The 108,134-nt window shown below is 36.9% G+C and carries 94 protein-coding genes, 1 other RNA gene and 2 pseudogenes (1 of these 97 only partly in view); 52 read left to right on the top strand and 45 right to left on the bottom strand.

The window, feature by feature from the left end:
* Positions 1–851: 851 nt before the first annotated feature.
* The 3 genes from FW754_RS05545 (at position 852) to rimI (ending at position 3,054) form a co-directional block, all read left to right on the top strand.
* The gene (locus tag FW754_RS05545) at positions 852–1,034 is read left to right on the top strand and encodes a hypothetical protein (RefSeq protein ID WP_446324077.1); all 183 of its coding nucleotides are present in this window, start codon (positions 852–854) and stop codon (positions 1,032–1,034) included.
* A 569-nt stretch (positions 1,035–1,603) separates the two neighbouring features.
* Entirely contained in the window at positions 1,604–2,485 is an 882-nt protein-coding gene (locus FW754_RS05540) for a metal-dependent hydrolase (protein ID WP_446324076.1), read from the top strand.
* A gap of 110 nt (positions 2,486–2,595) precedes the next feature.
* On the top strand, positions 2,596–3,054 hold the full coding sequence (rimI, locus tag FW754_RS05535; RefSeq protein WP_409511671.1) for a ribosomal protein S18-alanine N-acetyltransferase: 459 nt from the start codon (positions 2,596–2,598) through the stop codon (positions 3,052–3,054).
* Positions 3,055–3,096: 42 nt separating this feature from the next.
* Here rimI and FW754_RS05530 read toward each other — a convergent pair whose 3' ends face one another.
* The 4 genes from FW754_RS05530 to trxB all read right to left on the bottom strand — a co-directional run bounded on the left by FW754_RS05530 (position 3,097) and on the right by trxB (position 7,409).
* Positions 3,097–3,912 carry an arginyltransferase gene (locus FW754_RS05530; protein ID WP_409511670.1) on the bottom strand — a complete coding sequence of 272 codons (816 nt, stop codon included), beginning with the start codon at positions 3,910–3,912 and terminating at the stop codon, positions 3,097–3,099.
* 24 nt (positions 3,913–3,936) lie between these two features.
* Positions 3,937–4,668, bottom strand: coding sequence for a leucyl/phenylalanyl-tRNA--protein transferase (gene aat, locus FW754_RS05525; RefSeq protein ID WP_446324075.1), 732 nt, complete (start codon positions 4,666–4,668; stop codon positions 3,937–3,939).
* A gap of 111 nt (positions 4,669–4,779) precedes the next feature.
* The gene (locus FW754_RS05520) at positions 4,780–6,330 is read right to left on the bottom strand and encodes a class I SAM-dependent methyltransferase (protein WP_446324074.1); all 1,551 of its coding nucleotides are present in this window, start codon (positions 6,328–6,330) and stop codon (positions 4,780–4,782) included.
* A 125-nt stretch (positions 6,331–6,455) separates the two neighbouring features.
* Positions 6,456–7,409 (bottom strand): thioredoxin-disulfide reductase, encoded by a 954-nt coding sequence (gene trxB, locus FW754_RS05515; protein ID WP_419347153.1) that lies wholly within the window; start codon positions 7,407–7,409, stop codon positions 6,456–6,458.
* Positions 7,410–7,684: 275 nt separating this feature from the next.
* Here trxB and FW754_RS05510 point away from each other — a divergent pair, with 275 nt between their 5' ends.
* Complete coding sequence (locus FW754_RS05510; RefSeq protein ID WP_446324073.1) at positions 7,685–10,837, top strand: DNA translocase FtsK; 3,153 nt, start codon at positions 7,685–7,687, stop codon at positions 10,835–10,837.
* A 76-nt stretch (positions 10,838–10,913) separates the two neighbouring features.
* Here the strand turns inward: FW754_RS05510 and FW754_RS05505 are convergent, their stop codons facing one another.
* Positions 10,914–11,201 carry a PA4642 family protein gene (locus FW754_RS05505; protein WP_409511665.1) on the bottom strand — a complete coding sequence of 96 codons (288 nt, stop codon included), beginning with the start codon at positions 11,199–11,201 and terminating at the stop codon, positions 10,914–10,916.
* Between FW754_RS05505 and FW754_RS05500 the strand changes: the two genes are divergently transcribed.
* Positions 11,200–11,346, top strand: coding sequence for a hypothetical protein (locus tag FW754_RS05500; protein ID WP_446324072.1), 147 nt, complete (start codon positions 11,200–11,202; stop codon positions 11,344–11,346). The two genes, FW754_RS05505 and FW754_RS05500, sit on opposite strands and share 2 nt — an antisense overlap.
* Before the next feature lie 142 nt (positions 11,347–11,488).
* On the opposite strand, the gene minE is transcribed toward FW754_RS05500, so the two are convergent.
* The 5 genes and pseudogenes from minE to FW754_RS05475 all read right to left on the bottom strand — a co-directional run bounded on the left by minE (position 11,489) and on the right by FW754_RS05475 (position 15,512).
* Positions 11,489–11,761: a cell division topological specificity factor MinE gene (gene minE, locus FW754_RS05495; RefSeq protein ID WP_409511663.1), complete on the bottom strand. Its 273-nt coding sequence runs from the start codon at positions 11,759–11,761 to the stop codon at positions 11,489–11,491.
* Positions 11,762–11,763: 2 nt separating this feature from the next.
* Entirely contained in the window at positions 11,764–12,576 is an 813-nt protein-coding gene (gene minD, locus FW754_RS05490; protein ID WP_409511662.1) for a septum site-determining protein MinD, read from the bottom strand.
* Between the two features lie 66 nt (positions 12,577–12,642).
* Complete coding sequence (gene minC, locus FW754_RS05485; protein WP_409511661.1) at positions 12,643–13,365, bottom strand: septum site-determining protein MinC; 723 nt, start codon at positions 13,363–13,365, stop codon at positions 12,643–12,645.
* A 125-nt stretch (positions 13,366–13,490) separates the two neighbouring features.
* Positions 13,491–14,459 (bottom strand): annotated as a pseudogene (locus FW754_RS05480) (preprotein translocase subunit SecA); the annotation flags it as partial.
* Positions 14,460–14,588: 129 nt separating this feature from the next.
* Complete coding sequence (locus tag FW754_RS05475) at positions 14,589–15,512, bottom strand: acyltransferase (RefSeq protein WP_409511660.1); 924 nt, start codon at positions 15,510–15,512, stop codon at positions 14,589–14,591.
* 242 nt (positions 15,513–15,754) lie between these two features.
* On the opposite strand from FW754_RS05475, the gene FW754_RS05470 reads away from it, so the two are divergent.
* The 9 genes from FW754_RS05470 (at position 15,755) to FW754_RS05430 (ending at position 25,582) form a co-directional block, all read left to right on the top strand.
* Entirely contained in the window at positions 15,755–16,387 is a 633-nt protein-coding gene (locus tag FW754_RS05470; protein ID WP_409511659.1) for an OmpA family protein, read from the top strand.
* Positions 16,388–16,670: 283 nt separating this feature from the next.
* Positions 16,671–18,710, top strand: a complete 2,040-nt coding sequence (locus FW754_RS05465; protein ID WP_409511658.1) for a UvrD-helicase domain-containing protein — start codon at positions 16,671–16,673, stop codon at positions 18,708–18,710.
* A 77-nt stretch (positions 18,711–18,787) separates the two neighbouring features.
* Positions 18,788–19,240, top strand: a complete 453-nt coding sequence (dut, locus tag FW754_RS05460) for a dUTP diphosphatase (protein WP_446324071.1) — start codon at positions 18,788–18,790, stop codon at positions 19,238–19,240.
* 337 nt (positions 19,241–19,577) lie between these two features.
* The gene (locus tag FW754_RS05455) at positions 19,578–21,035 is read left to right on the top strand and encodes a phosphomannomutase/phosphoglucomutase (RefSeq protein ID WP_409511656.1); all 1,458 of its coding nucleotides are present in this window, start codon (positions 19,578–19,580) and stop codon (positions 21,033–21,035) included.
* 94 nt (positions 21,036–21,129) lie between these two features.
* The gene (argB, locus tag FW754_RS05450; protein ID WP_409511655.1) at positions 21,130–22,029 is read left to right on the top strand and encodes an acetylglutamate kinase; all 900 of its coding nucleotides are present in this window, start codon (positions 21,130–21,132) and stop codon (positions 22,027–22,029) included.
* Positions 22,030–22,201: 172 nt separating this feature from the next.
* Positions 22,202–23,050 carry a class II glutamine amidotransferase gene (locus FW754_RS05445; RefSeq protein ID WP_409511654.1) on the top strand — a complete coding sequence of 283 codons (849 nt, stop codon included), beginning with the start codon at positions 22,202–22,204 and terminating at the stop codon, positions 23,048–23,050.
* A gap of 369 nt (positions 23,051–23,419) precedes the next feature.
* Entirely contained in the window at positions 23,420–23,875 is a 456-nt protein-coding gene (locus FW754_RS05440; RefSeq protein ID WP_409511653.1) for a bacteriohemerythrin, read from the top strand.
* Positions 23,876–24,155: 280 nt separating this feature from the next.
* Complete coding sequence (locus FW754_RS05435; RefSeq protein ID WP_419347310.1) at positions 24,156–25,238, top strand: hypothetical protein; 1,083 nt, start codon at positions 24,156–24,158, stop codon at positions 25,236–25,238.
* 26 nt (positions 25,239–25,264) lie between these two features.
* Positions 25,265–25,582 carry an RnfH family protein gene (locus FW754_RS05430; protein ID WP_409511652.1) on the top strand — a complete coding sequence of 106 codons (318 nt, stop codon included), beginning with the start codon at positions 25,265–25,267 and terminating at the stop codon, positions 25,580–25,582.
* Between the two features lie 42 nt (positions 25,583–25,624).
* Here FW754_RS05430 and FW754_RS05425 read toward each other — a convergent pair whose 3' ends face one another.
* Positions 25,625–26,023: an outer membrane protein assembly factor BamE gene (locus FW754_RS05425; protein WP_419347167.1), complete on the bottom strand. Its 399-nt coding sequence runs from the start codon at positions 26,021–26,023 to the stop codon at positions 25,625–25,627.
* A gap of 112 nt (positions 26,024–26,135) precedes the next feature.
* Here FW754_RS05425 and fur point away from each other — a divergent pair, with 112 nt between their 5' ends.
* Positions 26,136–26,573 carry a ferric iron uptake transcriptional regulator gene (gene fur / locus FW754_RS05420; RefSeq protein WP_409511650.1) on the top strand — a complete coding sequence of 146 codons (438 nt, stop codon included), beginning with the start codon at positions 26,136–26,138 and terminating at the stop codon, positions 26,571–26,573.
* An 84-nt stretch (positions 26,574–26,657) separates the two neighbouring features.
* Here fur and FW754_RS05415 read toward each other — a convergent pair whose 3' ends face one another.
* Both FW754_RS05415 and FW754_RS05410 read right to left on the bottom strand, forming a co-directional pair.
* Positions 26,658–27,776, bottom strand: a complete 1,119-nt coding sequence (locus FW754_RS05415) for a PilT/PilU family type 4a pilus ATPase (protein ID WP_409511649.1) — start codon at positions 27,774–27,776, stop codon at positions 26,658–26,660.
* Positions 27,777–27,804: 28 nt separating this feature from the next.
* Positions 27,805–28,842, bottom strand: coding sequence for a type IV pilus twitching motility protein PilT (locus FW754_RS05410; RefSeq protein WP_409511648.1), 1,038 nt, complete (start codon positions 28,840–28,842; stop codon positions 27,805–27,807).
* A 120-nt stretch (positions 28,843–28,962) separates the two neighbouring features.
* On the opposite strand from FW754_RS05410, the gene FW754_RS05405 reads away from it, so the two are divergent.
* The 3 genes from FW754_RS05405 to FW754_RS05395 all read left to right on the top strand — a co-directional run bounded on the left by FW754_RS05405 (position 28,963) and on the right by FW754_RS05395 (position 31,624).
* Entirely contained in the window at positions 28,963–29,652 is a 690-nt protein-coding gene (locus tag FW754_RS05405) for a YggS family pyridoxal phosphate-dependent enzyme (RefSeq protein ID WP_446324070.1), read from the top strand.
* Between the two features lie 149 nt (positions 29,653–29,801).
* On the top strand, positions 29,802–30,623 hold the full coding sequence (locus tag FW754_RS05400; protein ID WP_446324069.1) for a thioesterase family protein: 822 nt from the start codon (positions 29,802–29,804) through the stop codon (positions 30,621–30,623).
* Between the two features lie 242 nt (positions 30,624–30,865).
* The gene (locus FW754_RS05395) at positions 30,866–31,624 is read left to right on the top strand and encodes a hypothetical protein (protein ID WP_446324068.1); all 759 of its coding nucleotides are present in this window, start codon (positions 30,866–30,868) and stop codon (positions 31,622–31,624) included.
* Between the two features lie 667 nt (positions 31,625–32,291).
* Here FW754_RS05395 and FW754_RS05390 read toward each other — a convergent pair.
* The 4 genes from FW754_RS05390 to FW754_RS05375 form a co-directional block, all read right to left on the bottom strand.
* Positions 32,292–35,888, bottom strand: coding sequence for an SbcC/MukB-like Walker B domain-containing protein (locus FW754_RS05390; protein WP_446324067.1), 3,597 nt, complete (start codon positions 35,886–35,888; stop codon positions 32,292–32,294).
* Between the two features lie 9 nt (positions 35,889–35,897).
* A complete protein-coding gene (locus tag FW754_RS05385) occupies positions 35,898–37,151 on the bottom strand; it encodes an exonuclease SbcCD subunit D (RefSeq protein ID WP_409511643.1) in 1,254 nt (417 codons plus the stop codon).
* A gap of 123 nt (positions 37,152–37,274) precedes the next feature.
* The gene (locus FW754_RS05380) at positions 37,275–37,670 is read right to left on the bottom strand and encodes an SMI1/KNR4 family protein (protein WP_419347181.1); all 396 of its coding nucleotides are present in this window, start codon (positions 37,668–37,670) and stop codon (positions 37,275–37,277) included.
* 357 nt (positions 37,671–38,027) lie between these two features.
* On the bottom strand, positions 38,028–38,669 hold the full coding sequence (locus FW754_RS05375; RefSeq protein ID WP_446324066.1) for a hypothetical protein: 642 nt from the start codon (positions 38,667–38,669) through the stop codon (positions 38,028–38,030).
* A 406-nt stretch (positions 38,670–39,075) separates the two neighbouring features.
* On the opposite strand from FW754_RS05375, the gene FW754_RS05370 reads away from it, so the two are divergent.
* Complete coding sequence (locus FW754_RS05370; RefSeq protein WP_446324065.1) at positions 39,076–39,525, top strand: ABZJ_00895 family protein; 450 nt, start codon at positions 39,076–39,078, stop codon at positions 39,523–39,525.
* Between the two features lie 149 nt (positions 39,526–39,674).
* The gene (locus FW754_RS05365; RefSeq protein ID WP_419347189.1) at positions 39,675–40,580 is read left to right on the top strand and encodes a TIGR01777 family oxidoreductase; all 906 of its coding nucleotides are present in this window, start codon (positions 39,675–39,677) and stop codon (positions 40,578–40,580) included.
* 69 nt (positions 40,581–40,649) lie between these two features.
* On the opposite strand, the gene thiO is transcribed toward FW754_RS05365, so the two are convergent.
* Positions 40,650–41,750, bottom strand: a complete 1,101-nt coding sequence (thiO, locus tag FW754_RS05360) for a glycine oxidase ThiO (protein ID WP_409511638.1) — start codon at positions 41,748–41,750, stop codon at positions 40,650–40,652.
* A 454-nt stretch (positions 41,751–42,204) separates the two neighbouring features.
* Complete coding sequence (gene hemB / locus FW754_RS05355) at positions 42,205–43,218, bottom strand: porphobilinogen synthase (protein WP_419347192.1); 1,014 nt, start codon at positions 43,216–43,218, stop codon at positions 42,205–42,207.
* Between the two features lie 119 nt (positions 43,219–43,337).
* Here hemB and FW754_RS05350 point away from each other — a divergent pair, with 119 nt between their 5' ends.
* The 3 genes from FW754_RS05350 to FW754_RS05340 all read left to right on the top strand — a co-directional run bounded on the left by FW754_RS05350 (position 43,338) and on the right by FW754_RS05340 (position 46,889).
* Positions 43,338–43,877 carry a thioesterase family protein gene (locus FW754_RS05350; RefSeq protein WP_419347195.1) on the top strand — a complete coding sequence of 180 codons (540 nt, stop codon included), beginning with the start codon at positions 43,338–43,340 and terminating at the stop codon, positions 43,875–43,877.
* Positions 43,878–44,212: 335 nt separating this feature from the next.
* Complete coding sequence (locus tag FW754_RS05345) at positions 44,213–45,361, top strand: HlyD family efflux transporter periplasmic adaptor subunit (RefSeq protein WP_446324064.1); 1,149 nt, start codon at positions 44,213–44,215, stop codon at positions 45,359–45,361.
* A gap of 4 nt (positions 45,362–45,365) precedes the next feature.
* A complete protein-coding gene (locus tag FW754_RS05340) occupies positions 45,366–46,889 on the top strand; it encodes a DHA2 family efflux MFS transporter permease subunit (RefSeq protein ID WP_446324063.1) in 1,524 nt (507 codons plus the stop codon).
* 98 nt (positions 46,890–46,987) lie between these two features.
* Here FW754_RS05340 and glpK read toward each other — a convergent pair whose 3' ends face one another.
* Positions 46,988–48,472: a glycerol kinase GlpK gene (glpK, locus tag FW754_RS05335; protein WP_446324062.1), complete on the bottom strand. Its 1,485-nt coding sequence runs from the start codon at positions 48,470–48,472 to the stop codon at positions 46,988–46,990.
* Positions 48,473–48,601: 129 nt separating this feature from the next.
* Here glpK and ssrA point away from each other — a divergent pair.
* The 3 genes and pseudogenes from ssrA (at position 48,602) to FW754_RS05320 (ending at position 52,040) form a co-directional block, all read left to right on the top strand.
* Positions 48,602–48,960: a transfer-messenger RNA gene (gene ssrA, locus FW754_RS05330) on the top strand.
* Between the two features lie 169 nt (positions 48,961–49,129).
* A pseudogene (locus tag FW754_RS05325) lies at positions 49,130–49,389 on the top strand (helix-turn-helix transcriptional regulator).
* A gap of 452 nt (positions 49,390–49,841) precedes the next feature.
* Entirely contained in the window at positions 49,842–52,040 is a 2,199-nt protein-coding gene (locus FW754_RS05320) for a TonB-dependent siderophore receptor (protein ID WP_446324061.1), read from the top strand.
* A 710-nt stretch (positions 52,041–52,750) separates the two neighbouring features.
* Here the strand turns inward: FW754_RS05320 and FW754_RS05315 are convergent.
* From FW754_RS05315 to FW754_RS05305, 3 genes are all read right to left on the bottom strand, one after another.
* Positions 52,751–55,258, bottom strand: coding sequence for a TonB-dependent siderophore receptor (locus FW754_RS05315; protein WP_446324060.1), 2,508 nt, complete (start codon positions 55,256–55,258; stop codon positions 52,751–52,753).
* 240 nt (positions 55,259–55,498) lie between these two features.
* Positions 55,499–56,452, bottom strand: coding sequence for a FecR domain-containing protein (locus FW754_RS05310; protein ID WP_446324059.1), 954 nt, complete (start codon positions 56,450–56,452; stop codon positions 55,499–55,501).
* A gap of 30 nt (positions 56,453–56,482) precedes the next feature.
* A complete protein-coding gene (locus tag FW754_RS05305; RefSeq protein ID WP_446324058.1) occupies positions 56,483–56,989 on the bottom strand; it encodes a sigma-70 family RNA polymerase sigma factor in 507 nt (168 codons plus the stop codon).
* Positions 56,990–57,198: 209 nt separating this feature from the next.
* Between FW754_RS05305 and FW754_RS05300 the strand changes: the two genes are divergently transcribed.
* Genes FW754_RS05300 through FW754_RS05270 form a run of 7 tightly spaced genes read left to right on the top strand, consistent with a single transcriptional unit; the run spans position 57,199 to position 68,379 of the window.
* Positions 57,199–57,510 (top strand): hypothetical protein, encoded by a 312-nt coding sequence (locus FW754_RS05300; protein WP_446324057.1) that lies wholly within the window; start codon positions 57,199–57,201, stop codon positions 57,508–57,510.
* A complete protein-coding gene (locus FW754_RS05295) occupies positions 57,507–59,204 on the top strand; it encodes a PepSY-associated TM helix domain-containing protein (protein ID WP_446324056.1) in 1,698 nt (565 codons plus the stop codon). Before FW754_RS05300 ends, FW754_RS05295 begins: the two co-directional genes overlap by 4 nt.
* A complete protein-coding gene (locus tag FW754_RS05290) occupies positions 59,201–59,548 on the top strand; it encodes a DUF3325 domain-containing protein (RefSeq protein ID WP_446324055.1) in 348 nt (115 codons plus the stop codon). Before FW754_RS05295 ends, FW754_RS05290 begins: the two co-directional genes overlap by 4 nt.
* Before the next feature lie 13 nt (positions 59,549–59,561).
* Positions 59,562–60,770 (top strand): efflux RND transporter periplasmic adaptor subunit, encoded by a 1,209-nt coding sequence (locus FW754_RS05285; protein WP_446324054.1) that lies wholly within the window; start codon positions 59,562–59,564, stop codon positions 60,768–60,770.
* Positions 60,771–60,773: 3 nt separating this feature from the next.
* On the top strand, positions 60,774–63,881 hold the full coding sequence (locus tag FW754_RS05280; protein ID WP_446324053.1) for a multidrug efflux RND transporter permease subunit: 3,108 nt from the start codon (positions 60,774–60,776) through the stop codon (positions 63,879–63,881).
* Entirely contained in the window at positions 63,878–66,979 is a 3,102-nt protein-coding gene (locus FW754_RS05275; protein WP_446324052.1) for an efflux RND transporter permease subunit, read from the top strand. The genes FW754_RS05280 and FW754_RS05275 overlap by 4 nt, the downstream gene beginning before the upstream one ends.
* An 8-nt stretch (positions 66,980–66,987) precedes the next feature.
* Entirely contained in the window at positions 66,988–68,379 is a 1,392-nt protein-coding gene (locus FW754_RS05270; RefSeq protein WP_446324051.1) for an efflux transporter outer membrane subunit, read from the top strand.
* Positions 68,380–68,669: 290 nt separating this feature from the next.
* Here the strand turns inward: FW754_RS05270 and uraH are convergent, their stop codons facing one another.
* Together uraH and FW754_RS05260 are read right to left on the bottom strand one after the other, a co-directional pair.
* On the bottom strand, positions 68,670–69,068 hold the full coding sequence (uraH, locus tag FW754_RS05265) for a hydroxyisourate hydrolase (RefSeq protein WP_409512583.1): 399 nt from the start codon (positions 69,066–69,068) through the stop codon (positions 68,670–68,672).
* A 2-nt stretch (positions 69,069–69,070) separates the two neighbouring features.
* Positions 69,071–69,568 (bottom strand): GlcG/HbpS family heme-binding protein, encoded by a 498-nt coding sequence (locus tag FW754_RS05260; RefSeq protein WP_446324050.1) that lies wholly within the window; start codon positions 69,566–69,568, stop codon positions 69,071–69,073.
* 102 nt (positions 69,569–69,670) lie between these two features.
* Here FW754_RS05260 and FW754_RS05255 point away from each other — a divergent pair, with 102 nt between their 5' ends.
* Complete coding sequence (locus tag FW754_RS05255; RefSeq protein ID WP_409512585.1) at positions 69,671–70,345, top strand: heavy metal response regulator transcription factor; 675 nt, start codon at positions 69,671–69,673, stop codon at positions 70,343–70,345.
* Positions 70,345–71,718 (top strand): heavy metal sensor histidine kinase, encoded by a 1,374-nt coding sequence (locus FW754_RS05250; RefSeq protein WP_446324049.1) that lies wholly within the window; start codon positions 70,345–70,347, stop codon positions 71,716–71,718. The genes FW754_RS05255 and FW754_RS05250 overlap by 1 nt, the downstream gene beginning before the upstream one ends.
* Positions 71,719–72,002: 284 nt before the next feature.
* Here the strand turns inward: FW754_RS05250 and oxyR are convergent, their stop codons facing one another.
* From oxyR to rubA, 4 genes are all read right to left on the bottom strand, one after another.
* Positions 72,003–72,908 (bottom strand): LysR family transcriptional regulator OxyR, encoded by a 906-nt coding sequence (gene oxyR, locus FW754_RS05245; RefSeq protein WP_409512587.1) that lies wholly within the window; start codon positions 72,906–72,908, stop codon positions 72,003–72,005.
* Positions 72,909–72,921: 13 nt separating this feature from the next.
* Positions 72,922–73,860, bottom strand: coding sequence for an alpha/beta fold hydrolase (locus FW754_RS05240; RefSeq protein WP_409512588.1), 939 nt, complete (start codon positions 73,858–73,860; stop codon positions 72,922–72,924).
* 68 nt (positions 73,861–73,928) lie between these two features.
* A complete protein-coding gene (locus FW754_RS05235; RefSeq protein ID WP_409512589.1) occupies positions 73,929–75,119 on the bottom strand; it encodes an NAD(P)/FAD-dependent oxidoreductase in 1,191 nt (396 codons plus the stop codon).
* A gap of 70 nt (positions 75,120–75,189) precedes the next feature.
* Positions 75,190–75,354 (bottom strand): rubredoxin RubA, encoded by a 165-nt coding sequence (gene rubA, locus FW754_RS05230; RefSeq protein WP_409512590.1) that lies wholly within the window; start codon positions 75,352–75,354, stop codon positions 75,190–75,192.
* 661 nt (positions 75,355–76,015) lie between these two features.
* On the opposite strand from rubA, the gene FW754_RS05225 reads away from it, so the two are divergent.
* On the top strand, positions 76,016–76,558 hold the full coding sequence (locus FW754_RS05225; RefSeq protein WP_409512591.1) for an adenine phosphoribosyltransferase: 543 nt from the start codon (positions 76,016–76,018) through the stop codon (positions 76,556–76,558).
* A gap of 136 nt (positions 76,559–76,694) precedes the next feature.
* Here FW754_RS05225 and FW754_RS05220 read toward each other — a convergent pair whose 3' ends face one another.
* Positions 76,695–77,201: a YqiA/YcfP family alpha/beta fold hydrolase gene (locus FW754_RS05220; protein WP_409512592.1), complete on the bottom strand. Its 507-nt coding sequence runs from the start codon at positions 77,199–77,201 to the stop codon at positions 76,695–76,697.
* A 173-nt stretch (positions 77,202–77,374) separates the two neighbouring features.
* Positions 77,375–78,103, bottom strand: a complete 729-nt coding sequence (locus tag FW754_RS05215) for a hypothetical protein (RefSeq protein ID WP_446324048.1) — start codon at positions 78,101–78,103, stop codon at positions 77,375–77,377.
* Positions 78,104–78,202: 99 nt separating this feature from the next.
* On the opposite strand from FW754_RS05215, the gene lysS reads away from it, so the two are divergent.
* Together lysS and FW754_RS05205 are read left to right on the top strand one after the other, a co-directional pair.
* On the top strand, positions 78,203–79,735 hold the full coding sequence (gene lysS / locus FW754_RS05210; RefSeq protein WP_446324047.1) for a lysine--tRNA ligase: 1,533 nt from the start codon (positions 78,203–78,205) through the stop codon (positions 79,733–79,735).
* Positions 79,736–79,933: 198 nt separating this feature from the next.
* Positions 79,934–81,391, top strand: a complete 1,458-nt coding sequence (locus tag FW754_RS05205; RefSeq protein WP_446324046.1) for a capsule assembly Wzi family protein — start codon at positions 79,934–79,936, stop codon at positions 81,389–81,391.
* Positions 81,392–81,678: 287 nt separating this feature from the next.
* Here FW754_RS05205 and FW754_RS05200 read toward each other — a convergent pair whose 3' ends face one another.
* A complete protein-coding gene (locus FW754_RS05200; RefSeq protein ID WP_446324045.1) occupies positions 81,679–82,122 on the bottom strand; it encodes a GNAT family N-acetyltransferase in 444 nt (147 codons plus the stop codon).
* Between the two features lie 151 nt (positions 82,123–82,273).
* Here FW754_RS05200 and cysD point away from each other — a divergent pair, with 151 nt between their 5' ends.
* Complete coding sequence (gene cysD, locus FW754_RS05195) at positions 82,274–83,182, top strand: sulfate adenylyltransferase subunit CysD (protein ID WP_409512619.1); 909 nt, start codon at positions 82,274–82,276, stop codon at positions 83,180–83,182.
* Between the two features lie 157 nt (positions 83,183–83,339).
* Positions 83,340–84,953, top strand: coding sequence for a sulfate adenylyltransferase subunit CysN (cysN, locus tag FW754_RS05190; RefSeq protein ID WP_446324044.1), 1,614 nt, complete (start codon positions 83,340–83,342; stop codon positions 84,951–84,953).
* 403 nt (positions 84,954–85,356) lie between these two features.
* Here the strand turns inward: cysN and FW754_RS05185 are convergent, their stop codons facing one another.
* Complete coding sequence (locus FW754_RS05185; RefSeq protein WP_419347269.1) at positions 85,357–85,527, bottom strand: hypothetical protein; 171 nt, start codon at positions 85,525–85,527, stop codon at positions 85,357–85,359.
* Between the two features lie 292 nt (positions 85,528–85,819).
* Between FW754_RS05185 and FW754_RS05180 the strand changes: the two genes are divergently transcribed.
* The 3 genes from FW754_RS05180 to FW754_RS05170 are packed head-to-tail and all read left to right on the top strand — an operon-like array spanning position 85,820 to position 86,931.
* The gene (locus tag FW754_RS05180; protein ID WP_446324043.1) at positions 85,820–86,329 is read left to right on the top strand and encodes a PadR family transcriptional regulator; all 510 of its coding nucleotides are present in this window, start codon (positions 85,820–85,822) and stop codon (positions 86,327–86,329) included.
* A 9-nt stretch (positions 86,330–86,338) separates the two neighbouring features.
* Positions 86,339–86,656: a DUF3861 domain-containing protein gene (locus tag FW754_RS05175; RefSeq protein ID WP_419347271.1), complete on the top strand. Its 318-nt coding sequence runs from the start codon at positions 86,339–86,341 to the stop codon at positions 86,654–86,656.
* 14 nt (positions 86,657–86,670) lie between these two features.
* The gene (locus FW754_RS05170) at positions 86,671–86,931 is read left to right on the top strand and encodes a DUF2798 domain-containing protein (protein WP_419347273.1); all 261 of its coding nucleotides are present in this window, start codon (positions 86,671–86,673) and stop codon (positions 86,929–86,931) included.
* Between the two features lie 5 nt (positions 86,932–86,936).
* On the opposite strand, the gene FW754_RS05165 is transcribed toward FW754_RS05170, so the two are convergent.
* Positions 86,937–87,281 (bottom strand): thioredoxin family protein, encoded by a 345-nt coding sequence (locus FW754_RS05165; RefSeq protein ID WP_409512601.1) that lies wholly within the window; start codon positions 87,279–87,281, stop codon positions 86,937–86,939.
* Positions 87,282–87,419: 138 nt separating this feature from the next.
* Here FW754_RS05165 and FW754_RS05160 point away from each other — a divergent pair, with 138 nt between their 5' ends.
* Positions 87,420–88,412 carry an NAD(P)H-quinone oxidoreductase gene (locus FW754_RS05160; protein ID WP_446324080.1) on the top strand — a complete coding sequence of 331 codons (993 nt, stop codon included), beginning with the start codon at positions 87,420–87,422 and terminating at the stop codon, positions 88,410–88,412.
* A gap of 63 nt (positions 88,413–88,475) precedes the next feature.
* Here FW754_RS05160 and FW754_RS05155 read toward each other — a convergent pair whose 3' ends face one another.
* The gene (locus FW754_RS05155; protein ID WP_446324042.1) at positions 88,476–88,760 is read right to left on the bottom strand and encodes a hypothetical protein; all 285 of its coding nucleotides are present in this window, start codon (positions 88,758–88,760) and stop codon (positions 88,476–88,478) included.
* Positions 88,761–88,902: 142 nt separating this feature from the next.
* Between FW754_RS05155 and FW754_RS05150 the strand changes: the two genes are divergently transcribed.
* Entirely contained in the window at positions 88,903–89,406 is a 504-nt protein-coding gene (locus FW754_RS05150) for a hypothetical protein (protein ID WP_419347280.1), read from the top strand.
* Between the two features lie 117 nt (positions 89,407–89,523).
* Here FW754_RS05150 and FW754_RS05145 read toward each other — a convergent pair whose 3' ends face one another.
* Complete coding sequence (locus tag FW754_RS05145; protein ID WP_409512604.1) at positions 89,524–90,864, bottom strand: CitMHS family transporter; 1,341 nt, start codon at positions 90,862–90,864, stop codon at positions 89,524–89,526.
* 430 nt (positions 90,865–91,294) lie between these two features.
* Here FW754_RS05145 and FW754_RS05140 point away from each other — a divergent pair, with 430 nt between their 5' ends.
* Positions 91,295–91,456 carry a twin-arginine translocase TatA/TatE family subunit gene (locus tag FW754_RS05140; protein ID WP_419347283.1) on the top strand — a complete coding sequence of 54 codons (162 nt, stop codon included), beginning with the start codon at positions 91,295–91,297 and terminating at the stop codon, positions 91,454–91,456.
* A gap of 12 nt (positions 91,457–91,468) precedes the next feature.
* Positions 91,469–91,687 (top strand): hypothetical protein, encoded by a 219-nt coding sequence (locus tag FW754_RS05135; protein WP_409512605.1) that lies wholly within the window; start codon positions 91,469–91,471, stop codon positions 91,685–91,687.
* 338 nt (positions 91,688–92,025) lie between these two features.
* Here FW754_RS05135 and FW754_RS05130 read toward each other — a convergent pair whose 3' ends face one another.
* Both FW754_RS05130 and FW754_RS05125 read right to left on the bottom strand, forming a co-directional pair.
* Positions 92,026–93,345, bottom strand: coding sequence for a hemolysin family protein (locus tag FW754_RS05130; RefSeq protein WP_446324041.1), 1,320 nt, complete (start codon positions 93,343–93,345; stop codon positions 92,026–92,028).
* Positions 93,346–93,474: 129 nt separating this feature from the next.
* Positions 93,475–94,464: a LysR family transcriptional regulator gene (locus FW754_RS05125; protein ID WP_409512607.1), complete on the bottom strand. Its 990-nt coding sequence runs from the start codon at positions 94,462–94,464 to the stop codon at positions 93,475–93,477.
* Positions 94,465–95,112: 648 nt separating this feature from the next.
* Here FW754_RS05125 and FW754_RS05120 point away from each other — a divergent pair.
* On the top strand, positions 95,113–96,714 hold the full coding sequence (locus tag FW754_RS05120; RefSeq protein ID WP_409512608.1) for an isocitrate lyase: 1,602 nt from the start codon (positions 95,113–95,115) through the stop codon (positions 96,712–96,714).
* Between the two features lie 98 nt (positions 96,715–96,812).
* On the opposite strand, the gene FW754_RS05115 is transcribed toward FW754_RS05120, so the two are convergent.
* Positions 96,813–97,301: a copper resistance protein NlpE gene (locus FW754_RS05115; protein WP_446324040.1), complete on the bottom strand. Its 489-nt coding sequence runs from the start codon at positions 97,299–97,301 to the stop codon at positions 96,813–96,815.
* A 462-nt stretch (positions 97,302–97,763) separates the two neighbouring features.
* Here FW754_RS05115 and FW754_RS05110 point away from each other — a divergent pair, with 462 nt between their 5' ends.
* Positions 97,764–98,354, top strand: coding sequence for a 1-acyl-sn-glycerol-3-phosphate acyltransferase (locus FW754_RS05110; protein ID WP_419347290.1), 591 nt, complete (start codon positions 97,764–97,766; stop codon positions 98,352–98,354).
* A gap of 78 nt (positions 98,355–98,432) precedes the next feature.
* On the opposite strand, the gene FW754_RS05105 is transcribed toward FW754_RS05110, so the two are convergent.
* From FW754_RS05105 to trpS, 4 genes are all read right to left on the bottom strand, one after another.
* The gene (locus FW754_RS05105) at positions 98,433–98,756 is read right to left on the bottom strand and encodes a hypothetical protein (protein WP_409512611.1); all 324 of its coding nucleotides are present in this window, start codon (positions 98,754–98,756) and stop codon (positions 98,433–98,435) included.
* Positions 98,757–99,252: 496 nt separating this feature from the next.
* Positions 99,253–100,959, bottom strand: a complete 1,707-nt coding sequence (locus tag FW754_RS05100) for a flotillin domain-containing protein (RefSeq protein ID WP_409512612.1) — start codon at positions 100,957–100,959, stop codon at positions 99,253–99,255.
* Positions 100,960–101,034: 75 nt separating this feature from the next.
* Complete coding sequence (locus FW754_RS05095) at positions 101,035–101,682, bottom strand: YqiJ family protein (RefSeq protein ID WP_419347297.1); 648 nt, start codon at positions 101,680–101,682, stop codon at positions 101,035–101,037.
* A 496-nt stretch (positions 101,683–102,178) separates the two neighbouring features.
* Positions 102,179–103,192, bottom strand: coding sequence for a tryptophan--tRNA ligase (gene trpS / locus FW754_RS05090; RefSeq protein ID WP_409512614.1), 1,014 nt, complete (start codon positions 103,190–103,192; stop codon positions 102,179–102,181).
* A gap of 241 nt (positions 103,193–103,433) precedes the next feature.
* Between trpS and FW754_RS05085 the strand changes: the two genes are divergently transcribed.
* Together FW754_RS05085 and ypfJ are read left to right on the top strand one after the other, a co-directional pair.
* Positions 103,434–104,360 carry a DUF808 domain-containing protein gene (locus FW754_RS05085; RefSeq protein ID WP_419347300.1) on the top strand — a complete coding sequence of 309 codons (927 nt, stop codon included), beginning with the start codon at positions 103,434–103,436 and terminating at the stop codon, positions 104,358–104,360.
* Between the two features lie 54 nt (positions 104,361–104,414).
* Positions 104,415–105,308 (top strand): KPN_02809 family neutral zinc metallopeptidase, encoded by an 894-nt coding sequence (gene ypfJ / locus FW754_RS05080; RefSeq protein WP_409512616.1) that lies wholly within the window; start codon positions 104,415–104,417, stop codon positions 105,306–105,308.
* Positions 105,309–105,370: 62 nt separating this feature from the next.
* Here ypfJ and FW754_RS05075 read toward each other — a convergent pair whose 3' ends face one another.
* Positions 105,371–105,916, bottom strand: a complete 546-nt coding sequence (locus tag FW754_RS05075; RefSeq protein ID WP_446324039.1) for a hypothetical protein — start codon at positions 105,914–105,916, stop codon at positions 105,371–105,373.
* 285 nt (positions 105,917–106,201) lie between these two features.
* On the opposite strand from FW754_RS05075, the gene FW754_RS05070 reads away from it, so the two are divergent.
* Positions 106,202–107,701 (top strand): cation:proton antiporter, encoded by a 1,500-nt coding sequence (locus FW754_RS05070; RefSeq protein ID WP_446324038.1) that lies wholly within the window; start codon positions 106,202–106,204, stop codon positions 107,699–107,701.
* A gap of 76 nt (positions 107,702–107,777) precedes the next feature.
* Here the strand turns inward: FW754_RS05070 and FW754_RS05065 are convergent, their stop codons facing one another.
* Positions 107,778–108,134, bottom strand: the end of a protein-coding gene (locus tag FW754_RS05065) for a histone deacetylase (RefSeq protein WP_409512373.1). The gene runs 519 nt beyond the window's last position; only the last 357 of its 876 coding nucleotides appear in the window; its start codon lies off the right edge, out of view; the stop codon is at positions 107,778–107,780.

Raw genomic sequence — 108,134 nt, 5'->3', positions numbered from 1 at the left:
CACTGCTGTGTAAAAAATGCTCCCTTTGGGAGCATTTTTTTTGCTACATTTTTAAATAGAGAGTAAATTGATTTAGTTTTTTGATATGAAAAAATAACTTAAATAGAATAACTTTAACTTAGCTCAAATTCTGCTTATCAATTAATCTCTTATTTAAACGGACATGTTTTGGTGAAGTATTAAACCAACTATTAATAGCCCTTGTGAATATAGACTGTTCGGAAAGCCTAAAATTCCTGCCAATTGACTCATTAGGATTTGAGTTTCCCATAATTATTGTAAAGCTAACTCTTTACGAGTTCATCTGTAATTTGATCGAAAGAAGGCTTTACATACACTTACATTAAATTTTTCATTTAGATTACAGAAATATCGAGAAAGAAAATCTTGAGTAACTTCACGTAAGGCGGGATTAGAGCTATGAGGTTGGCATGTTGAAAAGCACAATGGTGAAGAAGCAGTGTTGTGGTACGTTCTTGATTGACTAAAATAGGTGCTTCAAAAAAGCGTTGGTAGATAGTGATTGATATAATTGGATTGATATCATAAAAATTATTTTAGCCAATTTTTCAACGAAAATTAATCATTAGCTAGTTGATTTTTTTGAAGAATAAAATGGTGAAACGTACAAGTTTACCTGTAATTATTTTATTTCGGCACTGGACATTATAACCACGATCAAGGTCATTCGCCGACATTTAAAGACAGTGAAGACTTAAAAGAGCAGATCATTCATCCACAGTTTTGCCTGAAAATTTAGGCTATAAAATAAGCGTATTGTCGTGATCGTTAGCGGTGAAACAGTTGTAACTTTGGATGCCATCAACGCAAAGTGAACAACGCACATTACCATGCTACAGCGCTCAATGAGCTATGTTTTTAGTATTCCAAACCAAGATACAATTTTGGATGCATGCATGCGTATTTTGCCTGAATCCTTGGTTTATAAAATGTTCCGTAAACGTAATATTTTTCTAAAATGGAGCTTATATAAAGTCGCATGTTATTTTCCAAAGCAAATGTGTTCGTATTAACTTTTAAGTGTGGAAAAACAATTGGGGGATTCGGAAAATATGAGCCATTTTACGCAGAAGTATATACCTTGGAATAGGCAGTCATCTGACTACTGTGAAACCTGTTGCATTGGCAAGTGAAAATACTAGTCAAAGTGTTATTTCAGGCTTACAGACGAAATATGTGCAATGTAGTGATCATACTTTGCCACGCCAAGGGGAATCGAAAGAATAGTTTTTGAGTCATCATTTTGAAACAAGTATAGAAATATTTAAGCAATCTATGGATTGTCTTGATTTGGTCGGCAATACCAAGCAGTTAAGCTAAAAATGCACATGTAATATAAATAAAGAAGGGAAAATAGAGCATTTAGCTCCATTTTTTATGAATTATTGGAAATAAAATTTTTAAGACTATCTCGTGGTATTGAATATAAATTGTAGGACAATCTACTAGTAAAACTGTCCTAAAGTGACATTCTGATGTCCCGCGTAGCAATTATCGTCTATCTAAAAAAAAGTAATATAAGAAATAGAAAAACAAACATAAAAAATTGTGATACAGACTGTATCCAATAGGAGTAAATGCAATGAATGCAAAAGTAACGATTTCTAACCGTGCAGGGGCATCATTTCCTGTCCGCCGTATGAATTTTGATTTCAATGATGTGCCTGAATATTGGGCAAAAAATTCTGCAGGTATCACTCACTTTATGACGGCATTGTCAGCACTCTTTCCCGACGGTGAAAAACTGTTCATCGATTCTGTTCGTGCGGTGCGCTATCATCCTGCAATTAAAGATAATGAAGTATTACAGAAAGAAATAAGTGCATTTATTGGACAAGAAGCAATGCATACACAAGAGCATGTCAATTTTAATGCCTCTGCGAAAAAATTTGGACATGCTGTTGATAAATATGAACGTGAAACTGGACGACTGATTCAAGGTGCACGAAAAGTTTTTGCAAAAGTAGTGAAACCATTTGGTATGACACAAGAAATGGTTGATTTAACGGCAACAACTGCACTTGAGCATTTTACGGCAACGATTGCCTCTCAATTATTGATTAATGAACATATTCAAAAACTGATGACCGATCCAACCATGTCTTTTATGTGGTATTGGCACGCAGTCGAAGAAAATGAGCATAAAGCTGTTGCATTTGATGTATATGAAGGTGTTTTTGGTAAGGGGGTAAAAGCATACGCTTTGCGTAGCTCGGCACTGATTTTTGCTATGACCTTGATTTTTATTGCACAATCTTCTTTTGTGATACGTCTGCTTAAAGATGACGGGAAATTAAATTTAAAAGAATTAGGTATGATTTATAAATATGCTTACAGTCCTTCAAAAGGAATTATTGCGGGTATGACCAAAGAAATGTTGGCGTACTTTAGACCGAGTTTCCATCCTAATGATTTAGATACAGTGAGTTTGCTTGAACATTGGAAAGCAAAGTTAGGTATTTAATTATTTTAGACGCTAGGCATTTAATTGATTAGATTAATCACAGAATAAGGTTCAATAAAGATTGGTATTTTCCTATAATTACAGAACTTATATTTTAAAGATGAACGAAGATGATTCGTTTGATGCAAAACACTGATTTGGTTGCAGTGACACAGATTGAAAAACTGGTTCAAAGCCATCCTTGGACGCAAAAACAGTTTGAGGAATCGATTGCTTCTTATCAAAGTACGGTGATTGAAGTGCAGGGGGCGGTGGTAGGTTTTTGTATTTTGCAACCCGTACTTGATGAAGCCAATTTGTTACTGATGGCAATCCATCCTTCACAGCAAGGAAAAGGTTTGGGTTATCAATTGCTTGATCAGTCTATCGCGATGCTTAAAAATGATCCGATACAAATTTTTCTTGAAGTTCGTGAATCGAATCTGGCTGCGATTGCATTGTATGAAAAAGCTGATTTTCATCAGATTGATTTACGTAAAAATTATTATCCGCTTGAAAAGGGTGGGCGTGAGCATGCTGTGATTATGGTACGAGCATGTAGTGATGATTTTTCAAAACTTTTTGGTTAATCCATTATTAAAAACGAGCAGAATTAAAAGATGAACCTATGATTATTTAATCATAGGTTCATTCCATTCCGAGGGTAGAGTTGTCATGAGCATATCGCCCAATTGTCTAATTTCTTCGGCATCTAAATGACGATTGATGCGACGCCATTGTCCATCGAGTAATAATTCAATGGGTGCATACTGTGATTTATAGTTCATTTTACGAGAATGTGGCACCCAATAGCCCAAATAAACATAGGGTTGCTCTAGGCTTTGAATATATTCAATTTGTTTTAATACTGCAAATACACCAAGCGAACGGTGACTTTCATCTGGATCAAAGAAAGTATACACCGCAGATAAGCCATCATCTAACATATCACAGGTCGATACACATACGAGGCGATCATCTTTCCATAATTCAATAAAGAAACTTTCAGCACAGCTTTGAATCAGAAATTTTTCAAACTGATCATAACTTGGTGGGAACATATCACCATCGGCATGGCGTTCCCGAATGTAACGTTCATACAGTTGATAGTGGGTAATGTTTGCATTTTGGGTTGATGTGATTTTAAGGGTGAGATCTTGGTTTTTTTTCCATGCCTTTTTTTGTGCGCTATTACGTTTGAAATCTGCAACAGGAACACGTGAAGATAAACACTGGCGGCATAGATGGCATTCAGGTCGATAAACAAAATCGCCACTACGTCTAAAACCGGTGCGAGATAGTTCAGATAGGGTAACCACATCAATACGTTGTGCAGGGTCTAGAAAGACCATTCGAGCAGATTTTTGTTCTAAATAACTGCAATCGTGTGGTGGTGTAATGTAATACTGCAAGTCATTGAGTAGGGACTTTGGATGATAAGAATTCATAGTGTTTGTCCCTCTTTTATATTATCAATCCGTCATACGCGCATTTAACGCTATTGTTTTACTTGAAAATACACGGTCTTGATATCTTTTCCAATCTATAGCAGGTTGTTTTACAACATCTTGTAACGATTTTAAGTAGTTTTGACGAGAAATTGTACTCGCACCGAGGCTTAACAGGTGATCATTGACCAATTGGCAATCAATCCATGGCAATTGATTTTCTTGTCCAATGAGCATTAATACGTAAAAAGCCATTTTTGATACATCAGTTTGGGTACTAAACATCGATTCACCAAAACAACCTTTGCCAATGGTGACGCCATATAAACCACCGACTATTTTGTCTTGATCCCAAACTTCGACGCTATAGGCATAACCCGCTTTAAACAGAGCACAATAACCTTGGATAATATCTTCTGAAATCCATGTTTCATCGGCGTAGGTGCGAGGTAGTGAACATGAACGAATCACATCTTCAAAAGCATGATTAATCGTTATGCGATAATCTAATTTTTTCATGTTACGAATAAGTGACTTACTTGGATGATAGTCTTCGGAGCGAATAATGCAGCGTGGTTCAGGACTCCACCAACAAATCGGTTCACCTTCTGAAAACCATGGAAATAAACCATGTGTGTAGGCTTCATACAGTGTTGAGGGTTCAAGATCGGCGCCAATACAAATCAATCCTTCTTCATTAGGATCAGCTTCAATAGGATCGGGGAAAGTAAACATAGAAGGAGGGAGTGTGGTCACGGTTCAGCCTTGAAAACGGATCAGGCTTTATAGTAGCTGATCCGTTTGTAGAAAGTCCAAGTCTGAGTCAATGTTCTTTAGTGTTGAAGCAATATCAATATGTTGATTGACTTAAGCAAAAAGCTGTAACTGACGAGCAATTTTTAACTTATCACTATTGATGAATAACTCGGCTTTTTTATGAATAATTTCAATACTTTGTGTTAATTCAGAAACACTTTGCCCCTTTTCATCGAGAACTAACCAGCCAAGTTGAGTGATGACATCTTGTACATAGTGGGCAAGTTGTTTTGTACTCTTTAAGCCATCGACAAAATGAGCACGATAGAACAGTTGTGAAAAATGATCAGTTGGAATACCTATACCTGTTATAGGGCTTGCCAGTACCTGATAGTTTGCATGAAAACTTGCTTGATGCAGAATGTGACTATTGAGCTGTTGTGTATATTGAACTAATTCAGTGCTCGGTTCAGATTGGCAAGGTTGCATATGTCCAAGATGGCATAAAATGACGACTGCATTGAGCACCTGTGCATAATTATGTTGAGGTAGTGCTTTTTCTAAGTCTGATAAAAGAATAGGTTGATAATCTAACTTTTTGAAGTGTTCAGAAAGTGGTTGATAAATATCTTGAATCAGATTGAATTCACCTAAGTAACCATTAATAGTTGTGGGTAAGCTTTCAGGCGATGTCAGTAATACAAAAGCAGTATTTCTGAGTTGTTCTTGTGTTTGAAGTGCCGTTAAATTATTTTTGCCACGAATAAACAAATCTTTGCGGAATTGTGTATTTGCAAAATAATCTCGGCATTGTTCTTTGAAAACAGGGTGATCAATCTGATTCAGGAAATTTTGATGCTCTGCTGAAAAGTTGATATTGTCTAAATGCGTATTTAAATCGGTTGAACCTGCATAAGAAAGTTTGGCTTCTTCCATAATCCGTACAACTTGTTGGAAAGAAAAGCATTGCCAATCTTGGTTCAGATATTCATGAATTAAGTAATTTGGATTTTGTTTTTGTAATTCTTTGACTTTGTTCAATGCATTCGGATTACGTTTAGCAAAATTTGGTTCTTGTTCCAATAATGCTTCAGAAAATGCGAGGGAATCCTTCACTTTCTGAATCGGATTGGTACTTGTGCTGTTAAATTTAAAATGGCTGTGGAAAAGCTCACGGATCGGCATATTTGCAGCCCAACCCGTAACGCAATTATAGCTAATATAAACAATACCATTTGGCTTTAAGAATTTACGAATAAACTTGAGAATAATGCCTTGATTTTCATGGCTGATCCAACTCCAAATACCATGTAGGCTGATTGAGTCAAATTGTGGTAAGTCTTTATTGAGTAATTCTTCAAAGCTATCATCATAAAAATGATGTGGTGCTTGGCTATATTCAGCTACCTGATTGGCATGACCTGCATGGGCAGGGTTAAAATCGGTACCAAAGAAATGTCCAAAAGATGCCGCAGCATGGATATTTAAACTGACGCCTTGACCAAAACCAAGTTCGCAATGTGCTTGTGTTGCTGTACTGGTTGGGCAATCGACACCATTTAATAATAAGCAAAATTTTTGATAGTTTGGGCTTAAATCACGGTAATAACCATAGGTGTAATTTACTTCAGTTTGATAGCCGTCGGTCCAATTTGTTGTCATTATGATCCCTGTATAAAAATTATGATGAGAGCACAACTGTTATAAATCAAAAATAAAATAACCGCCATGTAGACGGTTATTTTTAATGTAAAAAAATCAAATAATGTGACATAATTTACATAAAATCACTCAATACCATCAAGGAAACGGTCTGCATCAAGCGCAGCCATACAGCCTGAACCCGCCGAGGTAATCGCTTGGCGATAAACGTCATCTGCAACATCACCTGCGGCGAATACACCTGGAATAGATGCGGCAGTTGCATTACCTGCAGTACCACTTTGAACTTGAATATAGCCATTCCGTAGTTCAAGCTGACCTTCAAACATAGTTGTATTTGGTTTATGACCAATCGCAACAAATAAACCTGATACATCAACAGTTTGAGTTGCTTCATCTTGAGTTGATTTTAAACGAACACCAGTAACACCAGAAGTCGCTTCACCTAAAACCTCTTCAACTTCATGATTCCAAATAATGCTGATTTTGCCTTCTTTCTCTTTTTCAAATAAATGATCTTGAAGAATTTTTTCAGAACGCAATTTGTCACGGCGGTGAACTAAAGTTACGTGTTCAGCAATGTTTGATAAATACAAGGCTTCTTCAACCGCAGTATTACCACCACCAACAACCATCACTTTTTGGTTCTTATAGAAGAAACCATCACACGTTGCACAAGCACTTACGCCTTGACCCATATAAGCTTGTTCAGATTCAAGACCTAAATACTGTGCTGTTGCACCTGTGGCAATAATTAAGGCATCACAAGTGTAATCGCCCATATCGCCTTTGAGTACGAAAGGACGCACATTCAGTTCAACTTCATTGATGTGGTCATATAAAATTTCTGTACCAAAACGTTCTGCATGTGCTTGCATACGTTCCATCAGTGCTGGGCCCGTTAAACCTTCAGGATCACCAGGCCAGTTGTCCACTTCAGTGGTTGTCGTGAGCTGACCACCCAATTGCATACCTGCAATGAGTGTCGGTTTTAAGTTGGCACGAGCAGCATAAACTGCAGCGCTATAACCTGCAGGGCCAGAACCTAAAATAATTAAACGTGAGTGACGAGCGCTCATGTACAGAATCCTTTTTTATTTCAGAAATACACATTTTGAGAAAATTATACGTGAAACTGAGTCGAAGTGTTGTGTCTTTGATGTCGATAATATTGATCATCTAAATCGAATTGAGCTATATAGTGCTTATATACAATAAAGATAACAACATACTTCAGTTTGTATGCATCTTTTTTGAAAGAACATGTGCATAATATTGCATACATTTCTGAGTTGAAGATGGCACTGACCATCAACAAAAGAATATTAATCAACAATGGGTTACAGGACAGCATATGACTGCGGTGTCGAGTGTTTATGCACAGCGCTTTATAATTACGATATTCTTGATTTCATTTGGTATTTTTCTGTTTTTAGCAACAGTCACCTATACACCATTTGATCCAGGATGGATGCATATTTCTAGTGATACACAACAGGTATCAAATACCAGTGGTGTAACAGGTGCATGGATTGCAGATATGCTGTTTGGCTTCCTTGGATGGGCAAGCCTGCTGATACCTGTATATTTCTTTCTTGAAGCTATTCAACTTTGGTGGCCACATAGTTTTCTAAGTCGTCCATTTCGCTATGCAGCACAGTTCTTTATATTATTGACATTATCCACGTTAATTTATTTGTTGTGGAATGTGCCAGCAGATACGCTTGATAATGCCTCAGGCGGTATTATTGGTTATGAGTTGGGTGAAAGCCTTTCTCAGCTCATTACTATTTATGGTGCAGTACTGTTTTTATTGGTTTTATTGACAGTTCTAGCAACGCTTGCATTTGGTATTCAGTGGAATAAAACATGGGCGACGCTCAAAGCAACGCCAGCATATTTACAAGATTTATTTTATAAAAATGTGCCTGAAGAAGAGTCAGCTTATGATTTGACAACCTCATCGACAAAAGCAAACGACCCTAGTCCTGCGAATGTCCAAGAACAGAAAAAAACAGTGATGCCTACAGTTCAGACCGAACCTGAATTTATTGAGGTAGATACGGTTGAGCAACAAGTTCGAGATGCACGTCATGAACGTGTAGCAGAACAGTTATTTGATGATATGTTGGATCATGAATATGATCAAAATGCTTTCCAAGTAGAGCCTAAAGATGACATAGAAGTTGCACTCGCACGTGCACAGCAAGTTAGAAATGATCGTCCGCATGTTGTACCAACAGGTGAAGTGTGGAAAGCATTAAATACTGAAAAAGACACTAAGCAAGAAATTGATGCTTTATTACGTGAAGCAGAAGATAAGCCCGCTACAGTTTATAATTCGGCACATCCATCATTAAGTGAACAATTACATAGTCAACACGCACAAAAACCAACATCGAATATTGATTGGGATAATGATGAAGTCTTTGATGAATTACTCTCAGTTGTTCCAGATGGTAAGACGGCAACAGATATTCATCAGCCATATTCACAAAATAACCAACACATAAACAATTCAATAGCGCATTCGCTAGAGCAACCAGCTGAAGCTGCTTTTGAGTTTCATTCAGCTGTAACAGACAGTACTGTTAAAAAAGTGAATTCGCAGGATCAATTGGCATCTGAGTTAGATGACTTAGCTTCACTTGCAGATGAACCTACTCATTTTTCAGATCCATCGGTTTTGTCTGTAACATCACCAGTTGAGCCACCACAGCAATCAATTCGTACTACAAGCAGCTATGCGCAATCATCGCCATTGGTTAAAGCAGAAATTCAAACCAATTTTCAGGGGGGGAATGAAACTTTAATACCAGCATCAAATTTGTCAGATGAAGAAAAACAACGAGTTGCTTCAGATAAAGATGCCTTTAGAGATGCATGGAAGGGTACAACAGGCAATGTTTCAGATTTAGATACCGCATTGGATGAGGAAGATGAATTTGATTTAGATGCACCATTGACCGATGCACATGGACGTCCAATGTCACGTTCAATGCAAGTAGCACAAAAACGTCGTGATTTATCTCCCTTACCTGGTTTTGAGTTACTTGATAAAGTTGATCCAAATAAAAAAGTCAATTTTACTGAAGAACAATTGGCACGACTTTCAGAATTATTGGAGATTAAACTTCAAGAATTTAACGTGAAAGCAAAAGTGATTGAAGCGCAGCCAGGACCTGTCGTGACTCGTTTTGAACTAGATTTGGCGCCAGGTGTAAAAGCTTCGAAAGTGACCAATATTTCGCGTGATCTTGCTCGTTCAATGTCTATGGCTTCAGTTCGTGTGGTGGAAGTCATTCCAGGCAAGCCGTATATTGGTATCGAGGTGCCAAACAGTACCCGTGAAATGGTGCGTCTAATTGAATTGGTGGAAACGGCAGCATTTTCAGATTCATCTAGTATATTGTCCACAGCAATGGGTAAAGATATTTCGGGTAATCCCGTCATTACAGATATGGGTAAAGCACCACATATGCTTGTTGCGGGGACAACGGGTTCAGGTAAATCTGTTGCTGTAAATTCAATGATTTTGTCGATGTTGCTGAAATATACGCCAAATGAATTACGTTTGATTTTAATTGACCCGAAGCAACTAGAACTTGCTAACTATAACGATATTCCACACTTGTTAACGCCTGTTGTGACGGATATGAAAGATGCTGTCAATGCATTGAATTGGTGTGTCAATGAAATGGAACGACGTTATAAATTAATGTCATTCTTAAAAATTCGTAAACTTTCTGATTATAACCGTAAAGTCGAAGAGGCCATTGCCAATGGCGAAGAGCTGATTGATCCAACATGGAAAGCCAGTGATTCTGTTGTTGGGGAGCGTGCGCCTCGTTTGATGCCATTACCGTCTATTGTCATTGTGGCAGATGAATTTGCAGATATGATCATGCAAGTGGGCAAAAAAGCGGAAGAAATGATTACGCGTTTGGCACAAAAATCTCGTGCTGCAGGCATTCATTTATTACTTGCGACACAGCGTCCATCAGTGGATGTGATTACAGGTCTGATCAAAGCCAACATTCCAACCCGTGTGGCATTACGTGTAAATAGTAAGATTGACTCACGTACCATTTTGGATGCAGGTGGTGCAGAAGATTTACTTGGTCATGGTGATATGCTCTTCCTTGGGCCAGGTAAAATTGAGCCTGAACGTGTACATGGTGCATTTATTTCAGACGATGAAGTAAATCGTATTTGTGATGCGTGGCGTGAACGTGGTGAGCCAAATTATGTCGATGAAATCTTAACGCCATTTGATGAAGAGCCAACAAGTCGTGGCTTTGAAGATGGTGATAGTGATCCAAGTCGTGATGCTTTGTACGATCAGTGTGTTTCTTTTGTTTTAGAGACTAGAAAAGTTTCAGTGTCATCGTTACAGCGTAAGTTTAGTTTGGGCTATAACCGTGCTGCACGTATTGTGGATCAGATGGAAGAAAATGGCATTGTGAGTGGGCAAGGTGCCAATGGTAAGCGAGATATTTTGGTTTAACGTGTTTCCCATAAGTCATTTTTAAAACATAAAAAACCTGCTAACAAGCAGGTTTTTTATTGAGCCATTTATAAATTTAAGCAAATTTAGCTAAGACTTCTAAAAACTCATTTTTATGACGAGGATACTGTGCAATCACATCATGAATGCGTTGACCTTCAGGATTGGTTGCGTTGATATCACGACCATTGGCTTTAAACTGAGTCAAAAGACGCTCATAGTCAGCAGGGCGCATATGTTTAAATGCATGTGCTAAAACATGAAAGTCTGCATTGACATCGGCAGGAGGTAGTTGCTCTAAGTAGGCAAAAACACGCTCGTCTGACCATTCTTCATTGAACGTTGCTGGCTGTGAAAGTGCCATGGCAGCATCTCCTCAAAATAAATTTTTTAAAATTAAAGATTCAAATTTTTTTCATCATACAGGGCATTTGCTTTTTACTTTATCATCAAAAATGCAAAGCTTAGATGAAAATCATGCAATAAGTAATCTGACAACAGAATCATGACCATTCATTACTTGTGAAATGAATGTGAACCTGCAAAAAATGTCATGAAAAAGAGCAAAATATTGAATGGCTGAAAATTATTTTCCAAAACCTACTTCATATTTTGCCCTGATTCAATTCAGTTGACTAATCAATAATGAAATTAACGTTCTTCAGGTAAATTGATATTCATCTCAAGCATTTCAATGTTCGCTTCAGAACGAACAGACATTTGAATATGTTGCTCATCTACACCACGAACATAACGATTGACCACCTGCATGATCTCTTTCTTCATTTGGTCAATTTTATCTTGGCTCAAACGTTTACCTAAACCATTTTCAGAAGCAACAATCACTTTTAGACGGTCTTTCGCAGTTTGTGCACTCGTCGGTTTATCATCATTGCTGAAAAGTTTACTCCAGAATCCTGCCATCTTTACGCTCCAAATAGTCGTGCTAACCAGCCTTTTGGTTTCACGGTAATGTGACGGTAAGGGCGATCTTCACCTAAGAAACGTGCGACAAGATCATCATATGCTTGACCTGCCTCTGACTCTGTAAACAGAATCACAGGTTTACCTTCGTTTGATGCTTGTAGAACGCTTGGGCATTCTGGAATAACACCTAAAGTAGGTACACGTAAAATGTCTTTAGAAATATCATCAATCGTCAACATTTCTTGTTTATCTGCACGTTCAGGGTTGAAGCGTGTGATACATAGATGCTTACGGATACGACCTTCATTATTTTCGACTTTTTTGGTTTTGCTATCAAGCATACCAATAATACGGTCTGAGTCACGGACAGATGAAATTTCAGGATTGGTTACAATGATCGCTTCATCAGCATGATACATAGCTAAAATTGCACCACGTTCAATACCAGCAGGCGAGTCACAAATAATGTAATCAAACTCTTGTGAAAGTTCATCCATAACACGTGCAACGCCTTCATCTGTTAAAGCGTCTTTATCACGTGTTTGTGATGCAGGTAAAATATAAAGATTTTCAATGTCTTTATCACGAATCAACGCTTGTTGAAGGCGTGCTTCGTTATTTAAAACATTAACGAAGTCATAAACGACACGGCGTTCACAGCCCATGATCAAATCGAGATTACGTAAACCTACATCAAAATCAATAACGACAGTCTTATGACCACGAAGGGCCAAACCTGTTGCAAAAGATGCGCTTGTTGTGGTTTTACCCACGCCACCTTTGCCTGATGTAACAACAACAATTTTGGCCACCGAATCCACTCCTGTTATGGTCATTGCCCCTTAAATGGGGCTTTTTATGGTGTATAATTTATAACATTAAAATTGCAAAGGCTGGAACTCAAGTTCCTGCTGATCATTCAAATAAATATGAACTGATTGCTTGATTACGTGCTGGGGAATGTCATCTGCAACACAATATGTCCCAGCAATGGAAACCAATTCAGCTTCTAGCGAATGACAAAATATTCTTGCAGCCGTGTTACCGCCTGCACCCGCAATGACTCTACCACGAACACTTCCATAGATATGTATATTTCCTGATGCAATGACTTCAGAACCACTGTTGATGCCTGCATTTAAAATAATATCACCATGATCTTGGACAAGGCATTGACCTGTACGTAAAATCTCATCATGGTACGAAGTTGTATGGCTAATCACTTTTTTTACTGGTTCAGCGACTGTTTGAGGCTGAATTGTTTCTGTTGTAATGACAGGTGTTTCGACCACTTGTTCTTTTGTCGGTTTAATGCGTTGCAATGGGCGATCAGCAGGAACAATTGGAAACTGAATTGCACGTGCTTGATCACTCAGTAAACCATCAACAACACCAATTGGTTGTAGCTCCAGACTTACAACAAGCTGAATAAGTGCAATTAGCTCCTGTTCAACAGTTGTATCAAGTACAACTAACGCCCCTTGGTAAGAGGCTTCGCCCATCATTTTGTTGAGTTGCTGGCGGATGGCATCATGATCATTGGTTTCGAAAGTTAATCGATTACTATGAAGCATTTTGCCTGTAATCCGTAAATCAGCCATAGTTATTCCTTAAAAGGCTTGTGACCCAAAGTTTTAATCTGAAGTTCAAATTGTAAAATAGCGCAAATCCTAGAACAAATTGATGGAATTCTCCACCCAAGATACAAATAATTGCAAGGGATTGATTATTCTTTAACTTGATCATTTTTTTCTAATACAAGTTGCCATTGTTTAATTTTTACCTGCTTCCGCAGAGATTCTAAACTTTCATTGACCACAGATTCAACTAATTCTTCAAGCTTCTGATTTTCAATATTTAAATTGCTTACTTTTTCAGAAATTAACTGATAAGTGGTATTGGGTTGCAATACAGAGCCAGATGTAAAGGGCTCAATGAGGCCTTGAGTAATATTTTCACCAAGTTGTTGACCAATATTCTGAATTTGATTTTCGATCATTCCACCTGCAATTGGAATCAAGCGTAAAAGTTGGGTAAGTTGAGGTGTGTCCTCAATAGCTTGTCGTACAATTTGCCCAACACCATCACTAATCTGTTGTTGATAGACTTTAAGTTCAACAGCAAGAGATTCTTGTAAAATTTCTGCTAAAACCACACTAAACATTTCTCGGTGATGGTCAACCAAATCATGAATAATTTGTTTGTGGGTTGAACTGGTATCTAATTCCTGTTTAATGCCATCAATCACAGTAATCACAACACGATCTGAGAGTTCTTCCATAATGACACTATAGTAAAAAAGAATTCGCTTTTTTAGACCGTTAGGAATGACTTTATAGCCTAACTCATGGATACGGTAACCAATCACGACAACTCGAATTAAACGTAAAAAGCGTAACATTGGGATGATGGCTAAAATTTCATACCAATGAATAAATGGAAAGAAGAACCAACGGGCATGATGTTTATTGATGATCGCAATAAACCAACGAACGCCTAGTTCTACACATAAAAAAATGATAAACCAACTTTCAGTAATAATGACCCAAGGATGTAATTCAGTTTTGTAATATTGAAGAACTTGGGGTAAATGAATTTCATTAAAAAACCAATTTCCATAGCTACTCATTAAAAAGGCATTGGCAGACAAGCAGAACAGGTTGAAGACAATAATAAACATCATGAAAATGTCATAGCCAAAGGCAATCCACCAACCTAATGTCTTTTTATTTTTAGGTAACATTGAATGGTAGTTGTGAGGTGCCTGTTCTGTATTATTCATTGAAACATCCGGTACTTAAGGTGGTTCACTCAGAGGGAAGGTCTAAGAGGTTGAGTGATATCGCTGTTTGATTTGAGTAATCAATTGATCTTTTTCCCGCCATAAATCATCGACCCATTGCTGAAATTTCTCACGGTATTCTGCATCATCTTCGTAATCACCGCCAATGACCCAATCGGGAATATTAATTTTTCGCATATTTACAACAATGCGAGGGACTTCACCGAGCCAAAACTCACCATAACCAGGCACACCATCAGGATAGACAATCGTCATATCTACAAAGGCATCTATTTGCTGACCTAAAATATTCAATGCTAAAGCTAAACCGCCAGCTTTAGGTTTGAGTAGATTTTGGAAGGGAGATTGTTGTTTCGCTTTTTTTTCAGCGGTAAAACGTGTGCCTTCTAAATAATTAAGTAGGGTAAAGGGTTGGCTGAGTAAATGTTCACATGCCTTGCGTGCTTCATCCATATCCTGATATTTCAAGGCAGGATTTTGAGCAATTTGTTCTTTACTATGGCGTTTCATCATTGGAAATCCAAGTATTTTAAAGGCTTGTCCAACAAAGGGAATGAAAATAAGTTCCCATTTGGTGAAAAAACGCGTCAATGGCATACGAGTTAAACCAAAGTATTGAGTGACGGTCGTATCGACCCAGCTTTGATGATTACATGACATCAAATAGCGACCTTGCATATTTAAATCAAGTTCAGGATCTATGCTGATGTCCCACTTTGTTTCAGGCAAGACATGATCAATCAGCCAATTGTTGACACCAATCCAACTATTTGTAATTTGGATATTGGTTTCATCAACTTTTTTAGACTGTTTAAAAAGTTTGGTTAAGCCAAGTGTAAGCACTGGTGGACCATGAAAAAAAGTACTGCCTGTAATGACTGAAGTTACAGTCAAGCCTTTGGTTATTTTTTTCAATAAGGATTGTTGTTGTTTCTGTAATGCCATGGAAATGTCCCGAATTAAAACGTTTCACCCAAAAATATGCTTTAAATATAGCCGTTGCTTCATAAATAAAAAAGTATCTAGAACGAACTATGTGTAAAATATGGCGAAGGAACGCTTTTCCTTTTTAAATTTATTACAAATTGTAAAAATTCATTGAATTTTTAACAAAAAGGCAATGGTCTAACTTTGTTTTTTATACCATTATTCTTTCATACAAAAATCACAATCTCTGGAGGCATGTCATGCGTGCACTTGTAATTTCAGCTGTAGTAGGGGCGTTGGCACTTTCTGGCTGTCAAAATATGGAATATGACAAAGCAGCAATCGGTACTGGTCTTGGTGCATTGCTTGGTGCTGGTCTTGCATATTCAAATGCAGACAAAGATAAAATGGGTCAAGCTGCTGCAATTGGCGCAGTTGTTGGCGGTGGTGCAGGTTTGCTTCTTGATAAGAAAGAAAAGCGTCTTAAACAAGAACTAGCAGGTACTGGTGTTGACGTAAACCGTAATCCAGATGGCTCAATCAATATGGTGATGCCTTCTGTAACATTTGCAAGCAATTCAGCTATGATTCAACCACAGTTCCAAGCGGCACTGAATGATGTTGCTCGCGTTCTACGTGAAGATGGTACTGCAAACCAACTTGCAATTGTTGTACACGGTCACACAGATAACACAGGTTCTGATGCAATCAATAACCCATTGTCTCAAAATCGTGCGAACTCTGTGAAGAACTATTTATCTTCACAAGGTATTGCTTCATCACGTATTACTGCACGTGGTTACGGTTCAACTTCTCCAGTAGCTGATAATTCAACTGCTGCAGGTCGTGAACAAAACCGTCGTGTAGAAATTACTGTATATGCAGTAAAATAAGAAGATAGATCAGGCTTAACAAATATAGAGAATCTTCTATAACTGTTGAAATTGATTAAATCTTAAAATCGAATCACTTTTGTGGTTCGATTTTTTTTGTGCATTAAAAAGACTCAAGGAATGAAAATGCACAAAGACACAACATTTGAAATAAACAAGTATTTGACATTTTAAAAGTCAACATAAAATGGGAAAAAATGTCAGATGAAAATTTGTATTAAGCATTAGGCAAGCATGCATTGAGGTGTCTATAATTGACCCCGAAGTTTTTAGAGGATGAACCATGTCAAAAGCAAGTCAACTGAATGACAAGCAACTTGAAGCAATGAAATACACTCAAGGACCCTTGTTAGTACTTGCTGGTGCGGGTTCAGGTAAAACCTCAGTGATTACGCGTAAGGTTGCGTATTTGGTACAGCAGTGTGGTATTCCTGCGTATCGTATTACAGCGATGACCTTTACCAATAAAGCTGCACGTGAAATGAAAGAGCGTGTCAGTAAACTTTTGGGTAAAGAAGAGGGTAAAGGTTTGTCCGTTTCGACATTCCATACCTTTGGACTAAATTTACTCCGTTTAGAATTAAAAAATACACCGCTCAAAAATAATTTTTCTATTCTCGATGCTGATGACTGTAAGCGCATTCTGATGGATTTGATGCATCGTGATAATTTATCAGGTGCAGAAAGTAAAGAACTGATTGCCAAAGCGATGAAGATGATTTCAGATTGGAAAAATGATCTGATTTTGCCTGAACAAGCACATACAACATGTGAAACGCAGGAAGATGTGCAATTTGCACATTTGTATCAGCTTTATGAGCGAAATTTACGTGCCTATAACGCCGTGGATTTTGATGATCTGATTGTTATGCCAACACGACTATTACAGGACAATGCTGAAGTTCGTGAGCGTTGGCAGAATCGTATTCGTTATTTATTGGTCGATGAGTATCAAGACACCAATACAGCACAATATACGCTTGTCAAACTGCTTGTTGGGGTGATGGGGCAATTCACAGCAGTTGGTGATGATGACCAATCCATCTATGCATGGCGTGGTGCAAAACCTGAAAATATGGCATTGCTACAAGAAGATTTTCATAACTTAAAAGTGATTAAGCTTGAGCAAAATTACCGTTCTACGAGTCGAATTTTAAAAGCAGCGAACCATGTGATTGATCATAATCCGCATATTTTTGAGAAAAAATTGTGGAGTGATAAAGGGCATGGCGAAGTGATCCGAGTTATTACTTGCCGTAATGATGATGATGAAGCAGAACGTGTGGTCAAAGATTTACTCACACATAAGCTGATGAATGGTAAAAGTTGGAAAGATTACGCAGTACTATATCGTGGAAATTTTCAAGCTCGTGTGCTTGAAACACAACTGCGTCAAATGCAGATTCCCTATAAATTATCGGGTGGTCAGTCATTCTTTGGTCGTGCTGAAATTAAGGATGTGATGAGTTATTTACGAGTCATTATCAACCCTGAAGATGACAGTGCGTTTTTACGTATTATTAATACACCAAAACGTGCCATTGGCCCTGTGACTTTAGAAAAACTGGGTTTATTCGCGCAAGAAAATCATTTATCACTTTTAACTGCTGCTAGTGATCAGCGTCTAACTATGGTGATGCCCAAAAAGGCAACGACACAATTGGCGGAGTTTGCTGAATTCATCAATAATTTCACTCGTGAATTGTTGGATGATGATGAGCCAGTGCCGAAAATCCGCCAAATGATGCTTGAAGCCGGTTATATCGACTATCTGAAAGAAACGGCAGCGACACCTGCACAGGAAAAAACCAAACTCGATAATATCGAAATGCTCTATAGCAGTATTCAAAGTTTGATTAACCGTGCTGAAGATGTCGATGAAAAGAATATTGAAAGTGTGATTCGCAAATTGGTGTTGCTCGATATGCTCGAACAGCAACAGGAAGAAGAAGATACAGATAAAGTCAATTTACTGACTTTGCATGCGTCGAAAGGTTTGGAATTTCCATTCGTGTACATCATGGGGCTTGAAGAAGAATTATTGCCACATAAAAACTCGATTGCGGCAGAAACCATTGAGGAAGAACGTCGTTTGATGTATGTGGGCATTACCCGTGCACAACAAGGTTTAACTTTAACTTTGGCAGAACAACGTAAAAATGGCGGTCAAATGAAACAAATGACCCCAAGTCGCTTCCTCGATGAGTTGCCTCAAGATGATTTAGATTGGCTCGGTCGCAAGAAAAAATTGGCTGAAAATATCGATCCAAAACTGCAAGCACAACAATATTTGCAGAATTTAAAAGCGCTATTGAAAAAATAGTTTTTATTTATATGCGCTTTGCCCTCTGTTAGGGAGTGGTAAAGAGATGAGTGACCATTTTTAAATAGGATTACGAAATGAAAGTTCAAGTAAAAGTACTCGATACACGCTTAGGTCAAGAATGGCCTTTACCGACTTATGCAACCACGGGTTCAGCAGGTTTAGACTTACGTGCATGTGTAGAAGAAGCAATTCAAATTGAGCCAGGTCAAACGGTTTTAGTAAAAACAGGTATGGCAATTTATATCGAAGATCCTGCCTTTGCTGGTTTGATTTTGCCACGCTCGGGTTTAGGTCATAAGCATGGTATTGTCTTGGGTAACTTGGTTGGTTTAATCGATTCAGATTATCAAGGTGAACTCATGGTTTCGGTATGGAATCGTAGTCAAACAACATTTACTTTAGAACCAGGTGAGCGCCTTGCTCAATATGTTCTTGTTCCTGTGATTCAAGCGCAGTTTGATATTGTAAATGAATTTGAAGCGACTGAGCGTGGTGCAGGTGGTTTTGGTCATACAGGACAGCAATAATTTTGTAATAAGATAGCTTTATCATTTGATAAAATATCGTTTTTTTATAGTCATGATAAAGACCTGAATTTCAGGTCTTTTTTCTAATTTATATTATGTTTTTATGTGTGATGTAACAAAAGATATATTTAATAAATAGCTTGTAATTGTATATATTAGATTAGTTTAATCAGCTTATGAAAACTTCATACTCATTGACTATTTTCTCGCTATACAAGGAAAATATAGAAATATATTAAATAATGGCTTAAGAAGAAGTGAAAGTGAATGCTTGATTTAAATGTACAATCATTTAAAACTTACAATCGGCGTTGTAAAAGTAGTACAAAGAATGCTTATGAAACGATCAAATAAGATCTTTCCATTTCATATTTTCCGTGCATACGATATACGTGGAAAAGTGGAACAAATGGATGGCGAAGTTATATATGCCATTGCACATGCATTGGTGCAACAATATAAAACTCAAGGACAATCTGAAATCGTCATTGGTTATGATGCACGTTTGTCGAGCCCATATTTTGCGAAAATTATCGAAGATGTTTTTCGTACACAGAATTTTAAAGTTAAAACATTAGATTGTTGTTCTACACCACAAATGTATTTTGCAGCGCGTGAAACCCAGGGCAATGGTATTATGGTGACCGCAAGCCACAATCCTATATCTGACAATGGTATTAAATGGATTGTTCAGTTTGAACCACCATGTCCTGATAAAATTCAGCAAGTTGCACAAGATGCTAATCAATTTATAAAGAATCAAAAAGATCCTTTCAAGGTACAAACAGAGCTTATATTTGATGTCAAACAAAGTCAGTATAACCATGTGATCAATCTTGAGCTTTGCCAAAGTTATCAAAAAGCTATGCTTGAAGATATTCAGCTAAAACGTCCATTTAAAGTTGTACTTGATGGCTTAAATGGTTCAGCTGGTGCATGTGCAGCGTTGGTTTTAAAAAAAATCGGTTGTGAGGTGATTACACTGCGTTGTCAAGCGAATGGTCATTTTCCTGATCATGCACCTGATCCGTCACAGTCGGCACATCTGGGTAAAATGAAACAACAGATCATGATGCACCAAGCTGATTTGGGTATCGCACTCGATGGTGATGGTGATCGTGTTGTACTGATGGATGAAACAGGCAAAATAATCTCTGCTGATCGTTTATTATCGTTATTTGCACAAATGTGTTTACAATCACATCCTGGGCAGGAAATTGTCTTTGATGTAAAATGTTCTACAATGGTGGGGCAAATCATTAAAAAGATGGGTGGAAAGCCGCACATGCTTCGAACTGGAAGTAGTTTTCTACGCCAATATTTACGAAAGTCCAAAGGTCGTGCTGTATTTGGTGGTGAATATGCAGGTCACTATGTATTTAATGATGGTCGTGGTTTCGGTTATGACGATGGTTTATATGCTGCACTACGTGTTATGGAGTATTTGAGTGAGAAACCAAGGCAATCTCTATCACAGTTAATGTCAGCATTTCCTGAACGGTTTTATACTGAAGATACTTATATCAGCACTCACAATACCAATCCACAAGCGGTCTTACAGGAAATTGAACGCCGTGGGAATAGTTGTGATGCTGAGTTGAGTAAAATTGATGGTATACGCCTTGATTTTAAAAATGGCTTTGGCATCATTCGGGCATCCAATACAGGCGAGTTTTTTACTGTACGTTTTGATGCAGATCATCCGACCCACCTCAATAATATTCGTCAGACATTTGCGTCTATGTTAAGTGATCGTTATCCTATGATCGCTCAGGATATCTTGCTTGCACATTAGCTCGGTTTAATGTGCTGTAAAAGATAAATATCCCGAAAAGACTTTTAATCCTTTTTCAAAATATGTACTTCAACAGGTGCAATAGGAGAGGCGCATGCCCCATCAGCAGACCGGAATTGATAAAGCTCAGATTCTGACAGAAGCGTTGCCTTACATTCAGCGTTTTGCAGGAAAAACGCTAGTGGTCAAATACGGTGGTAATGCCATGACCGATCCTGAATTGGAAAGCTCATTTGCCCGAGATATCGTTTTGCTGAAAACAGTCGGTTTAAACCCGATTGTAGTACATGGTGGTGGTCCACAAGTGGATTCATTCCTCAAGCAACTCGGTCGAGAATCAGATCGTATTGACGGTATGCGTGTGACTGATCCTGCAACGATGGAAGTTGTAGAAATGGTCTTGGGTGGTAGTGTTAATAAATCAATTGTTAATCTGATCAATCAGCATGGTGGACGTGCCATTGGTTTAACAGGTAAAGATGGTAACTTATTGCGTGCCCAAAAGTTACTGATGGAAAAAATCCAAGAAGATGGTTCGGTGAAGCAAATTGATTTGGGCTTAGTGGGCGAAGTTGTTGGCGTAAAAACCGATGTCCTTGAAATGTTTACCCAAAGTGATTTCATTCCTGTAATTGCACCATTAGGTGTAGATGATGCAGGTAATACTTATAACATCAATGCAGATTTGGTTGCGGGTAAAGTGGCAGAAGCTTTAGGCGCTGAAAAGCTCATTTTACTCACCAATATTTCAGGTGTGCTTGATGAAAATAAAAATTTACTTACAGGCTTGAGTACGCAAGAAGTTGATCGTCTGATTGAAACAGGCGTGATTTATGGCGGTATGATTCCTAAAGTTGGTTGTGCACTTGATGCAGTCAAAGGTGGTGTTGTGAGTGCACATATTGTTGATGGTCGTGTACCGCATGCAACATTACTTGAAATTTTTACTGATCACGGTGTGGGAACACTAATTACCAATCGTAGTAAAAAATAAGTCATCCTTGATCAAATTTTAAAGCTCATCTCACGATGAGCTTTTTTATGGCTTACTCTCAGTGATTTGATGTATTTATCTATTAAAATCGCATGATATGTGTTCAGGTATTTGCAAGCAGAACAGGACTCATGCACAATATTCACATAACGATAAAGCTGTATGAATGACTATGTGCCAACTGCTTGGAATGAACTGTGCAAGACCCACAGATATTACTTTTTCTTTCCGTGGATTTTCACAACGTGCGGGAATTACTTCTGACCATTCGGATGGTTTTGGTATCGCATTTTTTGAAGATAAAGCCTGTCGTTTATTTGTCGATAATCAATCGGCAGTTGAATCACCTATTGCAGATCTTGTACGTAATTATCCGATAAAATCACGTAATGTGATTGCACATATCCGTAAAGCAACCCAAGGTAAAATTACCCTAGAAAATTCGCACCCTTTTGTGCGCGAGCTTTGGGGACGTCAGTGGATTTTTGCACATAATGGCGATTTAAAAGGTTTTGAACCGCCATTAACAGGGCGTTTCACCCCCGTAGGTAACACTGACAGTGAGTTGGCATTTTGTTATTTACTAGACCAGCTTGTTGAAAAATTTGGTTATGAAACACCTAGTTTAGAAGATATTTTTACATTACTTGAGCAACTTGCTCCACAAATTGCAGAGTTTGGCACGTTTAATTATTGCTTATCGAATGGACAGGCACTGTTTAGTTATGCAACCACTAAACTGCATTGGATTGTGCGAGAGTATCCATTTCAATCTGCACGTTTAATTGACTTAGAAGTTGAGGTTGATTTTAGTGATGTGACGACTTCTGACGATCGAGTAGCTGTAATCACGACTGAGCCACTGACAAAAAATGAAGAATGGCAAGCTTATCGTCCAGGTGAAATGATTTTATTTCAGGGAGGTCGACCTATTAAAACAGCCTTGACAACCATTGATCGTTTAATTCGTGAAGAAAAAAATCCTGAATTGAAACGAATAACGAAAGCGGATCAATATTAAAAATCATCATTTCTATATAGTAAATGATTTTTTAAAGTTGTTTTATATTTTAACTAAAAGACTTAATTGTATTTTATTTTTAATATAAACTTTAAATTAAAAAATAATTTGCAGTGTAATATTAATGTTATTTATATAGTTTATTCTTCTTGAAATAAAATAGAGTAAATTGCTTGGAATATAATATTGGCTAAATAATATCTGAGTCTTTTACTCTGAATTAAAATTTAAATATCATAAAATACATTAGCTTGTGCTTTAAAATGGAGCATTTTATTAAATCCGAGTAAATTGGTTCATTTTTATTTATAAATTAACTGTCTATGATGGATAAAAGGTTTACTTATTTAGTATTTTTAAGGCGGTCGTATGAAGATGAAATGGATCCCAGAATATAATACTGGTATTGATGTGATTGACGATCAGCACAGACGAATTTTAGATTACATTAATGAAATTGATGAAATCGGTGTTAATACAGATCGTCAGCGAATAAAAGATATTTTAAATAATATTATTGATTATACACAGTCACATTTTACATTCGAAGAAAGTTTACAAGAAGAAGCTGGTTACAAATACCGTGTTCCACATAAACGTGTACACGATTTATTTATTAAGAAAATAGAAAGTTACCGTGAAAATTTTGACAATGGCAAGTCTATTGAAAAAGAGTTACACGAAGTACTTTCTAAATGGCTCATTAATCATATTCAGCATGATGATGCAGATTATGTGGGTGCTGTAAAAATTAATATGATGGGCATTATTAAAGAAAATGAAAAGAAAAAGGGTAAGAATTGGTTCTCTCGCTTTTTTTCGTAAAATAGATGTATGGACTTAAAACAGCTTAGAATTATTTTAAGCTGTTCAAATCTAAAAGTATTAAAAATAGGATGTAGTACAATATAAAGGATGATTTCAAGCTCGATACCTATTTGATTCAGACTAATTGATGAAAGGGTCGTAGAGATAAAAATAATCAAATATTAATAAACATTCAGCGTAGCAAATCATCTTGATGAGATGATTTGCTTTTTTCTTTCTAATCTTTGATTTTCATGGTCGACAAAGGCAAAATAGCGGTGGACTTTTTAAATACGTCATACGGGACAATTTTATGGCACGATGGTTACCGCCGCTGATGGCATTTTGTTTGTCATTTATCATTATTCTAGGGCTTGCACCAGCACTTGGATTTCAGATTGATCGACAAATTGACTTTTGGATTTTATGGATTGGCACCATGCTTATTCTTGCACTTCCTTTGGTCTACTTAGAAATTGCTTTGGCGAAGCGCTCAAAAACATCTGTGTTAAATGCATTGTCTGCGTTGACACGAGAAGCAGATGCATCACAAAAATGGCGTATCGTCGGTTGGTTATCCGCCGTATTTATCCCATTTTTGGCGGGTGGTATTTTATTTAATATTGCACAAACAGTTGTACAAAGTGCGCAATTTAACATGAGTACACATATTGTATTTTTGATTGGCGCAGTGATTGCATGTGGTTTGTCATTTTTAAATCGTCAAATCCTAGTGCTTTTGACTGCAGTCAGTGTCATTGCATCTTTTGTCATTGCCAATGTCATGGGGACAAATTTACAGCCTTGGCATGTCACGCCAGTTGAATTTGGTGAATGGGGCAAGGCAACAATTTTAGCTTTGGTTGCAAGTGGTTTAGGTTTGGGTATTTATGCACAGAGTCAACTTGCTCAAGTACAAGTTGCTGATCGCGCGACAGGTTCAGTTTTACCTGTATGGTTTGCTCAACTACTCGCAGTTGTTGCATTTGGCTTCTTCGCTGTATCCTCCGCCATTCCTGCTTATAGCGCGCTTGCTGCGGCAGTATTTAGTGCAGCATTGTTGCTCAGCCTTGCCAAAGAGCAATTTATACAACGTCGTATTGCATTGCCGATCCAATTTATTGTGCTTTTAGTGGCATTGCTCATTTGGGGCATTCCACAATTGGTCAATATCTTTAATCCATTGTTGATGATTTGGGGTTTAGTGATTTGCTTAATCTATTCCATTTTTGTCGGTTGGATTATGAAGATTAGCCATTTACGTAAAGCTATGAATTTTAGCAATGAAGTGTTTTATAACATTTGGCGTATTGCGGTGCGTATTGTGTTGCCATTGTCGATTGTGATGGCACTCGTGGCTTATATTGGGCAATTGATCTAATGACTGAGCAAATACAGGTTAGACAGATGCAAAAGGTTTGGGTGGCGTACGCAAGCGTAGAGCAGCAGTTTCATATTGAAGTACCATTCGTATCTGGTATGACAGTGGCTGACGCAATTGCAAAAAGTCAGCTGAAAGACAAGACAACTTTACCTGAAGTATTGAATTGTGGCATTTTTGGAGTCAAAGTTGTTGATCAGACTCAAGTACTACAAGCAGGGGATCGGGTTGAGATTTATCGTGCATTGACCATCAACCCTAAAGATATTCGCCGTAAACGGGCTGCAGCTAACCCAGTCAGTCGCTATTGTCGAGGCAATCGCTTTAAACAATTATATCAATAAAGAAAACCCCTCAATGAGGGGTTTTCTTTTATTTTAAAGTGGCTATAGTGGGGGCGCATTTAAAATGGCTTCTTTCGATGATGGTAAGCCTGGTTGAGATTCAGGAATTGTTTCTAAACCTTCAATCTTATTCACGATACCCGTTTCATTGAAGAATATTTTTAAATGTTGACCATGTGCTGCTGGAATTTTAGCTTTTTTAGCATAGGTTCCCGGAATATAGTTGTAGATATAGTCCCAGCGTAAAGGATTCATAGGATCTGTTATTGTTGGACTGCCCAGTAAAAAACGAACCTGCTGGTAAGTCATGCCTACTTGAACTTTTGAAGCTTGTGCCTGAGTTAATGGTGTACCTTGTGGAATATCAACTTTATATACTCCAAGAACAGAACACCCACCAAGCAATGAAGCGACGAATAACGTCAGCATGATTTTTTGCATTTTGCTACACTATCCCAAATTAATTATGATGCATTTGATCCACGGATAGATCATACTGCATCTCAACTCTGTTTCATATTCCAACTTAAAATTTGTTGAGAGACCTTTTTATATGGCTATTTCAAATCAGGACTTACGCAAAGCTGGACTGAAAGTTACTTTACCACGAATCAAGATTTTGGAATTATTGGAAAATTCAAAACAACATCACTTGAGCGCGGAAGACATTTATAAAACATTGCTGGAGCAAGGGGAAGACGTTGGTCTTGCAACAGTATATCGTGTGTTAACGCAATTTGAAGCGGCGGGGATTATTCAACGCCATCATTTTGAAAACAATCATTCTGTTTTTGAAATCATGCAGGACGATCACCATGACCATCTTGTATGCCTAAATTGCAGTAAAGTCGTTGAATTTACAAATGATACGATTGAGCAAGAACAGCATGATGTTGCAGATAAATTTGGTTTTACCCTAACAGGTCACTCTTTGAATTTGTATGGTTATTGCGATTCTGCTGAATGTCAGGAAGCTTATCGTAAAAAATAAAATCACATAAATACAACAAATTAAAAGGCGCTAAATTAATTTAGCGCCTTTTTGTGACTTCAATACTTACAAGTACTTTTTGTATTATTGACCATCAAAAGTCAATTTACTGCCTGAATTTAACAATTGAGAACCACCTTCTTCATCCAATTTAATTTGCAGACGCAAGTCGTTTGGTGAGTCTGCATGTTTCAATGCATCCTTATAGGTAATTTGACCAGATTTATACAAATCAAATAGTGCTTGGTCAAAGGTCTGCATGCCGAGTTCACGAGAACGCTTCATCAAATCTTTAATTTCATGGACTTCACCTTTACGGATTAAATCTGAAATTAATGGAGAGTTGATGAGAATTTCAATTGCCGCACGACGTGAATTGCCATCAGGCGTTGGAATTAACTGCTGTGCAACCATTGCTTTTAAGTTCAGTGACAAGTCCATGAACAGTTGGCTATGACGATCTGATTCGAAGAAGTGAATAATACGGTCGATGGCTTGGTTGGCGTTGTTCGCATGTAGGGTTGCAAATACAAGGTGACCTGTTTCTGCAAAGGCAATGGCATAGTCCATTGTTTCACGAGAACGGATCTCCCCAATCAAGATCACGTCAGGTGCCTGTCGTAGTGTATTTTTCAGCGCAATTTCAAATGAGTCGGTATCAATTCCAACTTCACGTTGAGTGATGATACAGCCCGCATGTTGATGCACAAATTCAATCGGGTCTTCAATGGTAATGATATGACCTTTAGAATTCTGATTGCGATAACCAATCAGTGAAGCCAAAGACGTTGATTTACCTGTACCCGTCGCACCAACAAAAATAATGATGCCACGCTTGGTCATTGCCAAATCTTTCAAAATTGGTGGTAATTTTAATTGCTCAGGCGTTGGAATGACGGTTTCAATTCGACGCAGAATCATTCCTGGTTCATCACGTTGCTGAAATGCACTGACACGAAAACGTGCAGTTTTATCCTTATTCATGATTGCAAAGTTGCATTCACGCGTATCGGCAAATTCTTTACGTTGTTTGTCACTCATAATTGAGTTCACCAACTGACCAACTACTTCACCTGATAGTTTTGTTTTGGCAACAGGCATAATTTGCCCGTTTATTTTCATTGATGGTTCAACTTCGGCAGTGACAAATAAGTCCGATGCCTGATGTTCAATCATCATGTTCAGTAAGTCATTAAAGTCCATCTTTTACTCCCCCAAGAACGCTAAATTATTATAAGAATGATTCTGGTTGTTTTGCGGCGGTACGTGCTGCTTGAGGGCTGATTACACCTTTTGAAACCAATGTTTTTAAACTTTGATCTAGTGTAGTCATACCATAGTTTGCACCAGTCTGAATCGCAGAATACATTTGTGCAACTTTATTTTCACGTATTAAGTTACGAATGGCAGGAACACCAATCATAATCTCATGTGCAGCTACACGACCGCCACCCGTTTTTTTCAATAGCGTTTGTGAAATAACGGCTTGTAATGATTCAGATAACATAGCGCGAATCATATCTTTTTCTTCAGCAGGGAATACGTCAATTACACGGTCAATGGTTTTTGCCGCAGAGGTCGTATGTAGCGTACCAAATACAAGGTGACCCGTTTCTGCCGCCGTCAATGCAAGACGAATGGTTTCAAGGTCACGCATCTCACCGACCAAGATAATATCAGGGTCTTCACGCAGTGCTGAGCGTAGTGCTTCATTAAAGCCATGTGTATCACGATGGACTTCACGTTGGTTGATTAGACATTTTTTAGATTGATGTACAAATTCGATAGGATCTTCGACCGTCAAAATATGGTCATAGCGATTGTCATTAATATAGTCAATCATGGCTGCAAGCGTGGTTGATTTACCCGAACCTGTAGGGCCTGTGACCAAAACAATCCCACGTGGATAATCGCAGATATCTTTAAAGATTTGACCTAGACCCAAATCTTCCATGGTTAAAACTTTTGATGGAATGGTACGGAATACACCACCTGCACCACGGTTTTGGTTAAATGCATTGACACGAAAACGAGCCACGCCCGGAATTTCAAATGAAAAGTCCGTTTCAAGGAGTTCTTCAAAGTCACGTCGTTGTTTATCATTCATGATATCGTAAATGAGACGATGGACATCTTTATGTTCAAGGGCAGGAAGGTTAATACGGCGTACTTCACCATCAACACGAATCATGGGCGGCATACCCGCTGAAAGATGTAAGTCTGATGCACCGTTTTTAACTGAGAAAGCCAATAATTCAGTAATATCCATAATTTCCCCAAAGAAGGTTTTTGCTTATTTGTTTTATTGCATAATATAAGGTATCGCTCAGCTTAACCAACATTTAATTAATTCTAAGCTGAAAAAATTGCTGAAATGAGATATCCGTCAATGAATGATTTGAACCAAGCCCGTAATCAGGTACTCGCGCAAATTCGAACTGCCTGCGAACAATCCAATCGTGATCCTAAAAGTGTTCAACTTTTGGCGGTGTCGAAAACCCAAGCAGCTCATGTTTTACAGCAGATGTATGCGACAGGGCAACGTGCATTTGGTGAAAATTACTTGCAAGAAGCCTTAGATAAAATTGATACTTTAAAAGACCTTGATATTGAATGGCACTTTATTGGTCATGTTCAACGTAATAAAACTAAACCTTTAGCAGAAAATTTTGCTTGGGTACATGGCGTAGATCGTTTGATCATTGCCGAGCGATTATCTGCACAGCGTGATGAAAACTTACCTAAGTTGAATGTTTGTATTCAAGTGAATATTGATGCACAAGATTCTAAAGACGGTTGTCAGCCTTATGAAGTTGCAGACTTAGTTGCAAATATCAGTCAACTTCCAAATATTCGCTTACGTGGTTTGATGGTTATTCCTGCACCTGAAAATTTTCATGCATTCAAAGATACTCAAGCATTGTTTGAAAAAGTACGAGATCAACATACTCAAGTTGAAGATTGGGATACGCTCAGCATGGGCATGTCAGCGGATATGCAAGATGCAATTGCAGCAGGAGCGAGTATTGTTCGAGTTGGGACAGCATTATTTGGTAAACGAGATTATCCAATCATTTGATCATAGCTGTCGTTAATTTATTTATGATGTTTTTAAAACTGAACTTAACAGATCATTTTGAAAGCAATTATTAGACTTTTCCACCGATTTTCAGTACAAACAATGGTTAAGAAAACATTGATTGTGAAGAAAACAAGAGTGAAAAGGATATGTCAGCGTATTACCAATTATTGAAGCGACAGACCGATGCAGATGGAACCGTAATTAGTCATTATCAATCGACAGTGTATGTACAAGGAGCATGGAATCCAAATGAACAGCATATGGCACCAGTAACGGGGTTGTTATGTGCTGAGCAAGAGCAATTTATGCCTCGGGATAATATGCGGATTGGACGTATTAGTCTCGATATTTTTGGCTTGATTGAGCAAGGTGAATTTTCTATTCATACGCAAGTGATTCGAGCAGGAAAAACCATCGAATTGGTTGAGTCAAAAATGCAGAGTAAAGGTAAAACCTTAGTGGTTTGTCGCAGTTGGCGTATGCAGCAGCAAGATACGACTGCTATTCAAGGACTTGAGGATCAATTACACATTCCAATTGAAAATAGACTCGAAGGTTTCCCTGAGAATTTACCAAAGTTTGACGAAATGTATCAGTGGGAGGGTGGATATATTCGTACCGTTGAAGCACGTACAGCGGGGCATAGACAAGGCAAAGGGATGGTGTGGTTTCGTAGTCCGTTAGAACTTATTCAGGATGAGAAAACGACTGATTTTGCACGTATTTTGAGTTTGGTTGATTTGGCAAATGGAACAGTACCAAGACAAACTCGTCCTTTAGATTGGGGTTTTCCAAATTTAGACTTACAGATTCATTTATACCGTGTACCACAAGGTGAATGGCTAGGCTTAGAGGTTGTTCAGCAATATGGTGCAGATGGTATTGGTTTATCGAGTGCGGTATTACATGACACGCAGGGGCCTTTTGGACGCAGCGAACAAATTTTAACGCTCAGACCAATGCGTTAATTTTCAAGCTATTTTGATCGTTTTATAGATGAATTATCAAAACGTTGATGGTGAATCAGCGTTTTTTAACCAGTGTTATATTATTACAAAAAAATAAAAAATATCTCATAGCAAGATACATAAGTCAGCGTTAGTCTCAGAATTGATAATAGTCTAAGTTCCTTCAAAATCCTCAGAATGTGAATGCTAAAATATTCTGAAGAAACTCTATACCTAAAATAATGATTCCAAAGGAATAGCTTATGAAAAAATTATATTTATTGTTCTTTTTATTGCTTGGATTTGTGCTTTCGGCATGTTCACAAAAGGCAGAAGAACGTTCATCACAAATGACAACAGAAGTGACCAATGCAGAAGCTGCTAATCAGGCTGCCAATAATAGTGTTGCTAAAGATGAAAAACTTGGTACAGGTTGGGGAGATGAAATTGATTCTCATGTGACCGAAATTGATTTAAAACGTAAGTCAAATACGCCACTTTCAGAAACTTTGGTGCAGTACGCTGACAAAGCCTATAAAGGTCGTGAAGTAAAATCGATTTCTATTGCTGCGGGTAAAATTAGTTTCTCTATTGTTGATGATCATGGTGATAAATTGGCGTTATATCGTGTTGGACAGCGTTATTATTTACGTGGTCAGCAAGGTCAAAGCTATCAATTGCATTATGAGAATAATACAGGCAAAACCTTTGAAATTGTCAGTAGCGTTGATGGGGTTGATGTCATTGATGGAAGTGAGGCATCACGTAGTCATTCGGGTTATGTTTTGCATCCGCATGATGAATTGACTATTGAAGGTTTCCGTAAAAGTGAAAATGCTGTTGCTTCTTTTACCTTTAGTAAACCGAAAGACTCCTATGCTGCGAATTCAGATAATGGTTCAATTCGAAATACAGGGATTATTGGTACAGTAGTCTATGAGTTGAAAGTACCTGAAGTTGATGCGCAATCAAGCAATAAATATGCACCACCACCGAATGCTTTTCCAAAAGATCGGGACTAATTTTAGAAGCGCTATTTTGTGTTGATTTAATAATTTCAAAACAGAATATTAACTGCTTCATGTTTTGTTATAGTGGTTTATTGTTCGACTCACTTAAATGAATTGGAAACTAAATTTTCAATTCATTTTTTTCGATGAATTTTATAAATATTTTAAAAAAATCTAGAAATGAAAAGATTAATGACATTATGCATGTTCTATTTAAAGTTTAAATTCAGTCAATATTTTTTCAAATGCTTTTACCAAGATAAGTCCTGATCAGTTTAAATTTGAAATTGCTCCACAAGCGACATTTGAAAAATTTATAAAAAATTAGAATTTTATCAATGATGAATTACAAGAAGCAGTTGATGCTTGGGGGAAAACTAGATGAAAGTGTAGAAATTTGATTTCCAGTTTATGTGTATTATGAAAATCTGATCGCTATACTTGAAAGTAATACGCAGTATGGAAAACAGTTTGATGCCTAGTTAGAAGGTGGAATGGTCGCTTTTGATGCCACTTTAAACAGTGTTCAAAGTGAATTGAATTTAGCAAGTGAGTTATGTCAAAAGGCCAAAATCAATATGCCTAAAAGCGGATCATTAGATAATTCTACTCATATTTAATTGAGATAAAATAGGGCTCTACTGTAGAAAGCCCTATTTAGCTAAACATAAACTAACTGTTAGCTGACGACTTCAATGGTGCTTGCGCCAGCACCTAAAGGGCGTACCTGAATTTGTACAGGAATACGTTCATGCATTTCTTGAATATGTGAAATCAATACGACTTTGCGTCCTTGATTCTGTAATTGATCGAGTGCATTCATGACCATATGCAGACTCGATGCATCAAGTGTTCCAAAACCTTCATCAATAAATAGACTTTCAATTTTCGTGCTACCCGATGCCATATTGGCAATTGCAAGTGACAAAGCGAGGGCAGTCAAGAACGACTCTCCACCCGAAAGTGATGCCACAGAACGTGTTTCACCATCCATATCATGGTCAATAATGGCAAGGCTGAGTGAGTCATCTAGGCGTTTTAAAGTATAACGCTGTGACAACATCGTAAGTTGCTGATTGGCATGTTCGAGTAAAATATCAAGGTTGTATTGTTGTGCATAATCACGGAATTTTTTACCGTTGGCATCACCCATTAAGCCTGAAATTTTACTCCATCGATGCTCCTCAACTTGAATCTCAGCAATTTGATCCGCAAATTGTTTTTGCTTGGCAATATTCTGCTGATGTAGCTCAAGTTTTAGTTTGAAGCTATCTCGAACTTCCAACTGTGATTTAAGGCTTTCAGTATTTTGTACAATCAATTGCTGTAACTGCGTCAGATCAATATCAGGTTGATGTTGTAGATGTTGAGCCAACTGTTCTTGCATGGTTTTAAATGAGCCAAGGGCTTCAGTTAATAAATGCTCAGCCGTTTGTAATTGCTGACGAATATGTTGTTCTTGTGCAGGGCTGACTTGTGCCAATTCACTTAAATCTTGCATTTGGAAATTACTATGCTGATTGAGCCATTGCTCAATATTTATATTGATGTTCGCAGAATGCTCTTGGTTTTGTGTGACTTGTACTTTGAGTTGATCAAGCTGATTTTTATCATGTTCAAATTGATGACGTAGTGATTCAAAACTTTGTTTTAACACTTGATAGTTTTGTTGCACTTGACGTTTTTGAGTATCATATTCCGCCAACCACTCTTGTGGCTTATCCGCTTGAACGCCCGATATTTTGTAAATTAAGGTCGATGCTTTTTCAGTATTATCAATTCCTTCCTGTTTTTTTATTTCAGCATTGTGTCGTTCTTGAACAATGAATTTTTGTATATTCTCAAGCTGTAATTGATTGGTCTTTGCTTGTTGAATATTGAGTTCAAGCTGTTGCTCTACCGATTGTAATTGTTCACGCTGTAAAACACGTGTATTTAAACGTGCCAAAATGAGTTGCGCTGTTTGGCTACTATGCTGTTGCCATTGTTGCTGCTCATCTAAACTTAGACAATCTACAATGAATTGAACCTGCATCTGTAAGTTCTGAGCGGACTGTAGTAGATGTTCGGTCTTTTGAATTTGTTGCGTAAGTTGCTGTTGCTGTTTAATACTTTGATTGAGTTGCAACGTTTGTACATCACACTGTTGTAAATCCTTCTCAAATTGTTTAGTAAAAATATGAAATTGTGTATTTATTTCTGCCTGAGATTGAGTGAGATTGAGCTGAATGTTAATAGACTCTGTTTGCTGAATTAAAGCAGATTGCACAGCCATCTTTTTGTCAGTAAGTGTCTGAATCGTATTCGTAAATTGCTCAACTTGCGTATTTAGTTGAGTTTGTTTTTCCTGAATGTTTTGCCATATATTTAAGTGGCGCTGTTCGTTTTCAGTAGCTTGATGTTCTTGTTGTTGATGTAATTCAAACAAAGCTTTTGATACCGCAGAATCATCCATTTTAAATGGATGAGACGTGCTGCCACAAACAAAGCAAGGTTCACCATCGTGTAATTGTGTACGTAAATTTTCTACATTTTCAGCATGTAATAGACGTTGTTGTTGCAAAATAGCATGTAATTTTAAGCGTTCATTTTTTGCAGATTGAAAGAGCTGTTCTGCTTCGATCGCTTTATTTTTCACACTTTGCCATTCTACAGTTGTGGTCGCTAGTTTGTCATGCCACTGCACAGTTTCATTATTTAGATCAAAAAAATGGGTGAGTTTTTGCTGAATTGAATCTAATTTCGTATGCTGCTGAAAAAATTGATCACGTTGCAGACGAATGCTCGTCATCTTCTGCTCAATTTGATCGACTGTACCGACTTGCGCTATTGACTGTGCTAACTGTATTTTTTGTTCAGCAAGCTGCTGCTCTGCCTGAACGAATTGTCCAAGTTCATCTTCAATTTTTTGATGCTGCGGAATAAATTGTTTTAACTGATGTAGATGTGTTGTTAAGCTTTGGTCAAGATTTGAAAATTGTTTTGTACTTTCGAGTTGTTGCAGAATTTGAGTCAGTTGCCCCGTAAGCTTTTCGTGATTTTGCTGAAGTGATTCAGATTCAGTCGTGAGGGGTTTTTCATCATTAGTTAAAGCTAAAATTTTATTTTGAATGCTTTTGTATGTTTTACCAATAAATTCACGCTCTTGCATATAAGTACGAATGTGATCTAAGGCTTCGCGGTGTTCATGTTCAAATTGATGTGCATGAGTTTGTGCATCTTCAGCTTGTGTGAAGTCAGTTTTTTCGGCATCAAAACGAGTTTGTAAGGTATCAAAATTCAATTGTTGCTTTTGGATTTTAGGTACAAGTTGTTGTGCTATTTTGACTAATTCTTGTTGTTGATCGACCTGAGACCGAATTTCAGAAAAAACCTCTAAACGAGCCAATTGTGTACGTTCTGAGGCTAAATCTTGCTGTATTTTTTGATTTTTATCGACAGCCTGTTGTTTTGTAGCAATGTCGATATGCAATTTTTGCTGACGTTCAAACCATTGTCGTTGTTGCTCAAGTTGTATTTTTTCAGTTTCAAATTTTTTATAGTCAGTATCAACTTGGTTAAATTGAAGATTTAATTCAGTGACTTGTTCATCGCTTAGTATGTCAACATTGCCGAGGAAGCTTTCCAATTCTTTACGTTTTGAAGCTACAGCTTTTGTTCGTTCAAATGCTAATTGTCCAATTTTGGCAAAAATTGCAGAATCTGTTAGATATTCAAGTAACTCGCCACGTTCATTGTCACGTGCTTTTAAAAATGCAGTCACTTCCGATTGTGCTAAGAGTACCGCTCGTGTGAATTGTTCAAAACTGAGTTGTGTGATTTTTTGAATGCTGATGTCAACAGCTTTAGTTTTGTCTGCAACGGTAACACCATCGGTAATACATTTTAAATAGCGTTGCACACTCTGTAGTTTTCCGTCAGCTTTTTCACGTGAACGTTTTAGCTCCCAACGTGCCAAATAGATTTTTTGATCTTGTGCGACAAAGGTTAGTTCGGCAAAACCATGTGCTGTTCCTCGTCTAAGTACGGTTAAAGGTGAGTTAGTTGGTAGTTCTGAGCCATCTATATCTTGAAGCTTACCATCACTGTCTTTCAAGCGTGGAATTCTATTAAAGAGTGCAAGACACATTGCATCTAAAATAGTCGATTTTCCTGCTCCAGTTTTTCCAATAATAGCAATTAAACCTGCTGAAGCTAAAGGTTCAGCCTCAAAATCAATAAAATGTTCACCTGCAAGTGATGCTAGGTTTTTAATACGAATTGATAAAATTTTCATGTTAAATCCTTATGCTTCACGCTCATCTTCAAGTGATTTTTCTGCTTCTTGTATCAAACTTAAAAAGTCTTGGAGTACAGCATCATCATTTGAATAGCCTTGTTTTTGCCAAATTTGCTGAAACAACTTTTTAGGTGTTGGCGGCTCTAAATGAACTGAAGTTGCAGCGTCATTTTGATGGTCGGTGACAAGGCGCTTACGGAAAATTCGTACAATTCGATAACGATTTTTGGGAATAATTTCTTCAATGTGTTGGCGTAAATTCGGTGGCGGTGGTACAAGGGTAAAGTATTCAATATCCACAAATTCACGCTGATCAATCTCGGTAATTTCACCTTCAGCTAATGTTTGAATCTGTGCAAGAACATCGGTTAATTCTCCTGCAATTTTATGCAGTTTGATTGGTCGGGGTATGTAAATTGGCTCAAAGGTAAAACGAGATTCATCTGTTTGAATTGGATCAATGGTGACTTCAATAATCTGATGTTTATAGTTAATTTCGCTAAAAGAGAGTGGTAGGGGCGAACCGCTATAGCGAATATGCGCTTGTCCAACTTTTTGTGGTTTATGTAAATGACCGAGTGCGACATAATCAATCACATCATCAAATAATGCTGTCGATAAGGCTTCTTCGTTGCCAATAATAATTGGGCGTTCAGATTCAGAAGTTTCACTGCCTTGCATGTGCGCATGTGACATCAGAATCAGCGCTTGATCATCCGTTTTACGTTGCTTGGCTTCAGAAATGAGCTGTTGATGTACATAAGCAATGGCATTTTGACTGTTTGTTGTTTGCTCATTTAAGCCTGTTATTTCAGACGAGCGTAGAAAGGGAAGAGCCAAGCACCAAGCCACAGTCTTTTGCTGTTCATTGGTAATGGGAATAAGGAGATGATCCAAATTGATTTGACCATCGTCATTTTTATGAATTACACCCACAGATTTAGCATTGTATTTTTCAAGTAAAGGTTCGACTTGTTCAATGCGATAGCCTGAATCATGGTTACCAGCAATCATGAGTGTTTGCATGTGTGGTGCGATGTCGTGTGCATCGGCTAAAAATTGGTAGAGTTGTTTTTGTGCCGCCGAAGCAGGATTAATAACATCAAAAATATCACCAGCAATGAGTAAGGCATGTGGTTGTTTTTCTTTGATTTGTATAAGTAACCAAGCTAAAAACTGTTCATGTTCAAATTGGCGTGAGTGACTATGAAAGTATTGTCCTAAATGCCAATCAGAAGTATGAAAAAAACGTACAGTCATAAGAACTCAAGTATTTGAAATGCTCAAGGTAATTTAACACGTTTTATTTATTTGACACGGCTTTGCTTAAAGTACAATGACAATTTATATCGGTTTATATGGGTAATATGATTGATTTTAAACTTATAAAAGTACTTGAAAATCATCAGCAATTTTTTTAATTTCGGTTGTACCATGAAACCAAATAAACACAGGTTCTGCATGTTCACTCGAAAGCGTATTTTTAGGCAGAAAAATAAGGTAATCACCATTTCCATTTTGAGCAAATGCAATGGCTTGCTCAGGAAAGCCTGCCCATTTTCTTATTTGGCGAGTTTCAAAGATAATATTGCTATACGTCCGCATTTTTCTCTTGATATCAGCTTGATCAAAAAAAGGAAAGATATGCCAAATATCATCTCGAATTTCAATTTCTCCACCATTGTTTTGCATCATTCTATTTCTAAAGGATGAAGGGAATCTGTAGTTTAATTCTTGTTCGGCGATAACGATGTATTGTTCTTCAATTGGGAATGGCATGATGAGATACCTATTTTTAAGTTATAAATTTTTTATGGGGTTAATTTGACAAAACGTGTTGCTAATGGCTCAAAGTAACTTTTTGAATATTTATTAGAAATTATAAAATTTTCTTTAGGTGTTTGTCCACTAAAGGCTAATATTTATACTATAGTTGTATCAAATTTTAAAGCCTAAATAGTTATTAAGTTTTTGTTTTTTAATTATTTAAATTATTTTTTTGATAAGTGATTAAAATTCATTATCAATATTTATCCTTATGGTCTAGACATGTTAATTAGAATTTTTTTTAAAATTACTTCACAAAATAGCCATTTATAAATTGTGAAAATTCTTCATTTAAACGTTATTTTTTTATTATTTCACTTGTACATTTTGTAATGCTTGATACAGCTTATCTAAAAATTTTTGTTGCTCTGAATTTTCTTTGAAATAGCGTTGATAGTTCACGCTACAACTTTCGACATCAAGAATGTTCTTTTTATTGAAAGACCAATCATTGCTATTTTGTACAGTAATGCCTAAGTTATCATTACAGCTATCCCATAATTTTGAAAATTGTGATTGATTATGAGCATTGAGCTTTGATAAATCCGCATAAACGCTATATCCCGTCATTTCAGAGTTAAAAAATTTATTAATAGAATAAATAGGTACACCACCCCAAATGAATGTTGAACCTTCAGGAAAATCAATCGTTGTCAGTTTTTCTTCAGAAAGCGGTTTTTGTTGTTGTCCTTTTTTGAAATAGGTAATTTCGTAGGTCAGTTTTGTTCCTATGGGTACAGCGATATTTTTGATATTTAAAGGTTGTGTAGTAATGAAATAAGGATAATTGGGTTGAGCATTATGACCTTCAGCATTGGCATTATGGGAAATAGATAAAACTGAACCGAGCAAAAGCGTAGAAAAAAGACAATGTGTTTTTTTGCTGATCTTTTTGTGAGGAATGTGGTTATGAGAAATAAAGTATTTTTTCAAATGGATAGATTGAGTCATTATATTTTTCATTTTTATTTTACCTCACTATTTTGATGAAGTATGTCATTTTGCTACCAATAAGGTGATGAGGAATTGTATTTGATATGTTTAAAATGGGTGTTAAATTTCAAAAAAAAGGCAAAATAAAGCCGACGATTCGAGTGATGAGTAAATCGTCGGCCAAAATACTTTGTGATCTAGGATTTGGACTGCTGTTCCAAATCGTATCCACATCGTATGGATTTTATAGCTCAGGGAGTCAAGGTTGTCAGGCTTATTTGCGGATGCCGGTGCAAATAAAAATGACTTTTATGAACCTTATGCATATATAACGACAACAAGTTTCAATTGGTTGACATAAAATTTAAAAAATATCGAAATATTTTCTATACTGTCTGTATATTTTGTTTTTTGGATAAGTTTTATGACCTCTTTAAGACGGTATTTTTTGTGGTTTTTTATTTTATGTTTGATTATTACTCTCATTGTTGGTGTAATCGCAGCCCTTTTGCCAACAGGGTTTGGAGGAATTTTAACAGCAATTCCTTATTTGTTTTCCATGATTTTTGTGCTGTATCTATTTTTAAAAAAAGAACGCCGTGCGCCGAGTGAAAATGAACGAAAAAAATTAACCTTGGGCTTCACATTCATTTTTTGGGCTTATAATATTTTAGGTGTGATTGCCGGTTTGGCATTATTTTCACGTAAGGACCCAGAGGTTTGGCAAAATTTTATGTTGTATTTGCAACAAGCCAACTTTATTAGCCTGATATTGATTTTACTATTGGTCTTAGCTATTCCTTTGTATTTGATTACATGGTGGTTTTACGGAAAACAAGCACAGCGTATGGCTGCTAAAATGTATCCGAATTAAATTTGAGTTGATTTTATTTTAAGCACTTATTCATGTTATAACTCAGTCATCAGTATTTTATGGCTATTGATATAATTGACAATATTGAAGTTGATTGAAGATGCAATAGCCACCCAATAATCACAGATGAAAAGAATGAAAGGTGGCTTATGATTCAAGAAAAAGTATTGGTCACAGGGGCTTCAGGTTTTATTGGACAACGCCTTGTTAAGTTTTTACTTGATCGTGATTTTCAGGTCATTGCTTTGACCCGTCAGGCAAATCGTGTTGCAAAACATCCAAATATGAAATGGATTCAGCATTTCGATGAGATTCAAACGCATCAAATTGATTATGTAGTCAATTTGGCAGGTGAAAGTATTGGTGATGGACGTTGGACAGATGCACGAAAAAAACAGCTGATTCAAAGTCGAGTTGAAACGACACAGCAATTGTATCGCTATTTGCAAAAAAATAAGATGAAACCGAAACGTATTATTTCAGGTTCTGCAATTGGTTTTTATGGCATTGACCCATCTGAACTTTGGGCTAAAAGTTGTAATGAGCATAGTGAACCACAAGCTATTTTTATGTCAGAGCTCTGCCAACAGTGGGAACAAGAAGCACTGAAAGATGCTGAGCAAGATACACGTATTATTCGATTAGGTATCGTGTTTGGGCAGGGCGGTGGTATTTTACCGAAAATGTTATTACCCATTAAATTAAATTTGATAGGAAAAATTGGATCAGGTAAACAGCCGATCACTTGGGTGCATATAGATGATGTCATTCAAGCCATTTACTTTTTATTTAAAACCACATCAACAGATAAAATTTATAACGTTGTTGCGCCTGACCATATTTCTCAAGCTGAATTTGCAAATATCACGGCATTAACTTTAAAACGTAAACCATTTTTATGCCTACCTGCATGGGTGATGCGTTTGATGATGGGCGAGCAGTCACAATTGGTGCTCAATGGGCAATATGTAAAGCCAAACGCATTGATGGAAGCAGGATTTAAGTTCAAATATTCTGATTATAAATCGGCATTGAAAAATATCATGGGTGAATAATTTCGCTATTTCTAACATGATTATTTGGGTAGTTTTTTAAATCGCTTAATGTTTGTGTATCAAATCTTTTTAAATCAGTTGTAATGGTGAATAGGCTGTAGGATCAACATTTGTCGGTTGCTTTAACATCAGTTGTCTAAGCAATTGTGCCGATGATGGTCCCATACATAAACCATTTCGATAATGTCCGAAATTTGCCCAAAGATTTCCAATATTTGGCATTTGTCCAATATAGGGAATACCTGTGGGGGAGCTTGGGCGTAAACCTGCCCATTGTTTTACAATCGGAAAATTGGCAAGTTCAGGGACTATTTGCGTACAGGCTTTAAAAATATTTTGTTGAGTCTGCACCGATGGTCGATGCTCAAAACCAAGATGATTCATACTCGAACCACAGACCACATGACCATCTAAACGAGGAATCAGATACATGACCTGATTCATACACATGGTCGGTAGCCAATTTTCAGGCGTTTTAAAGAGCAACATTTGCCCTTGTACTGGTTCAACGGGAATCTGAACGTGTAGTTGCTTCGACCAATGATTTGACCATGCACCAGTTGCAATCACAAATTGATCGGCAACGAATTTTTTCCCATTTTGTGCTTGAATCGATTGAATTTTCCCGTATTGAATGTGGAATTCATCAATCCATGTGTTTTCATAAATCTTGACTTGAGGGTGCTGTTTTAAATATGCCGTGAGTGATTTTAATAATCGTGGATTACGCACATTGGCAAGCTGTGGAAAATGAATTGCATGTTGAAATGCTGTTGAAATATGCGGATTGACATGTTCAAGTTGTTCACGTTTTAAATATTCACAGTGTTGCATCGGCTCATTGTATAAATTTTTATAATTCAATCCAATTTCAAAATTATCTTCATCAAAAATTAACATACCAGTTTCATTAATTTGAAAATCGATGCCTGTTTTGGGTGATATTTTTGCATTCCAGTGTTGATATAAAGCTTTACCATCTTTTGCTAAGTGATTGACTTCACGCGGATATCGCCATGGATACATCGGGGAGAGAATTCCACCACCTGCCCATGAAGCAGCATGTCCTGTCTGTTGTTGATCAAATAGACTTATTTCACAGCCTTGCTCTACAAGTTCGAGTGCGGTCAGTAATCCGCTGACCCCTGCACCGATAATGGCGATGTGCATGCTGTATTTCTGTTTAAAAATGTTTAGATATTAGAGCATATTGAAAATAGCATTGTGAATATTTTTCTTTATATACATAAAAATTATTTTCAATTTCACTTATGCATAAAAAAGATAAGCATGCCATTTTTAGTTGGATTACAAAATGTTTTAAACAAAATATGATTTCCTTAATTGATATTAAGGTCACCACCATGAATGAGTCAAGATATTTTAGGGCTTGCATATAGTTATAAATATTGATGTAAAACTGTAAGGTTCTTGCAAAAATTAAAACTGAGTATTGATCATTATTTAAATTTTAAGTTGGAGATTTCTTCTTGTGGGATTGAGGCGTTAACTCTGCAAGAGTAAAGGGGGAATTAAAAAACCTATTGTTATATGGTAAATTTTAAGATCAAAAAAGCTTCATATTAATGAAGCTTTTTTGTTGATGTATTTTTTAAGATAAAACTTATTTCATCTCTTTTAATTTACGTGCTGCATCTTCCGCGAAATATGTCCAAATACCATCAGCTCCGGCACGGCGACAGCACATGAGTGATTCCATAATGACGCTATCTGACAACCAACCATTTTGAATGGCAGCTGCCAACATTGCATATTCACCACTGACCTGATAAACAAATGTTGGTACGCCAAAAGTATCTTTCACTTCACGCACAACATCTAAATATGGCATACCTGGTTTCACAATGACCATGTCTGCACCTTCTTGAATATCGAGTGCAATTTCATGCAATGCTTCTGCACGGTTTCCAATATCCATTTGATACGTGTATTTATTGCCACCTTTTAAGTTGCTTGATGAACCGACTGCATCGCGGAATGGCCCATAGAAACTTGATGCATATTTTGCTGAGTACGCCATAATGCTTGTATAAATATGACCATTACTTTCAAGCGCTTGGCGAATTGCACCAATACGACCATCCATCATGTCACTTGGAGCAATCACATCTGCACCTGCTTCGGCATGGCTGAGAGATTGTTTGATAAGGGCTTGAACGGTTTCATCATTCAAGACAAAGCCAGTTTCATCCAAAATGCCGTCTTGACCGTGCGTGGTATAAGGATCAAGCGCACCATCTGTGATGAGTACCATTTCAGGCAATTCTTTTTTCAGTAGGCGTAAAGTGTTTTGTACTAAACCATCTTCATGCCAAGCAGCTTCTGCCAATAAACTTTTGTCTTCTTGTGGCGTTACAGGAAAAAGTGCAAGCTTCGACACACCCAATTCAAGTAAGGTTTCTGATTTCTTAAGCAACAGATCGGCTGAAAGACGTTGCACATTCGGCATGCTTGGAATGTCTTGGCTTTGATTTTGACCCGGAAGTACAAATACTGGATAAATAAGATGATCTGCTGTTAAATGCGTTTCGCTAACCATAGCTCTGAGTTGATCATTCTTGCGGATACGGCGCATACGAGTTGCAGGAAACGCTGGACGATTGAACGTATAAGTCATAACAATCTCATTATTCAGTATTAAACTAGTGGCTTATTGTAGACTCTTAATATTTTTTTTTGGAAAAAAGTGTGTGCTTTTTTCTTGATGATGTCGATTTGGAAAAGCGGTGATGTAAAATGAATGATTCTCCTCAAGATTCGCTTAAAAGTGATTCAACTCTCCAAGAGTCACAAAAGAAGTGGACAGGTAACTTACATTTAGGTGCTAAAGCTGATATCAATGTCGTACTTAATCAGTTAACGCAAGCATTTAATGGTTCACCTTATTTTTCTCATAACGCCATGCAAATGCGTGTAGTTGATGGTGAAATTGAGGGTTTCATTGAAATGAAACCCTACTTGATTGGAAATGTTGCTTTTCAAATTTTACATGGCGGTGTTGCTGCAACTTTACTTGATAGTATTGGTGGCATTGTCGCAATGGGAGAATTATATAAACGCGCTGAAGCCGATCAACTGCCCGATACACTTAAAAAAGTTTCACGCCTTGCGACAGTCGATATGCGTGTAGATTATTTGGCACCGGGTCGTGGCGAGTATTTTATTGCTCGTGCTGAAACACTCCGTATGGGACGTAAAGGTTGTACCATGCGTATGACAATGAGCAATAATGAAGGGAAGGCGATTGCCACTGCTATTGCATCTTATGCGTATTGATTAAATTGACAAAGTGTACTAATTGGTACACTTTGTACTCATTGTGTCAAAACAAACCATTAAAATAAGCATTCTGGTGGCTTATTTTTTATTTAAAAGAAGAATAGAATCAATAGTATTGCTTTAAAAATTAAAATTAAACTATAGAGTTATTTTTTTATTCTCATATTGTGATTTTTCATAGTAAAATTAGACCCTAAAATTTTAAGAAATTGACTTGACCATCTTCAATACAAACCTTCCAATACCATAAACTGTGATTCAGACTATCTTCAGATTATAGGTTTAGAGTGTGCTGATGTTTTGACCGAGTTTAAGTCAGTTAGGAATATGCGATGACCGAAGCACAAAATACACCTGATCCACAAATTGAATCGTCAGAAACTGACCAAGCAATGAAAACCAAGCGTAAGAAGTTACTCAGTATCTTTGCGGTGATTCTCATCATTATTGCGCTTGTGTATTCAATTTATCATTTAGTATTTGGACAGACAGTCAGCACAGACAATGCTTATGTCGGTGCAGAAACGGCTGAAATTACTTCAATGGTGAATGGGCAAGTTGCCGAAGTTAAGGTCAGCGATACACAGCAAGTGAAACAAGGTGATGTGTTGGCTATCGTTGATCCTCGAGATGCACAAATTGCACTTGCACAAGCACAGGCGGAACTTGCTAAAGCTAAACGTCAATATACGCAAAGTTCTGCAAATAGTAGTTCGTTATCATCTCAAATTATGATCAGTAGTGATGACATCAATAGTGCCAAAGCGCAGGTGGCACAATCACAAGTGGCACAGCAACAAGCACAACAAGAGTTTGATCGTCGAAATAAACTCAGTGCTTCGGGGGCAATTTCTAAAGAAGAGTTTACCAAATCACAAAGTGCTTTAGACAATGCTCAAGCTAATTTGAAAGTGGCACAAGCAGCTTTAGCACAAGCTGAATCGAAACGTAAAGCAGCCCAAAGTAATTTGGATGCCAATGAAGCACTTATTAAAGGTGCATCACAGTCTTCAACGCCTGATGTATTGGTTGCACAGGCAAAAGTTGAACAGGCTCAGTTAGATTTACAGCGTACAGAAATTCGTGCACCACTTGATGGTGTGGTGGCACGTCGTAGTATTCAGGTGGGACAACGTGTTGCACCTGGTTCAATTTTAATGCGTATTGTTCCAATCAATCAGCTTTATGTTGATGCGAATTTCAAAGAAAGCCAATTGGAAAAAGTTCGAGTTGGGCAAACGGTTACATTGACATCAGATTTATATGGTGATGATGTTGAATATCACGGTAAGGTCATTGGTTTTTCAGGTGGAACAGGTTCAGCATTTGCCTTAATTCCTGCACAGAATGCGACAGGGAATTGGATTAAAGTGGTTCAACGTTTACCTGTACGTATTCAACTTGATTCAAAAGACTTGGAAAAATATCCTTTACGTGTTGGTCTTTCTATGGAAGCGACCGTTGATTTAACAAAGAATTAAGATCATGAATACTCCAGTATTTCATGATCTGAAGGGCGGAAGATTAATTTTCGCTGCCTTCGTTTTGGCATTGGCAAACTTTATGGTCGTACTCGATATGACCATTGCCAATGTGTCGGTACCGCATATTACTGGCAGCTTAGCAGTATCAAGTTCGCAAGGCACATGGGTCATTACCTCTTATGCAGTTGCCGAGGCGATTTGTGTTCCACTCACAGGGTGGCTGGCAGGGCGTTTTGGTGCAGTTCGAGTCTTTTGTATTTGCCTGATTGGTTTTACGCTATTTTCAATTTTATGTGGGCTTTCAAATAGTTTAGCCATGCTTGTGATTTGTCGTATCGGGCAGGGTTTATTTGGTGGACCAATTATGCCGCTCAGTCAAACATTGCTGATGCGAATTTTTCCACCCGAAAAACAGGCTCAAGCCATGGGCATGTGGGCAATGACCACCGTTGTTGGTCCAATTCTCGGTCCAATTTTGGGTGGGACCATCAGTGATAATATGTCTTGGCACTGGATTTTCTTTATCAATATTCCTGTCGGGATTTTCTGTGCTGTTGCAGCAATGCGCTTATTAAAATCGGCAGAAACACCAATTGCAAAATTGAAAATTGATAGTGTGGGTTTAGCATTGTTGATTTTATGGATTGGCGCATTGCAGCTCATGCTTGATCTTGGACATGAACATGATTGGTTTAGCAGTAGTCTCATTTGGATTTTGGCAGGCATTACCATTATTGGTTTTATTGTCTTTGTGATTTGGGAAATCACCGAAAAGCATCCTGTGGTGAATATCCAAATTTTCAAATATCGTGGCTTTACCGTTGCGACCTTATCACTTGCTTTTGCCTTTGGCGCATTCTTTGGCAGTATTGTATTGATCCCACAATGGTTGCAAATTAATCTAGGTTATACAGCTTCTTGGGCAGGTTATCTGACAGCAACAATGGGGTTTGGTAGCTTGTTGATGTCACCCATTGTGGCAAAACTAGTGACGAAATATGACCCAAGAGCATTGGCGAGTTTTGGTCTGATTTTAATGGGTGTAGTCACCTTGATGCGTTCATTTTGGATTACAGATGCCGACTTTATGATTCTGGCATTGCCACAAATTATTCAAGGTTTTGCTGTACCATTCTTCTTTATTCCTTTAACCAATATTGCACTTGGTGCGGTTCGTCCTGATGAACTTGCATCTGCAGCGGGTTTAATGAACTTTGTTCGTACTATGGCAGGCGCGATAGGGGCATCCATTGCTGTTACGATTTGGGATGATCATGCCAAACTTGCACGCAGTGAAATGGTATCGAGTATGCATGTTGAAGAGACACAGCAAAATTTAATGCAGAATGGCTTTAGTTCCGAGCGAGCATTAGGTGTTATATCTAATCTTGTCGATAAAGAAGCACTGACAATGTCAGTCAATCATGTTTTTTTGATTTTTGCGATGTTATTTATTTTTGCAGGGCTGTTTATTTGGTTAAGTCCAAAGCCGAAAGGTTCAGTTGGTGCAGGACATGCACATTAAAATTTATGATTCTTAGCATAATTTAGAATATAAAAAGCCCGATTTAATGATCGGGCTTTTTTATGATTTTTATATTGCTCAAATGTCGAGGCTTTTACTTAAAGCGAAGATTTTGCACGTTGTAAGGCACTATTCCATTGTTCTAAATGGAAAGTCCGCTGATCGTTACTCATATTGGGTTCAAAAGACCGATCAAGTTGCCAAGATTCTGCTATCTGTTGTAGATTATCAAATACATCTATTTTTAAGCCAGCCATTGCTGCTGCACCCCATGCGGTAGATTCAAGCAATTTGGGACGTAAAACAGGAACATTTAATATGTCTGCTTGAAACTGCATGAGCATATCATTTTGGCTTGCACCACCATCGACACGTAACTCTTTTAAGGGTTGGTTAATGTCAGATTGCATAGCGGTAAGGACATCGGAAACCTGAAAAGCAATTGATTCTAAGGCAGCACGGGCAATGTGGGCTTTATTTGTTCCTCGTGACATACCACAGAGTAAAGCGCGCGCATCGGTATCCCAATGGGGTGCGCCTAATCCTGTAAATGCTGGAACAAGTACGACACCATCAGTGCTATTGACTTGGCAGGCAAGTTTTTCCACTTCAGTACTATTTTTAATAATACCCAAACCATCTCTTAGCCATTGCACTATAGCACCTGCCATAAAAACACTGCCTTCTAAAGCATAACTGGTTTTATTTTGGCAGTTCCATGCGAGTGTGGTGAGTAGTTGATTTTGGCTATACTGTAGTTTTTCACCGGTGTTAAAGAGCATGAAACATCCTGTGCCATAGGTGTTTTTCGCCGTGCCAGCTTCAAAGCAAGATTGACCAAATAGTGCAGATTGTTGATCGCCCATGACACCCGCAATTGGAATTTCTGCACCCAATAAACCAGGAGCAGTATTGGCGACATATTCATCTGAACGAATAATTGTAGGTAAAACTGAACGTGGAATATCAAACAGTTCGAGTAGTTCAGTGTCCCACTGTTGAGTTTCAAGATTCATCAACATGGTACGAGAGGCATTACTTACTTCAATAACATGCTGACTCCCTTGAGTTAAATTCCAAATTAGCCAACTGTCAATAGTACCAAAAGCGACATGACCTTGTTGTGCGAGTTCTCTTAAGCCATCAATATTTTGTAATAACCATACTAGTTTTCCTGCACTAAAATAGGGGTCAATGCGTAGCCCAGTTTTTTTATGAATTTTATTCATTTTGTTGTTTTGTAATAGGCTGTTGCACCATTCTGCCGCACGGCGGTCTTGCCAAATAATGGCAGGAGCGAGAGGGGTACCTGTACGTTTGTCCCAAACGACTGTAGTTTCTCGTTGATTGGTTAGTCCGAGTGCTTTGATATCTTTAGCGAGAATACGGGCTGAAGCCATGGCTTGTTGCACAACCGCAATTTGTGTCGTCCAAATTTCTTGTGCATCTTGTTCGACCCAACCCGAATATGGCGTTTTAATGTGTGTTTCTCTTTGAGCGGTCGCATGTACTTTTCCATTTTCATTAAAAATGATTGCGCGGCTCGAAGTCGTTCCTTGATCAAGTGCTAGTAAATAGCTCATCGTTTTTCTGTTATTAGCTTAAAAAAGAAAATATTAGCGTATTTATACTCATTAGCGTATCAAGAAGTGTAATTGTTTGAAAATATGATCGTATTTTTAATTAAATATGTTATGATAACTGCGTACTTTGGGGGTGTTTCTGGCTTCGACGCTGGTGATGAAACTCATAGATGCATGCCGAGAGCGCATTTTCTCTCGTAAATCAAATTTGCATTTTTTAGTCGCAAACGACGAATCATACGCTCTAGCTGCCTAAGGGCAGCTTGTCCGCCTCTCCGAATACTTGTGGTTAGAGAGTCCGACTGAAGCGCACGCACACAAGTCCGTATTAAAGCCACGCCTCGGGGCTTTGTACTAAATTTAGAGGATCGCCTGAGTATCCTGTTCGTCGGGTCACAAAGGGTTAAAATAATAGACGATATCTAAGCATGTAGTATTCTCGAGCGTAGTGCTGGCGGACGCGGGTTCAACTCCCGCCACCTCCACCAAATACCTAGTTTTATATGAACTAATATAGTGAAATATAAAACGGAAAGGCTTAATCCTAAAGGGGTTAAGCCTTTTTTTATGTCTAAACATAACGAACTATAGTGTACATGCATCGTGTACACTGTGTTGTACATTACACATTCTATTGAACTCGTTGGTGTACAAGCCATGAAAAGAACAAATATTAAAAGACGCGCTATATCGGATACGGTACTTATAAATCTTAAAGCTAATCAAATTATTCATATTAAAGAAGTCATTCAATTCACAGATGTTAGCTGTTCAACTATATATGAAATAATGGATGAGTTTGCACTGTATCATGATCCAACATTCCATAAGAAATTCAAATCACGCAAAACCGTATTGGCTGGTCTGTTTATGAAATCCATCAATGCATTGAAAATCGGTTTGAGAGTCGAGAATAAGTTAAGCAGTGTTAGCTCTAGTATTTTTTTTGTTCAAAATTAATCTGTACGACATATTTTGGCTTTCAACAGATATTTAAAATGAGTGTGCTGAAAAAAAGGGAGACTTTCACTTGGTAAGCTAAAGTAGATATTACAAATTATATACAGCTATTTTAGAATCCGCGAAGAATTCAGAAAGATTTATATTCTAAGACACCAAATCAAATGATAGATAAATTTATAAGTTGATTGCATAAAATCTCCCAAATGAGACCTCCCTTTAATTTCAGAATACATGAATATAAAAATGTGATGAATTTTAGTATGAATATTAATAAGAATTGTTTACTATTGTAATTGGGAATTATTACCGTTTGAGGTGTTCAGTCTAACGCTTAGACAACTTGGCTGAATGTATGATTCTTACTCATTTTATGTTGTAACAGTAAATAATTTAAGAGGCATAATCCATGCAACAGCAAAAGAACATTCGTAAGTTAGCTAAAAGAAATTATTTAACAAAAATGATAAAAATCATTATGCTAGGTGCAACATATGTTGCCACAACTGCTGTAGTACATGCTTCTGACGAGACAGAAAAAAGTAATGTGGTAGAGACTAAGATCCTTCCTACGATCACGATTATAGCCAATCAGCTAGGTGGAATAACAGAAAATAGTGGAATATACACACCAAGTACAATCGCTACTGCTACGCGTTTAGTTCTAAAGCCAAGAGAAACACCACAGACAATTAGTGTCATTACTCGACAGGAAATGGATGATTTTAACTTAAATTCTATTGATGATGTAATGCGCCATACACCTGGTGTTAGTGTTGTCACTTATGATAGTGAAAGGACTGAATATTATTCACGTGGGTTTGCTATTCAAAATTTTCAATACGACGGGATTCCTATGCGTCGTGATTCAGCATATTCAGCGGGTAATACCTTAAGTAATACAGCAATCTATGATCGTATTGAAGTCTTAAAAGGCGCAACGGGATTATTAACAGGTGTAGGTGATCCTGGAGCTACGATTAATTTAATTCGTAAAAAACCGACTAGCGAATTTCAGGGTAGTGCATCAGTTGGGGTAGGCTCATGGAATACTTATAGTGGTGAAATTGATTTAAGTGGACCACTTAATGACTCTGGTACTTTTCGTGCCCGTGGTGTTGCGGCATATCAGGATAAAGAATCTGAATTGGATCACTATGAACGTAAAACCCCCGTTTTTTACGGCATAGTAGAAACTGATTTGACAGATAAAACACTTTTGACTGTTGGTGCTGATTATCAAGATAGCAAACCTGAAGGATCAACTTGGGGCGGTATACCCATTTATAATACAGCAGGTAATTTCAATAAAATGCCCGCTAACTTTAATAATGGTGCCCGTTGGAGTAATTGGGAGCAATATACACGGACGATTTTTTCAACTTTAGAGCATAAATTTGATAACGATTGGGTAGCTAAACTACAGTTAAATCACCAAATCAATGGTTATGATGCGCAGTTAGGTGCAGCTGCAGGAGGAAATCCAAATCCAATCGATGGAAGTGGTGTCTCTATGTGGGCTGGAAATTATAAAGGTGAGACAAAAAGCAATGCTGCTGATATATATGCAAGCGGACCATTTAAATTACTTGGACGTGAACATGAATTGGTTGTAGGTGCAAATATTTCGGAAAGTACATGGAAAAATAATGGCTATAGCGCACCAAATGATTATAAGACCACTGTAGATCAATACTATCAATGGAATGGCAATGTACCAGAACCTGATTGGCAAGCAGGTAGTCATTGGACAAATAAAGAAAAGACCAAACAAAATGGATTATATGTCACATCTCGTTTGAATTTACGAGATGATTTAAAATTGATTTTAGGAGGCAGGGTTGCCAATTATGAATCAGAGGATATTAAAGAATCTGGAGTTTTTGTACCATATATTGGTACAGTCTATGATTTAAATGACAATTATTCTCTTTATGCGAGTTATAGCACAATATTCTCACCTCAATCTAATAGAGATGTAAATGGAAAAACACTTGATCCACAAGAAGGTGAGAACTACGAAGTAGGCGTAAAAGGGGAGTTTTATGATGGTCGTTTAAATGCGAGTTTGGCATATTATCAGCTTAAACAAGACAATTTTGCTCAAGAGATTGCTGGTGTGACAACCCCTTCTGGTGATGCTGCATTTGAAGCGATACAAGGCGTTAAAACTAAAGGTGTAGAATTAGAAGTTACAGGTGAGATTATGCCTGATTGGAATCTACATGCAGGTTTTAATCATAAAGTATCGAAACAACAAGAGAGTAAGGTGAGTACGTTAACACCTGAAAATGAGTTTACACTTTATACTAGTTATAAAGTTAATCAATGGGTTGAGGGTTTAACCATAGGTGGTGGTGTACGTTGGCAAGATGAGACATGGGGTAATGTACATAATCCACAATATACAGACCCTGTAAAACATACCGTTTCTGATTATTGGCTAGTTGATGCAATGGCTAATTATAAACTCAATGATCAGCTATCATTTTCATTTAATGTGAATAATCTTTTAGATGAAAAGTATTATACGATTTTTAGCTGGTATAGCACTTATACATGGGGTGAAGGGCGTAACTATAATTTAGGACTCAAGTATAAGTTTTAAAAAATATTAGGATTTTATGTTATGTAGCAACCTTTTTTAAAATAATAATTTTAGAATGGGTTGCTTTTAAGTATTTTAATAAAATTTATCTTATAAAAAATTAAAAATAAAATTTTCCTAAATTATAAAAAATCAAATACCAACTTCGGTATGGAGTTGATCTAATTCCGTAACTTTATTTAATACTTCTGTACGAAGATAAATTTCATTAATTAGATTTTAATATACAAATTCAATGGATTAGATACAATTTCATGTTAGTTGTGATACTCGTTGCTCCGATTTGAGTGGACGATGAGCCTAGCTTCGAGTTTACACCTATTGCTAAGTATGCCACAATTTTTGATATTTACGAATCCAATTGCACAACAGCAAGTGCTTTCTAGAATTTTTTTTCTCAGCTTTCACTAGATTGTGATTAAATATTTTGATAAGTTTTTAATGGAAATATTTAGTTTCTGATTGGTGTCATAGCTCGTTATTATTCAAGTATAAATTTATTATTTCAGTTTTAAAATTTGAGGTGTAACTATGATGGGGTTATGGATTCATTATTTTATTTTTTGATTTTTTTTAAGATTGTCCTGATTTTTTTAGAAAGAGTAATGTTTTTAACATTAAATCTTTCATAGATTAAACTTTGCTTAAGGCTTATTCATTTGAGAGTTATATTAATGAATAAGCCTCTATATAAAACTATAACTTATGAACTACCAATTATATTTAACACCAACTTGAAAGTTAGTTGGTGCACCATAATAGCTATTTAACGTAGTTAAATGATATTTTTCATTGAATAGATTATTAATATTTAAATTGGCTGTTAGGTTCTCATTGATTTTATAGCGTGCCATTAAATCAACTATGCCATAGCTTCCTTGTTCAGATTTAAAAGAGTTAGTGCGTTTAACATATGTATAAATATCACTTTGCCAACGAATTCCAGTACCAACTGTTAATGCCTGATTCAATTGGGGGAATGTGTATGAAGTAAATAATTTAGCTATGTTATTTGGTACATCACTATTGAGATTATCACCTTTACTATCTTGAGAAAGATTACGCGCAAAGCTTGCTGAAATTTGCCATAAATCTGTTAGCTTACCTGTTGCTTCCAACTCAAACCCGCGGCTTTTTGTACCAGATTCAGCACGATATGGTGATACTTTTTGACCATTCGGTAGATCAATTTGTGGAGCACCCGTGATGAGTATCGCTTTATTATCTTCTTTTGTTTGATAAATTGCCGCTCCGATATTTAATTGATTATCGAAAAATTCACCTTTAATTCCTATTTCAGTGCTATTTCCAACCAATGGGTCGATAAAATTACCATTAATATCATATCGATCTTGTGGAGAGAAAATAGTTGTATAACTCGTATAAGCGGTCCACGATGGCGTTAGATCGTATGTAAGTCCCACATAAGGAATGATTTCTTTTTCTTGTTGTTTTTTATTCGTTGCCGTACCACCTGTTTCGGGATTGGTCTTTGAAATCCGTTCCCAATCATCAAATCGAGCGCCAATGATCATTGCTAGTGGGTCAGTAAGTTTAAAGCGAGCTGCAGTAAAGGCAGAAAGAGTTTTTTCGTCAGTACTGTACCATCCATTGGTTTTTAGCTCCGGTTTAGCAGGAGTATAGCCATCCCAAGTAAAAATATTATCTATTGTATTAACATTCCAACCCGTTGAGCTAGGACGTTTATTTTCACTTTTTGCATATGTGGTTCCAGCAACGATTTCATGTGTTTGATTAAACAAATCAAATGAGCCATTTAAGGTTATATTAAATAAATCTTGAGTGGGTTTGTAGTCCCAGCGTGTTCCATAAAGTAAAGCACCAGCTCCTGTCTCTTTATTGATGCCTGCACCAGAAAATACATAACCTACAGTCTCATCGGATGAAGTAATCGTTCGTGATGCAACTCCTTTTACTTTCCAGTTATCATTAATCTGATGTTCAATATCTGCAAAATAGCCAGTAGTTGAACGATCTGATGTTGACCAATTTGCAGAAGCTGAATCTGATTGTGACCAATTTATAGGTGTTCCATCAGTGTAATAGGTAGGTAAACCACTACGAGCAATACCCGTTATATCAATCTGTTGATAGCTGACTCCTAAACTGGCTTTAGTTTGATCTGATAAGTCTGCTTCAATGACACCATATGCCACTTTACGTTTTTCATTATAGCGATCAATATAAGAATCACCATCTTGATAAGCCAATACAGCTCGACCACGAACATTGCCTGACTGTGTTAAAGGTGTAGAAACATCAATATCTGCACGATAAGTATCCCATGAACCTGCACTTGCACTGACAGTAGCCTTGAAATCTTCTAATGGTTTTTTACGAACCATATTTATACTTGCACTAGCCGCGCCCGCACCAGTCATTATTCCATTTGCTCCACGAACAATTTCAACGCGGTCAAAAAGTGCCGTATCTTGGCTTTGAAATATACTTGAATATGAATTAAGTAGTTTTACACCATCTAGTAAATAGTTATCTACTGTTTGACCACGAGCATAAATTGGAGAACTATCTGAACCTATATTTCCTCCTTGCTTAGTGGATAAACCAGCAGCTTGATTTACAACATCCATAAGTTGTGTAAGATTTTGATCTTCCATTTGTTGCCGAGTGATAACACTTACCAATTGAGGTGTTTCTTTTAAACTGAGTGTTAATCCAGTAGATGCAGTGGTTGCTTTTGCAGTATATAAACCTGTGTTTTCTGTCGTTAATGGTTGAGTCGTACTTGAGGTGATGGTAATAGTTGGTAGTTTTTCTATTTCATCTGATGTTTGTAAATTTAGATTAGATGGAATAGTGCTAAGTTTAAGTTGATTCGCTTCATTTTCATTTGTTGTTTTGCTTGGGGTGATACCAAACCCACCATTTTTAAGTTTAATTAATTCAAAATTAGTGGGTTGCAATAATTTATTTAAAGCATCTTCTGCTGAATAACTTCCTGTTAAGCCCTGACTATATATTTTTGAAAGGGTCTTTGAATCATAACTGATAGTCGTCCCTGTTTGGATTGCAAGCTGTTTTAAGGCCTGATCAAGTGTACTTTTTTGAATTGAGAGACTATGCATAGTAGCGGCATAAGTAACAGTTGCTGTTAGTCCACATGTAAATGCAGGAACCCCCAAAAGAACTGCACGAATGGCTAGTGCTAATGTATTTTTTACTTGGAATGTCGACATATAAATTCTCATTTAAAAGCATGTTTATCTATAAGTCGAATAGAACAAAAAAATAGCTCATTTTTTTCTCAAGGCTTTAGAATGCTAAATTTAAGCTACAAGGAAATATTAAATATAGTAATGATTTAAAATGATTTTTGTTTTATATAAAGCTGTGAAATATTTATTTTTTATAGTACGTAATATCCGTATTGATACGGATAGAGCGCTTAAAAATATAGAGAGAATCGTTAAAGTAAACTATTTCTTTTTTACATAAAGTACATATGGACTATAAAAATTGAGTTCAAGCTGATTGGTATAAGCTAAGCTTTCTAAACTTTGGTGAGTATTGGACAATGAAAAAACACCAGAGACAGTTAAGTTTTTGATATTAGGGTCTATAAAATACTGTCCATTTTTATAGCGATACAATTCATGTAAAACTTTTTTTAGTGGCCAGTTTTCTACAACCAATAATTTTTGTGTCCAATAAGGACGATTATTTTTTAAAGGAATAGGTTTAGATATGAAGTCATTGTCAAATACAGCGCGATAACCTTGTTGAATGACTTGTGGCATTTTTTGGTTGTGAGCATTAATTGCAACAGCATGCTGATAAACATTCAGTTTCGTTTTATTATTTTCGTAGCGAACAGTAAATTGTGTGCCTAGTGCTTGCATATTGCCGTATTGAGTTTTAACAATAAATGGACGTTTTTGTTGATCTTTAGCTGTTTCTATATATATTTCGCCCTGAATCAATTCGACAGTTCGAGTATTTTTTGACAAATGGATATTGATATAGCTATTACTCGACAAAGTGAGTTTAGAGCCATCCTTTAAATTAAAGCTTTTAATTTCGCCTATTTGAGTATAGTAGTCTGCTTGCCATTTAGCCCAAGGGAGCTGATGTAAAACACATGAAATGATAAGAAGGCTTGATAAACCTAGAGTAATATTGTTTTTTAATGTTTTATTAAATTTATTTTTAGAGTCGGTAAATGATTCAGATTTTAGATTTGAGGGTAATTCACTTATACTTGACATTAATTTTGTGACTTGCGCAATCGCAAGTGCATTTTCAGGTTTTTGTTTTTTCCAATGTTCAAACTGTTGATATTCTTCATGGCTGACTTTACCTGAGTTTAAAATGACAAGCCAATCAGTAGCCTCATCTAAAACCTGTTCAGAGAGTTGTGCTGGAGTAGTCATAAAGATCAGAAACCAAGTCAATCATATTCATTATTGTAATAAGCTAATACAGGCAAGAAAAGCAAGTTTCATATCTCGCTTTACTGTTGCTTCAGAAATATCAAGTTTTTCACAAATCATTTTATAAGTTAAGCCATCTAGTTGAGATAATAAGAATACTTGTGTAGCACGTGGCGGTAATTTTTCTAAAATTTTGTGCACTTGAAATAAGGTTTCTCTAATGCAGATTTCATGTTCAACAGAAGGTTGAAACTCTTCTGGAAGTTGAGCTAAAGCTTTTAAATATAAATGCTCAACATGTTGATGGCGCCAATGATCAATAATGACATGTTTTGCAATTCCGAGTAACCACGCTTTAGGTTCTTTAATATTCTCATAATCATAGGTGCTTTTTAAGGCACGATAAAATACTTCATGACTTAAATCTTCAGATTGATGATGATGTTGAAGTTTATTTTTAAACCAACATAGTAGTGTGGTTTGGTGCGTTTGATAGACATGGCTGAACCATAATTGCTTGTTTACATTTAGATTCATAATACAGCCTAATAACAGAGAGAATAATAACTTATTTTATAGAATGAATTGACTTAAAAATAATTATGGTAATAATAATGATTATCATTATTGAAATCAATAATGAGTTTTACAAACATTAACATTTCTTTTGAGCTTTTTTTTTCTTTCATACGTCTAAGTAAATATAGCTGTGTAAAAGCAGTGTTGTTTATTGAAGTGGTCTAGTCATGAAATCCCATATTATCAAGTCGAATGTGCAACAGCATTATCGATTTATTGTACTAATACGAGTTTTACTTGCTGCATTTGGTGGGTTTGGTGTGGCAAATCTCAGTGTTGCTGTGGTTGGTTTATTGTTCCCCGATAATCTTGCAGTTGCTACCTATGCCGGTTTTCTATTGAGCTTTATTGTTTGGTTAGTTTTTATATTGGCAATATTCAGTATAAAGAAAACCTTAAATACAGTTTGGTTGTGTAGTGGAGCACTTTTAAGTTTAGGGTGTCTTGTAAGTGTCTTAAAAATTTGGGGAAGCACATGAAAGAGGGCTTTCGCCAAAGTATGGCATGGTTACATACATGGACTGGTTTAGTAGTTGGCTGGGTTTTATTTTTTGTATTCTTAACAGGTACAGCAGGCTATGTACAAATTGAATTAACCCGTTGGATGCAACCTGAAAAGGCTCTACAGTCAAGTGTAATTGTTCCCGAAAATGAACAAATGCATAAAGCATATAATTATTTAAAAAATAATCCAGACGCACAAAATGCTGAACATTGGGGAATTAATCTTTTAACCAATCAACGTGGAGCAGATGACTTTGCAGTGAATTGGACTTCTCCTGCAAAAGAAGAAGGGAAGCGGGGTGAATATAATAAAGAGGTACTTGATCTTTCATCAGGTCAGCCTGTTTCTGAGCAAATTCAGCCACGCGAAACTGGTGGCGGTTTTACACTTTATCGAATGCATTATGCTTTACATTATATTCCATATGATTGGGGTATTCGGATTGTTGGCATATGTACGATGTTCATGTTTGTTGCCATCATTTCAGGCATTATTACGCATAAAAAAATATTTAAAGATTTCTTCACCTTTAGACCTGCCAAAGGTCAACGATCTTGGTTGGATGCGCATAATGTGATTAGCGTTATTGCCTTGCCGTTCTATATTATGATTACCTACAGTGGTCTTATTTTCTTTGCAAATGCCTATATGCCTTTGGGTGTTCCAATGGTTTATGGCTCGGGAGAGAAAAATACAGAACGCTATTATGCGGAGCTATATCCAACCAACTCACGTTTTAATAAAAATGATTCTGCTGTTCCGCCTACCATGGGTGAAATCCAACAAAAATTTGTTCCTATTCAGCCTTTACTCGCAAAAGTTCAAACTGAATGGGGGGGAACACAAAAAATCAGCCAAATAAATTTTTATCCCGATCAAGGTAAAACGCCTGCAAAAATTGAATTTTACCAAACGGGTAGCGACTCTATTGCACGAAAACGTACATCTTTAAGTTTTGATTTATACACAGGTCAAAAGATTCTTCAGGATCAATCTAACCAAGACAAAGCCCCAATGGTATTCGGTACAACAGTATTAGGCTTACATGAGGGTTTATTTGCTTCACCATTGCTACGCATTTTATATGTTTTAACTGGTGTTCTTGGTACGGCAATGATTGCTACTGGCTTGGTGCTTTGGACGGTTAAACGTCGGCCAAAACAATTAAAAGCAGATCGAATGAGTTTTGGGCACTCCTTAGTTGAGCGCTTGAATATTGCCATGATTGCAGGTTTACCACTTGCTATAGCAGTGTATTTTTGGGCAAATCGACTCATTCCTGCGGATTTTGCAAACCGTGCGAATTGGGAAGTACATAGTTTATATATCACACTATTATTCAGTTTCCTTTATGCATTAAGCAGACCGATTGTACGCGCATGGATTGAAATCTTAGGTCTTGCCGCTTTGGCTTATTTATCCCTTCCTTTATTGAATTTTATAACCACAGATCGTCACTTAGGTGTATCACTTTTACATCAAGACTATGCATTAGCCAGTATTGATATTGGATTCATTGGTATTGGTTTAATTCTCGCATGGGCAACTTATAAGGTTTGGCGTAAGCGTGATTCTATTTTAAAGCTACCAGTCAAAAAAGCTAAAAAGCAACTTGCGCTCAAGATAGAGAATTCCACAGAACTACAAGGTTCCAAGGAGTTGTCATGAACATATTGTCGATCAATATTTTAACCACGATATTTTTGATTTATATCGGATTATTTGCATTAAATCTTTCGATGGAGCGTAATGCAAAACTGGTTTTGAAAGAGCCTTTGTCTATAAAAAAAATCCAAATATTTAAAGCCTTTGGGTGGATATTTTTAGCACTTTCATTGTTTCACAGTATTTTAGCGTGGGGTGTTTCGATCGGAATTACAGCATGGTTTGGTGTCATTACGTTGATTGCTGGGGCAATCGTTTTTATCCAATCTTATCGGGCTAGATTGAATTTAAACTTATTAAGAATATCTTTTTTTATTGTGATTGGATTGCAATTTTTTCGACTGTAAATGAGTGAGTTTTATGAGTAATTTAGATGTGAATACAGCGAAAAAACATACTTCATTGGGTCGAAAATTGAAATATATCATTGGATTTATCTTATTAGTTTTGTTGGTTGTGAGTGGAATATATTGGAAAAAAATTTCAAACAAACCGAAAGAAGAATATAGCCAATGGAGTAAACCTGTACCTGTACGTATTGTCCCTGTACAGCGTAATAACTTAGATGTTGAAATTAAAGCCATTGGTACGGTTGTCCCAGTGCATACAGTAAATGTGCAAAGTCAAGTTTCTGGTTTGCTTCAACAGGTTTATTTTAAAGAAGGGCAATGGGTGAAGAAAGGGCAGATATTGGCTCAAATTGACCCTGCGCCATTTGAAGTGGCTTTGGCACAAGCTGAAGGAACAAGGCAACAAAACCTTGCACAATTAAACAATGCTGAAACTGAACTTGCTCGTTATCAATTACTGTTTAAACAAGACTCTATTGCAAAACAGCAAGTCGAACAACAACAGGCATTGGTGAATCAGCTCAAAGGGCAAACGCAATCTAATCGTGCACAAGTTGATGCGGCAAAACTTCAATTGTCATATACCAAAATTTATTCACCCATAGAAGGTCGTGTTGGCTTTAAACAAAAAGACGCTGGAAACTTGATTCAAGCCAATGAAAGCACAGGATTGGTGACTATCACTCAAGTTCATCCTGTTTATGTGCAGTTTGCTGTAGCAGAGAATCATCTAACAGCACTACGTGAAACTTTAAAATCTGGTCATCAAGTACAAGTGAGTGCATGGGATAAAGCAGAGCAAAAGCAGCTTGCAGTGGGTCATGTGCAGGCATTGGATAATCAAATTGATGTCACTACAGGCACATTAAAGTTAAAAGCAGTATTTGATAATCGTAATGACAGTTTATTTCCAAATCAATTTGTGAATGTGCGTTTAAGTTCTCAAACCATTCAAAATGCTGTGACTATTCCGATTGATGCTGTGCAGCATGGTGCAAAAGGAACTTATGTTTACATCATCAATAAAGACAATAAAGCCGAAGTTAAAATGCTTAAATTGGGTTTAAGTACCAATGGGAAAATTGAAGTTTTAGAAGGATTGGACGGTACTGAAAAAGTGGTTCTTGAAGGCATTGACCGTCTTTCAGAAGGTAAGGAAGTTCAAATTATTTCTGATGATCAAAAAAATCACCCTGTAATAGAATCTGTTGCTGGATAAATCATGAATATTTCAAGGTTCTTTATTTTACGTCCAGTCGCAACAACGCTACTGATGTTGGCGTTGCTGTTGAGTGGTCTGTTGGTTTGGCGAATGCTTCCTGTATCTGCTTTACCGCAAGTCGATTATCCGATTATTCAGGTGTATACCTTTCAGCCAGGAGCAAATCCAGACACGGTACAGCGAACTATTACCGCACCACTTGAACGTGAAATGGGGAAAATTGCTGGCTTAAAGCAAATGTCTTCCAACAGTTCAGTTGGAGCATCTGTTATTACATTGCAGTTTGATCTTAGTGCCGAGTTGGGCGTGGTAGAGCAAGAAGTTCAATCTTCATTAAGTACTGCGAGTAGTAAATTACCCAACGATTTACCAACACCACCAATTTATCGTAAAGTAAATCCCGCCGATGTTCCTGTCATTACATTGGCGATTAGCTCAGAAACATTACCATTAACCACTGTCTATGACATGGTTGATACTCGGGTTGCACAAAAACTGTCGCAACTGACGGGTGTGGGGATGGTGAGCCTTGCAGGGGGGCAACGACCTGCAATCCGCGTACAAATGAATCCAACTGCACTAGCAAATTATAAAATGAGTGCGGAAGATGTTCGATCTGCGATTAATTCTGCAAATGCAAATCAACCGAAAGGAAGTTTTGATGGGCCATTTCGTACCACGATGTTGGATGCAAATGATCAAATTCGTTCAATTGCAGATTATGAAGCTTTAATTCTCCGCTGGAATAATGGTGCACCAATTCGCCTCAAAGATGTTGCAACCGTCATTGAGGGAAGTGAAGACCGTTATATGGCGGCATGGGCAGACAGCCAGTCTGCAATTTTGGTCAATGTACAGCGTCAACCAAATGCTAATGTCATTCAGGTTGCCGATCAGATTAAAAAAATATTACCTGAGTTGCAACAGAATCTACCCGATAATGTCAAAATTCGTATTTTGACTGATCGAACTGAAAGTATTCGTAGTTCGATTCATGATGTGCAAAAGGAATTGGTTTTTGCTGTGTGTTTGGTAGTGATGGTAACGTTCTTATTCCTAAGAAATCTTTCTGCCACGATTATTCCAAGTATTGCTGTACCGCTGTCGATTATTGGTACATTTGTTTTAATGTATTTTCTAGGCTTTTCTGTCAATAATTTGACGCTGATGGCACTGACCATCGCCACTGGTTTTGTGGTCGATGATGCAATTGTGATGTTGGAAAATATTGCTCGACATCGAGAGTCAGGTGAAAGTTTATTACAGGCAGCACTAAAAGGTTCAAGGGAAATTGGATTTACCCTTATTTCGCTTACAGTGTCATTAATCGCAGTACTCATTCCTTTACTATTTATGGGCGATGTGGTGGGACGTTTGTTTCACGAGTTTGCTGTGACTTTAGCCGTAGCGATTGGATTATCCCTCATCGTTTCACTCACGCTTACCCCAATGATGTGTGCGTATTTACTTAAAAATACCCAACATGCCTATTCACGTAGCCGATGGAGCTTGGATTGGGTTATTCAGCAATATGGCAAAGGATTGCAGTGGGTTTTTAAACATCAAACACTTACCTTAGTTGTGATGCTAACTACGGTCATGTTGGCAGGTGTTATGTATTGGATGATTCCAAAAGGATTTTTCCCTGTACAAGACAGTGGCGTTATTCAAGTCGTGACAGAAGCACCTGATGATATTTCGTTCCAAGCCATGAGCGAACGTCAACAAGCTTTGGCACAACAAATTTTAAAAGATCCTGCAGTTGAAAGTTTGTCCTCATTTATTGGGATTGATGCCAATAATCCAAAGCTCAGTAATGGTCGAATTCTTATTAATCTTAAACCTTATGCTGAACGTGAAAGTGCATCAGAAGTGATAATCCGTTTAAGAGGAGAATTTGAACAGGTCAAAGGCATTCAAGGCTGGATGCAGCCTGTACAGGAATTAAGTATTGAAGACAAAATTAGTCGAACCCAATATCAATTAAGCCTTACGGCAACTCATACTGCAGATTTAGAGCAATGGACACCAGTTTTGGTTGATGCTTTACGCAAGCAGACAGAATTTTCTGATGTGACCCGTGATGGTGGTGGATTAGGTTTGCAAGCCTTTATTGATGTGAATCGTGATGCGGCAGCACGATTGGATTTAAATATTGAAGACATCAGCTTGGCACTGCAAAATTTATTTGCGCAGCGACAAATTGCCACTTTATACACACAGTCGAATCAATACCGTATTGTGTTAGAACTTGCACCAGATTCAACACAAGGTTTTGATGCTCTAGCACAAACTTATATTCATAATAAGAATGGTGAGCCGATTTTACTCAGTTCCGTGGCAACAATTGTGCAAAAACGTATCCCGATTCTTATACAACAACAAGCACAATTTCCTGCCAATGGTGTGTCATTTAATTTAGCCAAAGATGTGGCATTGGGTGATGCAATTACTGTGATTCATGAAGTTGAAAAGCAATTAAATTTACCGATTGATGTCAAAGTGAAACTCCAAGGTGCTGCGGCAGCGTATGAAAACTCAAAACAGCATACATTTTGGTTAGTCATTGCTGCAGTTGTTACGATGTACATCGTGTTAGGAATTTTATACGAAAGTTTTATTCATCCGATTACTATTCTCTCCACTTTACCTTCTGCTGCAATCGGAGCTTTACTTGCGCTGTTTATGGTCAATCGGCCATTAGACATGATTGCTCTCATTGGCATAATTTTACTGATTGGTTTGGTGAAGAAGAATGGCATTATGATGGTCGACTTTGCTTTGGCTGCACAGCGCAATGAAGGTCTTTCACCGCAACAGGCAATTTACCAAGCAGCACTCATGCGTTTCCGTCCTATTTTAATGACGACTTTAGCCGCATTGGTGGGTGCAATTCCATTGATGTTGGCATCAGGGGCAGGGGCTGAGCTTAGACAACCACTTGGAATTGTTATGGTCGGTGGGTTGATATTAAGTCAAGTTCTGACACTCTTTACTACACCTGTGGTGTATTTGTTTTTTGATCGGTTACAACAGTCTTTTAGTCAACCAGACTCAAGTCAAGCGATTGCTAAAGAGCTTGCTCAAGAACAGGGGAGTAAGTCTTGAATTTACTCTCAACGTTCATTCATCGACCAGTAGCAAGTGTTTTAATCGCTATTGCAATCGTCTTATTAGGTATTTTGGCATATTTACGTTTGCCTGTTGCTGCTTTGCCACAAGCAGATATTCCAACCATTGTGGTACGAGCAAGTTTACCTGGTGCAAGCCCTGAAAGTATGTCTGCAACAGTAGCAATGCCATTGGAACGTGCCATGATGGGTGTTTCGGGGGTCAAAGCCATTAACTCATCGAGTAGTCAGAGTTCGGCACAAGTGGTTTTGAATTTTGATTTGGCAACCGACATTAATGAAGCGGCAAGAGAAGTACAGGCAGCCATCAATGCCGCCATGTCGCAGCTACCCTCAGGCATGCCCAACCCACCTGAATATTTTAAGGTGAACCCAAGCCAAAGCCCTATTTATTACTTAGCACTGAGTTCGGAACATTTATCTGCGGGTAAATTGTATGAAATAGCAAGTGATCTGTTACAACCTAATTTGGCACAGCTCAGCGGTGTGGGGGAGGTTTCTATTGATGGTGCTTCCATGCCTGCGGTGCGAATTACCTTAAATCCAAATGCGCTTATTTCGCAAGGGGTTACTTTAGAGCAGGTACGTGAAGCCATTGATAAAAGTAACCGTACACAAGCGCTTGGTGTGGTTGAAACTGAACAATTACGTTGGCAAGTGGCACTTTCTAGCAATTTAAAAACAGCGGCTGATTTTGCCAATCTGACTGTACATAAAAATGCTCAAACCATTGTACGGTTAAAAGATGTGGCTGAGGTTCAAGACTCAGTGGAAAACCGTTATGTTAGTGGCTTTCATAATGGTAAACCCGCAGTCATTATTAAAATTAGCCGACAGCCGAATGCCAACACCGTTGCAACCATTGAAAAAATTAAAGAAAGATTGCCTGAATTGCAAATGATGATCCCTGAGGATGCTCAACTTGCAACAGTAATGGATGGTTCAAAAATTATTCGGGCAGGTTTAGATGAAGCAAGAGATACTTTGTTACTTTCAATCATTTTGGTCGTGATTGTTGTCGCAATAATGCTTGGGCGAGTACAAAGTGCATTGGTGCCTGCTGTAGCTTTAATTGTGGTTTTGATTGGCGCAAGCAGTTTGGTGTACTTGGCTGGATTTTCACTTAACAACTTGTCCATTATGGCAGTCATTGTCGCTATTGGACTTGTGGTTGATGATGCTATTGTGGTTCTCGAAAATATTGAACGTCATATAGAGCAAGGCGAACAACCCATTCAAGCTGCCTTAAAGGGCATTCAGGAAGTTGGGACGACCTTGATTGCTATGAATTTAGCTTTAGTCGTGATTTTTATTTCTATTTTGTTTATGGGGGGAGTAATTGAGCGCCTCTTTCGAGAGTTCTCTTTAACATTAGTTTTTATTGTTATTTTATCGGTAGTGATTTCACTGATATTAACGCCAAGCTTATCTGCACGCTGTCTGAAACCATTGGCTAGCTATCAACATCAAGCGCTGTATCTATATAGTCATCGGTGGATGAAAAGTCTAAATCGAGCTTATTTAGTATCTTTAAAATGGATGCTCAAGCATAGCTATTTGATTATTGTGTTATGGGTTAGTGCAATTGTTGGCTCGGCTTACATTTATCAAACCCTACCTAAACGTGTATTGCCTGAGCAAGATACAGGGCAAATCGATGCCTTTATTCGAGGCGATGATGGATTTTCATTTCAAATTATGCAGCCCAAAATTGCAGCTTTTAGCGAGAGCGTTCTGAAAGATCCTGCGGTACAAAATGTAGTAGGAACTTCGGGTGGCTCAGGTGGGACAACCAATTCATCATTGATGGTGAGTTTAAAACCAAAAGCTGAACGAGATGGTCAAAGTGCTCATGAAGTTGCAGAGCGTTTGAAACAGAATGCGCCGTGGCAGGCAGGGGCAATTTTTTCTGCACGTGTAAAACAAGAGTTGGAACTTGATGATCCATTTGGTGGAAGTGGACAGGATTATATGTTACTCCTGCAATCTGACAATGTGGCATTGCTACGTGAGTGGGTTCCTAAAGTTGCATTGGCAATGCAAAAACTTCCTCAGCTTGAAGAAGTAGAGTCGATGGGCGATGAAGGTGCGCAACATGTAACTTTAGAAATTGACCGTGAGGCTGCTCGACGCTTGGGCGTAAATATAGAAAGTATTTCCAGTGTCTTAAATAATTCATTTTCACAGCGCCAAATTTCAACGATTTATGATCAGACACAACAGTTTCATGTGGTTATGGAAGTCGATAAACGTTTTACCGAACAACCTGAGGCTTTGACCAATATACGCGTACCGAATCAGCAAGGCGAGTTAGTTCCATTAAGTAATTTTGCCACATGGTCTTACGGAATTACCAATGATCGAGTATATCGTCGTAATCAATATGCTGCCATGGGAATTGGTTATGTCGTAAAACCAGAATATACCAATGAACAAGCCGATGTCGCAATTCGTTCAGTTCTACCTGAAGTGATGTTGCCAAACGAAATTTTCATGACCAGTGATAAAGAAGCCGAAGAACAAAGCTTACAAAGTGGCTTAAGCACGCCTGTACTTGTGTTGGTGGTGATTTTAATGATCTATATCGTATTAGGTGTGACCTATGAAAGTGTACTTCATCCTTTTACGATTCTGTCCACCATACCCGCAGTCGCCTTGGGAGCTTTACTGACACTATGGACATTTGGCTTCCATTTTACCCTAATTGCCTTGTTGGGAATGTTCCTACTCATTGGGGTCGTGGTGAAAAATGCCATTCTTCTCATTGATTTTACATTGATGGAAAGGCGGGCAGGAAAATCAGCTTATCAGGCAGTGTTATCAGCAGCGGAACTACGGTTTAGACCCATTCTCATGACGAACACGGCAGCATTGTTAGGTACTGTTCCATTGGCACTCAGTTGGGGTGAAGGGGCTGAATTGCGTCAGCCATTAGGTGTAGTGATTGTCGGTGGATTGGCGCTTGGACAATTACTTACTTTATATACTACGCCTGTGTTGTATTTAGTTTTGGAAAAATGTGCTGAATTTTTTAAAAGATCGAAAAATGTGCATGCGATTGATTTGGGTAAATAGGAAACAAAATGCAGAGTTTAATTTATAAAAATTTGATGAGCCTCAGTTGCGCGCTCATTTTAACTGCTTGCAGTTCTCATATGCTATTGCAACCACCTGAATATAAAATTCCACTTATACAAGCTGATGATCAATATAAATATGCAGATTTAAATTGGGTACAAACCTCAGCCATTAAAACTTCCGATGATGGGTGGTGGAACATTTATCAAGACCCAGTGTTAAGTCGGTTGATGGAACAATTGAATCAAGAAAATTTAAGTTTAAAACAAGCTGAAGCACGTTATCAGCAGGCACAAGCATTACTCGATATACAACGCGCCAATCGGTTACCAAACATCACAGTAAATGGTTCTACAAACCGTAATGGGGCAAAAAACATATCAACAAGCGGTCAATTTGGGTTGGCTCTTCAAGCCAGTTGGGTACCTGATGTATGGGGGCGAGTGGCAAAAGCCATTGAAGGGCAACAAGCCAATTTAGAAGCGAATCAAGCAGATTTAGACGCTGTGAAATTAAACCAACAGTTGTTAGCTACAGAAACTTATTGGAATATCAGAGTATTGGATGCTCAATTCGATTTGCTTGAACATACTCTAAAAAGTTATATTCGCTCAGTTCAAATTTTAAAGAATCAATACAATGCAGGCATGATTGCTCGGGCAGATGTCATACAGGCTGAAACCCAATTAAAGCAGGTACAAATCAAACAGATTGAAACAACTAGAGATCGAAATTTACAAGAAAACATTTTGTCAGTGTTACAAGGTAAAAGTGTTGCCCAATTTCAATTGACCAAACAAAAGCAAGTATTGACAGTACCACACATACCATCAGAGCTTCCGAGCCGATTATTGGTACAGCGTCCCGATGTTATTCATGCAGAACGTGAATTAGCAATAATGCATGCTGAACTAGGGTTAGCCCAAACAGCATGGTTGCCAGATGTAACAATTGGCTTAAATGGAGGGTTAAATAGCCAAATTTTTAGTCATCTTTTTCAATCGCCACAATACTTATGGTCTACAGGTTTACAAGCTGCAACCATTATTTTTGATGGTGGTACACGAAAAGTAGAAATTGCTCAGGCTCAAGCCAATTATGATGAAAAATTAGCAGCGTATAAGCAGGCGATTTTAACGGGGTGGAAAGATGTCGAAGATGCTTTGTTACAAGCATCGAGTTTTAAACAGCAACAAGATGAACAAGCGAAACTATTTGCATTGGCAACTGAAAATGAACAAGTTGCGATTCGGCGTTACAATGCAGGTTTGGTGAGTTATTTGGAAGTAGTGACTGCTCAAAACTTAAGATTACAGGCAGAGCAGACTACTTTACAATTGCAGCAATTACAATTGAATAATGCTGCACAATTGGTTGCTGCATTGGGAGGAGGTTGAGAAGGTTTTAATTAAGATATTGTTATTAATTTTTATTTAGCCAAGATTTTACCAAACTAGTAGCGTATATAAAATTTTAGATTAAAAGATATCAACACTAAAGTTTCGAAATACCTATGAAAATTGAGTGGGTCAAAATAAGGTTCGTGAAATTTATTTTTGCTTATAAATTACATGAAAGCAGTTGTGAATAGCCAATAAAATTAGAAAAGCATATTCATGTATGAAAAAGTATGAACAAAATAATCATCATATTATTCATATTATTCATACTTTTTTGTCATTAACGTTTAATTGCCACGATAGGTTGAATAACCATAAGGGCTCACTAATAAAGGAATATGATAGTGCTTTACTGCACCATCTACATTAAAGATGACAGGCACTTCTGGAAAGAAACTATTTTCATTATGACTTTTAAACCAATCACCTGTTTTAAAAGTCACGCGATAAACACCTTGTTCAAGTGCTTTATGATCAGGGTATAGCGCAGTAACACGTCCATTTTCATTGGTGAATTTTTCATTGAGTTTGATCCATTGACCTTTTTTATTTTGTTCAAGTACAACAGCAACTTCAGATGATGGCAATCCAGTTTGTAAGTTAAGTACATGTACACTTAAAGGATTATCAGCGGCCATTGTATATGCACTTAATAGCATTCCTGTACCCAATACCAATGCTTTCATATTTATATCTCCTGTGAATTAAATGTCATTTTGATTGCTTGTTCGGCACATAAATCATCATTTTTAGAACCACCAGAACCCGCAATTCCAATGGCTCCGACGACTTCATTTTGATAAACAATTGGAAAACCACCGCCTAACAACAATAGTTCTGAGAAAGAAGTGAGGTTTTGTGAGTCAATATTCTGCCGAGCATTTTGGCTAAAAATAGTGGTTGGAGTTTTAGTTGAAAGTGCAGTAAATGCTTTTTTTTGTGCAGCGCTTGCATTATGTGGCCCAACACTTTCATGACGTTTGATTAAGAGAGGTTGACCACTACGATCCAATATCGCAACAGCTAAATGCTTATTTAACTGTTGACAAGATTTTTCAGCATTTATCGCTAATTTTTCTGCTGTAGCTAAATTAAGATTATACTGCTTTGAAAGTTCGAAATTTTCTGCAAAACTAGGCGCGCTAAAAAACAATCCCAGCATCAGTCCTAAAATGACTTTTTCCATACGACCCACCTCTTTGTATTGCTTTTAGTCTAAATAAGCAGTCGAAGTGCAACATGACATTTACATTACAATCTTGTCATTTTAGAAATGGATGTTCCTATCATGCGTATTCTTATTATTGAAGATGAAACAAAAATTGCAGGTTACTTGGTGCAAGGTTTAATCGAGTCTGGATATCAAGCGCAATATGTTAATCATGGTCTTGAAGGGCTAGAGCTTTTAAAAAAAAAGCGATTTGATTTGGTTATTTTAGATGTGATGCTGCCCGATATTGATGGCTGGACTGTATTACAAATATTGCGACAATTTTCTCAGGTTCCTGTGATCTTTCTGACCGCTAAAGATCAGATTATGGATCGGGTCAAAGGGTTGGAATTAGGAGCAGATGATTATCTTGCCAAACCTTTTTCATATGTCGAATTGTTGGCTCGAATTAAAAGTTTATTTCGTCGCCAACAAGTTCAAATGGGTAATATTTTAACGCTTGCAGATTTACAACTTGATTTGACTCAACACAAAGTTTTACGTGCGAATCAATTGATTGAATTGAGTAAAAAAGAATTTGATTTGTTACGTTTTTTGATGCAACACCATAATCAGATTATTTCACGTCGCCAAATTGCATCAGAAGTCTGGCGAATCAATTTTGATACAGATACGAATTTTATTGATGTCGCCATCCGACGGTTACGTCAAAAAGTAGATGACATCAGTGAACTTAAATTAATTCATACCATTCGTGGTTTAGGCTATAAACTTTCAGAAGAGATTGTTTGATGAATGTGCGTTCACTAGAGTTTCGACTTACACTCATGGTGACACTTGTCTGTACCATTATATTGTGCTTGGTTGGTATTTTAACTTATTTAGGAATCGACCGTATCTTGATTCGTGAACAGGATCAGGCTCTAGCCTCGCGTATAGAACGTTTGGAAATATTACTTCAAGATAGCGAAAATATTCAACAAATCGTTCAGAAACCTAAGATTTATCAAAATATGTTAGGAAACCAAGATAATCTATTTATCTTAATTCATGACAAAGAAAAATTAATTAATATCAATCCATTAGATATCAATATTCCCGATTTGACCGCTGATCAAAAAATCCATTTTCTTGACCTGCATCAAGGTGAATTATCGACTCGCATCGCTTGGAAAAATTTTGAAATTTCAGGACAATCCTATCAATTAATTGCAGGGAAACAATGGTCTGAACGTCTTGGTATTTTATATTCTTTTCGCAATGACCTGATTTTTTATTTTGGTATAGGCATCGGAATAATATGTTTACTTTGTTGGTTTGTTTGCCGTTTCGGGTTAACGGGTCTACGTGAACTAACTCATCAAACTCAGGCTATAGATATTCAATCTTTACAACAGAGGATTGTGATTCGGCATAAAAGCAGTGACATTATGCAACTGAGCCATGCGATTAATCATATGTTGCAACGTATTGAAAGTGGTTATCTGGAGCTTAATCGTTTTTCAGAGAATATTGCACATGAATTTCGAACACCTTTGAATAACGTGATGGGACAAACTGAAATTTTACTTTCAGAGCCTCGTACATCTGCTCAATATCAAGAATTACTGATTTCACATTTAGATGAATATCAACGTTTAAAGCGCATGATCGACAGCATGTTATTTCTAGCGAGAGCAGAGCAACAGCAAGTTAGACTAGATTTTCAGTCTATCGAAATTCAAGAATTTATTGAAAATATTTTGAGTTTTTATGAACTTCTAGCGAGTGAAAAGCGTATACAGATCATGTCAGAAGTTGAAAATTTAATTGTTAAAACGGATCCTGATTTATTACAACGTGCAATCTCTAATCTAGTTGAAAATGCAGTTTTACATGGCTCAGAAGGTGGCATCATTCATCTGTATACAAAATACGTTACATATAAAAACCGAGAAATGATTAAGCTTTCTGTGCTTAGTCGAGATGTATTTATTGAAAATCAGCATTTACCTTATATTTTTGAACGCTTTTATCAGTGCCAGTCATCTCGTCATTTACAAGGGCGTTCTGGTGGTTTGGGTTTGTCGATTGTGGCTTCAATTATGAAATTACAAGAGGGTGATTATCATGTTGAAAATACAGAACGTGGGGTTTGTTTTTCTCTTTATATACCCATTCATTGATCTAATTTTGATTAATCTAGAGGATAGTTTTTCTTTTTTAAATGACTAAAGGTTCAAAACTTTGTCGGAAATAATAAAATCTAAAATGTGGAATTATAGAAAATATTTTTAGATTGTTATAAATTGACCAAGCAATTGCTTAGATCAAGAATTGAATAATTATATACAAGATGACTGTAAAAATTGCTTACTAATAGAATTACATAAAAATTTATATCTAAGAAAAACAATACAATAAAAAACCCCAATATTAAATTGGGGTTTTAAAATAATACAATACGGACTTAATGCAAATCAGAGGTAATTTTTTGCAAAATTTGTAAAAGAACATCAAACTCATTTTGTAATGGCGTACTTTTACGCGTAACTAAAGCCAATACACGAGAAGGCGCATTTTCGATCTGTTTAATGACAATCTGTTCATTGCTTTTCAGCATATGTGCATGAATTGCGATTTCAGGCAGTAAGGTAAAACCAAGATTGGCACTAACCATTTCAACCAATGTCGGTAAAGAACTCGCTTTTAGGCGATGATCATTTTTACGTTCACTAATTGGGCAAACACTTAAAGTATGGTCACGTAAACAATGACCTTCTTCCAATAACATTAAATGTGTTAAATCGAGGTCATCTAGCTTTCTTGCATTGGCAGCATTTTGATCATTTTTATTGTAAACCAAAAATAAACTTTCTTTTGCAACTTCAGCAACTTTTAGACCACGTGTATCGAAAGGTAGAGCGAGCATGATCATGTCCAAATTACCATGTTCAAGCTTTTCTACAATTTTATCACTTTGCGCTTCATGCAAATGTAACTGAATTTTGGGCAGTTGCTTATGCACTTCATCTAATAATTTAGACAAAATAAAAGGCGCAATAGTCGGAATAATACCAAGATGTAGATCACCCGTAAGCGGCTCACTCATCTCACGGCTTAATCGCATTAAGTCCTGAGCATCGGCAAGAAGGACACGGGCGCGGGCGACAACTTGTTCACCCAACGGAGTTAAACGTACGTTTTGACGATCGCGTTCAACAAGTACGCCACCCAATAAACGTTCAAGCTCCATAATCCCGCCTGAAAGCGTAGATTGAGTGACGAACGAACGGCGCGCTGCTTCAGTAAAGTGCAACGTCTCAGACAATGTCACCAAATATGACAGCTGTCTTAGGGATGGTAATGCAGCCATAGTGTCCTAATATTTACGATTTAAAATGATGAGCAAATAATCCACTAAGTTGAGGAATAAAGTGCGGAGGGATATCATGCCCCATTCCTTCAATTAATTCAAACTTAGCACCTGATATTGCCTTGGCAACAGCCTTACCATGACTCGGTGGAAGTAGACGATCTTTTGATCCATGAACCACCAAAGTCGGTTTTTGAATCTGTTTATCCAATGGTAATAATGAACCTGTACATAATATTGCTAAAAACTGTTGAAGTACACCCGCTGGATGATAACTTCGTTGATATAACTTACGAGCGGTCTGTAAAGCTTCCAATTGATTTAAATATCCAGGAGAACCAATCGTTTTAAAAACTTTTAACGAATGATTAATAATACCTTGTTCATCACGCGATTCAGGTTTACCAATGAGTGTAAATAATTGCTTTGGAAAGGGTGGTGGCAGTAAAGGCTGATTATTACTGGTGAATATTAACCCTAATTTTCCAATTTTTTCAGGATATTTTGCTGCAAGAATTTGTGCGATCATACCACCCATGGAAGCCCCAATAATATGGGGTTGATCTAAACCTAAGCGATCAATAAGTAGTGCAACATCATCTGCCATATCATAAAGATTATAAGGCGCGCCATTATTAGGTAAGCCTATGGCAAAACGCCCCATCAGTTTTAAATGATTCAAACGAGGGCCTTTGTGGCGAATTTTAGAAGATAGACCAATATCACGGTTATCAAAGCGAATTACACGATAGCCTTGATCAATAAGAGATTTACAGAAAAAATCGGGCCAAAATAACATTTGTGCACCTAAGCCCATAATCAACAAAATGGCTGGATCAGTTTCTTTTCCGCCTATTTCAACATGCAATTGCACACCATTACCCAAGTCAATCGAAGTTTCTTGCATAAAAGGTGTGTAAGGAGAGATTTGGAACTGAAGTGCACTATTCATTATTATTTTTCCTAGATAGTGAAAGAGGTCTGTATCTTTTATATGGATACAGACCTTTAAAAATCAATTTAAACTGTAGCAGGAATCAGGTCAGGAACGAGTTTAGTCAAAGCTAAGCGTTGTTTGCCTGCAGTTGCACCGAGCAAGACAAAACCTCTGAGTGTACCTGTTGAATCAATGGCTTTTGACAACATACCATCTTCAAACTCTTCATTTTCCCAATTGACTTCAACACCCACAGGCACAGGAAGCACAGTTAGTGGAGCAGCAGGTGTTTTAACAGCAACGGGCATAGCTGGATAGTGGACATTCGTATTTTGACCATCAAGTGTTTTTGCAAGTGCACGTGCTTGTTGCATCAGAGGCATCACATAAGGCAACAATGTACCATTAATTTCTGCACAGTCACCGATTGCATAAATATCCGGTTGATTGGTTTCCATTAGGGTATTTGCAATGATCCCACGGCTTGTTTCAATATTCGCCGTTTTTGCTAAGGCAATATTCGGCTGTAAACCAATCGCAGAAAGTACGACATCTGCAACCAACGATTGACCATTGGCGAGTACAACTTGGTAGCCAATATCAATTTTACTGATTTTTTCAACCGTTGTGCCGAGTGCGAACTGAATGCCTGATTCTTGTAAATTGTGTTGGAAGGCTTGTGCAACATGTGCTGGCAAAAGTCGACCTAAAGGCTGTGGCGCTAAATCAATCACCGTGACTTTGTGACCTGTATTTTGTAGATCATTGGCAAATTCACAACCAATTAGACCTGCACCTAAAATGACTACACGTTTTTCACCTGATTCAGCAGTAGAGCACTGATTCAGTGAGTCGCGAAATGCACGGTAATCAATCAATGAATTTACGACATGAATGTCATCACTACCATCACCTGCAATGGCTAAACGGACAGGATTTGCACCCACAGCAAGAATAAGTTTGGAGTAACCTTGGGTTGTGGTTTGACCTGCTTGATCTAGGGTTAATTCATGTTTATCAGCATCAATCGATTTAACCCATGTATCGTTTTCAATGCGAATATTGAGTTGTGTACGCATTTTTGTCGCATCGGCAAGACCAATTTGATCAGGTGCTTTGTTACCGACTAAAGCATTGGAAAGCGTCGGTTTTGCATAATTCACCGCATCGTCAGCACTGATCATAACCAATTCTTGTGTTGGATTTAATTTGCGGAATTCCCGTGCTAGGGTATAACCGGCCATTCCTGAGCCAATAATGACGATTGGTTGCATATTTTTCTCCGCTTTTTACTTATTCAAATAACATAAAAAAAGACCATGCAGCATGGTCTTTGTCTTGTAATCAGATTTCGACCATTTCGAAGTCTGCTTTAGACACGCCACAGTCAGGGCAAGTCCAATCATCAGGAATATCTTCCCATTTTGTGCCAGCAGTAATACCATCCAATGGCCAACCTTCTGCTTCGTCATAAATCCAACCACAAACGATGCATTGATACTTCTTCATTTAACTCTCCAAAAAAACCAACAGCTCATCAGCTAGACTCTTGGTTTTTATATGACCTTTATAATATGCTCAGACTTCTTATTTTGTATTGCTACATTCTTTATTATTACCGTAAATAAAGGCGATAAAGAATTTCAATCAGAAGTCTATTGAAATGTTGCTCTAAGTTTACATATTCAATTCAATTGAATTTTTACGCAGTTTCAATATGAAAGTAAAGTAATTAAAGGGAGTTTACCGTACTAATCTGAAAGCTGAATGGCAGAGTAGGACAAAAGCAGGGGCGTTTTGGCAAATATATGATTATTTTGTCTAACAATTTATATCGTCGTATTTTATTTAATCAACCGAATTGTTAAATAATCAATTGTTTATAAATGTGAGGATGAGTTTTAATGCATTTTTCATATTCAAAGATAATGACATAAAATGAAAATCTTTAGACTATTGTCTAGCATGATTTTTGTATGTAATGAGGTATAATTAATTCAGAATATTATATACCCAATATTTCATATAAAAATGATGTAAATAAAATCAATTAGTTATGTTTTTTCATTGACTCTTTTATTGCTATTAAAAAACCCTTGAGCTGTTAAATTGTATAAAAATGCGTTAAAATTCACCTATTCCTTATTATACTATTCTCCCTATTATGAACATGTCTACTGCTTTGTGGTCACACATTCGTACTGTCCAAAATTTTCCAAAACCAGGTATTTGTTTCTATGATTTAACGCCATTGTTTATGAATAAACTTGAAGCGTTAACAGATGCACTTATTGCCAGTATTCCTGTAGATCAACTTGAGCAATTAGACAGTTTTGTAGCAGTAGAAGCACGTGGCTTTGTATTGGCGAGCTTACTTGCACAACGTACAGGCAAAGGTTTATTGTTGGTGCGTAAAGCAGGTAAATTACCACCTCCAGTTGTGGGTGTCGGTTATAGCCTCGAATATGGTTTAGATCGTTTAGAAATGTCGGCTGACATTGCGGCGCAAAAAGTGATTATTGTTGATGATGTCTTGGCAACGGGTGGCACACTACGAGCTGTAAAACAGTTGATGGATAAATGTCATCACACCGTATTGGGTGCAAGTATTTTTCTTGATTTACCTACACTGCATGGTGATTTAGGTATGACGATTTGGTCTGTATTAGATGAAAGTTCAAAACCTGTCATCAAAGAAGTTGAAGTTGCATAAGCAATATACTTCAAACGTATAGATTGTTGTTCTTGATAAATAAAAAAACCTGCCTATTGCAGGTTTTTTTATGCGTGAAAATTACAATAATTTAAGATTGATGTATAAAAAGTAATGATCAATCAAATCGAAAAAATTAGGACTGAAGAAAGGTTTTCTGCATATATTCGATTAATGCATTCAAATTTTCAGGTTGCGCCAAACGATGATGACCACCTTCAATACTTTTAATTTGCATGAAGGGCTCAAGCTGCTCTGATACTTCATACATATTTAGAACTTCATCGCCAAGTTCAATATAAGCAGTTTGTGGGATATCGTGCTCAAGATCATGTTCATCTATAGGGCAGTAATCATCTCTAAAGTTAGGCGAAAGGCTAGGGTTGGCAATGATTGCAGGCATTCGATGTAGAGAGGAAAGTTTTAGCGCCCAATAACCGCCTAGACTGTGACCGACTAAAAGATCAGGCTTAATAGTTGCAATAGCGTCATTATAAAATTTTTCGACCGTTGCATAATTCAAATTGCGATAATCAACATCTATGCAAAACTTTTTGGTAGCATGAATGGCATGAAATTTAGTTGATTCTCGAGAAGAATCAAGTCCATGTAAAAATAAAATTCTTAAATTACTTTGATTCATTGTTATCGCTTTCATACTGTCTTTTATACAAAGATAGATTTGAATTGAAACGTTATATTTCAATTAACTTTCTGGTTCTGTTCATTGTACGTATTAGCCATAATATGAAAAGTTAGCTTTTGGTCTAAGATGATTAAACGACTGTATGATTTTATACTGATTGAGATGAATATTTATTCCGAATTACATTGAATAATCAGCGGTTGATCAATCGTAAACGGTATAGGAATACCATATTGATTGTAGGGATAGAAGCGTGCTTTTTTGAATTGTGATGTCATTAAATGAATGGTTTCTTGATCTAAAGTTGGATTGTATTTGACGGTATAAATTTGCCCTTCAGAATCTACAGACAAATTGGCATTGAAGATAAGTTGATGATTTTGATCAGGTCGTATTTTTAATCCCTTTTGTTGTCGTGTTTCATTATTACAGAGGTTTTGCAGTTCATCATTCATGGCTTTGAAACCCGGTTTAATGTTGTACTGAAATCCTCTTGGGAATTTGATTACTAAGATGTATTTGCCATAATAAAAATCGGTTTTAAGTAGGTTTTTTTCATCAGTATTTAAATTGGATTTACTCGAAAGGCTATCAATTTTAGGTAGTTGAGAAATTTTGATTTGACGAGCAATATTTAAGGCTCGAGTATTTAAAAGACTGAGTTGGGCATGAGGATTTAATAATTTGACTTGAATTTGTTGATTGAGCTGTGGGCTTAATTCAAGTTGCCAAACGTAATTTTGTGTATTCAAGTTAGTGGATTCGATACGAGTCGGCAGATCTTTACGTGCTGTGTTTAATACTTGAATAGGTGAAGCAATCGTTACACTGCATTTAATCATCCCGATCAAAATCAGCAACATGGTCTTGTGTATGCTTGAATGCAATTGCTTATCCATTTTTTATTTTTGTAGGCTCATTGAATTATAGTCATACGCATTATGTTGTAAATCTGCTATGCTATGCAACTTCCGTTTTTAATTACAATCGAGGCAGAGATGACGCAACAAAACGCTCAATCGACTTCTGAACCAACTATTTCCGAGAACGATTTAATAGCACAGCGTCATGCCAAGCTTAAACAAATACAAGACAAGGCTCAAGAAACTGGAACGAGTCCTTGGCCAAATACCTTTAAACGTGAACATTACGCACAAGATTTGCAAGATCAATTTGCAGAAATGTCTAAAGAAGATATCGAAGCAGGTGAGAAAGTTTATGTGTCTGTTGCTGGTCGTGTAATGTTGAATCGTGGATCATTCATAGTAATTCAAGACATGACAGGTCGTATTCAGTTATATGTTGCACGTAAAGAACTTGAACCTGATGTTTTAGAGACAATAAAAAGCTTAGACCTTGGTGATATTGTTGCAGCTAAAGGTTATATCGGTCGTTCTGGTAAAGGTGATCTTTATGTTCATATCGAACATTTTGAACTTTTAACTAAATCACTTCGTCCACTTCCAGATAAATTCCATGGTTTAACAGATACTGAAGCTAAATACCGTAAGCGTTATTTAGATTTAATCGTGAATGAAGAAACACGTAAAACTTTTGAAATTCGTGCAAAAGTCGTGTCAGGTATTCGTGCGTATTTAACCAATGAACGCTTCATGGAAGTTGAAACGCCAATGATGCATGTGATTCCTGGTGGTGCATCTGCACGTCCATTTGAAACACATCATAATGCGTTGGATATGCCATTGTTCTTACGTATTGCACCTGAACTTTATTTAAAACGTTTGGTTGTAGGTGGTTTTGAACGTGTATTCGAAATTAACCGTAACTTCCGTAACGAAGGTGTATCAACGCGTCACAATCCTGAATTCACCATGATTGAATTCTATCAAGCCTATGCAGATTACAAAGACTTGATGGAATTGACTGAAAAGATGCTTGAAAAATTAGCCATCGACATTTTAGGTTCAACTGATGTTCCTTATGGCGAAGAGGTGTATAACTTCAAAGGTCCATACAAAAAAATCTCAATGTTCGATGCGATTCTTGAGAATAATCCACAGTTCACACCTGAAAATGTCGGTGATCGTGAATTCCTTGCAAACTTCGTTAAAAATGAATTGAAAGAACAAGTTAAACCAGGTTTTGGTTTAGGTAAACTTCAAACGATTGTATTTGAAGAAACCGTTGAAACTAAACTTCGTCAACCAACTTTCATTACTGAATATCCTGCGGAAACTTCTCCACTTGCACGTCGTAATGATGATAATCCACATATTACCGATCGTTTTGAATTCTTTATTGGCGGTCGAGAGCTGGCGAATGGCTTCTCAGAGTTGAACGACCCAATCGATCAAGCAGAACGTTTCCAGGCACAGGTTTCAGAGAAAGATGCAGGTGATGATGAAGCAATGCATTATGATGCTGAATTTGTTGAAGCATTAGAATACGGTTTACCTCCTACAGCAGGTCAGGGTATTGGTATTGACCGTTTGGTGATGTTATTCGCCAATGCACCAAGTATCCGTGATGTGATTTTGTTCCCACATATGCGTATTAAACAAAGTAACTAATTTTTTTAAATAAGTTGTTGTTTAAAAATAAAAAAGCCACTGATTTTAGTGGTTTTTTATTTCAATTTTTAGCCTTAATTATTTGTTGAGAGACCTAGATTTAAATACATATGATAGATAAACACACAGATTTACCATTGAATAAAGTGACTAAAATCTTTATGGTGGGGCGGAGAAAATAAACTTGAGAAATAACACATGTATTTAAGAAAAGCGCTCTATGCTGCAGTTTTAACGACGATGAGTCTGCCTATTTTTGCACAAGGTTTAGTGCTGAACAATGAAGATATTCGTACTGACTTAAATTGGTTAAATCAGCAAGGCGTGATTCAGATCAGTACATCGACATGGCCAATGAGTGGTAATGAAATTCAGCGCGCGCTTTCTCAAGCTAAAATTTCCAATAATGCACAACAAAAAGTAATTGATTCAATTCAAAATGCGTTGAAAGCGGAGAATCAAACTGCAAAATTAGGATTATTCGCAGAAACGGATCAAAAAAATATTCCACAAGCCTTTGGGGATAGTACTAAAGCTCAATATGTTGGATCACTTGAATTAAATGCTGGTGGCGAAAATTGGGATGGTAAATTACGTATTAATGCAGAAAAAGATCCACAAATTGACAATGGTCAAGACATCAATGTTGAGGGTTCTTATATCGCAGGAAAATTATGGAACCAATGGTTGATTGCAGGACAAATGCCGACTTACTGGGGCCCAGGTCATGATGGTAGTTTAATTCGTGGTGATGCGAGTCGTCCTGTTTATGGTTTTACTGCGCAACGTGCGGAACAAAAAGCATTTGATACAAAATGGTTGTCTTGGGTTGGTCCTTGGCAGTATCAAGCATTTGCGGGTCAACTTGATGATTACGAAGCAATTCCTGATGCGAAAATATTAGGCTTTCGTTTAACAGCTCAGCCACTTCCGTATTTGGAATTAGGGGCATCTCGTATTCTACAGTGGGGTGGAGAAGGTCGCCCTGAAAGTTGGGATTCGCTTTGGAATGCAATAAAAGGTAATGATAATTTTAATGATGGTGATGATGATAAATCGAACCAAATTGCAGGATTTGATGGGCGTTTAAATTTACAGCCTTTACTTGATGTACCTGTAAGCCTATATGGGCAGTATGTCGGTGAAGATGAAGCTGGATTATTACCATCGAAGAAAATGTACTTAGCTGGCGCTGATTTTTCATCAAGTTATAAAAACATGCCGTATCAGCTTTATGCCGAGTGGGCAGATACACGTACTAATGGCGATGCAAAAGGGATTTCATATAGTCACTATATTTATCAAGATGGTTATTACCAACACGGCTTTCCGCTCGGACATGCAATGGGCGGTGATGGTGAAATGATTTCGGTGGGTGGTGATATTCGTTTTGATGTAATGAATCGCTTAAGTGGTCGTGTGATGTATGCCAAAGTGAATCAATCTGCAGCTCATTTTGGTGATGATCAAATTAATAAAGCGTTTCCTGAAGATGATAAAATTAAAGCACTTGATTTAACATGGACACATTATTTGAAGCCGACTTTACCATTGAAAATCAATGGTTGGGTGAGTGATTCAGATCGTCAAGGTAATGATGCTGGGGCATCTATTGGAATTGAAATTCCACTTGATCGTGATATTTTTGGTTTCTAAGTAGTGACTGTTTGAAATACTCATTATAAAAGTCCATATCAATATATTACATATGGACTTTTATATAATGAATGATTAATTAAACTATAGAAATACCTGATTTCAGGTATAGCACTGTTATTTTTAGAACGTTATTCTATAAGTGCTTATCCATCATGACCTTGATGAATAAGTTATTCCTACTTTAAAGCATGAAAGATGAGGTTGTGCTTTTATGTATTTTAAGGCTTATTCATATTGGATAAGCCTTTTTTTAATAAAATTGCATAACTTCAACAATACGAATTTTAGAGTGTCTGTTTATACTGAATAAATCCTGTTTGACTCGCAACTTGATCATAAAGATATTGTGCGGCGATATTCGATTTTTGTGTTAGCCAATAGATACGATCAAATTTTTCAGCACATACTGTATAACTATGTTCAATCAGTTTACGAGCAAATCCTTGATTTCTAAAATTTTCATCAATATATAAATCTTGTAAATAACAATACGGTTTTTCTGTCCACATACTCATGTGTGAAATTAAATGTACAAAACCCATCATTTTTCCTTCATGAATCAGCGCATAACCAAACATATCTGCTTGCTCTGAATTTGTGATTCTCTTCAAAGATAATCTTATTTGTTGTTCTGTCATTTCTGATTTATAAAAGTTTAAATAACCTTGCCAAAGAGGAAGCCATTGCTCAAACTTTATCAGTTCTAATGAAAGGATATTGGTCATCATTTTATTGCGTTCTCGTGATTTATATATGATGTTTTTTTATATCAATATAAAAAAACAAGCAATAGAAAGGGGTTGTAAATCACTATAATGAATATAAATTTTAATATGTGTAATAAGTACACGTTTTTGTGAGTTGGTGCTGTCAATGTCTATATCTGAGGAAAGACTTACTCATCTCAAGCAACTTGAAGCTGAGAGTATTCATATTATCCGTGAAGTTGCTGCTGAGTTTGAAAACCCAGTCATGCTTTATTCAATCGGGAAAGACTCAGCAGTAATGCTGCATCTTGCATTAAAAGCATTTTATCCTGCAAAACTTCCTTTCCCACTGTTGCATGTCGACACAGGTTGGAAGTTTAAGGAAATGATTAAGTTCCGCGATAATATGGCAAAAGAGCATGGTTTTGACCTAATTGTTCATCAGAATAAAGAAGGCAAAGATGCAGATGTAAATCCATTCGATTACGGTAGTTCAAAATATACTGACATTATGAAAACCCAAGGCTTAAAGCAAGCTTTGGATAAATATCAGTTTGATGCGGCTTTTGGTGGCGCACGCCGTGATGAAGAAAAATCACGTGCTAAAGAACGTGTTTATTCGTTCCGTGATTCTAAACATCGTTGGGATCCGAAAAACCAACGTCCTGAACTTTGGAATCTTTATAATGGTAAAGTGAACAAAGGCGAAAGTATTCGTGTATTCCCATTGTCAAACTGGACTGAATTAGACATTTGGCAATATATTTATCAAGAAAGTATTCCTTTAGTGCCTTTATATTTGGCTGCTGAGCGTCCAGTTGTTGAGCGTGATGGTACGCTCATTATGGTCGATGATGAACGTATGCGCTTGAAAGAAGGTGAAGTTCCACAAATGAAATCGGTACGTTTCCGTACTTTAGGCTGTTACCCATTGACTGGCGCAGTTGAATCTAAAGCGGATACCTTGCCTGAAATTATCCAAGAAATGCTTTTGGCAACAAGCTCAGAGCGTCAAGGTCGTATGATTGACCATGATGAAGCGGGCTCGATGGAAAAGAAAAAGCAAGAAGGTTATTTCTAAATTAATTTTTAATCTCCCCCCATGCGCAGCAGTGCTACTCATCTTTTAAAAGAGGGTGAATCCTGAAAAGAAAGAGTGGAAAGTCCCTCTTTCTCAAAGAGGGATATAGGGAGATTAAAAAAACCGATTTCTAAAGAATATTGTGGAGCTTTGAGCAATGTCTCATCAATCAGAATTGATTAGCCAAGATATCTTGGCATATTTAAAACAGCACGAAAATAAAGACTTATTGCGCTTTCTAACTTGCGGTAATGTGGATGATGGTAAATCAACTTTAATCGGTCGTTTACTTTACGATTCAAAATTGATTTATGAAGATCAGTTACAAGCCGTAACTCGTGATTCGAAAAAAGTCGGTACAACAGGTGATGCACCTGACTTGGCGTTACTTGTAGACGGTCTACAAGCTGAACGTGAGCAAGGGATTACCATTGATGTCGCTTATCGTTATTTCTCGACTGAAAAACGTAAGTTCATCATTGCGGATACTCCAGGGCATGAGCAATATACGCGTAACATGGCGACTGGTGCGTCTACTGCGGATCTTGCGATTATTTTGATCGATGCTCGTTATGGTGTTCAAACACAAACGCGTCGTCATACTTATATTGCGAGCCTTTTAGGGATTCGTAATATTGTAGTTGCGATCAATAAGATGGACTTGGTTGAATTCTCTGAAACTCGCTTCAACGAAATTCAAGCAGAGTACAATGATTTCGTCAATCAATTGGGTGATCGCAAACCTGCCAATATTATCTTCACGCCAATTTCTGCATTGAATGGTGATAATGTGGTGAATCCATCAGTGAATACGCCGTGGTATAACGGTAAAACACTGATGAATACTTTGGAAACAGTCGAAATCAGCCGTGACACAAGCGCACATGAATTCCGCTTTCCTGTGCAGTATGTGAATCGTCCGAACCTCGACTTCCGTGGTTTCTGCGGTACGATTGCTTTAGGTTCTGTGAAAGTTGGCGATGAAATCGTGACTTTGCCATCAGGCAAAAAATCAACAGTTAAAGAGATTGTGACTTTTGATGGCAATTTAGAACATGCTATTGCAGGTCAAGCAGTGACGTTGACCTTGAATGATGAGATCGACGTTTCTCGTGGTAATGTTTTGGTGAAAGCTGGAGAGCAACCACTCATTTCACGTTCGGCTCGTGCAACTGTGGTATGGATGGCAGATCAACCTTTAGTGGTGGGTAAGTTATTTAACGTTAAGTTTGGTACGCAAACTATTCCTGCCAAAGTATCTAAAATCAATTTCCGTACCAATGTGAATACTTTGGAAAAAATGGAAGTTGATCAATTAGATTTAAATGCTATTGCTGATATTGATATTGAGTTTGATGTACCTATGGTCTTTGACCGTTATAACGACAGTCGTTATACAGGCTCATTTATTTTCATTGACCGTTTAAGCAATGTAACGGTGGGTGCAGGTATGGTTGAGTCTGCAATCGAATGGTCAGCGCATGATGAACCTGTCACAGCAGAAGCGCGTGCAGCTCGTTTGGGTCAGAAACCTGCTGTTGTGGCTGTAACAGCTAAAGCACTTGAAAATGCGCAAGCACTTGAGAGTTTGCTTATTCAGCAAGGTGTAGTTGCAATTGCTAAAGTTGGCTTAACAGCAGAACAAGTGGCATTACTTCGTCAAACAGGTATTGTTGTGATCACTGATTTGGAGCAAGGTGCAGATGTAACATTAACTCAGGAAGCTGTTGAAGAACTAGCTGAGAAAATTGTGGAAACTGTTCGACTGTAATAGATGAATTCATGTGAAAAGCCCACGTCAGTGGGCTTTTTTATGACAATACAATAGGTGAATGCATTGAATTAGATGATTCAATTATATTGAAAAAGTATATTGCTATGCGCGTGAATAGACTCAGAATAAAGCAAAAAAGAATCAAGCCTTTAAATAGTAATCTTGATATGAATAAAAAATGCTGTTTGTAGTCATTATATAAGTAGAGTTTTTAAAAAATGAAAATACAAGCGACTGTGAGAGTTGATCATTATTTTTAGAATATTTAATGTCGTAAGTGGAGTAGCCAAATGACTCCGCGGCTTATGCTTATTATGGCGACGAAAATAGCCTGAAAATCAAAGAATACCAAAAAGCTCCATCCAGATGCACCATTTACTTTTGATGCTTAGAATTCGACCTAATTAATATAAAAATAAGCCAGAACTTGAAATATAACGATAGCTTTGAAAGCATAATCCCAAGGGAACTGTAAAAACCACGCCCAAGCGATAATTGCCAATGTGCTTAAGCCTGTGAAAAATGCAATTTCAAGTCGATTTTGCCATGTCATCGAAAGATGGTTAAACATAATGCTGCACCTCAAATTTTGCAGCTGAGATGGTTTAATTTTTATCTCAATAAAATTGTATTTTCAAATCGATCATAATCTTTTAACAGTTTAAAATATATCGTTTTTTGATAGATATTGTTTAATCTATTTTTGCTGTATTACATGAAGCTAAAAATAAAGAATCTATACTTTTAGTAAGGAATAGGAAGGCACTGTAGTTGTGGTGTTGTGATTTAAAAATTATAAGGTTGAAATTTTATTACTTCACGTATAAGATATATCTTAATAGGTCTTATGGTATATCTTAATGATGTCAAATTCAGAAGATTTTATTGATATCGAAAGTAGTAAAAAGCCACGCAAACGCCTGTTTGAAGCAGGGCATATGAAGCTTTTGGTATTACATCTGATTGCGCAAACCCCTCAGTTTAGTTATGACATTATTAAAGAAATTGGCAATATTGTGGGTGGTGGTTATAGCCCAAGTACAGGTACGATTTATCCAACGTTAAATTATCTTGAAGAACAACAGTTTATTCAGTCAGATATAACGTTAGATGATCGTAAACAATATCGTATAACAGATGCAGGAATGGTGCATTTACAACAGCAAATTGAAACGGTTGAAAAAATAATGAATCGTTTTGATACTCGCAAACAGATTCAAAACAACCAACAATATTTAGAGATTAAACGTGCGATGGAGCATCTTAAAGCCTCGCTACGCCTCAAAATTCAACACTGCGAACTGAGTGTTGACCAAGTCCAAGATATTGCCGATAAGATAGATCAAGCCGCTGTTGAAATTAGTCGTTTATAGGAGCAGAACATGAAACAACATCAATATGAAGTAACTGTAAAACATATTGCCGATGCGCAAGGTCAGCCTTCAAGCTACAGCGAGGTCTTACAGTTTCAAGCCTATAATCATGATGATTTATTTAAAATTTTGGAAAAATTGGCTAAAGCTAACTTACTTGATGATGAAAAAACTAAAGCATTTACCGTGGGATTGAAACTATTTGGTGAAACTTTATTGGAAAATAAAGACATTCCGTTATTTAAAGAATTTTTGCCACAGTTTGCACACTTTATGAAAGCTTTAAAGCAAACCGTTAAAACTCAAAATCAAGATGAAATGAATTAAAAAATAGGTCTTATATGTCAAATCATTTTCCAAAATTTCACCCTAAACACTTGGCTTGGTTAATGCCATTAATTTTATCAGCCATCATGAGTGGCACTATTTCATGTTTTAACATGTGGATGAATTTAGGCTTTATTGATGGGTTTTTATCAACTTGGTTACATGCATGGGGCATATCATGGCTTCTCGCATTTCCACTGATTTTAGTGATGTTACCTTTGGTACGTAAATTTTTGATGCAGTTTGTGTATGCACCCAGTCATTTGGAAAAATAAGTGATTTAATCTTCAATATGAGCGAATGTTCGGCTTAAAATATTTTGCATTTCTAGCACATTTTTAACGCCTACAATACGCTGAATAATTTTTCCTTGGTAAAAAATTAAGGTTGATGGGAGTCTGTAGACGTTATAGCGTAAAGTGAGAATGGGGGATTGGTCGATATTCACTTTCCCAAATTTAATGTTGATTTGTGTACTTTGAAAATACGTAGCCGTTTGTTCAAAAAATGGAAAATTTTGTACACAGGGTGCACACCAATCTGCGTAAAAACGAATCACAGCAAAGCCATCATGCCATTCAAAGTCACTATAATTATTTTCTGTATATTGGATAATATAATGCATTAGACCATCACTATTCATTTGCTAAATAAAAACAAATTATACATAAGTCCACTGTTATTCATTCTTGAGCAACTTTATGTTCAAATACATAAAATTTGAAAAGTAATGAATTAAACAGGAAGAATGATGTTAAACCAAATGATCGCAACAAGTATGCAACAGGTGATTATTACTGAACCAGGCGGTGTGGAAAAATTGGCTTATGAAACAGTCAGTATTCCTGAAGTAAACGCAGACGAGGTTTTAGTCAAAGTACATGCATTTGGAATTAATCGCCCTGACATTTTGCAACGTCAAGGTTTATATCCTATGCCAAAAGGCGTAACGCCAGTTCCTGGGCTTGAAGTTGCAGGGGAAATTGTTGCTGTTGGTGATACAGTTACGCAGTTTAAAGTGGGTGATCAAGTTTGCGGTTTAACCAATGGTGGTGGTTACGCAGAATATTGTGTTGTACCTGAAAGCCAAACATTGACGATTCCACAAGGCGTCAGTTTTGTGCAAGCAGCGGCAATTCCAGAAACATTCTTTACTGTTTGGGCAAATGTATTTCAAATGGGTAAAGCCAAAACTGGGGAAACTCTACTTGTCCATGGTGGTACAAGCGGGATTGGTACGACGGCATTGATGCTTGCAAAATCATTGGGTTTAAAATCATTTGCAACGGTTGGTTCTAATGAAAAAGTTGAAGCTATTAGCCATTTAACGGATGCAATTAATTATAAAACGCAAAATTTTGAACAAGTTATTAATGAAAAAACTGAAAATGGCGGTGTCGATATCATTTTAGATATGGTAGGTGCGCCATATTTAGAACAAAATTTAAACTTGCTACGCCGTGATGGACGTTTAGTTTATATTGCATTTTTAGGTGGTGCAAAAGCTAAAGATGTGAAACTCGGTCAGATTATGATGAAACGTTTGACTGTTACAGGCTCAACTATGCGTGCGCGTACTACAGCCGAAAAAGCTGAAATTGCTCAAGGTTTACAAACACAAGTTGCACCACTTTGGGCAAAAGGTGAATGTCTGCCAATGATTTATCAAACCTTTAAATTTGATCAAATTCAAGCGGCTCATGCATGTATGGATACAGGCGAGCATATTGGTAAAGTTGTGGTTGAAGTGCTTTAACATGATGTATTGATTTTGCTCAATGTATACCTTTTCCTAAGGGAGAAGGTATAACACAATCATTTAATCAAAAAATTTAGTCAGTAAAATTCGTATAGGCCAACTGAACAAACGCCACCAAGTAATGAGTGGATACGTAAACCAATGGTCATACCACAGTGTTTCATTAAAACGGTTACGTCTTTTTTGTTCATAAGCAGCGGGTGTAATCATGACAGCAAGGATAAGTAAAACCGCCGCTAAAATAAGTAAAAATGGGAGATTATTTTTTGTAAAATAGAAATAAATCAAATAAATGCTCGAATAGAAACAAGTGCAAGCAAGAATTGCAGAAATAGAAAAAGGCATAGAAATGATCTATCTTTATAAGATTATTATGCTAAACATTGTGCCAAAAACTGCTGATCATTTCATCTTTTCATTTAACTCAGCTTTCTGCGTGAAATTATGCGAAAATAGGTAGATTAAATTTTCTGTTTTTCGGACTCCCATGACTAAACAAACGCCTGCATCACTTAGTGATATCGAAATTATGGATATTTTACAATCCATGAAAAATGACGAGCTTGATATCCAAGCACAAGATATTATTCGTCAAGGAGGCAAAGCGGGTCGTCAGGAATCTCATAAGCAGGCATTGGTTGCATTGCATGAAAGCTTTGAAGAGAAGTTTGTTGAAGCAGTGACTTTAGCTTTGAATTTAAATGAAGCTCAAGCGAAGAAAATTCGTTATAAAAAAGATCGAATCCGTATTTTGAAAGCCAAGGGCATTGATTATATGGATATTGATGGTGCAGAAACAGCACAAGTATTATCACAAGTCGCACAAGCTATTTTACGTGAAGATGCGGTTGTGACACATGATTTGCACAACATTTTCCCATTTTGGAAAGAAGGTTGGCCAATGGTTCAGTTTGATAATGCGTTCAATATTTTAAATGATGATATTCGTATTCACTATCAAGCGACTCTAGATGCATTGCTCAGCGCGTAGTACAAAATTAATATTTTGATTTTGTAAAAAAGCCAATCTGAAATAGATTGGCTTTTTTGTACATACGTATAAATTAATGATATAGCTGATTCTAGCATCAGCCGAATGTCTTTTGCTTTAAGGTAAAGTCGAATACAGTGGGAATATACCAAAAAGCATCGCAGTAACGAGCATGACTAAACAGGTTACAATCGCCCATTTAATGGCAAATTTTTGATGTTGTCCCATTTCAATGCCTGCTAATCCACAGAGTAAATAGGTTGATGGCACTAATGGTGAGAGTAAATGTACAGGTTGACCCACAATAGATGCGCGTGCCATTTCTACAGGGGTAATGCCATAGTGTGCTGCTGCTTCCGATAGAACAGGTAGAACACCATAATAGAATGCATCATTCGACATAAAGAAGGTTAACGGCATACTGACAATTGCTGTAATTGGTGCGAGAAAAGGTCCCATACTTTCAGGAATGATCGCAACTAATTCCTTAGACATAGCATCGACCATGCCCGTGCCGGTTAAAATGCCAGTGAAAATTCCGGCTGCAAAAATAATACCCACTACATTGAGCGCACTTCCTGCATGGTGAGCAACCAAACTTCTTTGCATATCAATATCTTTGTAGTTCACAACAAGTGCGATACTCAATGCAATCATAAAGAGAATTGAAAGTGGTAAGACGCTTTTGACAAGACAGACCATCAATACAATAGTCAATAAAGCATTAAACCATCTTAAGTGTGCACGATTGGCTTCAGGGTTAGTTGAGATTTGAATGCTATCACCATGACTCACATCAAGATCAATAATACCTAAGCGCTTACGTTCCATACGTCCGTACATAAAGCCAAGGAAATATAGCCATGCAATCGCACAGAGCATTGGTAAGATCATTGGAACAAAAACATCACTTGGATCGACATGTAATGCACTTGCAGCACGAGCAGTTGGACCACCCCAAGGGGTTAAATTCATAATCCCGCTTGCAAGCATCATTAGACATGCCATGATCAGTGGGCTCATGCCTAGACGTTTATAAAGTGGAAGCATTGCAGCCACACAGATCATATAGGTGGTTGAGCCATCACCATCAAGAGAGACAATAATAGTCAGGGTAATAGTGCCAAGAATAACTTTAAGCGGATCACCTTTAACAAGCCGTAAAATGAAGCGAACAGAAGGATCGAATAATCCAGTGTCAATCATGATGGCAAAATAAAGAATAGCGAATAAAAGCATAATACCTGTCGGGGCAAGCTTCTTTACACCTTCGAGCATCATTTCGCCAAGTTCATGAATTTGGATATGACTTAAGCTGTCAACAAAGAAACCGAGCCCATAAGCAATAAGTGCAAAAATAACAGGAATCAATGTGAGGGCAACAAGGGGTGTAAGGCGCCTAGACATGATTAAGTACATAAAGCACATAATCATGCTAAGACCGAGGACGGTTAGCATAGTTCAATCCTTTGATTTTGAATGATCTTGTTGTTGGGATAATTTCATCCGAAGTTTAATGGTTTTTTAAACTAACCTAAATAATTCAAAATAAATATGATTTATCAAATGATCATTCAGCGAAATAATTGTCTTTGATTGATTGTTTAATTATTGACTAGATGATTTTAAAGTTAAAAATAAATAATTGTTTTATATTTATTTTTAACTTACTTTGTTTTTTGTAATTTTTAAATAAAAAAATAATATTGTATTTTATTAAAGTGTATCAGTAAAAAATGGCACTTATTACAAATACAAATGTTCATTTGAGCAAATCATATAATTAGAAAATCTTTAAGATTTGGTTAAGCATAATTTAACAATATGGATGTGAAAATAAAAAATAACACCTAAACTTTAAGAAAATTTAAATAAAGGATACTTCTAAATGATGGATTTATCGATTGGTCATATCATTTTGTTTGTAATCATTGTATTGGTTATTTTGGGAACTACAAAATTTAAAAATTTTGGTAAGGATATCGGTGGGGCCGTAAAGGATTTTAAGCAAGCGGTAAAAGATGACACGACATTGAACGATCCTAAATAGAGTTCAATTGTTATGTTTGAAGTGGGTTTTACTGAAATCTTATTTCTAGGCATTGCTTTAGATATTTTAGAAAACAAGCAAGCTTATGCTGTTGTTGTGAGTTTTTTTATTGTGATGTTTATCATCCCACCTGATATTTTCTCTATGGCTGTTGCGGGTTGCTTTAATTATATATACGAAATTGGGTTACTGCTTGCATGTGTGCTTATGTACTATACAAGCGATTTATGAAAATATAACAGCGTTGTAGAAACTCGATGATAATGCGGAAGATGTGTAAATTGTTTCCCAAGGGTGTTATCAAGCAGGTGTTGGACAATTGCTTGAAGTGATTAATTCACAAAATCTACTGATCGAAACTCGGATGAATTATTTCAATGCTTTAACTGAGTTTTGGTTGTCCGTTATCAACTACTTGCGAGTCTAGGTAATCTTAATATTTAGTCTGAGTAATCTAGCCAAAATTAACAGTAATTACACAGGTAATGTCTACGTCTAAAAAATTATATAAAAAGAGGAGGCATTAAAAAGCCGAAGATTCGGCTTCAGCCAATTAAAATGAACAGATATTATTCATCAGCAACAGGTGCTTCTGAGTGATCTAATAAACGGGTGACAAGTAATTGGTCAATTTTAAAATGATCAACATCAACCACTTCAAATTTATAATTGCCAAATATCACTGCATCAGCAGGGCGAGGAATTTTACGTAGGCGATACATCATAAAACCAGCAAGAGTTTCGTAATTTTCTTCATCGGGCATTTCATCAATTTCAAGTGCATGTTTCAGGTCTTCAATAGGCGTACTGCCTTCAATGAGCCATGAATTATTGTCCCGTTTAATAATTTGTATGTCAGCTTCAACAGGGGTAACCCAATCACCCATCACAGTAATCATAATATCAGAGAGGGTAATGACTCCTACGACCAGTGCATATTCATTGATTACAACCGCAAATTTTTCTTTGGTTGAACGAAATCGGTCAAGTAGTTCCGATAAGGTCAGTGTGTCTGGAATAGTTAAAACATTACGGATGGTACTTTCGTTAAGTTGTAATAATGACTGGTTTTTAAGAATACGAACTAAAATATCTTTGGCATCGACATAGCCAATAACATCATCAATATTTTCGCTACAAACCAAAAATTTTGAATATGGATATTGTGCTAATTTCTGGCGAATACTTTCTTCAGATTCATTCAATGTAAAATAAATGACATTTTCACGGGTAGTCATACTCGATGGGACATTACGTTCTTCGAGTTCAAATACATTTTCAATAAAATGATGCTCTTGTTTTTGTAAAACTCCAGCTTGTGCACCTGCATCCATAACGGCAGAGATATCATCAAAAGTAATGTTGTCGTCACGAATGGTATTGACTTTAAATAATCGAAATAACACATTGGCAATAGCATTGATGATCCATGCCAAAGGTTTACAAACGGTAATAAAAACTTGAATCGGATTAATAACGGAAACAGCAATTTTTTCAGGTGCAATCATTGCCATACGTTTTGGCATTAGATCTGCAAATAAAATAAATAATGAAGTTACTAAAGTGAAGGACAATGCAAAACTAATGGATTCAGCCCAAGTACCTTGATAAAACTGCATCACAAAATTGAGAAAATAAGGTCGGAATGCACCTTCACCCAATATACCACCCAAGATGGCAATGGCATTTAAACCAATTTGCGAGGCTGCAAAGAAATTTGCTGAATTTTCTTGTAAATCTAATACTTTTTGCGCACGAATATCACCTGATTCCGCGAGGATTTTTAATTTAACTTTTCTTGCACCAGCAAGTGCAATTTCTGTCAGAGATAAAAAACCCGCCCCGGCAATAAGTATGGCGATAATAACGATGTTTTGGAAAAGGCTCACGCATCCACCTGTGTATTTTCATTATTATGAATATTTTTAACACATAAATATCCAAACAATGAATTGTTTCATTGTTTGGACGAGTATAAAGCAAAAAAATAACAATTTAGTTTTTTTATTAAAATCAGCTTAATATTGAGAGAAATGAGAATTATTTGTTAAAAATTCACGATTTTCTTCTTCAACCATCTGACGAGCCACATACAAAATTAGCTGACGTAACCAACGATGTGCAGGATGATGATGCAATAAAGGACACCAAGCCATTTTCAATTCAAATTCAGGAATATAAAAAGGAGGGTCTTTGATGAGCAAATTTTGGCTGTTGGCTTGTAATTGTGCAATACGTGTTGGCAGCGTTGCGACCAAATCAACATTGGATGCCAAAAGTGCAGGCATTTGATAATGCCGAGTAAAAACAGAAATTTTACGTTTTTGACCAATTCGTTCTAAAGCCTGATCAATCCATCCAAGTCCAGCTTGTTTTTCAGGATTTACTCCAAAGCCTACGCCCATACCTGTTTTTGAAACCCAAATATGCTGTGCATCGAGGTAACTTTTTAAATTCAAGTTATTGGCGGCAGGGTGTTTGCCGTTGAGTAAACATGAAAAACTGTCACGCCATACTAAAACTTGGTGAAAACTTTGTGGAATTTCATTGAAGCGGTTAATGGCAAGATCGACTTTACCTTGCTCCATGTCACGATATGACACATCACTTGGTGTTAAAAAGTCCAGTACGACATTGGGGGCTTCTGAACGTAAGGCTTTGACTAATCGAGGAACTAAGGTCGCTTCTGCATAATCAGAGGTCATAATTCGAAAAACACGATTAGACGTATAAGGACGAAACTCTGTACGTGGTTCCAAAATCATCGACAAATCAGACAGCGCATCACGAATACGTGGTTGTAATTCCAATGCACGTTCTGTTGGTGTCATGCCTTCAGATGAGCGAATCAATAAAGGATCATTAAATAAATTACGTAAACGACGTAAAATATTACTCATAGCTGGCTGAGTTACACCAAGTTGTTCTGCAGCACGAGTTACATTTTTTTCACGTAACAGTACATCAAGGTAAATCAGTAAGTTGAGGTCGACCCGCTCAAGATTCATAAAATAAATACCGAAAATAAAATTTAGAAATCACGATGGATTATGCCATAAGCAAAGTCTTTTGTGTTAAAAGCTGACGAAATTTGCATCTGATTCTCAACATTCATTTAGGTGATTTTAATTTTATTTGCACTATATCTGTGGGAGCTTTTATTTTGATTGGTGATCAATAGATACTTTGGGGTAAAGGTTATATTGAAGAAGTGCTGTTGAATGATAACACTATGTTATATTATTGCGTATGATTTGCTCGTGTAGTTGTTTAATATTTGCGCGTTTAAAATTGTAGATTTTTTAAAAAATTGGCTGAATTGACCTATTTTTGAATTATTTTGAAACAGCTAAGACTTAGGTCTAATAATGTGACTTTTGAGTTTTTGTCTTTAATTTAAACAAGAAATAAAAAATATTGAAAAAATAAAATAAATAAAAACATATATTTATTAAATGCAACTCTAATTATAATACGACTTTGATCTATATATTTTTTAAATAAATACTGAAAATTACAGCAAGATATTGGATAAATTATTTGACTCAAACTAAGCTAAGTCCATAGCAACGAGGTGTACTAAATCTGAACAGTTTTTAAAATTTCGATTTAGCCCTTCAATTGATGAAATCCTAAAATTATATACAGGAAATATCATGACTCAATATCAAACAGCAGTAGATGCAATCCGCGAATTAAAAGCAAAATTCGGAAGCACTTGGCGCGATATTAGCCCAGAAGATGCTGCACGTATGCAAATGCAAAACCAATTCAAAACTGGTTTAGACATTGCAAAATATACCGCTGCGATTATGCGTCAAGATATGGCTGCTTATGATGCTGATTCTAGCAAATACACTCAGTCTTTGGGTTGCTGGCACGGTTTCATCGCACAACAAAAAATTATTGCGAACAAAAAATACTTCGGTACAACTGAACGTCGTTATATCTACCTTTCTGGTTGGATGGTTGCTGCTCTTCGTTCAGAATTTGGTCCACTTCCTGACCAATCTATGCACGAAAAAACTTCAGTACCTGCGTTAATTGAAGAAATCTATACTTTCCTTCGTCAAGCTGATGCGAAAGAATTAAACGATTTGTTCCGTGCGCTTAAAAAAGCAAACGAAGCAGGCGATGCAGCTAAAGCGAAAGAAATTACTGCTCAAATTGACGGTTTCCAAACTCACATCGTTCCAATTATTGCGGATATCGATGCTGGTTTCGGTAACGAAGAAGCGACTTACTTACTTGCTCGTAAAATGATTGAAGCGGGTGCATGTGCACTACAAATCGAAAACCAAGTATCTGATGCTAAACAATGTGGTCACCAAGCTGGTAAAGTAACAGTTCCACATGAAGACTTCATCGCTAAAATCCATGCATTACGTTATGCATTCTTAGAAATGGGTCTTGATGACGGTATCATTGTTGCACGTACTGACTCTGAAGGCGCTGACTTAACTCAAAAAATCCCAGTGGTTAAAGAGCCAGGTGACATCGCTTCTCAGTACATTAGCTACTTAGACACAGTTGAAATTGACATCGCTGATGCTCAAGAAGACGAAATCTTAATCAAACGTAACGGTAAATTACACCGTCCTAAGCGTTTAGCTTCTGGTTTGTATCAGTTCCGTGCTGACACTCAAATTGACCGTGTTGTACTTGACTGCGTATCTAGCCTTCAAAACGGTGCTGACCTTCTTTGGATCGAAACTGCAACGCCAAACGTTGAAGAAATCGCTCACATGGTTAACCGTGTTAAAGAATCAGTTCCAAATGCGAAGCTTGTTTATAACAACTCTCCATCTTTCAACTGGACTTTAAACTTCCGTCAACAGTCTTATGACCGTTGGGTTGCTGAAGGTAAAGACGTTTCTGCTTACGACCGCGCTAAATTAATGAGTGCTGAGTACGATGCTACTGAATTAGCTGCTGATGCTGATGCTAAAATCCGTACTTTCCAAGCAGATGCTTCTCGTGAAGCAGGTGTTTTCCATCACTTGATCACACTTCCGACTTACCACACTGCAGCGCTTTCTACTCATGAGCTTGCACAAGGTTACTTCGGTTCTGAAGGTATGTTGGCTTATGTAGCTGGCGTACAACGTAAAGAAATTCGTGGTGGTATCTCTGCTGTTAAGCACCAAGCAATGGCTGGTTCTGATATCGGTGATGATCACAAAGAAATCTTCTCTGGCGACAACGCACTTAAAGCGCATGATGATGCTAAAAACACAATGAACCAATTCGGTGGTTAATCCTCGAAATTGATTCAAAAAAAACCCTGCCAAGCAGGGTTTTTTTATGCATTAAAATAAATAAAATTGAGCATTTTAAGACTCAATTGGATCATAGGTTAATCGGTTTTTTTCGTTAAAACATAATGTTCAGCAAGTGTACTTTCAATTTTTTCACCCGTTTCAATATCACGCGCTTCTAATTGATTTTCACCGACAAAAAATTTACGTTTTTCTGCATTTTGATCAAGTGTAATGATTGTTCCTGAAGGGTCAAAACTAAATGTTCCTTCAGATTTAAACTCTTTACCATCTCCCTTACCTTGATAAACTTCTGTAAGTTGGTATTGATGATTGGGTTTTAATTCCAATTGAGTTTCGATACCATTACAGTCAGCACATGGAAATAGACCTGTATAGAGTCCTTCCCAATCTAGACTGTTTTGTGCATTATGTTCGCTGTCAATAGTTGGAACTGCGGCTTCATGTGTCGTTGCAGCTTGTGTTTGAGGCGTACTTTGGATGTCATCAGTTGCTTCATGTGTTGGTTTAGAACATGCACTAAGTGTAAGTCCTAGTATAGAAATCATTAGGAGTGTTTTTTTCATCATATGATCCAATTTAATATTATAAAAAATAAGTAGAATGAGTAGAGTTTCAGAATAAGAATACAATTCATGTTTTCAAAGGAATATGTATGTAATGTAAAAATAAACATAAATACGAAAGGATTGTGTTGAGTTATATATTTTTATGAGTTGGATCTCGCCATAATACATAAAAAATTTTATAGGCAAAACTCTGCTTCTATGGTTGTAAAATATTCAATAAAGAACGTATTGATATATAAAATTGAGAATAATTGTGATCTTTCTTTTGGCGAACTTATTTATTTTTTACATTAAAATCATTATATGAAAATAAAATAAAAAAATAAGTAATTTTAAGTATTTATGAATGCTTAAAAAATTATACACATATATATTAATTGATAAATTTTCTGTCAAATTGAGCTTTCATATTTTGATCTGGTTGCTACAATCCACGCATTATTTTATTGAGTATATAACGTGTTTGAAAAATTGGCAGAACAAAGCCTTGGATTGATAGGATGGAAAATTGATAATCATTGGGATTTAAATATTGATCAATGTGTCATGATTGCTGCACCACATACTAGTAACTGGGATGCTTTGTATGCGCGTCTTGCACTTAAAGCTTTAGGTGTGAATGTTCGCATCACAATTAAAGACAGTTATATGAAATTGCCATTGGGTCCTTTTGTCCGTGCAATGGGTGGCATAGGTATTAATCGTCGGCCTAAAAAAGAGGGTGAAGCACGCTCAAGTATGGTTGAATTGATGTCAGACTTATTTAAAACACATGAAAAATTAGTGATGTTGGTGACACCAGAAGGAACACGTGCTAAACAAGAAAAATGGAAAACAGGCTTTTATCATGTTGCCATCAATGCAGGTGTACCTATTGCTCTTGCATATATGGATTATGATAAAAAAACTACAGGTGTTGGGAAGATTATTTATCCAACAGGCGACTATGAAAAAGACATGGCTGAAATTATGGCTTTTTATGCACAGATCAATCCTAAATTTCCTGAATTATTCAGTGTTGATATCCGTTATCATTCATCTCAAGAATAAGTATTAAAGACGATTTAAAATGATAAAGACAGGATAGACCTGTCTTTTATTTTTGAAAATTAAAATCTTAAATGCTTTTTAGTTGATTTTTGATACACCGCCTAAAGATTCGCAAGCAGATTTATAAATATCATATTGTTGTTGAACCACTTGATCGAGCGGAATACGAAAAATTTCCTCGCCTTCCTTATAACTTTCAACATAAGACGATGCTTTTTCTTTACTGACCGATAGAGTGCGTTCATGATAGCTCGTAATTGCACTGTGGTTTAGTTGCCCTGTTTCAATATTTTTACATTCAAATTGATTAAGTATAACTTCGGCTTTTTTGAGTTCACGGGGTGTGCCGAGTGTACACCCAGCTAAAATGGCTGAGCATATGATTAAAAATGAGAATTTCATCACACATATTTTTATAAAAATGGATGGGCGAGATTCTATGCTTAATCGTAAAATTTAAAAAGTATGTATTACTCTAAATCTTTTAAAAATAAATTCAACTGTTTGAAAAATAATCTTAACAGGGCGTAAGCAAATTAAAAGGTAGAGAGCTCTTTTTGCATGGCATTCTATAGCTTTGTTAAGCACTCAGGATGATGAAAGGTACTGTAACCTGTGGTGGTAAAATATAAACTCAAAAAGACATCATAAATAAGGTAAAGATAAAATTTATCAATTTTTGAATCTACGATAAAGCCTGTCACGGTGCGCTACAGATAAAATGAAGCCAAAATAAAATATTATGACCTAAATAAATGATTATAATTTTAAAATGATGATTTTACGGTATTAAAAAGTACTGAATACTTTGTATATTCAGTACTTATACGTATGAGAAAATTCAAGCAAAAGGTAGGACTTGACTCAAAGAAATTTGCTGAAATAAAGTCAGCGAAACTTATTCAACTTTAGGTTTAAGGCTTTGCGTCATTCCATTGATATCACCACCTTGAATACCCAATTCACTCATTAAGCTATCAATGAGCGGTGCTTGGCTACGGTAGCGTAGGGCACTATTTACAACTTGATCTGATAAGGCAACTTGACCTTGATCATTCGCTTCACCATTCACTGTTGCAGAGCCAATATTTCCTAAACCATTGACCTGAAGAATTTTAATATCGTCAATATTTTCCATTGGTTTAACACTTTCACGAATAATTTCAGGAAGATATTTTAATAATGCTAGGCGGATTTGCATTTCTACTTGCTCAGAAGACAAAATATTATTGGCTTCATTGACTGCACGTGTACCTGCTGCATCAACTTGATATTGTTTTTCTTGTGCTTGAGCGAGCAAAATTTTTGCATCGGCTTCACCTTTTGCTTTTAAACGAATCTTTTCTGCATCGGCTTCGGCAACAGTACGCACTGCTTCGGCATCATCCACAGCAGCTTGTTTTGATGCTTCTGCTGCCACAGTAATAGCAATTGCATCAGTTTCAGCGACTTGTTTGGCTGCAACAAGTTCAACAGCCTTTAAGCGTTCAGCACGTTGAGTTTCACGTACAGTGGTGACTTCCTCTTCGGCTTTGACTGCTTGTGCACGGGCTTGATCCGCAAGTGCTTTCGCTTCAGATTCTGCACGAGATTTTTCAGCAATCGCAATTGCACGGTCTTGTTCAGCAAGTTCAATGGTTTTCTTTTGTTCAACTTGTGCTTTTTGAATGGCTTGTGCTTTTAAAATATTTTCATTTTCAATATCACGATCGGCAGCAATTTGTTTTAATTGGACTTGACGATCAGAGGCAATTTTTGCTTCGCCTGCTTCACGTTGCTTTTCAGATTCTTGAGTTGCAATTTCAGCTTGTTGCTCCGCACGGCGAATAGAGAGTTCTCGGATTTGTTCCATCTTCGAATATTCTTCTTCACGAGTAATTTTAAGACGTGCTTGCTCGGTTTCAAGATTTTTAGTTTTAATAGCAAGGTCTGCATCTTGTTCTAGACCATTACGTTTTTTACGGCGATCTTCAATGGTTTCAGTCAGTTTCGTTAGACCTTCAGCATCGAAAATATTTTGTGGATTGAAAAATTTAAAATCGGTTTGATCTAGACCAGTTAATGATACGGTTTCAAGTTCAAGACCATTTTTAAATAATTCTTCTGATACTGCTTGCTGAACTTTTTGTACAAAATCGACACGCTTTTCATGTAATTCTTCCATCGCCATTTCAGCAGCAACAGAGCGTAATGAATCGACAAATTTACCTTCAACCAATGACTTTAATTCATTCGGTTGCATGGTTTTCTGCCCGAGTGTTTGAGCAGCAGTCGCAATTGATTCAGCAGTAGGTTTAACACGAACGTAAAACTCAGCAGCAACATCAACACGCATACGATCTTTGGTAATTAAAGCTTGATCTGCGGCACGTTTAACTTCTAAACGCAGGGTATTCATATTGACAGGAATGACTTCATGTAAAACAGGTAGAACAATTGCACCTCCACCTAAAATCACTTTTTCACCGCCAAATCCTGTACGGACAAAAGAAACTTCTTTACTTGAGCGTTTATAAAGACGGGCAATAATAATCCCAATAATAATCAATGCGGCTAAAATAATGCCAGCAAGAACCAAAATGGAATAAAGATTAGAGCTTTGCATATGTTGTTCTCTTGTGATTATGGTTGAAAATATAAATTAAAGTTGTCATTAAATTTTTTAAATATAAATAGAGCTTTAAGTGATTGCTTGTGCACGAAAACCCATGCTTGTTCGTTCACTGAGTAAAACTTCTTGACCTTGAGCAAAAATAATATCGGTTTCGGGTTCAACCAAAATGTAATGTGATTGACCGAATTGATCTCTAACTCGTGCTTGAGCTGGGTAATTTAATCGTGCTTCACCTAAGATAATAATGGCAGTACGACCAATTAATTCATCACTATGAATGGCTGTAGTTTCATCTTTAGGTAAAATCTTAGCCATGCTAGCTGAAGAGATACGAACAAGAGGCATACATAAAATTAAACAAGCAGGAGCAGCAATCCAAAGTGGAAAATAATGTGTGCTGAAACTGTAAAAAATGCTTTGTAAGATAAAACCTATTAAAGCGTAAATGGTTAAAAAAATAATGAGCCACACCAACATGGGGATACGACCTAAATACAACCAATCAAGAAGTTGAACAAAAGCATCATGATCAACGTGGACATCGAATTCAGAATGTGGAGCTTCGATCAATTGATCAGGAACAAATTGATCGAGAAACCCTTGACTACTTGAGCCAACAATCAAAAGTAGACATTCCAATACACCTAATAAAACCATAAGGCTTAAAGAAACACTAAAAATGAGATTCGATGGATGTATAAAAAGTTCCCACATGGGCAATTACTCTTTTGTTTTTTACATTAAAAATAATTTGAGAGTGAATAAAGTCACGTTGTTTTATACGCTCAAAAAAGGTTTTGATTGATCAATTAAATCTAGCGTGACCTTGATAGTATATTTTTAAATCGACTTGATCAAGTTGAAATGCATGTGATAAATTCATTAAATCAATGCTTTATATTTAATTTTTATTGAAGTTTGTCTGTTTTTGGCAAAAAAATACGCAATGATTGGGGAATCACTGCGTAGGAACAACGAACCTGAATATTCAGTTTCGGTAAAGGAGAGTGTTATGAATCTGGGGAGATTCAGAACTTAAATTAAGTATAAAAAGTACAGTGCTTAATAACATCAGTGTTCACGTAATTAAGTGTAAATTCTCGTAAAAAATGTTTTATTTGCATAAAAAAGTTAGATACTCAAAAAGAAAAAGCCTTTTATTTAAAAGGCTTTGACAAGGTTCTAGATCAATATACACATCGTATTCACTTTAGAAATGAAATACGCCCAAACCTGCTTTAATCTCATCTAAGGTTTGTTGAGTAATGTCACGACATTTATCTGTACCTGTTTTTAAGATATCCATGATGTAATCTGGGTCTTTAGCAAGTTCCATACGACGTTCACGAATTGGTGTAATTAATTCTTTTAACACACCTTCGAGACGTTTTTTCACGGTACCATCACCTAAACCACCACGTTGATAGTGTGCTTTCAGTTCTGCAACTTCTTCTTTGTTGGTATCAAATGCATCGAGATAAGCAAATACAATATTACCTTCAACTTGACCTGGATCTTCAATACGCAAATGGTTTGGATCGGTATACATTGCATTTACTGCTTTTTTGATATCTTTGTCAGAAGCATCAAGCACAATGGTATTGCCCAACGATTTTGACATTTTCGCTTTACCATCAAAACCAGGGAGACGACCTGTATTTGAAAGCAAGACTTTGCATTCAGGTAAAAGATCATGACCAATTTGACGATTTAAACGGCGCACAATTTCGTTAGTTTGTTCGATCATTGGAATTTGATCGTCACCTACAGGAACGACAGTGGCTTTAAATGCTGTAATATCAGCTGCTTGGGCAACAGGGTAACATAAGAAACCAGCAGGAATATCTCGTTCAAAACCACGCATCTGAATTTCAGATTTAATGGTTGGATTACGTTCTAAACGCGCAACAGTCACAAAGTTCAAATACAACATGGTGAGTTCATTTAATGCAGGCAGGCATGATTGAACGCAAATAGTCGTTTTAGTTGGATCAATACCGACAGCTAAATAATCGGTCGCAACTTCAATAATATTACGACGTACTTTTTCAAAATTATCAGCATTGTCAGTCAGTGCTTGAGCATCAGCCAATAAAATGTGCTGATGATGCGAATCTTGTAATTCTACACGTGACCGTAAAGAGCCAACAAAGTGACCTAAATGAAGTTGTCCAGTTGGGCGGTCGCCTGTCAAAATAACAGGGCGATTGTCTTGAGTGCTCATTATTTATTCCAGCGTCGTAAAACGACCATCATGTTTTTAAATTCGGGCTTATTGTACGGCATTATTTTTTTTTATGTCAGTACGAATTTAAATGAACTTGGCAAAGTGTATTGTGCTTATGTTTTAATGACATGAGAAAAAATAAACTGAAGCAACTGACTAAAATATTTGTACAAAATAAGTTATAGAAAACACAGGTTTCAATTTAAAATAGCGACATAACTAAAAATTAGGAAAAAAAATGGCAAGTAGTTTATTAATATTACTCGATGATATTGCTGCAGTCCTTGATGACGTTGCTGTGATGAGTAAGATGGCGGCAAAAAAAACAGCGGGTGTATTGGGTGATGATTTAGCCTTAAATGCTCAACAAGTCAGTGGTGTACGTTCAGATCGTGAATTACCCGTGGTTTGGGCGGTGGCAAAAGGTTCATTTATCAATAAATTGATTTTGGTGCCATTGGCATTAGCGATTAGTTTTTTTGCACCTTGGTTAATTACACCTCTGTTGATGATAGGCGGTTTATTTTTATGTTATGAAGGTGTTGAAAAAGTACTTCATAGCTTACATCACAAGAAAGCAAAGACCACAGAAGAAGCAAAAGATGAGCTTCAAACTATAGAAACTGATTTGGTAAACTTTGAGAAAGATAAAATTAAAGGTGCTGTGCGTACTGACTTTATTCTTTCGGCTGAAATTGTGGTAATTTCACTTGGAACAGTTGTTGCAGCAACGTTTAGCACGAAACTCATCGTACTTTCAGTGATTGCCATTGGTATGACAATTGGCGTTTATGGTTTTGTTGCTATGATTGTGAAAATTGACGATTTGGGCTTGTATTTAACTGAACAGGCATCAAGTGTTAAACAAAAAATTGGGCGTGGATTATTGGCATTTGCACCAAAGTTAATGAAAACATTAACGATTGTTGGCACGATTGCGATGTTCCTTGTGGGGGGGGGGATTATTACCCATGCAATTTCAACCTTTCATCATTGGACAGAAGAAGCTGTAGATCATGTGGAGCTGATTCCTGCGATTGGAAATATTATTGGGGCAATCACGCCGACTTTTATCAATTTTGTGGTTGGTTTTATTGCTGGTTTAGTGGTTGTATTGGTGATTGGTTTGATTCAGAAAATCCGTTCATCATCGAAAACGGTATAAAATTGAATAGATCAGTTATGATCAAGGCAACGGCTAAAAATAAGGATAAAAATTATGCGTTGGAAAGGGCGACGTGTTAGCGAAAATGTTGAAGATCGTCGAGGTGGTGGTGGTGCAAAGGCTGGTGGCATTAGTATTTTAGGTTTAATTGTTGCCTTTGTAGCATGGAAGTTTTTTGGGGTTGATCCTCAAATGGCCTATCAAGCGACTAAACAAGTGACTTCAAGTCAGCAAACACAAGGTGCATCACCTGAAAATATGACAGCTGAGCAGAAAGAATCTTTAGCATTTGTTGGTACAGTTTTAGCAGATACGGAAGATGCATGGACACAAATTTTTCAACAACAAGGTGCACAATATAGTCCACCGAAATTGGTGATGTTTAGTGGTCGGGATCGTTCTGCATGTGGTTCGGCTGAATCCGCAATGGGACCATTTTATTGTCCTGCCGATCAAACGGTTTATTTGGATACCACTTTTTTTCGTGAAATGCGTCAGCAAATGGATATTTCGGGTGAGCAAAATCAGACTGAGCTTTCAACACGTGATGAGGCTGGTGATTTTGCACAGGCTTATGTGATTGCACATGAGGTTGGACATCATGTACAAAACTTATTAGGCATTTCATCGCAAGTACAAAAAGCACGTCAACAAGCGAGTCAAGTACAAGGCAATCAATTGTCTGTGCGTTTAGAGTTGCAAGCCGATTGTTTTGCGGGTATTTGGGCGAATAAAACACAGCAAAAAACGCAATTTTTAGATCAGGGTGATGTGGAAGAAGCGATGGATGCTGCACATAAAATCGGCGATGATTATTTGCAGAAAAAAGCACGGGGTATAGCTGTACCAGATAGTTTCACGCATGGTACAAGTGCACAGCGTATGCAATGGTTTCAAACTGGTTTAAAAAGTGGCGATGTGAATGCGTGTGACACATTTAAATCTTAAGATTTAAATATTTGAATAAAAAGAGAGTATTTGTACTCTCTTTTTTTATGAGGAAAATAAAATTACTTATTTAAAAATTTTCGGAAGTCTCGCAAAATTCGATAACAAACATATAGTGCAAATAAAGCAAATAAACTTAAAGTAATGATCTGATTACGTAAAGTAATGAGATCAGCTTGGTGAAAAGATTGAATATCTTGAGCTGAAAATTTTACAGTATTTTGCTGCATATTTTGGGTGTTGGTATAGCTCATCTCTTGAATATAATATTTGTCATTAAAGCGTTGAACTGTTACATCATCAATTCTTCGGAATGGATGTTGATTGTCTTGATCGGTGCATAAGATTTTTAGGTAATGTTCACAATTTAACTCAGCGATATATCCTTGATTTTTAATCACAATCCATAACTTTTTGTCGGGCTTTTGATTGTTACTGAGCAAACGATATTCTGTTTGAGTATTTGAACTGAATGTTGAAACATGATCAGGAGTATTACTTGAGCGAGTGAGTTCAAGTGTTTTAACAACACAAGTCCAAATGAGCATGGTTGTAATTAAAATGAGAACAAAAGCGTAAAAACAACGGAACAACATTTTAAAAGTCATATTGAATATCACAGAAACAGGAGTACGATCAAAAAATCGTAATGCAGGTAGTTTAACTCGATTTGTAAGCTGAAAATAATTTTATGTAAAAAATAATCGGATTGCATTTTTTCATCAGGGAGTATGAGAAAAAAGTAGTTTTTATGTTAAAAAATAAACGGGAAATGCGACGTGGTTTACTATTTTTTGTAAAATTATATTTTTGTTGAATGGTAGGTATTTTTCTATTCATTTAGGAAATGTTGTGGCATTCATTATCAATCACAATTAAAGATTAGGGCGCGCATGGGTAATTATTTCTTTCTTCAAGTTTTTACAGTCGTTTTTGCATTATCCATTGCGACAACAATATTTAATAAACGTATTTTAGGATTTCCTCAGGCAATTGGTGTACCACTTGTTTCGGCTATTTTTGTCTTTCTATTGCAATGGGGAGCAAGTCTGCTGAATGGAAATCAGTTTGTCTCTATTAATATTCATAATATTGAGGAAGCTGTACGTCATATCGATTTTTATGATTTTTTAGTTAATGGCGTGATTTGTTTCATTCTGACATCATCCGCACTGAAATTTAAAGTCTCAGATTTACGTAGTTATTGGAAGCCAATTAGTATTCTTGCCACCATTGCATTAGTACTTTGTGCCTTATTTTTTGCAGGTTTAGTGTTTGGCTTTCAGTATTTAACAGGTAATCCTGTACCTATTTTGGTATTGCTATTACTAGGTTCTGCCTTAGGTGCAACGGATCCAATTGGAATTAAAGGTGTACTAAGCTCGGTTCGTGCGCCACACCATTTAATTGTAAAGCTTGAAGGCGAATCTTTGTTTAACGATGCCATGTGTATTGCAGTATTTATGACGTTATTGAATGTGTTGGAAGGTGAGCATTTTAGTTTGATTGCGACCTTACAAACATTGCTGTATGAAATTGTCGTTGCGGTCATTATTGGTTGGGCATTTGGTCTTGGGATTTTACGTTTACTCCGTGGTAAGCATGAAATGGAATCGCTGATATTAACAACTGCATTGTTGGCATGTGGCTCATATTTGGTGGCTTTATTTGCTCACGCCTCTGCACCTATTGCCTGCGTGATTGGTGGTTTAATTGTTGGGAATAAATGGAAAGAGATTTTACAAGATCGTGAAATTCGAGAAGTAAACCATTTTTGGCATACCGTTGAAGGCATTATCAATTCATTTCTCTTTACCCTTATTGGGCTAGAAATCTTTATTTTAGATTTGAGTACAAGCTTAATTTTAGGCGGTATTGTTGCTTTCTTTGCTCTACACCTTTCACGTTTTGCTGCAAACTTTTTGGCATTTGCATTTTTCCCATCGTTCCGTATGAAAAGTTATAATGGTAGTTTAGCTATTTTATCTTGGGGCGGGGTTCGTGGAGGGATTTCACTTGCACTGATTCTTGCTGTGGCTAACGTGCCTGAGCTGAGCCAATACAGCAGTATTTTGATTGGTTATACATTTATTAGTGTATTACTATCTGGAATTGTCTGTGGGCTAGGCTTACCTGCGGTAATGAATGCATTTTATTACAACCCAAGTGAAGAAAAACAAGGCTTCAAAGGGTGGTATCAACGTATGTGTAATAAGATGAATCGTAAAGGATTTAAATATATTGTCGGAGAAGATGCTTATGGGAATGAAACTATTGTTATCTATAACCCAGAAGCCATTGTTGATCAAAAAACTGATGATGGTGTGGCAACCGTACATCATCCAAGTAAAGCGCAAGAAGTGAAGCGTTTGGAAAATCCAAATAATTTCTAAGAATTAAAATCATTGAAAGATAAAAAAGCCAGATTGTAATCTGGCTTTTTTATAAATAATTATAATTATATTTCATTTAAGATAATGTATTGAAATAAACTTCGTTAGCAGCCTTGAAAGTGTTGACGTGTAAAGGTACAAGCGTTTCCAATTTTTGATAACCACCAGCAAGCACAAACATAATGGGAATATTATATTTTTTCGCAAGTTTAAACACCATCAAATCTCGCTCATAGAGCATTTCAGTGGTAAACCATTTAGAGCCACAACGGTCATTTTGATGACAATCCATTCCTGCTTGGTAAATAATGAGATCAGCTTGCCAATCAATGGCATGTTCAAAACCTTCCACAATCGCTTCAGAATATTGATCGAAATTGCCTTTTTGATTGTGAATCGGGCGGGTTGTGCTACGTTCATTGGTCGTACAACC

The organism is Acinetobacter sp. 1207_04 (genome assembly GCF_052850415.1).
This window is presented reverse-complemented; position numbering and strand designations above follow the sequence as displayed.

What these genes read in the sequence shown, in the direction of transcription:
- FW754_RS05320 (WP_446324061.1), top strand. Translation starts at nt 49,842, where the DNA reads ATGCAACAGCAAAAGAACATTCGTAAGTTAGCTAAAAGAAATTATTTA.
- FW754_RS05285 (WP_446324054.1), top strand. Translation starts at nt 59,562, where the DNA reads ATGAGTAATTTAGATGTGAATACAGCGAAAAAACATACTTCATTGGGT.
- FW754_RS05160 (WP_446324080.1), top strand. Translation starts at nt 87,420, where the DNA reads ATGATCGCAACAAGTATGCAACAGGTGATTATTACTGAACCAGGCGGT.
- FW754_RS05240 (WP_409512588.1), bottom strand. Translation starts at nt 73,860, where the DNA reads ATGAATAGTGCACTTCAGTTCCAAATCTCTCCTTACACACCTTTTATG.
- cysN (WP_446324044.1), top strand. Translation starts at nt 83,340, where the DNA reads ATGTCTCATCAATCAGAATTGATTAGCCAAGATATCTTGGCATATTTA.
- FW754_RS05530 (WP_409511670.1), bottom strand. Translation starts at nt 3,912, where the DNA reads ATGAATTCTTATCATCCAAAGTCCCTACTCAATGACTTGCAGTATTAC.
- FW754_RS05345 (WP_446324064.1), top strand. Translation starts at nt 44,213, where the DNA reads ATGACCGAAGCACAAAATACACCTGATCCACAAATTGAATCGTCAGAA.
- FW754_RS05390 (WP_446324067.1), bottom strand. Translation starts at nt 35,888, where the DNA reads ATGAAAATTTTATCAATTCGTATTAAAAACCTAGCATCACTTGCAGGT.
- FW754_RS05165 (WP_409512601.1), bottom strand. Translation starts at nt 87,281, where the DNA reads ATGCATTATATTATCCAATATACAGAAAATAATTATAGTGACTTTGAA.
- FW754_RS05510 (WP_446324073.1), top strand. Translation starts at nt 7,685, where the DNA reads ATGACTGCGGTGTCGAGTGTTTATGCACAGCGCTTTATAATTACGATA.
- trpS (WP_409512614.1), bottom strand. Translation starts at nt 103,192, where the DNA reads ATGAGCACTCAAGACAATCGCCCTGTTATTTTGACAGGCGACCGCCCA.
- FW754_RS05185 (WP_419347269.1), bottom strand. Translation starts at nt 85,527, where the DNA reads ATGTTTAACCATCTTTCGATGACATGGCAAAATCGACTTGAAATTGCA.
- FW754_RS05385 (WP_409511643.1), bottom strand. Translation starts at nt 37,151, where the DNA reads ATGACTGTACGTTTTTTTCATACTTCTGATTGGCATTTAGGACAATAC.
- FW754_RS05415 (WP_409511649.1), bottom strand. Translation starts at nt 27,776, where the DNA reads ATGGACTTTAATGACTTACTGAACATGATGATTGAACATCAGGCATCG.
- FW754_RS05255 (WP_409512585.1), top strand. Translation starts at nt 69,671, where the DNA reads ATGCGTATTCTTATTATTGAAGATGAAACAAAAATTGCAGGTTACTTG.
- FW754_RS05220 (WP_409512592.1), bottom strand. Translation starts at nt 77,201, where the DNA reads ATGAATCAAAGTAATTTAAGAATTTTATTTTTACATGGACTTGATTCT.
- FW754_RS05150 (WP_419347280.1), top strand. Translation starts at nt 88,903, where the DNA reads ATGACTAAACAAACGCCTGCATCACTTAGTGATATCGAAATTATGGAT.
- thiO (WP_409511638.1), bottom strand. Translation starts at nt 41,750, where the DNA reads ATGCACATCGCCATTATCGGTGCAGGGGTCAGCGGATTACTGACCGCA.
- FW754_RS05095 (WP_419347297.1), bottom strand. Translation starts at nt 101,682, where the DNA reads ATGTGGGAACTTTTTATACATCCATCGAATCTCATTTTTAGTGTTTCT.
- FW754_RS05100 (WP_409512612.1), bottom strand. Translation starts at nt 100,959, where the DNA reads ATGCAAAGCTCTAATCTTTATTCCATTTTGGTTCTTGCTGGCATTATT.
- FW754_RS05115 (WP_446324040.1), bottom strand. Translation starts at nt 97,301, where the DNA reads ATGAAAAAAACACTCCTAATGATTTCTATACTAGGACTTACACTTAGT.
- FW754_RS05430 (WP_409511652.1), top strand. Translation starts at nt 25,265, where the DNA reads ATGCAAAAGGTTTGGGTGGCGTACGCAAGCGTAGAGCAGCAGTTTCAT.
- FW754_RS05315 (WP_446324060.1), bottom strand. Translation starts at nt 55,258, where the DNA reads ATGTCGACATTCCAAGTAAAAAATACATTAGCACTAGCCATTCGTGCA.
- FW754_RS05300 (WP_446324057.1), top strand. Translation starts at nt 57,199, where the DNA reads ATGAAATCCCATATTATCAAGTCGAATGTGCAACAGCATTATCGATTT.
- FW754_RS05425 (WP_419347167.1), bottom strand. Translation starts at nt 26,023, where the DNA reads ATGCAAAAAATCATGCTGACGTTATTCGTCGCTTCATTGCTTGGTGGG.
- FW754_RS05465 (WP_409511658.1), top strand. Translation starts at nt 16,671, where the DNA reads ATGTCAAAAGCAAGTCAACTGAATGACAAGCAACTTGAAGCAATGAAA.
- uraH (WP_409512583.1), bottom strand. Translation starts at nt 69,068, where the DNA reads ATGAAAGCATTGGTATTGGGTACAGGAATGCTATTAAGTGCATATACA.
- lysS (WP_446324047.1), top strand. Translation starts at nt 78,203, where the DNA reads ATGACGCAACAAAACGCTCAATCGACTTCTGAACCAACTATTTCCGAG.
- FW754_RS05140 (WP_419347283.1), top strand. Translation starts at nt 91,295, where the DNA reads ATGATGGATTTATCGATTGGTCATATCATTTTGTTTGTAATCATTGTA.
- ypfJ (WP_409512616.1), top strand. Translation starts at nt 104,415, where the DNA reads ATGCGTTGGAAAGGGCGACGTGTTAGCGAAAATGTTGAAGATCGTCGA.
- FW754_RS05380 (WP_419347181.1), bottom strand. Translation starts at nt 37,670, where the DNA reads ATGCCATTCCCAATTGAAGAACAATACATCGTTATCGCCGAACAAGAA.
- FW754_RS05235 (WP_409512589.1), bottom strand. Translation starts at nt 75,119, where the DNA reads ATGCAACCAATCGTCATTATTGGCTCAGGAATGGCCGGTTATACCCTA.
- argB (WP_409511655.1), top strand. Translation starts at nt 21,130, where the DNA reads ATGCCCCATCAGCAGACCGGAATTGATAAAGCTCAGATTCTGACAGAA.
- FW754_RS05180 (WP_446324043.1), top strand. Translation starts at nt 85,820, where the DNA reads ATGTCAAATTCAGAAGATTTTATTGATATCGAAAGTAGTAAAAAGCCA.
- FW754_RS05280 (WP_446324053.1), top strand. Translation starts at nt 60,774, where the DNA reads ATGAATATTTCAAGGTTCTTTATTTTACGTCCAGTCGCAACAACGCTA.
- FW754_RS05310 (WP_446324059.1), bottom strand. Translation starts at nt 56,452, where the DNA reads ATGACTACTCCAGCACAACTCTCTGAACAGGTTTTAGATGAGGCTACT.
- hemB (WP_419347192.1), bottom strand. Translation starts at nt 43,218, where the DNA reads ATGACTTATACGTTCAATCGTCCAGCGTTTCCTGCAACTCGTATGCGC.
- FW754_RS05085 (WP_419347300.1), top strand. Translation starts at nt 103,434, where the DNA reads ATGGCAAGTAGTTTATTAATATTACTCGATGATATTGCTGCAGTCCTT.
- fur (WP_409511650.1), top strand. Translation starts at nt 26,136, where the DNA reads ATGGCTATTTCAAATCAGGACTTACGCAAAGCTGGACTGAAAGTTACT.
- FW754_RS05445 (WP_409511654.1), top strand. Translation starts at nt 22,202, where the DNA reads ATGTGCCAACTGCTTGGAATGAACTGTGCAAGACCCACAGATATTACT.
- FW754_RS05250 (WP_446324049.1), top strand. Translation starts at nt 70,345, where the DNA reads ATGAATGTGCGTTCACTAGAGTTTCGACTTACACTCATGGTGACACTT.
- FW754_RS05375 (WP_446324066.1), bottom strand. Translation starts at nt 38,669, where the DNA reads ATGACTCAATCTATCCATTTGAAAAAATACTTTATTTCTCATAACCAC.
- glpK (WP_446324062.1), bottom strand. Translation starts at nt 48,472, where the DNA reads ATGAGCTATTTACTAGCACTTGATCAAGGAACGACTTCGAGCCGCGCA.
- FW754_RS05410 (WP_409511648.1), bottom strand. Translation starts at nt 28,842, where the DNA reads ATGGATATTACTGAATTATTGGCTTTCTCAGTTAAAAACGGTGCATCA.
- FW754_RS05455 (WP_409511656.1), top strand. Translation starts at nt 19,578, where the DNA reads ATGAAACGATCAAATAAGATCTTTCCATTTCATATTTTCCGTGCATAC.
- FW754_RS05370 (WP_446324065.1), top strand. Translation starts at nt 39,076, where the DNA reads ATGACCTCTTTAAGACGGTATTTTTTGTGGTTTTTTATTTTATGTTTG.
- FW754_RS05125 (WP_409512607.1), bottom strand. Translation starts at nt 94,464, where the DNA reads ATGAATCTTGAGCGGGTCGACCTCAACTTACTGATTTACCTTGATGTA.
- FW754_RS05365 (WP_419347189.1), top strand. Translation starts at nt 39,675, where the DNA reads ATGATTCAAGAAAAAGTATTGGTCACAGGGGCTTCAGGTTTTATTGGA.
- FW754_RS05155 (WP_446324042.1), bottom strand. Translation starts at nt 88,760, where the DNA reads ATGCCTTTTTCTATTTCTGCAATTCTTGCTTGCACTTGTTTCTATTCG.
- FW754_RS05395 (WP_446324068.1), top strand. Translation starts at nt 30,866, where the DNA reads ATGAAAAAATTATATTTATTGTTCTTTTTATTGCTTGGATTTGTGCTT.
- FW754_RS05200 (WP_446324045.1), bottom strand. Translation starts at nt 82,122, where the DNA reads ATGATGACCAATATCCTTTCATTAGAACTGATAAAGTTTGAGCAATGG.
- FW754_RS05545 (WP_446324077.1), top strand. Translation starts at nt 852, where the DNA reads ATGCTACAGCGCTCAATGAGCTATGTTTTTAGTATTCCAAACCAAGAT.
- FW754_RS05070 (WP_446324038.1), top strand. Translation starts at nt 106,202, where the DNA reads ATGGGTAATTATTTCTTTCTTCAAGTTTTTACAGTCGTTTTTGCATTA.
- FW754_RS05215 (WP_446324048.1), bottom strand. Translation starts at nt 78,103, where the DNA reads ATGGATAAGCAATTGCATTCAAGCATACACAAGACCATGTTGCTGATT.
- minE (WP_409511663.1), bottom strand. Translation starts at nt 11,761, where the DNA reads ATGGCAGGATTCTGGAGTAAACTTTTCAGCAATGATGATAAACCGACG.
- FW754_RS05540 (WP_446324076.1), top strand. Translation starts at nt 1,604, where the DNA reads ATGAATGCAAAAGTAACGATTTCTAACCGTGCAGGGGCATCATTTCCT.
- dut (WP_446324071.1), top strand. Translation starts at nt 18,788, where the DNA reads ATGAAAGTTCAAGTAAAAGTACTCGATACACGCTTAGGTCAAGAATGG.
- FW754_RS05295 (WP_446324056.1), top strand. Translation starts at nt 57,507, where the DNA reads ATGAAAGAGGGCTTTCGCCAAAGTATGGCATGGTTACATACATGGACT.
- FW754_RS05520 (WP_446324074.1), bottom strand. Translation starts at nt 6,330, where the DNA reads ATGACAACAAATTGGACCGACGGCTATCAAACTGAAGTAAATTACACC.
- FW754_RS05500 (WP_446324072.1), top strand. Translation starts at nt 11,200, where the DNA reads ATGGCAGCATCTCCTCAAAATAAATTTTTTAAAATTAAAGATTCAAAT.
- FW754_RS05135 (WP_409512605.1), top strand. Translation starts at nt 91,469, where the DNA reads ATGTTTGAAGTGGGTTTTACTGAAATCTTATTTCTAGGCATTGCTTTA.
- rimI (WP_409511671.1), top strand. Translation starts at nt 2,596, where the DNA reads ATGATTCGTTTGATGCAAAACACTGATTTGGTTGCAGTGACACAGATT.
- FW754_RS05105 (WP_409512611.1), bottom strand. Translation starts at nt 98,756, where the DNA reads ATGAAATTCTCATTTTTAATCATATGCTCAGCCATTTTAGCTGGGTGT.
- trxB (WP_419347153.1), bottom strand. Translation starts at nt 7,409, where the DNA reads ATGAGCGCTCGTCACTCACGTTTAATTATTTTAGGTTCTGGCCCTGCA.
- FW754_RS05075 (WP_446324039.1), bottom strand. Translation starts at nt 105,916, where the DNA reads ATGACTTTTAAAATGTTGTTCCGTTGTTTTTACGCTTTTGTTCTCATT.
- FW754_RS05260 (WP_446324050.1), bottom strand. Translation starts at nt 69,568, where the DNA reads ATGGAAAAAGTCATTTTAGGACTGATGCTGGGATTGTTTTTTAGCGCG.
- FW754_RS05340 (WP_446324063.1), top strand. Translation starts at nt 45,366, where the DNA reads ATGAATACTCCAGTATTTCATGATCTGAAGGGCGGAAGATTAATTTTC.
- FW754_RS05505 (WP_409511665.1), bottom strand. Translation starts at nt 11,201, where the DNA reads ATGGCACTTTCACAGCCAGCAACGTTCAATGAAGAATGGTCAGACGAG.
- FW754_RS05225 (WP_409512591.1), top strand. Translation starts at nt 76,016, where the DNA reads ATGTCTACTGCTTTGTGGTCACACATTCGTACTGTCCAAAATTTTCCA.
- oxyR (WP_409512587.1), bottom strand. Translation starts at nt 72,908, where the DNA reads ATGGCTGCATTACCATCCCTAAGACAGCTGTCATATTTGGTGACATTG.
- FW754_RS05350 (WP_419347195.1), top strand. Translation starts at nt 43,338, where the DNA reads ATGAATGATTCTCCTCAAGATTCGCTTAAAAGTGATTCAACTCTCCAA.
- FW754_RS05175 (WP_419347271.1), top strand. Translation starts at nt 86,339, where the DNA reads ATGAAACAACATCAATATGAAGTAACTGTAAAACATATTGCCGATGCG.
- FW754_RS05305 (WP_446324058.1), bottom strand. Translation starts at nt 56,989, where the DNA reads ATGAATCTAAATGTAAACAAGCAATTATGGTTCAGCCATGTCTATCAA.
- FW754_RS05470 (WP_409511659.1), top strand. Translation starts at nt 15,755, where the DNA reads ATGCGTGCACTTGTAATTTCAGCTGTAGTAGGGGCGTTGGCACTTTCT.
- FW754_RS05205 (WP_446324046.1), top strand. Translation starts at nt 79,934, where the DNA reads ATGTATTTAAGAAAAGCGCTCTATGCTGCAGTTTTAACGACGATGAGT.
- minC (WP_409511661.1), bottom strand. Translation starts at nt 13,365, where the DNA reads ATGGCTGATTTACGGATTACAGGCAAAATGCTTCATAGTAATCGATTA.
- FW754_RS05145 (WP_409512604.1), bottom strand. Translation starts at nt 90,864, where the DNA reads ATGCTAACCGTCCTCGGTCTTAGCATGATTATGTGCTTTATGTACTTA.
- FW754_RS05440 (WP_409511653.1), top strand. Translation starts at nt 23,420, where the DNA reads ATGAAGATGAAATGGATCCCAGAATATAATACTGGTATTGATGTGATT.
- rubA (WP_409512590.1), bottom strand. Translation starts at nt 75,354, where the DNA reads ATGAAGAAGTATCAATGCATCGTTTGTGGTTGGATTTATGACGAAGCA.
- FW754_RS05270 (WP_446324051.1), top strand. Translation starts at nt 66,988, where the DNA reads ATGCAGAGTTTAATTTATAAAAATTTGATGAGCCTCAGTTGCGCGCTC.
- FW754_RS05120 (WP_409512608.1), top strand. Translation starts at nt 95,113, where the DNA reads ATGACTCAATATCAAACAGCAGTAGATGCAATCCGCGAATTAAAAGCA.
- FW754_RS05475 (WP_409511660.1), bottom strand. Translation starts at nt 15,512, where the DNA reads ATGGCATTACAGAAACAACAACAATCCTTATTGAAAAAAATAACCAAA.
- FW754_RS05405 (WP_446324070.1), top strand. Translation starts at nt 28,963, where the DNA reads ATGAATGATTTGAACCAAGCCCGTAATCAGGTACTCGCGCAAATTCGA.
- FW754_RS05290 (WP_446324055.1), top strand. Translation starts at nt 59,201, where the DNA reads ATGAACATATTGTCGATCAATATTTTAACCACGATATTTTTGATTTAT.
- FW754_RS05170 (WP_419347273.1), top strand. Translation starts at nt 86,671, where the DNA reads ATGTCAAATCATTTTCCAAAATTTCACCCTAAACACTTGGCTTGGTTA.
- FW754_RS05400 (WP_446324069.1), top strand. Translation starts at nt 29,802, where the DNA reads ATGTCAGCGTATTACCAATTATTGAAGCGACAGACCGATGCAGATGGA.